The following is a 113711-nucleotide window of genomic DNA, read 5'->3' as shown; positions in this document are numbered from 1 at the left end:
CCAAGCCGACTGAAGGCCGGCGCCGCCCGACCGAGGCGGCCCATGGCAGGCGAACGGCCCCTCGGGGCCGTTTTTTCATTCCGGCCCGGATAAGTGCCCTATCAAGCGCCCATAAAAAAATCCCCTGGCCGGGCTGCGCTGCCGACAGGGGAGTGAAGCGGACTCCGGCGGAGCCGCGGATGGTTCGATGAGCTTAGTTGGCCGCGAAGCAGTAGAAGAAGCCCGCGCTGCCGCTCTGGGCCAGCTGGGGCAGGCTGCAGCCGCGCGTGCCGTGCGAGGAGTTCCACGAGGCATTGGCCACCGGGTCGGGGTTGGTGCCCAGGTGGTCGTGGTGGCCGACGATGGCCGAGCCGCCTTCGCCGAGGGTCCAGTTGCGGCAGGTGCGATCGGTGCCTGCCAGCGGCGCGAAGGCGGTGCCGTCCGGGCGCGAGCCGGTCAGGATGTCGTGGCGGTTGGGGTTGTCGCCGAAGCCGTTGACCTCTTCGCCCTTTTCGGTCAGCGAGGTGGTCTTGCCGAGCTTGGCGTTGGCGCTGTGCAGGTCGTCCACGCTGGTGGCCACGGTCACGCCCTTGGCATTGACCCAGGGGCCGTGGCCGATGCGGTCGCGGGCATTGACGGCCGCTGCGGTGTCGGTGGCCGTGGTGCTGAGGTAGGCCTTCCAGGTCTTGAAGCCCGCGCCGACATTGGCGGCCAGTTGCTGGCAGTGGGAGTCGGCGCCCGCGAGGCCGCCCAGGTCGCCGCCCTTGCCCGGGTTGCTGCTGGTGACGAAGAAGCTCAACGAGCTGGAGTCACCACCGCCGCCGCAGGCGCTCAGCAGGGCGGCCGATACCGCCACCAGGCCCATTTTCCATTTGCATTGCATATGCTTCTCCGTGTCTCGGGGTTGTAGGTCGCCGGATTATTGGAGGGGGTGTGCATGCGGGCTAGTGGCCAGCTGTTATGGGCTCTATTTGGGATGCGCGGTATTGGCCACGCCGCTGCTCACATGGCCGGCCGGCACATGGCGGGCGGCCGAGCTGGCATGGCCGGTCTGGTCGTCGAAGAAGAAGTCGGGCTCGAACTCGCGCAGGAACTCGCCCTTCGAGAGACCGCCGAGGAACATCGCCTCGTCGATGCCGATGTTCCAGTCCATCAGCGTGCGGATGGCACGCTCGTTGGCCGGCGCGCTGCGCGCCGTGACCAGCGCGGTGCGGATGCGCATGGAACTATGGTTCTCGCTCTGCAGCCGGTGCAGCGCCGCCAGCAGCGGCTTGAACGGGCCGTCCGGCAGCGGGCGCGCGGCATGCTCGGTCTCGTGGCGCTGGAACTCGTCCAGCCCCTTGGCCTGGTAGATGCGCTCGGCTTCGTCCGAGAACAGCACCGCGTCGCCGTCGAAGGCGATGCGCACCTCGTCGGGGTGGCTGGCCTGCGCGGGCATCGACTCGGTGAGCACGCGCGCGGCCGGGTAGCCCAGCGCGAGCGCCTGGCGCACGTCGTCGGCGTTGGCCGACAGGAACAGGTGCGCGCCCAGCGGCCGCAGGTAGCGGAACGGGTCGCGCCCCTGCGTGAACACGCCGCGCTGCACGCTGGCCAGGCCGTGCGCATGGCACGAGCGGAACACCCGCATGCCGCTGACCGGGTCGTTGCGCGACAGCAGCACCACCTCGACCTTCTGCGCGCCGCCCTGGTTGAAGGCCAGCAGCTTGCGCACCAGCGAGAAGGCCACGCCGGGCGGCGCGGGCACGTCCAGGCGCTGCAGCTGGAGCTGGACATAGGCGTGCTCGTCGCCCTGCTCGAAGAGGCGGTTCTCCTCCTCGAAGTCGAACAGCGCGCGGGACGAGATCGCAACGACCAGTTTGTTGTCGAGCGTGGGAGCCATATGCTTTTATTTTGATAGCTGCTAGCGATTATGTGGTAAGCGCTAGCGCACGAATTGGTTCAATTGGATGATGGGCATGAGCACCGCCATCACGATCACGCCCACGACCAGGCCCATGCCCACGATGAGCAGTGGCTCCAGCAGCGTGGCCAGCCGCATCGCGCGGCGCCGGACCTCGCCGGACAGCTGCGTCGCCACGCGCTGCAGCATCTGCGGCAGCTCGCCGGTCTGTTCGCCCAGCCGGGCGAACATGGGCAGCAGCGCCGGAAAGCGCTTCTTCTGCGCCAGCGCCGAGGCCAGCGGCGCGCCCTCGCGCACCATGTCCAGCGCGTCCAGCGCGTCGTGGCGCATGGCCTGGTTGTTCACCGTGTCGGCCGCGGCCTGCAGGGCCTTGAGGATGGGCACGCCGGCATTGCTCAGCATGGCCAGCGTGGACGCGAAGCGCGCCGCGTTGTAGTTGCGCGCCAGCCGGCCCAGCACCGGCAGGCGCAGCCAGGCGGCGTCGTAGCGGCGGCGCACGTCGCTCTGACGCAGTGCCACGCGCAGCGCCACCAGCGCCAGCACCGCCACCAGCGCCGCCAGCCAGCCCCAGTGGCGGATCAGCTCGCTCAGCGCCAGCATCACGCGGGTCAGGATGGGCAAGGCATGCTTGGTGCCGGCGAACACCTCGGCCACCTGCGGCACCACGTAGCTCATCAGCACCATCACCACCACGAAGGCGAAGCAGGTGACGATGGCCGGGTACAGCGCCGCGCCGATCAGGCTGTTGCGCAACTGCTCGCGCTCCTCCAGGTCGTCGGCCAGCCGGCTCAGCACCTCGCCCAGGTGGCCGCTGTGCTCGCCCGCGTCGATCACCGCACGGTAGATGGCCGAGAAATCCGCCGGGTACAGCGCCAGCGCCTTGGCGAAGGTCGAGCCGCCGTTGACCTCGGCGCGCAGGCTGGCCACCAACTGGCGCTGGCCCTCGTGGTCGATCTCCTCCATCAGCGCGGTGAGCGCCCGCTCCAGCGGCAGGCCCGAGCCCAGCAGGCCGGCGAGCTGGCGCGTCCACACCGCCAGGCCCGTGGCGTTGAACACCGCGCGCTGCCAGCGCCGCCCGCCGCTGCCGTCGGCTGCGCCGCCCGCCGCCACCGGCTCCACCGACAGCGGCACCATGGCCTGGGCGCGCAGCTGGCTGCGCGCGGCCTTGGCGGTGTCGGCTTCGATCATGCCCTTGCGGGTCTGGCCCTGGGCGTCGAGAACTTCGTAGGAGAAAGCAGGCATGCAAACAAGAGGGAGGAGGGGCTGTCGCGGGCTATTGTGCATGAATGACAACAATCCCCGGGGATATGGCCAGCCCGCCGGCGGCCCTGTCATCGGGGTGTTATAAATACATACATGTATGTTTGCTGATGCTTGCCAGACACACCACAGCGTTCTACGTATCTATACATTTGCCCCAAGGGCGATACCGTATGATGCTGCCAGCCGGTGTTCTGCCCGGCATTTTTATGTCGAATTCCACCTTGTCCCCTCTGGTCGAACTGCGCAATGTCACCTTCGGGTATGGTGACCGCACGATCCTGCGCGAGCTGTCGCTTCAGATTCCGCGCGGCAAGGTCACGGCCCTGATGGGTGCGTCGGGCGGCGGCAAGACTACGCTGCTGCGCCTGATCGGCGGGCAGGAACGGGCCCAGTCCGGCCAGGTGCTGTTCGACGGCCAGGACGTGACGACCATGGACCAGGCGCAGCTCTACGCGGCGCGGCGCCGCATGGGCATGCTGTTCCAGTTCGGCGCGCTGTTCACCGACATGAGCGTGTTCGAGAACGTGGCCTTCCCGCTGCGCGAGCACACCGACCTGCCCGAGCCGCTGGTGCGCGACATCGTGCTGATGAAGCTGCACGCCGTCGGCCTGCGCGGCGCGCGCGACCTGCGGCCCTCACAGATTTCGGGCGGCATGGCGCGGCGCGTGGCGCTGGCGCGGGCGATCGCGCTCGACCCCGAACTCATCATGTACGACGAGCCCTTCGCCGGGCTGGACCCGATCTCGCTGGGCACCTCGGCGCAACTGATCCGCCAGCTCAACGACACCCTGGGGCTGACCACCATCATCGTTTCGCACGATGTGGAGGAAACCTTCCGCCTCGCCGACCAGGTGGTCATCCTGGGCGCGGGCGTGGTCGCCGCGCAGGGCACGCCCGACGAGGTGCGCGCCAGCAGCGATCCGCTGGTGCACCAGTTCGTCAACGCGCTGCCCGAGGGGCCGGTGCCGTTCCACTACCCTGCGCCCACGCTCGAGCAGGAATTCGGCGCGGCCGGCAGCGGCGCGGCCGGCGTCGGCGCGGCTCAGGCCAACCAGGGAGGCCGCTGATGCCGTGGTACCACCCCGCCGCCATCGGCTTCGGCATACGCCGCCAGCTGGCCGACATGGGCCAGGCCACGCGGCTGTTCCTGCGCCTGCTGGCGTCCATCGGCTACGTGCTGCGCCGCAGCGCGCTGCTGCGCGAGCAGATCCACTTCCTCGGCAACTACTCGCTGGCCATCATCGGCGTCTCGGGCCTGTTCGTGGGCTTCGTGCTCGGGCTGCAGGGCTACTACATCCTGCAGCGCTACGGCTCGGCCGAGGCCGTGGGCCTGATGGTGGCGCTGAGCCTGCTGCGCGAGCTGGGGCCGGTGGTGACGGCGCTGCTCTTCGCCGGGCGCGCGGGCACCTCGCTCACCGCCGAGGTGGGCCTGATGCGCGCGGGCGAGCAGCTCAGCGCGATGGAGATGATGGCGGTCGATCCGGTGCACCGCGTGCTGGCGCCGCGCTTCTGGGCCGGCGTGATCGTGATGCCGCTCCTGGCCGCGGTGTTCAGCGCTGTGGGCGTGATCGGCGGCTGGGTGGTCGGTGTGGTGCTGATCGGCGTGGACGGCGGCGCCTTCTGGGGCCAGATGCAATTCGGCGTGGACGTGTTCCGCGACCTGGGCAACGGCGTGGTCAAGAGCTTTGTCTTCGGCGTCACCGTGACCTTCGTGGCGCTGCTGCAGGGCTATGCGGCCAAGCCCACGCCTGAGGGCGTGTCGCGCGCGACCACCAAGACCGTGGTGATGGCGTCGCTGGCGGTGCTGGGGCTGGACTTCCTGCTCACCGCGATGATGTTCACTATATGAATGGACCCCCCCTATGTCGCTTCGCTCCTTCCCCCCAAGGGGACGACGGCCTTTGCTGCGGGGCGGCCCTGGCTGGCCGTCCCGCGGATGGGCCGTGGCAGTTTCAGGCGATGTGGGTGATGTTTGGCGCTAAGGATAAATAAGGAAAGATCTATGCAGCAATCCAAGAGCGATGTCTGGGTTGGCCTCTTCGTCCTGCTGGGGCTGGCGGCGCTGGGGTTCCTGGCGCTCAAGTCCGCGAACCTGCTGACGCTGGACTTCAGCACCGGCTACACGGTCACGGCGCGTTTCGACAACATCGGCGGGCTCAAGCCCCAGGCTGCGGTGCGCAGCGCCGGCGTGCGAGTGGGGCGCGTCAAGGCCATCGGCTTCAACGACAAGACCTTCCAGGCCGACGTGCAACTGGAGCTGAACAAGCAGTTCGCCTTCCCCAAGGACAGCTCCTTCCAGATCCTCACCAGCGGCCTGCTGGGCGACCAGTACATCGGCGTGATCGCCGGCGCCGACGAGAAAAACCTCGCGCAGGGCGATGTGATCACCTCGACGCAATCGGCCGTGGTGCTGGAAAATCTGATTGGCCAGTTCCTCTACGGCAAGGCCGAGGGCGGGGCGTCTCCCAAGCCCGAGGCCGGCCAGTGAACGGCGCAACGATGAGAACAACCATGACAACAACATCTACCACTCTGCCCCGATGGGCCGCCGCCCCGGCGCTGGTGCTGGGCACGGCACTGCTGGCCGGCTGCGCCACCGGCCCCAATGCCAACCCGGCCGACCCGCTGGAGCCCTACAACCGGGCCATGTTCGGCTTCAACGACGCGGTCGACCGAGCGGTGCTCGAGCCCGTGGCCACCGGCTACAAGAACGTGATGCCGTCGCCGGTGCGCACCGGGGTGACCAACTTCTTCTCGAACCTGGGCGACCTGTGGTCGTTCGTGAACAACGCGCTGCAGTTCAAGGGCGAGGCCGCCTACAACAGCATGGTGCGCTTCACCACCAACACGGTGTTCGGCCTGGGCGGCCTGATCGACATCGCCTCCGAGGCGAACATCGACCGCCACAAGACCGACTTCGGCCTGACCATGGCGCGCTGGGGCATGCCCTCCGGCGCGTACATCGTCTGGCCGCTGCTCGGCCCCTCGACCGTGCGCGATTCGGTGGGCATGGTGGCCGACTGGCACGGCGACCTGGTGGGCTATGTGGACCCGATCTCGGCCCGCAACTCGCTGTATGCGCTGCGCATCGTCAACACCCGCGCCAACCTGCTGGGCGCCACCTCGCTGATCGAGACCGCAGCGCTCGACAAGTACAGCTTCACCCGCGACGCCTACCTGCAGGTGCGCCAGCAGGCGGCGCAGCCCGAGTACGGCGACGAGCGCGACTGGGCCAACGAGTCGGCGCCCGAGCCGGGCACCGCCCCGATCGCCGAGCCCCCGGCCCTGCGCCTCAGGCACTGAAACCCATGCATGGCCGCGCCGAGCGCGCGAGCCCGAGAAAGGACAAGAACATGATGAACCGACGCTTCTGGATCCGTATCCTGGCCAGCACCGCCGCCGGTGCGGCCCTGATGGGCGCCACGCTCGCGCAGGCCGCCGACCTGGCGCCCGACGAGATGATCCGCCAGCTCTCCGACAAGGTGCTGAACACGCTCAAGACCGACCAGGCCATCCGCGGCGGCGACGTGAGCAAGATCACCTCCTATGTCGACTCCGAGGTCATGCCCAACGTCAACTTCCGCCGCATGATGGCGGCCGCCGTGGGCCCCAAGTGGCGCACCGCCACGCCGTCGCAGCAGCAGCAGTTGCAGGACGAGTTCAAGAAGCTGCTGGTGCGCACCTATGCGGGCGCGCTGCACCAGGTGGGCGACCAGACCATCAGTGTCAAGCCGGTGCGCATGCAGCCGGCCGACACCGAGGTGCTGGTGCGCTCCGAGATCCTGGGCCGGGGCGACCCGATCCAGCTCGACTACCGCCTGGAGAAGACCCCGGGCCAGGGCTTTGGCTGGAAGATCTACAACATCAACGTGTTGGGCGTGTGGATGGTGGAGACCTACCGCAACCAGTTCCAGCAAGAGATCAACACCAAGGGCGTGCAGGGCCTGATCGACTCGATCGTCGCCCGCAACAAGGCCAACGCGACCGCGCCGGCGCCGGTGCCGGCCCGCTGAGCCAGCTTGCCTAGCGTGACCGCGATGGATTCCGCGCTGGCCCTGCCGGCCACCCTGACCCAGGCCCAGGCCGGCGCCGCGCTGCGCCAGCTGCAGCAGGCCATGGCCGCCTTGCCCGCGCAGGCGGCGGTCGAGGTCGATGCGTCGGCGCTCGCCAGCTTCGATTCGTCGGCCATCGCCGTGCTGCTGGAGTGCCGGCGCGACGCGCTGGCCGCCGGCCGCCCGTTCGCGGTGAGGCAGGCGCCGCACACCGTGGCCACGCTGGCGCGGCTGTATGGCGTGGACGGATTGCTGCAGATCTAAAAACAGGAGCGGCTAGCGCTTGATGGACGCCGGATTGCAGCTCTTATTGCTTTGAAAACCAGACGGGATAAGCGCCAGCAGCTCCTGATTTGATGGCGCCCCGGCGCCAGCACGCCCGCGGCGTTCGCCCTACAATCCCCGACTCATGTCCGCCGTCTCCTTCCAATCCGTCTCCAAGATCTATCCCACCGCCAGGGGCCCGTTCCAGGCCCTGAACCAGGTGAGCCTGGACATCGCCGAAGGCGAGTTCTTCGGCCTGCTGGGGCCGAACGGCGCGGGCAAGACCACGATGATCAGCATCCTCGCCGGCCTGGCGCGGGCCACGAGCGGCTCGGTCAAGGTCCTGGGCAGCGATGTGCGCGGCGACTATGCCGCGGCGCGCCGCAAGCTCGGCATCGTGCCGCAGGAGCTGGTGTTCGATCCCTTCTTCAACGTGCGCGAGTCGCTGCGCATCCAGTCCGGCTATTTCGGCGTCAAGAACAACGACGACTGGATCGACGAGCTGCTCGAAAGCCTGGGCCTGGCCGACAAGGCCAACGCCAACCTGCGCCAGCTGTCGGGCGGCATGAAGCGCCGCGTGCTGGTCGCGCAGGCGCTGGTGCACAAGCCGCCGATCATCGTGCTCGACGAGCCCACCGCCGGCGTGGACGTGGAGCTGCGCCAGACGCTGTGGCAGTTCGTCTCGCGCCTCAACAAGCAAGGCCATACGGTGCTGCTGACCACCCATTACCTCGAAGAGGCCGAGGCGCTGTGCAACCGCATCGCCATGCTGCGCTCGGGCAACATCGTGGCGCTGTCCACCATGGCCGAGCTGCTGCAGGGCAGCTCCGCCAACGTGCTGCAGTTCAAGACCGACGCGGCGCTGCCGCCCGAGCTGGCGGCCATCAGCCGCGTCACCGGCCGCATCGTGCAGGTGCCGGCGGCCGATTCGCAGGCCGTCGAGGACATGCTGGCGCGCCTGCGCACCCGCGGCGTCGCGGTGGAGGACCTGGAGATCCGCCGCGCCGACCTGGAGGACGTGTTCCTGCAGGTGATGGCGCGCGACGCGGGCGTGAGCCACGCGGCCGCGCAGCTGGGCCCGGAAGGAGTCGGGCGATGAGCACCATGATGAGTGGCTGGCAGACCCTGTTCTACAAGGAGGTGCTGCGCTTCTGGAAGGTCAGCTTCCAGACCATCGCCGCGCCCGTGCTCACCGCCGTGCTCTACCTGCTGATCTTCGGCCATGTGCTGGAAGGGCGCATCACGCTGTTCGGCTCGGTGGGCTACACCGCCTTCCTGGTGCCGGGGCTGGTGATGATGAGCGTGCTGCAGAACTCCTTCGCCAACAGCTCGTCCAGCCTGGTGCAGAGCAAGATCATGGGCAGCCTGGTGTTCATCCTGCTCACGCCGCTGTCGCACTGGGCCTGGTTCTTCGCCTTCGTGGGCGCGGCCGTGGTGCGCGGGCTGGCCGTGGGGCTGGGCGTGTACCTGGTCACGCTGTTCTTCGCGCCGCCGCAGTTCGCCTCGCCGCTGTGGGCGCTGGGCTTCATGCTGCTGGGCGCGGCGCTGCTGGGCACGCTGGGGCTGATCGCCGGGCTGTGGGCCGACAAGTTCGACCAGATGGCCGCGTTCCAGAACTTCCTGATCATGCCGATGACTTTCCTGTCCGGCGTGTTCTACTCCATCCATTCGCTGCCGCCGTTCTGGCAGAAGGTGAGCCACCTGAACCCGTTCTTCTACATGATCGACGGCTTCCGCTACGGCTTCTTCGGGCAGAGCGACGTCTCGCCGTGGCTGAGTCTGGCCATCGTGGGCGGCGCGTGGCTGGTGGTCAGCGGCCTGGCCGTGCACCTGCTGCGCACCGGGTACAAGATCCGTAATTGAAAATGATAGCTGCTGGCGCTTGATGGACGGGCGCCAGAGCCCGATTTGGCATAAATATATGACCGCAGACGAACTCCAAAGCATCATCAGCGCCGGCCTGGCCTGCGAGCACATCGCGCTCGAAGGCGATGGCCGCCACTGGTTCGCCACCATCGTGTCGCCCGCGTTCGAGGGCAAACGGCTGATCCAGCGCCACCAGCTGGTCTACGCCACGCTGGGCCAGAAGATGCACACCGACGAGGTGCATGCGCTCTCCATGAAGACGCTCACGCCCGCAGAATGGGCCGCACAGCAATGACCACTTCCAGCATGATCACCCTGGCCCTGTCCAAGGGCCGCATCTTCGACGAAACCCTGCCGCTGCTGGCCGCCGCCGGCATCGAGGTGCTCGAAGACCCCGAGAAATCGCGCAAGCTCATCCTGCCCACCAACCAGGCCGACGTGCGCGTGGTGCTGGTGCGCGCCACCGATGTGCCCACCTACGTGGCCTATGGCGGTGCCGACGTGGGCGTGACCGGCAAGGACACGCTGCTCGAGCACGGCGGCGGCGGGCTGTTCCAGCCGCTGGACCTGCAGATCGCCAAGTGCCGGGTGAGCGTGGCCGTGCACAACGATTTCGACTACGCCCAGGCCGTGCAGCGCGGCGCGCGCCTGCGCGTGGCCACCAAGTACACCACCATCGCCCGCGAGTTCTTCGCGCGCAAGGGTGTGCACGTGGACCTGATCAAGCTCTACGGCAGCATGGAGCTGGCGCCGCTGACCGGCATGGCCGACGCCATCGTCGACCTGGTCTCGACCGGCAACACGCTCAAGGCCAACAACCTCAAGGAAGTCGAGCACATCATCGACATCAGCTCGCACCTCGTGGTCAACCAGGCTTCGCTCAAGCTCAAGCAGGAGCGGCTGCGCCGCATCATCCACGCCTTCGCGCAAGGGGTGGATGCACGCAACGCGGCCTGAGGGGAGAACAGCATGACATTCCAAGCCCAACCCCTGCGCCTGTCCACCGCCGACGCCGGCTTCGAGGCCGCCTTTGCCGAGCGCCTGCACTGGAGCGCCGACACCGACGCCGCCATCGAGCAGCGCGTGGCCGAGATCCTGGCCGATGTGCAGCAGCGCGGCGACGCCGCCGTGCTCGACTACACCGCCCGCTTCGACGGCCTGCAGGCCGCCGGCATGGCCGCGCTCGAATTGAAGCAGGACGAGCTCAAGGCCGCCTTCGACGGCCTGCCCACCGCGCAGCGCGACGCGCTCGAGGCTGCCGCCCGCCGCGTGCGCAGCTACCACGAGGCGCAAAAGAAGGCCAGCGGCGAGAGCTGGAGCTACCGCGACGAGGACGGCACGCTGCTGGGCCAGAAGGTCACGCCGCTGGACCGCGTGGGCATCTACGTGCCCGGCGGCAAGGCCGCGTACCCGAGCAGCGTGCTGATGAACGCCATCCCCGCGCATGTCGCGGGCGTGCAGGACATCATCATGGTCGTGCCCACGCCGCAGGGGGCCAAGAACCCGCTGGTGCTGGCCGCCGCCTACGTGGCGGGCGTGCACCGTGCCTTCACCATCGGCGGCGCCCAGGCCGTGGCCGCGCTGGCCTACGGCACGGCCACCGTGCCCAAGGTCGACAAGATCACCGGCCCCGGCAACGCCTACGTGGCCAGCGCCAAGAAGCGCGTGTTCGGCCTGGTCGGCATCGACATGATCGCCGGCCCCAGCGAAATCCTGGTGCTGGCCGACGGCAGCACGCCGCCCGACTGGGTGGCGATGGACCTGTTCAGCCAGGCCGAGCACGACGAGCTGGCGCAGTCCATCCTGCTGTGCCCGGATGCCGCCTACATCGAAGCCGTGCAGCGCGAGATCGACCGCCTGCTGCCCGAGATGCCGCGCGCCGAGATCATCGCCAAGAGCCTGAACGGCCGCGGCGCGCTGATCCTCACCAAGGACATGGAAGAGGCCTGCGCCATCAGCAACCGCATCGCGCCCGAGCACCTGGAGGTCTCCAGCCGCGACCCGCACCAGTGGGAGCCGCTGCTGCGCCACGCTGGCGCGATCTTCCTCGGCGCCTACACCAGCGAGAGCCTGGGCGACTACTGCGCCGGCCCCAACCACGTGCTGCCCACCAGCGGCACGGCGCGCTTTTCGTCGCCGCTGGGCGTGTACGACTTTCAGAAGCGCAGCAGCCTGATCGAGGTGAGCGAGCAGGGCGCGCAGACGCTGGGCCGCATCGCCAGCGTGCTGGCCCATGGCGAAGGCCTGCAGGGGCATGCGCGCGCGGCCGAGATGCGGCTGAAATAGCTTGATTGCTATTGAATAAATAGCTGCTAGCGCAATCCCAGATTGCGCTAGCGACTGATTTCTTTCAAATCCATATTCACCAGCTGCGCCAGCGCCTCGCCGCAGGGCGCCTGCAGCTTCACGTCCAGTTCCGCGTCGGCCCGGGTCACGCCCAGGTTGATGGCCGCCACCGGCAGCTGCTGCGCCTTGGCGGCATGCACGAAGCGCAGGCCCGAATACACCATCAGCGAACTGCCCACGACCAGCAGCGCATCGCTGCGCGCCAGCGTCTCCAGCGCGCCATGCACGCGCGGGCGCGGCACGTTCTCGCCATAGAACACCACATCGGGCTTGAGGATGCCGCCGCACTGCGGGCAGGGCGGCACTGCGAAACTTGAGAAATCGATGCCGCTCAGGTCGGCGTCGCCGTCGGGCGCCGTGGCAGCCTCATGGTGCCGCCAGTGCGGGTTGGCATCGTGCAGCAGGGCCTGGAAATCGGCGCGCGCCAGGCGCTGGCCGCAGCCCATGCAGACCACCTGGTCGAGCCGGCCGTGCAGGTCGACCACGCTGCGGCTGCCGGCCTGCTGGTGCAGGCCGTCCACGTTCTGGGTGATGACCTGGCTGACCCGGCCCTGTTCCTCCAGCTTCGCCAGCGCCTGGTGCGCGGCATTGGGCCGGGCGCCGCTGAACACCGGCCAGCCGATCAGGCTGCGCGCCCAGTAGCGCTGGCGCGTGGCGGCGCTGCCCATGAAGTCCTGGAAGGTGACGGGTGCCGGCCGCTTCCAGGCGCCCTGCGCGTCGCGGTAGTCGGGGATGCCGCTGCCGGTGGACAGGCCCGCGCCGGTCAGCACCGTCCAGCGCGGGCGCTGCGCGAGCAGCTGCAGCAGGCTTTCCCAGGTGGTGGCGGCGGGGGCGGAGGGGCGTTCGGTCATGGTGGGCACCATGGTACAGGCATGCCTGGTTTCAATTATTGAAACTGCCATTGGTCAATGGGGCCAGGCCTTCTACATTCGCGTTTCGCTGATTTGACAAGGAGACATTGCCATGAACCCAGGCGCCGACACGACGAGGCGACGCATTCTGCTGGCCGCTACCGCACTGGCGGCGGCCACGCCCTGGTCGCTGGCCCGCGCGGCGGGCGCCGGGCGGCCGATCCGGCTGGTCGTGCCCTTCCCCGCGGGCGGCGGCACCGATGTGCTGGCCCGCCTGCTGGCCCAGGGGCTGGGCCGCGAGCTCGGCACCACGGTGATCGTCGACAACGTGCCCGGGGCCACCGGCACCATCGGCAGCGCCCAGGTGGCGCGCAGCGCGCCGGACGGGAATACGCTGCTGCTGGGCGTCAGCGGCTCCCACGCGATCGCGCCGGCCCTGTTCAAGAACCTGCCCTACCAGCCCACGCGCGACTTCACGGCCATTGCTCGCGTTGCCCATGGCGGCAACATCCTGGTGGCGAATCCCGCCTACCCCGCCAATTCGGTGGGCGAGATGGTGGCGCAGGTGAAGAAATCCGGCGCGCCGCTGATGTATGGTTCGTGGGGCAATGGCTCGGGCGGCCACCTGGCGGGCGAGAGCATCCGCCAGGCCACCGGCATTCCCATGGAGCATGTGCCCTACAAGGGCGTGGCGCCGCTGCTGCAGGACCTGATGGGCGGCCAGATCCAGGTGGCGCTGGCCGACGTGGCCGGGGCGATGCCGCTGCTGCAGGCCGGCAGGATCAAGGCGCTGGCCGTGACCGGGCGCAAGCGCTCGTCGGCGCTGCCCAAGGTGCCCACGCTGGCGGAAGGCGGCGTGGCGTTCGACACCGAGATCTGGTTCGCGCTGTTCGCGCCTGCGCGGCTGCCGGCGGCCGACGTGGAGCGGCTGGCCCAGGCCAGCGAGCGCGTGCTGCGCCAGCCCGAGCTGAAGGAGAAGATCAACCACCTGGGCATGGAGGCCGACCCGATCTCGCGCCAGGGCTTCGACCAGCAGTGGCGCGAGGACATCGCTACCTGGGCGCGGGTGGTGAAAGCGGGCGGCATCACCCTGGAATGAGTGGATGCCGTAGCTACACGAAATTCGTGCAACACGAATTTCGTGTAAACTGCGGCCCATGAAGAATCTCACCATCACCGTCGAGGACAGCGTGCTGGAATGGGCGCGCATCGAGGCCGCCCGGCGCGGCACCAGCGTGTCGCGCATGGTGGGCGACTTCCTCGCCGAGATGCAGCGCCGCGAGGACGCCTACGAGCGCGCCTACCTGGCCTGGCGCACCGACGAGCGCAATTGGAATTCCGGCGCCAAGGCCGGGCCTGCGGGTGTCCGCGGCGTGGCGCTGTCGCGCGCCAACCCGGCGGCCCAGCCATGAGCGAGCCCACCGTCTTCGTCGACACCTCGGTGCTGATCGCCGCCGAGGACGGCGCCGCGCCCGCGGCCCAGGCGGCCGCGCTCGCCTGGCTCGACGGGCTGTGGCGCAGCCGCAGCGGCCGCACCAGCACGCAGGCGCTGGCCGAGTTCTACGACAGCGTCACCCGGCGCGAAAACCACGGCGGACGGGGCGCCATGCCGCAGGGCGACGCGCGCGCGGCCATCCGCCGCTACCACAGCTGGACACCGTGGCAGGTCGATGCCGCCACGCTGGAGACGGCCTGGGCCATCGAGGCGCGGCACCAGCTGGCCTTTGGCGACTGCCTGGCCGTGGCCTGCGCCCAGCACAGCGGCTGCGCCGTGCTGCTCTCCACCGCGCTGCCGCATGCGGCGCATTTCGGCGGCGTGCAGGTGATCGACCCCGCGCAGCAGCCGCCCACCCTTCAGGAAACCCCATGACCGACGCCTCGACCACCAGCGTTCTCGACAGCGCCCTGAACCGCATCCGCCCCGACGTGCGCGCCATGCACGCCTACCATGTGCAGCCCGCGACGGGCCTGCTCAAGCTCGACGCCATGGAGAACCCCTACAGCCTGCCGCCCGCGCTGCAGCGTGCCCTGGGCGAGCGCCTGGGCGCGCTGGCGCTGAACCGCTACCCCGGCGGCCGCAGCGACGATCTGCGCGCCGCGCTGGTGCGCCATGCCGATGCGCCCGCGGGCACGTCCCTGGTGCTGGGCAATGGCTCGGACGAGCTGATTTCGCTCATTTCGCTCGCTTGCGCCCGCCAGTCGGGCGGTGAGCGTGCAAAAGTAATAGCGCCGCTGCCCGGCTTCGTGATGTATGCGATGAGCGCGCAGCTGCAGGGCCTGGATTTCGTCGGCGTCGACCTGACGCCCGACTTCGAGCTGGACGAGGCCGCGATGCTGGCGGCCATCGCCGAGCACCGCCCGGCCATCACCTACCTGGCCTATCCCAACAACCCCACGGCCACGCTGTGGAGCGAATCGGCCATGCAAAGCGTGATCGACGCCGCGGGCCGCGTGGGCGGCATCGTGGTCGTGGACGAGGCCTACCAGCCCTTCGCCAGCCGCAGCTGGATCGAGCGCATGCGCGCCGAGCCCGCGCGCAACGGCCATGTGCTGCTGATGCGCACGCTCTCCAAGTTCGGCCTGGCGGGCGTGCGCTTGGGCTACCTGATCGGCCCGGCCGCGCTGGTGGCCGAGGTCGACAAGGTGCGCCCGCCGTACAACGTCAGCGTGCTCAACTGCGAGGCCGCGCTGTTCGCGCTCGAAAACCAAGAGGTTTTTGCGGCACAAGCCCAGGAACTGCGAGCGCAGCGCGCTATTATTTTGCAAGCGCTGCGCGCCATGCTCGGCGTGCAGAAGGTCTGGGACAGCGAGGCCAACATGGTGCTGCTGCGCGTCGCCGATGCCGGCAAGGCCTTCGCCGGCATGCGCGAGCGCGGCGTGCTCATCAAGAACGTCTCGGCCATGCACCCGCTGCTGGCAGGGTGCCTGCGCCTGACGGTGGGCACCGCCGAAGAAAACGCTACCATGCTGGCTGCGCTGCAAGCCTCTTTGTAAATCGCACACGGAAAGACCACGGTGACTTCTTCTGATCGACGCGCCAGCGTGACGCGCAACACGGCCGAAACCCGCATCCAGGTGGCCATCAACCTCGATGGCACGGGCAAGGCCGTGCTGGCCACCGGCATCGGCTTCTTCGACCACATGCTCGACCAGATCGCCCGCCATGGCTTGATCGACCTGGACATCCGCTGCGACGGCGACCTGCACATCGACGGCCACCACACGGTGGAGGACGTGGGCATTACGCTGGGCCAGGCCTTTGCCCAGGCCGTGGGCGACAAGAAGGGCATCCGCCGCTACGGCCACGCCTACGTGCCGCTGGACGAGGCGCTGTCGCGCGTGGTGATCGACTTCTCGGGCCGCCCCGGGCTGCACATGGACGTGCGCTTCAGCTCCGGCATGATCGGCCACCTCGACACGCAGCTGGTGTTCGAGTTCTTCCAGGGCTTCGTCAACCATGCGGGCGTGACGCTGCACATCGACAACCTGAAGGGTGTGAACGCGCACCACCAGTGCGAAACCATCTTCAAGGCCTTTGCCCGCGCGCTGCGCTTCGCGCTGGAGCGCGACCCGCGCATGGAAGGCGTGATCCCCTCCACGAAAGGCTCGCTGTGACGAATACCGTAGCCGTCGTCGATTACGGCATGGGCAACCTCCGCTCGGTGTCGCAGGCCGTGCTGGCCGCGGCGGCCGACACGGGCGTCCAGGTGGTCGTCACCGCGCGCCCCGAGGACGTGCGTGCCGCCAGCCGCATCGTGCTGCCGGGGCAGGGCGCCATGCGCGACTGCATGGCCGAGCTGCGCGCCTCGGGGCTGCAGGAGTCGGTGCTCGAGGCCGCGGCCTCCAAGCCGATGTTCGGCGTCTGCGTGGGCATGCAGATGCTGCTGGACCACAGCGCCGAGGGCGACACGCCGGGCCTGGGGCTGATCCCCGGCCAGGTGCTCAAGTTCGAGCTGGAGGGCCGCACCCAGGCCGATGGCAGCCGCTACAAGGTGCCGCAGATGGGCTGGAACCGCGTGCGCCAGACGCCGCATGCCGAGTTCGGCGGCCAGCCGCATCCGGTGTGGGCCGGCGTGCCCGACGATTCGTACTTCTACTTCGTGCACAGCTTCTACGCGCGCCCCGCGCAGGCCGTGCATTGCCAGGGCGAGGCCGACTATGGCGAGACTTTCGCCTGCGCTATTGGCCGCGACAATATTTTTGCGACACAATTCCACCCGGAAAAGAGCGCCGACCAGGGCCTGGCCCTGTACCGCAATTTCCTGCACTGGAATCCCTGAGTCCTTTTGTTCTACCCCCGTTTTTTGCCCGTCAGCGAACCACCATGCTGCTCATCCCTGCCATTGACCTGAAAGACGGTCATTGCGTGCGCCTGAAACAAGGTGACATGGACCAATCCACCACGTTCGGCGAAGACCCGGTCGAGGTCGCCCGCCGCTGGTTCGAAGCCGGCGCGCGCCGCCTGCACCTGGTCGACCTGAACGGCGCCTTTGCCGGCCAGCCCAAGAACCTGTCGGTCATCAAGGCCATCCTCCAGGAGTTCGGCGACGAGCTGCCGGTGCAGCTGGGCGGCGGTATCCGCGACCTGGACACGATCGAGAAGTACATCGACCTGGGCATGCGCTACGTCATCATCGGCACGGCGGCGGTGAAGAACCCCGGCTTCCTGCAGGATGCCTGCAGCGCCTTCGGCGGCCACATCATCGTCGGCCTTGACGCCAAGGATGGCAAGGTCGCCACCGACGGCTGGAGCAAGATCACCGGCCATTCGGTGATCGACACCGCCAAGCGCTTCGAGGACTGGGGCGTCGAGTCCATCATCTACACCGACATCGGCCGCGACGGCATGCTCACCGGCATCAACGTCGAGGCCACCGTGGCGCTGGCGCAGTCGCTGAAGATCCCGGTGATTGCCTCGGGCGGGCTGGCCGGCATGGCCGACATCGAGCAGCTCTGCGCCGTCGAATCCGAGGGCGTCGAGGGCGTGATCTGCGGCCGCGCCATCTACACCGGCGACCTGGACTTCGAGGCCGCCCAGGCCCGGGCAGATGCACTCAACGGCGCCGATTGAGCGGTAATTGTCAACAAACCGCCGGTTTGTAACCTCGTGGCACATGTGATTACCCCCGGTTTGCGCTTGACGCGGTGGCTTGCCACACAATACGGCACGCGGCATCAAAATCTATAGCACTTCGCCGCGGAATCGAAAGAAAGCGCACCTGTGATACTCGTGACTGGCGGCGCCGGCTATGTCGGCTCCCATCTTTGCGTGGCCCTGGCCGAAGCCGGCCTGCCCTTTGTCATTCTCGACAACTTCAGCAATGCGCGCCGCTCGGTGCTGCAGCGGCTGGAGCGCATCGTGGGCTTCATGCCGCCCTGCATCGAGGGCGATGTGCGCGATGCCGGCCTGCTCGAGCACCTTTTCGACGAGCAGCATTTCGAGGCCGTGGTCCACCTGGCGACGCTGAAGGTGGCCGCCGATTCCGCGCGCGAGCCGCTGCGCTACTACGACAACAACGTCACCGGCACCGTGGCGCTGCTGCGCGCCATGCAGACCGCGGGCATCCGCACCTTCGTCGGTTCGTCGTCCGCCGTGGTCTATGGCGATCCGGCGGCCTGCCCGGTGCGCGAGGACGCGCCGCTGGCCGTCTCCACGCCCTACGGCCACACGGTGATGATGACCGAGCAGATCCTCACCAACCTCGACGAGGCCTCGCCCAAGCGCTGGAAGATGGCGCTGCTGCGCAGCTTCAACGCCGTGGGCTGCCACGACAGCGGCCTCATCGCCGAAGACCCGCCGCGCATGTCCACGCATGTGGCGCCCTACATGGCCCAGGTGGCCTCGGGCAAGCGCGACTGCCTGCGCATCTTCGGCAACGACTACCCGACGCCCGACGGCACCGCCGTGCGCGACTACCTGCACGTCACCGACCTGGCCGCGGCTTACGTGGCCACCCTGCGCCATCTGCGCGGGCACACTGGCCTGATCAAGCTGAACATCGGCTCGGGCCAGCCCACCTCGGTGCTGGAGCTGGTGCGGGCCTTCGAGCGCGCCAACGGCCGCGCCGTGCCCTTCCGCATGTCGCCGCGCCGTGCCGGCGACGCCGCGCACTGCTGGGCCGACATCCGCCTGGCGCAGCAGGTGCTGGGCTGGCAGCCGCGGCACGGCATCGAGCGCATGCTCGAGGACGTGTGGCGCTGGCAGATCGGCATGGGCCGCAGCGTCCACTGAATTTCACCGCAGCCATGGTATGGTTGCGGCCCATCCCTCCACTCGCCAGACGCCTCCCATGCTTGCCAAACGAATCATCCCCTGCCTCGATGTGACCGGTGGACGCGTGGTCAAAGGCGTGAACTTCGTGGAGCTGCGCGATGCGGGCGACCCGGTGGAGATTGCCGCGCGCTACAACGCGCAGGGCGCTGACGAGCTGACCTTCCTGGACATCACCGCCACCAGCGACGGGCGCGACCTGATCCTGCCCATCATCGAGGCCGTGGCCTCGCAGGTCTTCATCCCGCTGACCGTGGGCGGCGGCGTGCGCACCGTCGAGGACGTGCGGCGCCTGCTCAATGCCGGCGCGGACAAGACCAGCTTCAATTCGGCCGCCATCGCCAACCCTGCCGTCATCGACGCCGCCAGCGACAAGTACGGCGCGCAGTGCATCGTCGTGGCCATCGACGCCAAGCGCCGTTCGGCGGAAGACGAGCAGCGCATCGGCGAAGGCGGCACGCCGGTGGGCCCCGGCTGGGATGTCTACAGCCATGGCGGCCGCAAGAACACCGGGCTCGACGCGGTGCGCTGGGCGGCCGAGATGGCGCGGCGCGGCGCCGGCGAGATCCTGCTCACCAGCATGGACCGCGACGGCACCAAGTCCGGCTTCGACCTGGCGCTCACCCGCGCGGTGAGCGATGCCGTGTCCGTGCCCGTCATCGCCTCGGGCGGCGTGGGCAACCTCGACCACCTGGCCGATGGTGTCCAGCAGGGCGGCGCCGATGCGGTGCTCGCGGCCAGCATCTTCCACTACGGCGAGTACACCGTGGGCCAGGCCAAGCAGCTCATGGCGCAGCGCGGCATTCCGGTACGGCTCTGAAGCCGCTCAGCCCCGCTTCGGGGCATCCATTTTCCTAAGAATCGGCCTTGTAACAAGGCGTAGCAAGCGCATGCAGCTATCTATTTGATAGTTTGCAGTGGCGCGCGCCTACGCATGCGTGGCCTGTGCCGAAGTGTTTGTTATAGATATTTTATAGTTTTTAACAATTGATTATTGATATTCATTAGCATGTTTATAAAATTCGATTATTCCGTCATATTTGATAGAAATGATCGATTATGTTGCATGCTCAAAAAAATAACGGTTCGCGCGCTGCCGGGATGGACCTGGGCTTGCGCAAGATCTTCCGTGCGGGCCTGCCGCATGCGCTGGCGGCGACGCTAGGCCTGCTGGCGCTGCCCGGCTGGGCCCAGGTGCAGCGCAGCTTCGTGAACCCGAGCTTCGAGACGCCGGCGCTGACGGCCTCCAGTCCGTCGAATGGTTGCTATGTGCAACTGGACCGCAGCGCCGTGCCCAGCTGGAACACCACCCACCGGAGCATGAACGGCTCCGGGAACTGCGCCAGCCCGCAGCCTGCCCGGCCGGGCAATCTGGTCGAGTTGTGGCGCGACCGGTTCAACGGCGTCAGGGCCCGGGATGGCCTCAACTTTGCGGAGCTGAACGCCGAGGAGGCATCCCGCATCTACCAGAACATCTGCATGTTCCAGGGTGAACGCGTGGGCTGGCGCTTCAGCCACCGCGGCCGCAATGGCGCCAATACCTACGACCGGGCGCAGATGAAGGTGGGCTCCACCGGTTCGATCGTGCAGGTCGGCACCACCACCGACGGGAGCTATGAGCCGGTTCAGATCTTTCCGGGCTACGACGCGACGGCGGCGGTGTCCACGAATCCCACCAACGGCTGGCGCGACTACTCGGGGCAGTTCACCTACCCGGAGAGCAGCGGCACCAGCAACATCGGTTTCGAGGCGGTGTCGGGCACCACGGTGGGCAACTTCCTCGACAACATCCAGATCCAGCTGGCGCCGTTCGTGGACTTTCCCAATGCCAGCAGCGCGGACGCCGAGGGCGACAGCGGCAGCAACCTGCTGGCCAACCGGCCGACGCTGCGCATCAACGGCACCGTGGAGGCCGACTTCACCGTCACCATCAAGGTCACCGGCGGCACGGCCCAGCGGGGCGTGGATTACTTCACCAACACCAGTAGCGGCACCGACGACACGATCACCATCACCGTGCCGGCCGGCGTGTACGACGGCGCGGGCAGCGCCAGCTTCATCCCGCTGCCGGTGTACGTGGTGGGCAATACCGGGCGCAACGAGAACAAGACGATCACCTTCGCCATCCAGCCGCCGGCGGGCTCCGCCCCGGCCTTCCTGCTGGCCTCGAACGCCAGCTGCGGCGCGCCGGTGCAGACCACCTGGGACTACACCATCATCGACGACGATGGCCCGCTGCTCGTCACCAAGCGGGCCTCGGCGCCGGTGTCCGTGGCTGGCTCGCTCACGCAGTACGACATCAGCTACACCATCAGCGTCACCAACCCCAATTCCTCCGGCGCGGCCAAGACCTATACCCTGGTGGACACCCCGTCCTTCGAGGCCGATGCCCGGATCGACAGCTTGGTCGCGCTGAGCTGCGTGCCCGGCAGCGGCGCGAACTGCGGCAGCGGACTGCTGGCGGCGCCGCAAAACGGCTCCGGCCCCTGGACGCTGAACAGCGGCCGCGCGCTGGGCAATGAGCTGACCGACACCTATACCTTGCGCGTGCGTTTCACCATCCTGCCCGGCCAGGCGGGCCCCGATGCCTGCAGCAGCACGGGCGGCGGGCTGTTCAACAGCGTGTCGGCGAGCGTGACCAACCCGGCCTCGGGCGACAGCGCCTCGGCCACCGCCTGCCAGCCCACGCCCACGCCGGTCTGGGTCACGCTGCGCAAGAGTCTGCCAGCGGGGCGCATCAATGCCGGCGATCAGTTCCAGGTGCGCATGAGCTCGGGCGGCATCCCGGTAGCGGGCGGCAGCGCCATCACGGCGGCTGGCGGCACCGATGCCGCCACCAGCCAGCTCGTGCTGCCCGCCGGCGCCACGCTACAGTTCTTTGAAGCGCTGAAGGCCGGCGGCACCGGCCCTGACCAGGCGCCCAGCGGCTACCGCACGGCGCTGGCCTGCACCGGGGCCTCGAACGCGCCCAGCGATGGCGGCACCGCGCTCGCCACCCAGCAGCAGTGGGCCGCCTTCACGCCGGCCGCAGGAGAAAACCTGGACTGCACCATCACCAACACGCCGCTGAGCTATAACGTGACCGCCACGGCGGGGCCGGGCGGCGCGGTCAATGGTGGGGCGCTGCAGTGCAACCCGTCCCCGGTCTTCCCAGGCGGGAGCAGCCAGTGCACGGCCCAGGCCAATCCGGGCTACAGCTTTGCCGGCTGGGAGGGCGCCTGCAGCGGGCAAGCCGCGGCATGCGCGCTGACCAATATCAACGCCGACCTGCAGTCGCATGCGCTCTTCACGCCGAATCCCGGCATGCTGACGATCACCAAGCAGGTCGTGGGCGGGCCCGCGCCGATGGGCGAGATGGGCTTTGCGGTGATCGCCACCTGCACTTCGGCGCGCCACGAGCGCACCGTGGTCGTGCCGGCCAATGCGAGCACGGGCAGCGTGGAAATCACTGGCATCCCCGCGGGCGACAACTGCACGGTGCAGGAAGGCAGCCTGCCACCGCCGCCGAGTGCCAGCTATCAGTGGGCGACGCCGGAGCTGACCCAGCCGCAGGGCGCCATGGCGCCGGGCGGCAGCCTGTCCGCCACCGTGGTCAACCGGCTCACGCGCAACCAGGTGCCGGTCACCATCACCAAGCAGGTGCTGGGCGCACCGCCGGCCGGTGCACCGGGCAGCTATGGCTTCTCGCTGAACTGCGGCGTGGACGGCACCTACAGCGGCGCGGTCACCCTGTCGGGTGCGGCGCTCTCGGGCTCGGCGACGGTCAGCGTGCCGCAGGGCGCGGTCTGTAGTGTCCTGACTGAAACCGGCAAGGCGACGGCGCCTGACGGCTACGCCTGGGGCCAGGAAAGCACCACGGCGCCGGGCGTCGTGGCACCTGGTGCGAGCGGCACCATCACCAACCCGCTGCGTCCGCTGCCCAAGGTCACCGCCACTAAGGCGGCCGTGCCTTCGACGCTGGTGGTGGGGGCCACCGGCCAACGCTACGAAATTGCCGTGACGATCAGCAACGGACCCACCACCGCGCCGATCACCGTGGCGGATGCGCTGCCCGTCGGCGTGACGCTCTCGGGCCCGCCCACGGTGGGCTCGGGGGCCGTGCTGGGCCAGTGCGGCAACGCCAGCGATGCGGCGCTGGCCGCGGGCTGCCAGCTTGAGGCGGGTTTGGCGAATGGCACCTACACCATCACCTTGCCGATAGAGGTGGCAGCGGCCGCCGCGGGCGGGCAGGGCGGTAACAATCGCGCGAACCTGTCAGGTGGCGGCGATCCCCAGTGCACGGACGCGAGTGGCGAGGCTTGCGATCCCGCGACGCCGGACGTTCCGGTCACCACGGGTGCCCGCCTGGAAATCACCAAGACCAATGGCGTGGACCAGTTCCAGCGGGGCACCACCACGAGCTACACGGTCACCCTCCGCAACCTGGGCGGCACGGCGGTCAACGGTGTGCGCTGGACCGATACGGCGGTCAGCGGCCTGGCGGAGATCCAGGTGGCACCGGGCGCGGTCACCGGCGGTGCGGTCGCGGGCAGCTGCGAGGGGCTGGGCTGCAGTGGCATCGCGCTGCCGGCCGGGGCCAGCGCGAGCTATACGGTGACTGCAAAGGTGATTGGTGCCCCGGGCAGCCGGGCGGTGAACACGGCGCGCATCGACCAGGGCGCGGATTGCCCGGCCAGTGCGGCCTGCACCGCGACGGACGACGATCCCATCGAGCCAGCCGCGCCGGTGCCCACCCCGACGCCAGTGCCGGTGGGCTCGAACACCATGCTGGCGCTGCTGGGCCTGTGGATCGCCTTGGTGGCGGGGCGGCGCATACAGCGATCGGCGCGGCGCTAGATTGGCGCTGGCCTCTGAGACAGGGCTGATACATATCAGCCCTGTTTTCATTGAGTAAGGCTATATCGTGGATCTTGAGGAAGGATCGTGCATTCCGCTTGATTGGATGCTATTCCCGCTTTGTTGGTTGATTTAAAGATTGATAACGCAAGATTGCTGGATGTAACAGTTATAAATCTATAAGATATACATTCGCTTATCGTTATGAAGTGGTGGATTGCCATTTCTTATCAGCAAGTACGCACTTGTTGACCCTGGGGCTGCACGCGAGGTGCGCTCTGCCCTGGCGTCCTGCACGCCTGGAGCCGGGGGACGATCGCTTGGATGACTGGATTTGCAGAGGAAGGCGTTTGAATGAAAATGCAACGCATCAACTTGGCCGCGGGGCTCGTGGGCATCGTGTTGGGGCTTGGGGCCTCCACGGCTGGCGCCCTCGTGCGCTTCGATAATTTCCGCGGCTCGCAGAATGTACCGACCCCGGTGGTACAGCCGAGCTATGTCAACTACGACGGCCAGAAGCACGATGTGCAGATGCAGAATCTGATCGATTTTGCGGCAGGGCCTTCGTCCAACATCGCTTCCAGCGGCACCGACACCAACATCAACTGGATTCGGAGCAGCAACACGCTGTGCAGCAATGGCAGCGGCAGCCAGGCCTGCGCGGACCGGTTGCAGGGGCGCGTGACCTATGCGCTGGTCAAGTTTCCGACGGCGGGCACCTATTACTTCGGTGCGGCGCACGACGACGAGGTGAAGATCGAGTTCTCGACCACGTTCGCGTCGATGGACTCGGCCAACTACCGCAACTACGACTACAACGTGCCGGTGGGCGGCGTAGGGCCGTGGACCAGCGGCGACAACGGCTACGACACCATCCCGGGCAACTTCGTGGTGTCCCAGCCAGGCGCGTGCTATGCCATGCGCATCTACTGGAACAACCAGGGCGGCGTCAACCTGCTGCGCCTGGGCTGGCGCATGAGCACGCCGCCGGCCTCGCCCACTGCCGCGGACTATCCCTTCATCCCGGATGCGAACCTGCGCGATCCCGCGGACCCGAACTCGTACGCCGACTGCGCCGTGGTGGACACCGACCTGGTGATCAACAAGGCCGGACCTGCCACGTTCCAGGCGGGCACCCGCTTCGACCCGGGCTACACCATCACCCTGTGGAACAAGGGCCCCAACCCGATCAGCAATGCCACGTTTGCCGACACGCTGCCGGCCAGCCTGACGGTGGGCTCCGGCGGCTTCGTCTGCAAGGCCTATGACGGCAATGGCGGGCAGATGGGTGCGGGGACCGCCAACATCCAGGTCACCAACAATGGCAAGGCCTACGCGGTGACCATGGGCGGCCTGCTGGCCGTCAATGCCAGCGACCAGCCGCCCACGTCTGGCGCCCGGCTGGTCTGTACCGTGGATGTCACGGCCAGCGCGAATCCAGGCAATAGCATCACCAACACGGCCACGATCACGGTCAATGACCGCGATCCCACGAACAACACCAGCAGCGTCACCAGCGTGCGCTCGGACATTGTGTCCATCACCAAGACCGGCCCCGCCACCGCCCTGGTGGGCGAGAGTTTCACGTACAAGCTGACGCTGAACAACAACAGCAATGCGGCCAAGGCCGGCGTGATCGTGCAGGACCAGCTGCCGCCCGGTGTGACCGCCACCCAGGCTGAGGCGCCCGGAGGCGCGGTGAGCTGCACCAACCTGAACAGCGCCGGCGCCCTGTTGAGCTGCACCATCGCCAACAGCATTCCCAGCAAGGGCAGCCAGGACATTCTGTTGACGGTGGTGGCGTCGAACAAGCAGGCCATCACCAACTACACGGCGACGAATCCCGGCGGCAGCGGCAATCCGCCTTCGGCACCAGGCCCCTTGTGCAGTGCCGCGACCACCAGTTGCGACAAGGCCTCGACAACGGTGCTTGGAGACCCGCTGCTGACGCTGGCCAAGACCGCTGACGTGGCCCGCGCGCCGCAGGGCGGGGCGGTCAACTTCACGCTGAAGATCAGCAACACCGGCCAGCTCCCCAGCAGCCAGCCGACGACTGTCGTGGACACCATCCCTGCGGGCCTGACGGTCACCGGCGTGGCCAATGGCCCGGACTTCACCTGCACTCCCAGTGGTTCCCTGCCGCTGGCGGGCGACGGCGTGGGCACGAAGGTGGTCTGCACTTCCACGGCCGGCATTGCTGTGGGCACGGCCGACGCCATCGTGGCCACGCTCGCCACCACCAAGACCGTCGGCCAGGATGTGACCAACCCGGCTTCGATCACCGCGGGCGACGGCGACTGCCCATCGGCCGGGCGCTGCAACGCATCGGCGACCGTGGGCGGCACGCCTCGGCTGCAGATCAGCAAGGCCACGATGCCGACGAATGCCTTCACCGTGGGGCAGCCGGGAAGCTACACCATCACCGTGACCAACGTGGGCAATGCTGCGACGACGGCCGATGCCACGGTGACCGACACCATTGATGCAAGCCTGGAGATCCTTGAGGCCCCGGGCTGCCAAGTGAACGCGCAGCAGGTGAGCTGCCCCATCCCTGCGGGGCTGGCTACGAACACGCCCATCACCTTTACCGTCAAGGTTCTGCCAAAACCGGTGCCGCAAGGTACGTCGGTGAGCAACAGCGCCAGTGTGCAGGGCGGTGGCGACCCGAGCTGTATGCAGCCGGGCGACTGCTCCAGCACGGTGGAGATCCCTGTCGATGCGCCCAAGCTGGTGATCGGCAAGTCGGCCCAGCCGTCGGGTGCCTTTGTCGTAGGGGTGCCTGCGCGCTACGTGCTCAAGGTCACCAATGTGGGGAATGCCGTCACGACGGCCGACGCCACGGTGACGGACACGGTGGACAGCTGGCTGCTGATCGGTCAGCTTCCTCCGGAATGCTCCGCGTCGGGCCAGGTGGTGTCTTGTACGGTTCCCGCAGGCCTGGGGATCAACATGCCAAAGTCGTTCGTGATCCCGATCACGCCTAAAGCCGACGCGGGCGGCCAGTCCGTCACGAACCGGGCCAGCGTGCAGGGCGGCGGCGACCCCACCTGCGACCAGCCCAATGACTGCAACAGCAATGAGGTGAAAGTCTCGGTCAATGCGCCGCACCTGGTGACGGAGAAGGAGGCCTCGGCGCCCTCGTTCACCGTGGGCGTGCCGGGCTACTACACCATCCGGGTCACGAACACGGGCACGGCCGCCACCACGGCCGTGGCCACGATCCGGGACACGGTGGCTTCGTCGCTGCAGATCGACCTGGCCAAGCTGACGGAGCAGGGTTGCTCGGCCCAGGGCCAGGTGGTGTCCTGCTCGATTGCCGCGGGGCTGCAAACCAATATGCCGCAGGAGTTCCAGATCTGGGTGACGCCCTTGCCCGTGGCCGCCAATACGGCCGTGACCAACACCGCCTACGTGGTGGGCGGCGGCGACCCGTCCTGCCTGCCGAACCAGCCGTGCAAGAGCGATCCGGTGGAGGTGCCCATCACGGCGCCGAGCCTGACCATCGAGAAAACGGCCTCGGGCGAGGCCTTCGAGCTGAACGTGCCGGCCAGCTACACCATCACCGTGACGAACGAGGGCACGGCCGCTACGACGGCACCTGCGACGGTGACGGACGTGATTGCCTCGGCGCTGACGATCGGTACGCCGCTGCCGGCCGGGTGCGTGCTCGGACAGGGAGCACAGTCGAACATGGTGACCTGCACCGTCGCTGCCGGCCTGGCGGTGGGCGCATCGCAGGTGTTCGTCATTCCCGTGACGCCTACGGATCCGCAGGCTGTCGGCCAATCGGTCGTCAACAAGGCCAACGTGGTGGGCGGCGGCGATCCCTCGTGCACGACGGCGACTTCCTGCGAAAGCGAAGAGGTGGAGACGCCTATCAACGCGCCCAGCCTGGTGGTCGAGAAGCAGGCCCTGACGCCGTTCGTGGTGGGCCAGCCCGCGCAGTACCGGATCACGGTGACCAACAAGGGTACGGCGCCCACGACGGAAGCCGCTGCGGTCAGCGACAAGGTGGCTTCGTCGCTGGAAATCGACATGGCCTCGCTGCCGGCGGGGTGTACGGTGGTCACGGAGTCGAACACGGTCAACTGCAACGTGGCTGCCCTGCTCGCGGTGAATGCCTCCCAGGTCTTCACGATCACCGTCACGCCCAAGCCCAGCGCGCTGGGCCAGTCGGTAGTGAACAAGGCCGAGGTGACGGGCGGTGGCGATCCCTCCTGCGTGAGCGCCTGCGAAAGCAACGAGGTGATCGTGACGGTCAACAGCCCGAAGCTGGTGATCACCAAGAGTTCCTCGACCGACCCCTTCATCGTCGGCCAGCAGGCGAGCTACACCATCACCGTCAAGAACACGGGCGATACGGCCACCACTGCCGTGGCGACCGTGAGCGACACGGTGCCCGACGGCTTGACCGTGCAAGACGCGCTGGATGCGCAGAACTGCACGGTGGCAGGGCAACTGGTGGCCTGCACGGTGGCCGCTGGCCTGCAGCCTGATGCCTCGGTGATATTTACCATCCAGGTCCTGCCGACGGCGGCGGCCCAGACACCGGTGATGAACGTCGCCTCCGTTACCGGCGGCGGTGATCCAAAGTGCGAGGAAAGCTGCCAGAGCAACCAGGTCATCGTCCCGGTGGCCCGGCCGCATGTCACGGTGGCCAAGGAGGCCACGGGCGTGCAGCGTGTCAGCGGCCAGAAGTACGTGGCGACCTACCAGGTGCGGGTCCGCAACCAGGGCACGGCCGCGGGTGTCTATACCCTGACCGACACCCCCAGCTACCCCGATGGCGTGGTGCTCGACAGCTGGACGGTGCAGACCGGCGATGGCACGGTCAACCCCGGCTTGGAGCCCAAGCCGGGCAACAACCAGGGGAGCCAGATCAGCGGCGCCGACGTTGCCATTGCTGCCGGGGCCACGCACACCTACACGGTGGCGATGACCTTCACCAGCAACAAGTCGGTGTCCGACCTGGAATGCTCGGCGGACACGCAGGGCCATGGCGCCTTCAACCAGGCCGGCATCTCGGGCAGCACCACCGATAGCTCCAACAGCTGCAGCAAGCTGCCGCCGGTATACGACAGCACCGTGCGGGTGCCGGTGGGCTCGAACACCATGCTGGTGCTTCTGGGCCTGCTGCTGACCATGGCGGCGGCCTGGCAGGTGCGCGGCAAGGTGCGCAAGGGATAAGCGCAGGGACGACCCAGCGCTGTGAAAGGAGGCCGGCAGATGCCGGCCTCTTTTTTTTATGCTTGCACGACAGGGCGCAAGCCCTTTCCAGGGGCATCCCAGATCGCCGACAATGGCTGCATGACTTGGCTGGACGACGTAAAGTGGGATGCGCAGGGCCTGGTGCCCGTGATTGCGCAGGAGCAGGGCAGCGGCGATGTGCTGATGTTTGCCTGGATGAACCGCGAGGCGCTGCAAAAGACGGCAGAGCTGCAGCGGGCGGTGTACTTCAGCCGCTCGCGCGGCAAATTGTGGTTCAAGGGCGAGGAGTCGGGCCATGTGCAGCAGGTGCACGAGATCCGCATCGACTGCGACAACGACGTGGTGCTGCTCAGGGTGACCCAGCTCGGCCACGAGCCGGGCATTGCCTGCCACACCGGCCGGCACAGCTGTTTTTACAGTGTTTTGCAAGATGGCCAGTGGCGGCCGGTGGATCCGGTCTTGAAAGACCCGGAATCCATCTACAAATAACACGCAACCCCCGAACCGATAAGCAAGACCGTATGACCTCTACCGCACCCCTGGATTCTGCCGATGCCCTGGCCCGCCTGGCCGAGGTGCTGGAGTCGCGCAAGCCTGTCAACGGCGGCAACCCCGAGGCCAGCTACGTGGCGCGGCTGCTGCACAAGGGGCCGGATGCGTTCCTGAAGAAGATCGGCGAGGAGGCCACCGAAGTCGTCATGGCCGCCAAGGACGTGGACCATGGCGCGCCGGCGTCCAAGCTGGTGTACGAGGTGGCGGACCTGTGGTTCCACTCCATGGTGGCGCTGGCGCACTATGGGCTGACGCCGCAGGATGTGGTGAACGAGCTGGTGCGGCGCGAGGGCCTGAGCGGCCTGGAGGAAAAGGCGCTGCGCAAGGTCAAGAGTCGTGACAGCGAAGAAGGGAGTCCCTCATGAGCGATGTGATCGAAGTGAAGGCCGTGGATCCGCAGGAGATGGAAAGCCTCAAGACCTGGGGCTGGGTCAGCTACCTGCTGCATCTGGTCGTGGCGGTGGCCGCCGTGGTGCCGGGAGCGCAGCCCAGCCTGGTGCTGCTGCTGATTGCGCTGCTGATCGACCTGGTCAAGCGCGACGACGCGCGCGGCACCTGGCAGGCCAGCCATTTCTCGTGGCGCATCCGCTCGGTGATCTGGGCCGGTGTGCTCTATCTGGTGACGCTGCCGCTGTGGCTGTTCTTCCTGGTGCCCGGCATGATCGCCTGGGCGGTGATCTCCATCTGGTTCCTCTACCGCATCGTGCGCGGCATGGTGGCGATGAACAAGGATCGGGCGATCGATGGCTGACGTCGCAGCAGGAATCGGCGGCGTCGCGCCGCTCGTGCCGCCAGGCAAGCGCAAGCAGTCCTTTCCGCCGCTGAGCAAGGGGCCGGATGAGAACACGGCGCCGCTGAGCCTGGCCCTGCAAGGCGGCGGCTCGCACGGCGCCTACACCTGGGGCGTGCTCGATGCGCTGCTCGAGAACCGCTCGCTGTGGGTCGAGGCAATCAGCGGCACCAGTGCCGGCGCGATGAATGCCGTGGTGTTCGCCTACGGCTACGGCAAGGGCGCCAGCGAGCACACCGACCGCGCCAAGGGCCATGAGGCCGGCTGTGCGCTGGCGCGCGAGTTGCTGAAGAAGTTCTGGGAAGGCGTGGGCGCGCTGGGCAGCCTGTTCTTCGGTGCGCCGCTGCAGAACAACCCCATGCTCAGCATGATGGCGCAGTGGCTGTCGCCCTACCAGACCAATCCGCTGGACATCAATCCGCTGCGTGGCCTGCTCGAGAAGGTGGTGGATTTCGAGTTCCTGCAAAAAGAGCAGGGCAAGCACGCGCCCAAGGTGTTCGTCTGCGCGACCAATGTGCGCACCGGCAGTGCTGACGTGTTCAGCGGCGCGCGGCTGACGGCTGACGCGGTGATGGCCTCGGCCTGCCTGCCCATGCTGTTCAAGGCCGTCAACATCGATGGCGAGAACTACTGGGACGGTGGCTATTCCGGCAATCCGTTGATCTACCCATTGATCTACCACACCGGCAACCACGATGTGCTGCTGGTGCAGCTCAATCCGGCCGAATACCACGGCCTGCCCGACAGTGCCCAGGACATCCTGGACCGGATGAGCGAGATCACCTTCAACGCCAGCCTGCTGGCCGAGCTGCGCGCCATCGCCTTCGTGCGGCGCCTGCTGGAGCAGGGGCGGCTCGATCCGGCGCTGTACAAGAACATGCTGATCCACCACATCGACGGCGGCCGCGAGCTGCAGTCCTATGGCGCGTCGAGCAAGTCCAAGGCCAACATGAGCTTTGTGCTGGAGCTGTTCGACAAGGGCCAGTCCAGCGGCCAGCGCTGGCTGGAGCGCCACCGCAAGGACGTGGGCGTGCGCTCGGAACTGCATGACGCCTGACCGCCAGCGCCCCCCGCGCGTCCGCGCTGCGGGTAGTACGTAAGGGTGGGCGACGGCAAATATGTCATCAGGCTGCGTTATGCTGTGGCGCTTTGGTTTTACGCTTTAGGGATTCGGTCATGCATGACCCCAACTGCATTTTCTGCAAGATCATCGCGGGCGATATCCCCTCGCAGAAGGTCTACGAGGACGAGGAGCTGTTCGCGTTCCGCGACATCCGGCCGGCGGCGCCGGTGCATTTCCTGGTGGTGCCCAAGGTGCACGTGCCCTCGATGGCCCAGGTGAGCGCCGAGCATGCGCCGGTGCTGGGGCGGCTGATGACCAAGATTCCCGCTCTGGCCCTGGAGCAGGGCTGCAACCCGTATCCCGATGGCGGCTACCGCGTGGTGGTCAACACGGGCGTCGATGGCGGCCAGGAAGTGCACCACCTCCACGTGCATGTCATGGGCGGGCCACGTCCTTGGCGCGTGGGGTGATTGCTCGGTTTTAAAATGTGTCCTGTTCACTAGGAGATTTCTCATGGGATCGCTTTCTATTTGGCATTGGCTGATCGTTCTGTTGATCGTGGTGATGGTGTTCGGCACCAAGAAACTGAAGAACCTGGGTTCTGATCTGGGCGGCGCGGTCAAGGGTTTCAAGGACGGCATGAAGGAAGGCGGCGAAGCGGCCGGCACCCCCGGCAGCCCGCAGCAGCAGGTCGGCCAGTCCTCCACCACCGACAAGACCACCATCGACGTGGAAGCCAAGAACAAGGGCTGACCCAACGCCGGGCGGCCGTGCCTGCGAGCGCGGCCCTGGCTGACGGACACACCTTGCTGGCGACTATGCACGCATGTTTGATTTAGGCATTTCCAAGATGGCCTTGATCGGCGCTGTCGCGCTGATCGTGATCGGGCCCGAAAAGCTGCCGCGCGTGGCGCGCACCGTAGGGGCCTTGCTGGGCAAGGCGCAGCGCTATGTGGCCGACGTGAAGGCCGAGGTCAACCGCTCGATGGAGCTGGACGAGCTGCGCAAGATGAAGGACTCGGTGGAGACGGCCGCACGCGATGTGGAAAGCTCCGTGCGCACCAACGCCGCCGATTTCGAGAAGGGCTGGAACAACGAGGTCGGCGCGGTGGAGCGCAGCCTCTCCGGCAGCGACAGCACGTCCTCGTCCACCGAATCGTACGCCGAGGACTACGGCAGCTACACGGCATCGGCGGTGACGCCGGCCTACCGCCACCCCGGCAAGAAGTGGCGGCTCAAGCGCGGCGCGACGCCGCAGTGGTACAAGCAGAGCGCGGGGGTGCGCACCCACGTGCAGTCGGGTGCGGCGCGGGTCGCGCGCTTCAGGCCCCGGAAGTCATCGTCGTGACCTGCACTTTTTCTGTGGCCCACGCGGTCGCTGGCTGATCCATGTCTGATAACCGTTCCCAAGAAGATGAGCTGGCTGGCACCGAGCAGCCTTTCGTGCAGCACCTGATGGAGCTGCGCAACCGGCTGCTGTTCTGCGTCTACGGGGTGCTGGCGGCGCTGGCCGTGCTGGCGTTTTTCCCGGGGCCGGACGGCTTGATCGATTTCATCGCCCGTCCCATCAAGATGCACATGCCGCCCGATGCCAAGCTGATCGCGGTGGGCGTGTTCTCGCCGTTCCTGGTGCCGCTCAAGGTGCTGGGCATGGCGGCGGTGCTGGCGGCGCTGCCGTGGATCATGTACCAGCTCTGGGCCTTCGTGGCGCCGGGCCTGTATTCGCACGAGAAGCGCTTCGCGATGCCGCTGATCATCATCGGCAGCCTGCTGGCCTATATCGGCATCGCCTTCGTGCAGCTGTTCGTGCTGGACCGCATGTTCGGCTTCATCCAGCACTTCACGCCGGCGAGCGTGGCGGCCACGCCGGACATCGCCTCGTACGTCGAGGCCATCCTGTCGCTGTATATCGCCTTCGGCCTGGCGTTCCAGGTGCCGATCGTGGTGATCCTGCTGGTGCGCGTGGGCCTGGTGGACATCGCCAAGCTCAAGTCCTTCCGCGGCTACTTCATCGTCGTCGCCTTCGTGATCGCCGCGGTGGTGACGCCGCCCGACGTGTTCTCGCAGCTGGCGCTAGCGATCCCGATGTGCGTGCTCTACGAGATCGGCATCCTCGGCGCCTCGTGGCTGACGCGCAATGCCAAGAAGCCGGACGATGCCGGGGAGGGCGCTTCGGCGGCCGACCAGCAGCAGTCCTGAGCTATCAAAAACAAGAGCGGCTGGCGCTTGCTGTGCAAGCAATCCAGCCGCTTTTCTATTGAAAATTGTTTATTGGTGAGTGCGAGCAGCTATTCTTTTTGATGGCCCCTCGGCTTGGCACCACCTTAGCGCCGCCGCAATTGCCCGCTGGGGCGCCGGGTTTCGGGCCGGGTGCCGGGGGTGACATTGATCTGCAGCGTGGCCTCGCCGCGGCGCACGGTCAGCGGGGCTTCCTTGCCGGGGGTGAGCGTGGCCACGGTGGACAGCAGCTGCGAGACATGGCGCACCGGCTGCTCGGCCACCTGGGTGATCACGTCGCCGGGGCGGATGCCGGCCAGCGCGGCCGGGCCGTTCTGCAGCACGCCGGTGATGATGACGCCTTCGCTGGCCTTCACGCCGAAGGTCTCGGCCAGTTCGGGCGTCAGGTCGTTGGGTTCGACGCCAATCCAGCCGCGCGTGACCTTGCCGTCGCGCACGATGCTGTCGAGCACGTTCTTGGCGATCGAGACGGGAATCGCGAAGCCTATGCCCATGCTGCCACCCGAGCGAGAGTAGATGGCGGTGTTCACACCCACGAGGTTGCCGTTCACGTCCACCAGCGCGCCGCCGGAGTTGCCGGGGTTGATGGCGGCGTCGGTCTGGATGAAGTTCTCGAAGGTGTTGATGCCCAGCTCGCTCCGGCCCAGCGCGCTGATGATGCCGCTGGTCACCGTCTGGCCCACACCGAAGGGGTTGCCGATGGCCAGCACCTGGTCGCCGACCTCGATGCTGTCGGAGTTGCCCAGCACGATGACGGGCAGGCGGTCGAGTTCGATCTTCAGGATGGCGAGGTCGGTTTCCGGGTCGGTGCCGATGACCTTGGCCCTGGCCTGGCGGCCGTCGGTCAGCGTGACCTGGATGTCGTCCGCACCCTCGACCACGTGGTTGTTGGTCAGCACATAGCCGTCGGGGCTGACGATCACGCCGCTGCCCAGGCCCGCCTGCGACTGCGTGCCCTGGTCGCCGAAGAAGAACTGGAACCACGGGTCGTTGGCGCGCGGATGCCGCACCTCGGTGCTGGTGTTGATGCTCACCACCGCCGGCGCCGCCTTCTTGGAGGCCGGGCTGAAGCTGCTGGTGGCCACCGAGGCGCGGCTGCTCGCGTTGTCGGGTGCCTCGATCAGCGCGATGCCGGCGCTGCTGCGGGTGGCGCCGCCACGCTGCAGCCAGCCGGGCTGCAAGGTGGCCACGACGAAATAAATGCCAAGCAGTACGGTGACCACCTGGGCAAACAGAAGCCAGAGGCGTTTCATAGGGCGGATGAGGAGGGGAAGAGGGGCATGGGGTCTGGGCGCGCCGGCGGCGGCCCTGCATGCCGATGATTATGTCATCCGTGCCTGTGCGCGGTGGGTTCACGGTGGCGGCGCAGCACTTCATCGCGCCTGGCGACTGCAGGAATCGCCGATGGCGATGCCCGTATGGGCGAGCAATCCTAGGGTTACTACCTAAAATCGTCGTTTCGACTGCGCCTTTCCTGCACATTGCGGTTCCTCGCGAACTGGCCATCCTCCAGGCTTGCCTGCCCCGATCCCGTACCCCGGCGATCCCCGAACCCGGTGATTGCGCTCAAAACTGCGCCGCATCGCACCGCGCTGTCTTCTGAAAGCTAGAGGACACATGACTTCGCACACCTTCCCCCAAGGCGCCGCAGCGGCGCCTGCCCGCGCGCTGACGCGCGGCGACTACAAGACCCTGGGCCTGTCCGCCCTGGGCGGCACCCTGGAGTTCTACGACTTCGTGGTGTTCGTCTTTTTTGCCAACGTGATCGGTTCGCTGTTCTTTCCGGCCGAGATGCCCGACTGGCTGCGCCAGCTGCAGACCCTGGGCATCTTCGCCGCTGGCTACCTGGCGCGGCCGCTGGGTGGTGTGCTGATCGCGCACTTTGGCGACGTGCTGGGCCGCAAGAAGATGTTCACGCTGTCGATCTTCCTGATGGCCGTGCCCACGCTGGTGATCGGCCTGCTGCCTACGTATGCGTCCATCGGCATCGCGGCGCCGCTGCTGCTGCTCTTGATGCGCGTGCTGCAGGGCGCGGCCATCGGCGGCGAGATGCCGGGCGCCTGGGTGTTCGTGGCCGAGCACGCGCCGGCGCGGCACTATGGCTTTGCCATCGGCGCGCTCACCTCGGGCATCACTGGCGGCATCTTCCTGGGCTCGATCATCGGCGTGTGGCTCAACAGCAGCTACAGCGCCGCCGAGATCCACGACTGGGCCTGGCGCCTGCCCTTCCTGCTGGGCGGGGCGTTCGGCCTGGTGTCGGTGTACCTGCGCCGCTTCCTGCACGAGACGCCGGTGTTCCAAGAGCTGCAGGCGCGCAAGCAGGCAGGGCGCGAGCTGCCGCTTAAGACCATCCTGCGCGACCACCGCGCGGCCTGCGTGCTGGTGGCGTTGATGACCTGGGTGCTGTCCACCGCCATCGTCGTGGTGGTGCTGTTCACGCCCGCCTACCTGCAGAAGGTGTTCCACATCGCCCCGGCCTTGGCCATGCAGGCGAATGCGCTGGCCACCGTCACGCTGACGCTGGGCTGCGTGTTCTGGGGCTGGCTGTCGGACCGCCTGGGCACCCGCACGGCCATGGTGCTGGGCTGGCTGGGCATGAGCGCCACGGCCTACCTGTTCTACCTGGGCCTGCCGGGCACCGAGGCCTCGCTGCTATGGTCGTATGCGCTGGTGGGCTTCTTCGTGGGCAGCATCTCGCTGCTGCCGGTGGTCGGCGTGCGCGCCTTCCCGGCGCCGGTGCGCTTCACCGGCCTGTCCTTCGCCTACAACACGGCCTATGCGGTGTTCGGCGGGCTCACGCCGATGCTGGTCTCGGTCTGGCAGCAGACGGATGTGATGGCCCCGGCCCACTATGTGGCGGCCATGGGCATCCTGGGCGCGGTGCTGGGCTTCTGGCCGCTGGCCTGCAGGGGCTGGCAGCCTACCAGCGGCCGCTGAGCATCAGCAGGCCGGGCACCCAGCAGGTGCCCACGCCGCAGGCGATGGTGTAGTGCGGCAGCAGGCGCAGGCGGCGGCCCAGGCCCATGGACAGAAAGAACAGCAGCCACAGGCTGGACCACAGCAGCCACAGCACGGCCATGCGCCAGTCCGTCTCGGCCGCGGCATAGGCCAGCGCGCTGACGGCCACGAAGCCGCTGTACCAGCCCAGGCCCTCGCCCTTGAGGCCGAACCAGTTTGTCGCGGCCGCATACAGGTAGGTGAAGGCGAACAACAGGCCGCCGGCGCTGGCGAAGTAGTCTGGCGTGCCGCTGCCGCGCACCAGGCCGAGCAGGTTGGTGAACAGCGCCAGCAATCCCACCAGCAGGTTGAGCACCACCGTGTCGCGCGGCTCGACGCGGCCTGCCAGGGACAGGCCGTTGACGATCAGGACCGCGCCGATGAAAAGGAGTGCAACGCCGAGCATGGGGAATCCGCAGAGCTAGAGGGTGGAATGGAAGGCGCGCTAGCTTAGAGGCTTTGCCCACGCCTTTTTCGCACCCTGCGGGCATAAGAGAAATGCCCCATCTGAGACAATTGCGCGATGACGATACAACGGCAGGATGTGCTACGCGCCTTCGACGAGCTGCTGCAGCCCGAGCGCTTCAAGGACTACGGCCCCAACGGCTTGCAGGTGGAGGGCAGGGCGGAGATCCGCAAGATCGTGAGCGGCGTCACCGCGTCGCGCGCGCTGATCGACGCGGCCATCGCCGCCGGCGCGGATGCCATCTTCGTGCACCACGGCCTGTTCTGGCGCGGCTACGACGGCCGCATCACTGGCTGGATGAAGCAGCGCATCGAGCGCCTCATCAAGCACGACATCAACCTCTTCGCCTACCACCTGCCGCTGGATGCGCATCCGGTACTGGGCAACAACGCCCAGCTTGGCCGGCAGCTCGGCTGGGAGGCCGACGCACGCTTCGGCGAGCAGGACCTGGGCTTCATCGGCAGCGTGGCCGAGCAGCCGCCGGCCGCCGTTGCGGCGCATTTGCAACAGGTGCTGGGGCGCTTCGTCACGTCGGCGACAAGCGAGAATGTCCATCCGATCCGCCGCATCGCCTGGTGCACCGGCGGCGCGCAGGGCTTCTTCGAGGCCGCCATCGCGGCGGGGGCCGACGCCTTCGTGACCGGCGAGATCTCCGAGCCGCAGGCTCACCTGGCGCGCGAGACCGGCGTGAGCTTCTTCGCCGCCGGCCACCATGCCACCGAGCGCTACGGCGCGCCGGCCGCGGCCGGGCATGTGGCGGCACAGCTCGGGCTGGCGCATGAGTTCATCGAGATCGACAATCCGGCCTAGATTGCTATTAAATATATAGCTTTTAGCGCTTGATGCATAAGCGCTAGAGCCGATTTTTATTCAAATACCATGTCCCTACCGCTATTGGCCATCACCCAGGGCGACCCCGCCGGCATCGGCCCCGAGATCATCGCCAAGGCCTTCCGCGATGCCGGGCCGGTGATGCAGGGCTGCTTCGTGGTCGGCGAGGTGCAGACCCTGCGCCGCGCTGCGGCCTGCATCGCGCGGCCGGGCGACGTGCTGCTGCCGGTGGCCGAACTGAGCGCTGCCGCCGAGGCCGCGACCGTGCCGCCGCGCTGCATCCCGGTGCTGCCGCTGCCTGGCCTGCCGGGGCCGCTGCCCTGGGGGCAGGTGCAGGCCGAGGCCGGCCGGGCCGCGGCCGAATGCGTGCAGTGGGCCGCGCGCGCCGCGCTGCGCGGCGAGATCGCCGGCCTGGTCACCGCGCCGCTGCACAAGGAGGCGCTGGCACTGGCCGGCGTGCACTACCCCGGCCACACCGAGCTGCTGCAGGCCGAGGCCGCGCAGCACGCCGGCGTGCCGCTGGCGCAGATGCCGGTGCGCATGATGCTGGCCAACGATGCGCTGCGCACCGTGCTGGTCAGCATCCATGTCTCGCTGCGCGACGCCATTGATGCGGTGAGCCAGGACAACGTGCTGCAGACCATCCGCATCACCCACGCCTCGCTGCTGCGCTCGCTGGGCCGTGCGCCGCGCATCGCGGTGGCGGGGCTCAACCCGCATGCGGGCGAGGGCGGGCTGTTCGGGCGCGAGGAGATCGAGCACATCGCGCCCGCCATCGCGGCGGCGCATGCCGAGGGCATCGCCGCCGTCGGCCCCGAGGCGCCGGACACTGTCTTCATGCGCGCGCGCCACGCGGCCGACAAGCCGGCCGAGTTCGACGTGGTGGTGGCGATGTACCACGACCAGGGCCTGATCCCCGTGAAGTACCTGGGCCTGGACCAGGGCGTGAACGTGACGCTGGGCCTGCCGCTCACCCGCACCAGCCCCGACCACGGCACCGCCTTCGACATCGCCGGCCAGGGCGTGGCCGATGCCTCCAGCCTGATCGAGGCCGTGCGCATGGCCAGGGCGCTGGCGGCCTCCTGAGGCATGAAAAAAGCAGCCCGGAGGCTGCTTTCAAGGATTGCAAACAATGGCTGGCAAGCCCGGGGGACGGCCAGTTTGTTGCATTTACTCCACAGTTATTTCTTCAGGCTGTCGCGTATTTCACGCAGCAGCACGATGTCTTCCGGTGTTGCGGGTGCGGCTTCGGGGGCTGCAGGTTCCTCGCGCTTCAGGCGGTTGATCTGCTTGATCATCAGGAAAATGATAAAGGCCAGGATGATGAAGTTCACCGCCACGGTGATGAAGTTGCCGTAGGCCAGCACCGGCACGCCGGCCTTGCGCACGGCTTCCACCGTATGGGCCGTGCCCTCGGGCACCGAGCCCAGCGCCAGGAAGTAGTTGGAAAAATCCAGCTTGCCGAAGATGAGACCGACCAGCGGCATGATCAGGTCGGCCACGACCGAATCCACGATCTTGCCGAACGCACCGCCAATGATCACACCGACCGCGAGGTCGATCACATTGCCCTTGACGGCAAATTCGCGGAACTCTTTCATGAAGCTCATTTTTTGCCACTCCTCTGATGCTGAACAAAGACTGCAGTATCGCAGACGGCCAAGGGTTTGGGCGCATTGAACTCTTGATTTACCCTCCGCTACAATCCGCCCGAAACACGAGCGCATGGTTAAGAACATGCTCTCAAAAGCTAAGCGAAGTACATCGAGGATCCCCCCCATGAGTGACTCTCCCATCGACTCCAGCAAACGGACGTGGCTGATCGCGTCCGGCTGCGCTGGCGCCGTTGGCGGCGTGGCAACCGCCGTCCCTTTCGTGTCATCGTTCCAGCCGTCTGAAAAGGCCAAGGCCGCAGGTGCTGCCGTGGAGGTGGACATCTCCGAACTCAAGCCCGGCGAAAAGATGACCGCGGAGTGGCGCGGCAAGCCGGTGTGGATCCTGCGCCGCACCAAGGAGCAGCTCGATGGCCTGCCCGCCCTGGACAGCCAGATGGCCGATCCCAAGTCGGAGCGCACCTCCTATCCCACGCCCGAGTACGCCAAGAACGAGTGGCGCTCGATCAAGCCCGAGGTGCTGGTGCTCGTCGGCATCTGCACCCACCTGGGCTGCTCGCCCACCGACAAGCTGGTGCCCGGTCCGCAGCCCTCGCTGCCCGACGACTGGAAGGGCGGCTTCCTGTGCCCCTGCCACGGCTCCACGTTCGACATGGCGGGCCGCGTGTTTAAGAACAAGCCCGCACCGGACAACCTCGAGGTGCCGCCCCACATGTACCTGTCGGACACCAAGCTCCTGATCGGTGAAGACAAGAAGGCTTGAGGGATACGACATGGCACACGAATTCAAGGACATCTCGCCCAACGCCCCGGCCAGCGCCAAGCTCGGCAACTGGCTGGAGAACCGCTTCCCGACAGCCTTCGACGCCTACCGCGTCCACATGTCGGAGTACTACGCGCCGAAGAACTTCAACTTCTGGTACATCTTCGGCTCGCTGGCGCTGCTGGTGCTGGTGATCCAGATCGTCACCGGCATCTTCCTCGTGATGCACTACAAGCCCGACGCCGCCAAGGCCTTCGAGTCGGTCGAGTACATCATGCGCGACGTGCCCTGGGGCTGGCTGATCCGCTACATGCACTCCACCGGCGCCTCGGCCTTCTTCGTCGTGGTCTACCTGCACATGTTCCGCGGCCTGCTGTACGGCAGCTACCGCAAGCCGCGCGAGCTGGTCTGGGTCTTCGGCTGCGCGATCTTCCTGTGCCTGATGGCCGAAGCCTTCATGGGCTACCTGCTGCCCTGGGGCCAGATGTCGTACTGGGGCGCCCAGGTGATCGTGAACCTGTTCTCGGCCATCCCCTTCATCGGTCCTGACCTGGCGCTGCTGATCCGCGGCGACTACGTGGTGGGCGACGCCACGCTGAACCGCTTCTTCAGCTTCCACGTGATCGCCGTGCCGCTGGTGCTCCTCGGCCTGGTCGTGGCCCACCTGCTGGCGCTGCACGACGTGGGTTCGAACAACCCCGACGGCATCGAGATCAAGGGCGCGAACGCGCCCAAGGATGCCAACGGCCACCCGCTCGACGGCGTGCCCTTCCATCCCTACTACACGGTGCACGACATCTTCGGCGTGACCGTGTTCCTGATGGTCTTCACCGCGGTGGTGTTCTTCGCCCCTGAGTTCGGCGGCTACTTCCTCGAGTACAACAACTTCATCCCGGCCGATCCGCTGAAGACGCCTTCGCACATCGCCCCGGTCTGGTACTTCACGCCGTTCTACTCGATGCTGCGCGCCATCACCACCGAGATGATGTACGCGATCTCCGCCATCCTCGTGATCGCGGTGGCCTATGTCTGCGTCAAGACCCGCCTTGCTGGCGCCCTCAAGGGCCTGCTGGTGATCGTAGGCCTGGTGGTGCTGGCCCTGTTCGGCGCGTTCGCCTTCACCGGTATCAAGGCGCTGGCCGGCATCGACGCCAAGTTCTGGGGCGTGGTGGTGATGGGCGGCGCGGTCATCATCCTGTTCTTCCTGCCCTGGCTGGACCGCAGCCCGGTCAAGTCCATCCGCTACCGTCCGAGCTGGCACAAGTACGTGTATGCCGTGTTCGTGATCGATTTCGTCATCCTGGCCTACCTGGGCGTGCAGCCGCCGTCGCCCATCGGCGAGAAGGTCTCGCAGGTCGGCACGCTGTTCTATTTCGGATTCTTCCTGCTGATGCCGTGGTGGAGCCGCCTGGGCGAGCCCAAGCCCGTGCCCGAGCGCGTCACTTTCGCAGCGCACTGACCAGGAGGAACCACACCATGATGAAAAAAATCGTTCTCTCCGCGCTGACCGCACTGGGCCTGACCCTGGGGGCCGCGGCGCACGCTTCCGAAGGCGGCATCGCCTGGGACAAGGCACCGGTCAACACCACCGACACTGCCTCGCTGCAGAACGGCGCCCGGCTGTTCGTGAACTACTGCCTGAGCTGCCACTCCGCTGCCTTCATGCGCTACAACCGCCTGAAGGACATCGGCCTGACCGACCAGGACATCAAGGACAACCTGCTGTTCACCACCGACAAGGTCGGCGAGACCATGAAGGCCGCGATCGATCCGCGCCAGGCCAAGGAGTGGTTCGGTGCGAATCCGCCCGACCTGACCCTGGTGGCGCGCTCGCGTGCCGGCCACAATGGCACCGGTGCGGACTACCTGTACACCTTCCTGCGCACCTTCTACAAGGACGAGACCAAGCCGACCGGCTGGAACAACCTGGCCTTCCCGTCGGTGGGCATGCCCCATGTGCTGTGGGAACTGCAGGGCGCGCGCGTTCCGGTCTATGAAGAGAGCGAAAGCCACGGCCACAAGGTCGAGCTTTTCAAGGAGTGGAAGCAAGTGACGCCGGGCAAGATGTCGAGCCAGGAATACGATAAGAATGTGGGTGATTTGGTGAACTATCTACAATGGATGGCTGAGCCGGCGCAAAACACCCGAGTTCGCGTAGGTGTCTGGGTATTGCTCTTCCTGCTGGGCTTCACCGTGATTGCCTGGCGCCTGAACGCTGCGTTCTGGAAGGACGTGAAGTAATTCTGCTGCGATGATCAAGCCCGGCGGACTGCGGGGCTTGAATTCCGGTTGTCGATTTGTGTAGAGTGGGCAGTTTGATGGCTGCCCACTCTTTTGATTTTTAGGAGTCTTACACCATGATGGTGCTTTATTCGGGAACGACCTGCCCTTTTTCCCACCGCTGCCGCTTTGTGCTGTTTGAAAAAGGCATGGATTTCGAGATCCGCGATGTGGACCTCTTCAACAAGCCCGAAGACATCAATGTGATGAACCCCTACGGCCAGGTGCCCATCCTGGTCGAGCGCGATCTGATCCTGTACGAGTCGAACATCATCAACGAGTACATCGACGAGCGCTTCCCGCATCCGCAGCTGATGCCCGGCGACCCGATGGAACGCGCGCGCGTGCGCCTGTTCCTGCTGAACTTCGAGAAGGAACTGTTCACCCACGTGCACACGCTCGAGGAACGCGGCACCAAGGGCAACGAAAAGGCTCTCGAGAAAGCCCGCTCGCAGATCCGTGACCGCCTGACCCAGATGGCCCCGGTGTTCCTGAAGAACAAGTACATCATGGGCGAAGGCTTCTCGATGCTGGACGTGGCGATCGCACCGCTGCTGTGGCGCCTGGACTACTACGGCATCGAGCTGTCGAAGAACGCCGCGCCGCTGCTGAAGTACGCGGAGCGCATCTTCTCGCGCCCCGCCTACATCGAGGCGCTGACGCCGTCCGAAAAGGTGATGCGCAAGTAACCCCGCCGCGGCCCCTGCAAGGGCCGCAGCAAAGAGATGGTGATGAGCGAAATCCAGACCACTTCCACCCAGCCCTATCTGATCCGAGCCTGGTTCGAATGGTGCAACGACAACGGCCTGACGCCGTACCTGAGCGTGCGCGCAGACCGTACCGTGCAGGTGCCGCGCGAGTTCGTCAAGGACGGCGAGATCGTGCTCAACATCAGCTACGACGCGACCAACGCGCTGAAGCTGGGCAATGACTACATCGAGTTCACCGCCCGCTTCGGCGGCGTGCCGCGCGAGATCGTGATCCCGGTGAGCCGGGTGGTGGCTATCTTTGCACGTGAGACGGGACAGGGCATGGGCTTTCCGCCGCCGCCGGAGTTGCTGGAAGGCGACGCTGAGGCCTCCATGCAGGCGCTGCAAGCCGCTGCCGACGCTGCCGAGCCGGACGCGGAGGGCGGCCCAGCCGTGGTGCAACTCGTACCCAGCCAGGGCAGTGTGGTAATCGATGAATCCGACGACCCGCCGGAGGCTCCCAAGCCTCCGCCCACGGGTGGACGTCCATCCCTCAAGCGGGTGAAATAACGGAAATGGCGGCGAAGGCCGCCGCCCGCAATATTCCCGTATAGAATCGAAATCTTCGCCGCTTTAGCTCAGTTGGCAGAGCAACCGCCTTGTAAGCGGTAGGTCGTCAGTTCGATTCCGACAAGCGGCACCATTTGACTGTCTTGGATAGTCTCAAGACCTCTAGAAACCCGCATGCCTCTTGGTATTGCGGGTTTTTCTTCGTCTGGCATAGTCTCAGGTCTTCTCTGGACATACCAGCATCTTGTTGGTATTTTTGTTGGCACGTTGCATGCCAGCAGCACGAGGTACCAACAAATGCCGCTCTCGGACACATTCGTCAAGCAAACCAAGCACTCAGGCAGGCCAACAGGCGACAAGCACAGCGATGGCGGCGGGCTTTACCTGCATGTCATGGCCGCTGGCAAGTACTGGCGCATGGCCTATCGCTTTGGGGGCAGGCAGAAAACTCTGGCGCTGGGTGTTTACCCGGCTGTATCCCTTGCACAGGCCCGCAAGCGCCGTGAAGAAGCGCGAGCATGGCTTGCCGAGGGCGTAGACCCGAGTGAGGCAAAAAAAGCCCGTGAAGCCGAAGTGATGGCCTCGACGGCAAACACTGTGCAGGCTGTGGGTGATGCCTGGTTGAAAACCAAGAAGGGCGGATGGAGCGACTCCCACTATAAGCGCGAGAGCCGCAACCTTTCCAAAGACCTGTACCCCTTTATCGGTAGCAGGCCCATCGGTTCCATCGAGCCGCCCGAATTGTTGAAGGTGATCCGCAAAGTGGAGGAGCGTGGGGCTCTGGATGTGGCGCATCGAGTACTGCTGACGGCTCGTGGTGTTTGGCAATACGCCGTTGCCGAAGGCCACGCTCAGCGGGACATCACCCAGGACATCAAGAAGGCGCTGCAAACCCACACCAAGCAGAATTACCCGGCTATTACCAACCCTGCTAAGTTGGGTGAGTTGCTGCGGGCCTGCGATGGCTACAAAGGCGGCCCGGTGGTGCGTGCCGCACTCGCCATCGTTCCGGTATTGTTCCAACGGCCCGGCAACATCCGAGCGATGCGATGGGCCGACATAGATTTAGAGAACGGCATGTGGGCTATCCCCAGTGCCGATATGAAGCGTACCAAGGCTCAGAAGCTGAATGGGGCTGAGCATCTGGTTCCACTGCCTCGACAGGTGGTGGCGGTGTTGCGAGAACTCCAGCCGCTAACGGGCCATCGTGAATACGTGTTCCCAGGCCTTCGCGATCCCAAAACACCTATGTCAGAGGCGGCGGTAAGCGCTGCGCTTAATGCCATGGGTTACAGAGGTATCCAAACTTGGCATGGGTACCGGGCAACGGGCCGCACCATGATTCGCGAACAGCTGCGCTACCCAAAGGACGTGATCGAGTACCAACTTGCCCATCGGGGACAAATCACCCACGGCGGGGCCTATGACAGGGCCGAATACCTGGAGGAGCGCAGGGCAATGCTGCAAGCATGGGCCGACTACCTGGACAAGCTCAAGGCCGGAGCTGAAGTGGTACGGCTGCAGGCATAAACCCCTTTTCAGATCCTTTAGCCAGATGAACCGCACCTCAACCAGTTCCGCTTCGAAACCGGGCAGAAAAACCCGAGCTTCCCGTCAACCTGAAGAAGCCCCTGATTCGGGAGGCGGTGGCATCCGATCGGATGCTTTGAGCGAGGTGAAAAAGCTACCTATTGCCAAGCTTGACCATTGGGCCGAGCGCTTTGGGGTTCCGCGCCTGAACGTTGTTCAGGCCGCTGCGCAAGGGCGCTTCGGGCTGTATTTCATGTTCGATGGCTTTGTCTCCGACCTGCCCAACCCCAATCCAGGGCACCCCCTGCAATTACGTCCCTATCGCGGTTATCTGCTGGCCGACCAGGCAACACTTGAAGCCGTCCTGAATGGCGAGGCGCGCTACGTGCGGGAAGCATACGAGCCCGGTGGCGGGCGGGTGTATGTAGAGTTGGCTCCAAACGGAACACGCGCAACGCCGCTCCATATCCGCACGGATGAGCTTTTCGCTGCGGGAGATGATGTAGCTGCGCAAGCGCCAAAAAGTGTGGGAGTGGATGGGGCGGCAGGTGATCCCGTGTCGCAACAAATGCCGGCAATCACACCTCAGGAGGTGACTGCCCCTGCAGCGTGGAACGCTGTACCGCGCCAGAATGCAGTTGATACGACCAAGCTGGCAACGCGCCAACGACTGATTGATGTTTTTGGGCCATTCACGGGCATGGACTTGTCTTGGTTCAAGAATCTGAGAGATACACCACGATTGCGGGCCGCGCGAAAGGTCACGGGGTTGGGTGGTCGCGGCCAGATAGCCGAACCACTGTTTTGTCCATTCGAGGTTATGCAATGGCTGATGGATGACAAGCGCCGCAACCGTGGTGGCCGCCGTCCACTAGGTCAAGACAAGGGTTGGGCACTGCTGCAGAGGTACTTTCCGGAGGCGTATGCACCCCGCTCAGTTCTTGACCCCCGTGAGGATGATTGACCGGGGCAAAACGGGCTCTTGACCGGGGTTGATTCTGGCGATTCGACGGGGTTCTCGAATGAACTTCACCGGGGTTGGGCGGGCCAGAAATACCCCGGCATCGGAATTCACCTCAATCGCTGGCATGGTGCCACGCGGGATCGAACGAGGTGACTATGAGTCTCGCCCCCCAAACCGTCCGCCCCAAGGATGCCGCCGAACTGCTGGGCATCGGTATCTCAACCCTCTGGCGCTGGGCCAAAGACCGCCCTGACTTCCCCAAGCCGCGCCACCTGAGCACGCGCTGCACCATTTTCGATGTGGCGGAGCTGCTCAACTGGCGCGATGCGCAGGTAAAGGAGGGCGTGTAATGGCCTTCGATCGCACCCGTCTGCCAGATGCGGTGGCCTACTACGAGGGCCAGGGCGTGCAATTCCGTGAGCGCAAAGGCAAGTGGCGCACTACCGCATGCAACTTCCACGGTGGCAGCGACAGCATGCGCATCAATACCGCCTCTGGCGCCTTCGTCTGCATGGCTGGTTGCGGAGCCCGTGGTGGTGATGTGCTGGCCTACCACATGGCTGCCTACGGCCAGGACTTCGCTGCAGCCGCGAAGGAACTGGGCGCATGGGTCGAGGGCAGCAAGCCCACAACACAGCGCCCGACCCCGATTAGCCCTCGTGCCGCCTTGGAAATCTTGCACGCCGAAGCCATGCTGGCCGCCGTTGCGGCCGGCAACGTCGCGCATGGTGTGGTGTTGACCGACGCAGACCGCGTTCGCCTGATGACGGCAGCAGGCCGCATTGCCCGCATCATGGAGGTGTTCCCTTGATGCCTACAGCATTTGCACATTCGGTGGCGGCCTTGGATGCTGACATTGAGGCACGTCCTATTGCGTTGATGCACGATCAGCCAAAGCAAACCGAGCCGCTGATTCCGGGCGAGAACGAGCGCCCCTGCTTCCGGGTATTTGAGGGTTGGTTCAAGCATGACGGCACCACGCAGCGTCCCGGCGTTTGGTACTTCAGCATCACGCCTTCCAGGAAGAAAGATGAACCCCCGGCGTTGACGCAACAATGGATATGCAGCCCCTTGTACATCGATGCAGTCACTACCGACGAGCACGGCAGCAACTTCGGGCGCCAGTTGCGTTTCAAGACCACGCTGGGCCAGTGGCGTACCTGGGCCATGCCCATGGAACTGCTGCGCGCCGATGGTGCTGACCTGCGCGGCGAACTGCTGTACATGGGTTTGGAAATCGACCCCGGCCAGCATCAAATGCTGGGGCGCTATTTGCAGGCGCGCACCCCTGAAAAGCGCATTCGCTGTGTTACGCAAACCGGCTGGGCGACCGAGCAGGCCTTTGTGTTGCCCGCCGAGGTGATTGGCCCCGATGCTGGCGGCGTGGTCTTCCAGTCCGGCGAGAGGCTCAGCGATGAATACGTGACCAAGGGCTTGCTTGAAGACTGGCAGCAGAACGTGGCCGCACTGGCGATCGGCAATCCCCTGCTGATGCTGGCTATCTGCGCTGCATTCGCTGGCCCGGTGCTGAGCCGCGTCAACGCCGATAGCGGTGGCGTGCATTTGGTGGGCGACTCCTCCACTGGCAAGACTACGGCCATCGATGCCGCCTGCTCGGTGTGGGGCGGCCCGGGCTTCCGGCGTTCCTGGAGGGCCACCAGCAACGGCATGGAGGGCGTGGCAGCGCTGTTCAATGATTCGCTGCTGGCCCTGGACGAGATCAGCGAATGCGATGCAAAGGACGTAGGAGCCATTGTCTACAGCCTGGGCAACGGACGGGGCAAGCAACGCGCATCTCGTGCTGGCGCGGCTCGCGCGGTGAGTCGCTGGCGCTGCAGCGTCCTGTCCACCGGTGAGCGCACCATCGGCACCAGCATGGCCGAGGGTGGTTATCGCCAGAAAGCGGGCCAGACGGTGCGCTTGCTGGATGTGCCTGCCCAGCGCACCTATGGAGCCTGGGACAATCTGCACGGCTATTCCTCCGGCGCAGTATTCAGCGATGCACTCAAGAATGCTTGCAAAGCACACCATGGCCACGCCGGGCCGCAGTTTCTGCGTGCGCTGACGGGTGATGCGGACACAGATTTGTCTGAAGCACTGCAAGCCATCAAGGCAGTACCGCAGTTTGTGGCTGCACCCGGCGATGGGCAGGCCGCACGTGCGGCCGAACGCTTTGCCGTGCTGGCGCTGGCTGGAGAACTGGCAACGGGCTACGGTGTGACACCCTGGCAACCCGGCCAGCCCACCCAGGCCGCTGCGGAATGCTTCCATGCCTGGTTGGCCCAGCGCGGCACGACGGACGGCAACCTGGAGCGCACGCAGGTGCTGGAGAAAGTACAGGGCTTCATCGAGCGCCACGGCGACAGCCGTTTTAGCGCGGTTGATGCCGACCCTGAACGTGCCATGCTGATCCGCGATCGCGCGGGCTGGCATGAGCATGCCGGCCCCGATCGCGTCTACCTTTTCACCGCAAGCGGCATGAAGGAGGCATTAACCGGCTTTGACCTGAAACGCGGGCTGGACGTGCTGGAGGAAGTGGGGGCGTTGCCAAAACCTGGGGCGGACGGCAAGCGCTCGGTTTTGCGCCGCATCAGTGGTGACCGTGTGCGCGTATACGCCGTCAATGCGGCCTTGTTGGGCGCATAGCAGTTGCAAGGCATGCAATCAGCTTGGCTTTGAGGTGTTCCATGTGTGCCAGGTGTCCAATCCAACACGCATGCAGCTTTGCGCTGGAACACCTGGCCTGATTGCCGGTGTTCCAGGTGTTCCGGGAGGCGGCGCGCTTGACGTGGAACCTCTGGAACCTATGGGTAATGCCAGGTGTTCCAGCGAATCCTGAGCATTCATGAGCGTTGGACACCTGGAACCCCTGGAGCCCCAAACACACGAATGCCGGTAGCGAAGCGCGCTGGACATGGAGGACGGAAGTTATGGCGCATGGAGTGCTGCGCGGGATGTTTAAGGCGCTGGAAAGGATGAATGGTGTGGACGCTGCGGCTCGCTCTCCATGCCCCTCTGTGGCCAGGGCCCACGGGGTCGAGGTAGCACCCACGGTTCAAGGGTTCACTTGTACGGCAGAAGAGTTGCTTCAGGCTGCCATGTGTGCCTGTGGCTACTGGCGCGATAGTTCCCAAGCTAGAGCGCAGATGAGAGAGGAAATCTTCGAAGCGAAGCCCGAGCACCGCGCGGAGTTGATGCAGATGTTTCGAGAGGACTACCGCTGAGGAATGGCTCGCTTGGTTCCTGTGCTGGTTCCTTTTATGGTTCCACCGCTGGTCGAATATTCCGCCATGAATATGAGCGGTCAACGTTGGTTTGCGTTTGGTACCGCACGCATGCGCGCGTGCGCGGGGAGCGCTCTGCCAATTCAGGCCACCGGGGGCATGATGGTTTCGGAACTGGTTCCAGTGGGGAATATGGCGGCTTGAATAGTGAGTAGACGGTTAGGGCATCGCGGGATTGGCGCAGTGCCACGCGCGCCTATCAGTCGTCGTTGCGGCGCAGCCGCAGCGGAGCTGGGAGCGATGTTGATCCTGCGCGCGCATGCGTCCGCGCTCACGGGGGGCGGTAATTCTTCGCGTGGTCTGCTGTATGTTGACCTTTATCGGCCCTCTAACCGCTCACTGACCTTGCGCCTCATTGTGCAAGGTGTCGAGTCTAGAAGGCGACGGATTTCCGCAGTTTGCGCGTGCAGCAATAGGTGGCGTTTGAGATTGTTCGATTCCCGCAGAGATGCCTCAGCAGAGCATCGTACGCTGATCAACATGCACCTTTTCTGCACGCATGCGCCGGTACTGCGTTGGCGCCAGGCCATACCGTGCACGAAAGGCTCGCGCGAAATGGGCCTGGTCCGCAAACCCCCAGCGGTGCGCTATGTCGCCCACGGACAGTCCGCGCAGGCTGGCAGCAACCAGTTCCTCGTGCGCACGCTCCAGGCGGCACTCCCAGATCAGCTCGCTGACGCTGCGCTCACTGTGCGCGAAAACGCGGTGGAGTTGGCGCGCAGACATGTTCATGGCGCTGGCCACCATCGCAACATCGAGTGCCGGGTCATGCAGATGGGCGGCAATGAAGGTTTCGGCTTGCAGCAGGCGCCAGGCCGCGCTGTCCTGCATTTCCTGGGCCGCGTAGGGATTGACCACTGATTGCAGCAACATGCGGGCCTGCTCGGCCGTGCCAGGAGCCCTGGCAATTTCTGGGCACTCGATGAAGTCCAGCGCCATGCGTCGCAGCGAGGACGCGATCAAGCGGCCCGAGCGCAGGCGTTGATCGACGGGAATCGGTTCTTTCAGGGATGTATCCCCGCGCCCGTATCGCACACGGGAAGCGTCGATCTCCACGATGAGCTGCCGCATGTTGTCCGAAAACCCATACATATACGGCTGCGCGGTGGACAGGACCATGACATCGCCCTGGCGCACCTGGGTGCAGCGTCCGCCCTGGAATACAAAGGCTTCCCCCTGCACCATGATGCAGGCGAACACCGAGTCCTTGGGGTGCGTGCTCAGCAGCGACCGGGTGCGCTCGATCACATGCTGGTTGCCCCGCACATCGGCGATGCCGACGCCGTCCAGGCCAAAGCTCTGCATATCGCACTGCAATCCCTTCGGATCATGCGTAGAGACCGTCATGCCGAGGATTTGCGAGGCGCAGTGAGCCATCCAGAAGTCCAGGCGTTCGTCCGCTGACACCGAGTCAGTGGATGTATGCGAGTGGGGTACCAGCAGGGGGCTCATAGGACCTCGGCTACTTGAGGGCCCGGTGCTCCATGGCCACTGGGCGGTATGGGGCACCTTCGGGCTGCCAACCGGGGTACTCCTTCTGCAAGCTGTCACTTCCAGACAAATCGGATGTCGCTTTCCGGCAAGCGCCACGCAGGGCGTCTCTTTAAACTTGAATCCATTCTATAGCGTTTAAATTTCAAATGAAGCAGAAAATCAAGTTGAAGTTTTGTTAATTCAACTTTGTTTATTGAAGTGTGCTTGATTTATTGGGTTTTTTGATTAAGGGCATTTCGATGATGTTGCACCGCTTTCTCGTGCTTCGCACGTGGATGAAAATCAGGATGTTCATGTTCTTCTATCCACTCCGAAGAAAAATTCTGCTCATGAGCCGGAGGGGCTACTACGATTCCAACGCCGTGGCCTTGGGGCTATTTTTGAATAGAAACACCAGGAATCCGAGGGAGGCGATGCGCTTCGCCAAGGAGCTGCATATCGTCAGGCGCAGACGAGATATTTCTGGCTGCGAAACGTCTGCGGAAGTTTTCAAGCGCGCGGGTTCAGGCCGTAAAGAGTCAGAGTCTGGGGAGGCCAATTCCTGCCCTGAGTCCAGATATGGGGATGCGCCTGGATCTGGTGATTTTTATGACAGGCGAGTCTCATCTTGAGAATTAAAAAATCCATCCGAGATAATGCAATGGGCTACTCTATAAAAAATATGGAAATGGCGGGAGACACCGCAAGCGAGGAAGTGGCCGTCGAACTGACGCAGCGCGATCCCACCTTGAGGCAGCTCACCTGTTTCAAAGAGGTTGCCGAGCACCTGAGCTTCAAGAGTGCGGCGGATGCGCTGTCGATGAGCCAGCCTGCGCTGTCCATAGCGATCCGGGATCTGGAAATCTCCGTGGGCACGGTGCTCTTCCATCGCAGCGCCCACCATGTTCGCCTCAGTGCGGCGGGAGAGGCCATTCGTCCCAAGGTCGAATGGCTGGTGAACAGCCATCGCGTGGGCATGGCGGATTTGCGGCGGTTGCTGAAATACAAGGTCGAGGCATTGCGGGTGGGTTGCATGCCTGCCGTTGCACATCTTGTGGCGCCGTGGGCTGCGCAATGGCACAAGGACCACCCCCTGGTGCTGCTGGAGTGGAGTGATATGCACGCCAATGGCATTGGTGCCGCGCTCGCCTCCGGCGAAATCGATATCGGCATCGGCCTGAATCCTGCGCCAGACGAGTCACTGGAAAGCCATCTGGTGATCGAGGACGACATCGTGGCTGTTTTGCCGGCAGGCCACCGGTTTGCCCCACTGAAGTCTTTGCCCTGGAGCGAGCTGAAGGGTGAATCCCTGGTGATTCTTGCGACCCAGGGTTCGCAGCAGATGGCGACCCATGTGCTGGAGCAGCAAGGGGTGGCGGTTGCCCGCATCCAATTCGTGGAGCACGTCGCATCCCTCGCAGCCATGCTGGACAGCGGGCTGGGGATTGGCCTGATGCCTCGCCTCCATGCGGGTGGCCTGCATCGTGCAGACCTGAGCGTCCATGCCTTGCGGTCGCCCACGCTGTCGCAGCACATCTACCTCATGCGGCGCAGGGCGTCGTCCCAGCACCAGGCGTTGATTCGCAGTTGCTGGGATTTTCTGCGCGAGAAGTCATTGCCCGCCTTCGCCACCGATTTTGCCTCGTCTCGCGCTGGCCTGTAGCGCAAATCAATATGGCTTTGGTTGCGATATTTTGAGTTTCAAAAATAAAAATTTAAATACCTGTTGGATTTGCATTATTTATTTTGAAATTTACCGTTTGCTTTGTTTTATTTAGGATTGTCAAAAATTATTCAATCAGGATTTGAAGTTGATTTTAATTTCTACCGTTGATAGCATTCAATAACGAAATATTATTGGTTTTGATTTTTAAATCTGCATAGCCTTGATTTTAAAAATAAAGAAATATACGGAGACTGTCCTGGATGGTTCTGCTCCATTGGTGGGCCGGACTCGTGTCTGATGGCTTCTCTTATTTTTCATCAATCAATAGCGAATGGCTATTGATTGTGGGGTGCGATTGCGTCATTGGGATGCGTTCGTGCCTGCGCAGATGCTCCAGCTGAATATGCCTTGTGGCGCTGATGCAAGGCCTTGATAACAAGAGGTGAGTAGTGATGATCGAATCAACAAGAAATACCCCAGCTACGATTCCATGGGCTATTGATCCCGGGCTGTGCGACGGCGGTGGCCTGGCAGGCCATGCGCCAGACAAGGCCATGGCTGCGGTTGCCGCGTCCAGCGGATGGCTCAACCGTCTGCAGCCTTGGCATCACTGCTACAGCGTTCGCGAGCCTGCAATGCCTGGCGTAGATGGCAGCGCAGTGCGCTTGCCCGCCATGTTCAACGCGGCCGCGCAGCCCCGGTTACATCAGCACCCTCAAAAGCAAGCCGGGCAGGCGAGCCCGGTCACGTCGGGATTCTCACGGGGCACGAAAGTGCTTGCTTCAAAAAATATAGCTGGTAGCGCAAGCAGCAAGAGAGGATTGGATAGAAATGTATCTAAATCCATTGATGATAAAGCGCTAACAGCTCCTAAAAAAGAAGCAATTCAAGGTCGAGCCAATCGCCGGAGGCGATATGTCTGCAGTCCTCAACGGTTTGCCATGTCGCCGTCATGGGGCGCGCAGGGGAATGTGGCTTCGATGGGTTCCAGAGGAGAGTGCGATGAATAAATTGACAATAAAGACGGATGCTGCCTCTGGGGCGATGCGCCACTCTCTGGTATCGGCGCTTGGTGCGCCTGCAGGCGCGGCCGGTTGCGCTTCTGCGGGGCGGTTGCTCCGATTTTTCATCGGCAGCCTCATCTCTGGCCTGCTGCTGGCCGCCTCGCCTGCCGCCGTGGCGCAGGTGCAGCAGACGAACGAGCTGGTGTACGGCCCCTTTGCGCCGCTCGTCAACGACCGCCAAATCGTGAACGGCAACCCGGTATGGACCTTTAGAACCAATACCAACAACCCCAACGGCAACAACTTCGTTGCGCGTACGCCAGCGCTGACCGTGACGTTCAGTCAATCGAACGTCCAAATCCCCGCATTGGCTTTTGGTTCGGGGCAAAACGGCACCGGTTTCCAGTACAACAGTTCGAATAACATGTTCACCTCTGCCGGTAATTCGGCGCCGGGTACTGGTATTTTCGCCAGTGTTTTCTCGCCCCCCTCTAACGGCGGCATGAACATCAACATAAGCCCGAGCGCAATAGACAGGGCCGGAGTTCCGGCCAATCAGCGCCCAGCCATCACGGACTTGACCCTGACTTTCAGCGAGCCCGTCACCAATCCGATCATTAGTCTCATCGATTTGGGTGGCAACAGCACCAGTTCGGTCTATACCTCGGAATATGAGATGCTCAGCCCGGCCGGGGCGACGCTCACCAAGCTTTCGGGCGTTCCCGCGCTGAATGTCACCAGTACGGCGATCCTCAATGGGGCCAGTAACGCCAACCTGTCGAGTGGGGGGTGCGCCTCCTTCCCAAATGGGACGGGTTGCGGTTCCGTGCGCGTCAACGCCACCAATATCACCAGCGTAACGTTCCGCGTCTTCATGCGGGCTGTGCCCTCCAATCCCAACTTTGCCGTATGGGATGTTGGCGGCAACGCGACTGAGTACGTCGTGCTGGGGGTTTCGCTCAACCCCTCCGCCGACCTTGCGATCACCAAGACCAACACGCCGGCGGCCGGCCCGAACGACCAGCCCAACGACACGCTGACGCCCGGCCAGACAACGACCTACCAGCTCGTCGTCACCAACAACGGCCCTGATCCCGTTACTGGTGCCGTAGTGACCGATACCCCGGGGGCAAACCTGAACTGTCCCGCGAACAATCCAGTCACCATCACCGGCAATGGCGTGCCAACTGCGCCGGCCGGCGGCTTCAGAGTCTCCCACCTCACTGCGGGCATCGCGCTTGGCAACCTGAACAATACCCAGACTACGACACTGTCGTTCTCGTGCACGGTGGCGGCCGCGCCGACGGGGGTCAACGTGGTCAACAACGCCACCGTGACGGCGCCCGCTGGCGTCACCGAGGCCAATCTGACGAACAACACCGCTAACGACACCGATCGGTTGCCATCGGCCACCTTGACGCTGGTCAAGACCGTGGACAACACGGGCGGCGGCACGGCGGCCGCAAACGCCTGGACGCTGGCGGCCGCGGGCCCCACCAGTATCAGCGGCACCACGGGCGCCGCCGCCGTCACCAATGTGGTGGTCCAGCCAGGCAACTACACCTTGTCGGAAACCGGCGGGCCGGCGGACTACCTCGCTCCAGATGGGTGGGACTGCGGTGCCATCCCGGTCACCAATGGCCAGATCACGCTGGCGGCGGGGAATGCAGCGACCTGCACCATCAACAACACCTTTGTGCAGCGAGCTGAGATTAATCTGCGAAAAATCGCCACGCCAGACGTGGTGAATGCGGCGGGTGATGTTGTCACCTACACCTTCCAAGCCATAAACAACGGCAACGTCCCCTTGACCAACCTGACGGTGACCGATCCGTTCCTGCCCAACCTGGGCGCCTGCACGCCGACCACCGTTGCGGCGGGTGCCACCGTCACGCTGACCTGCGCGGGCAACACGCACACCGTCACGCAGGCGGAAATCAATGCACGCGGCAATGCCACGCCGCCGGACGGCTTCCTCCATAACCAGGCCATAGTCGCCGGCACGGCCCCGGATGGCAGCATTCCCACGGATGCCGATAGCGCTACGGTTCAGTTGCCGGTGCTGGACCCCCAATTGTCCATCGCCAAGCAGGCAACGCCAACCGCCTTTGCCGTGGGCAACACCGGTACCTACACCCTGCAGGTGAGCAATGCCGCAGGTGGTGGATCGACCACGGGCGCGATCACGGTGAGCGACCCGCTGCCGGCAGGTATCACCAGCACCGGCACGCCTACGGGCACGGGCTGGAGCTGCTCGGTCGCGGCCAATGTGGTGACCTGTACGACGAACGCGGTACTCACGCCGGGCGCTAGCGCTCCGGTGATCAGCGTGCCGGTGACGGTGGGCGCGGCAGCGGCCAACCCCAGCGTGAACACGGCCACCGTCACGGGTGGCGGTGATCCCGTCTGTACGGCCGGTGCCAACCCGATGCCTGCGCAATGCCAGGGCACGACGACGACCACGGTGAACGCACCGCGGCTGGACCTGGTCAAGACCTCGGCAGGCAACTTCACCGTGGGCAACCCGGCGAGCTACACCATCGTGGTGACGAACAATGGCCAGGCGGCTACCTCGGCGGCCGCTACCGTCGTGGACAACGTCCCGGCCAACCTGACGATCGGCACGCCCTTGCCCAATGGCTGCACGGCCAATGGCCAGGCGGTGAGCTGCAATATTCCGGCGGGTCTTGCCATCGGCGGCCAGGCCAGCTTCACGGTGACCGTCACCCCGACAACTGCTGCCAACGGCCAGCAGGTGACCAACACGGCCAGTGTGACGGGCGGGGGCGACCCCACCTGCACGGTGCCGCCCGCGGCAACGCTGGCCGCGCACTGCCAGGGCACGACCACCAACACGGTGAGCGCGCCTGAGCTGCATTTGGCGAAGACGGCCACGCCCACCTCCTTCACGGTGGGCGAGCAAGGCAGCTACACGCTGACGGTGACCAACCAGGGCACGGCGCCCACGGCGGGCAACACCACCGTGACCGACACAGTTCCCACGGGCCTGACCATTGGCACGCCGCTGCCGGCGAACTGCACGGCCAATGGCCAGCTGCTGAGCTGCACGGTGGGAGCGCTGGGCGCGACCAACGGAACGGCCACGATCACCATTCCAGTGACGGCGCAGCAGGCCGTGGACGGTCAGACGGTGCAGAACGCGGCGCGAGTGACGGGTGGGGGCGACCCTGGCTGTACGGCCACGACCAACCCGCTGCCGGCACGCTGCCAGGCACAGGTGCCGGTGCCGGTGGTATCGCCTGCACTGCATGTGGCCAAGACCGCCAGCACGGCCAGCTTCTCGATCGGCGTAGCGGCGAGCTACACCATCAAGGTGACCAACGTGGGCACGGTGGAGACGCAAGGCGGCTGGACGGTGACGGACGTCGTGCCTGGCGGCCTGACCATTGGTACCTCCTTGCCCAATGGCTGTACCGCCAGTGGCCAACAAGTGACCTGTACCTCCAGCGCCATATTGACGGCGGGCGATACCACGGGCGTGAGCTTTGTGATTCCGGTAACGCCGACGGCGGCCGCAGTGCCGAGCGTGACGAACACGGCGACGGTGCAGGGCGGCGGCGACCCGCACTGCCCGATGCCCAACAACGCCAACTGCACGAGCACCATCACCACGCCGGTGAACTCGCCCAGCCTCGCGGTGACCAAGGCCGCGACCCCCGCGACCTTCGCCGTGGGCCAGCAAGGCTCCTACACGCTGACCGTGCGCAACCAGGGACAGGCGGCGACCGTAGGTGCGGTCACCGTGCTGGACACCCTGCCGGCAGGCATCACGCTGGCGGCCGACCCGACCACCAGCAACGGCTGGAGCTGCACGGCCAATGGCGGCGCGACCGTCACCTGCACGAGCGCGGCGAACCTGAACCTGGCGGTGGATGCCACCAGCACCATCACGCTGAACGTGAACGTGGGAGCTGCAGCGGTGCCCGGCGTGACCAACCGCGCCTCGGTGGGAGGCGGGGGAGATCCCTTCAACGGCGGCACGCCGCCCACTCCGGACACCTGCACCGACACGGCGCCGGCGCCCAACCATTGCGCGCAGCTGGACACGCCCGTCACCCCGGTGGCGGACATGCAGGCCACGTCGCCAGTGACCCTGGCAACCACGGTAGGCGTGCAGGCGACGATCCAGAGCTCTTGCACCAACAACGGCCCCAATGCGGCGGCAGCGCCGACCTGTGAAGTCACGGGCATTCCGCAAGGGGCGAACCCGGTGACGACCTGCACGCCCAACCCGGCGCCGGATCCGCTGGCAGTGGGTGGCACGATCAGTTGCACGACCACGTTCACCCCGGTGGATACGACACCGATCACGGTGACGACCACGGCGGGCAGCAGCACGCAAGACCCGGATCCGAATAACAACGTGGCAACCACGCCGACGACGACGGGTGTGGTCGTGAATCTGGCGATCACCAAGACCGCCACGCCGAACGGCACCTACCAGCCCAACGGTGCGATCAGCTACTCCATCGTGGTGACCAACAACGGCCCGAGCGCGGCGGTGGGAGCCACCGTCAACGACGTGGTGCCCAACGCAGTGGCAGTCACGGGCTGGACCTGCGCGGCATCGGCTGGCGGGGCTTGCACCGCCAGCGGTACCGGCAACACCATCAACGACACCGTCAACATACCTGTTGGCGGCACGGTGACCTACACCATCAACGGCACCGTGGCGAACGCAGCCACCGGCGACATCGTGAACACCGCGACGGCAACGCCGCCAGCGGGCGCGACCTGCACGACGCCGCCTTGCGCCGTGACCAGCACCGCGACCAACACGAATGCGGGCAACCCGCAGCTGGCGATTGCCAAGCAGGCGACGCCTACGGCATTTGCCGTGAATGCAACGGGTACCTACACGCTGCAGGTGACCAATGGCAATGCACAGGGATCAAGCAGCACCAATGGTGCCATCACGGTGAGCGACCCGCTGCCGGCGGGCATCACCACCACTGGCACGCCCACGGGCGCGGGCTGGAACTGCGCGGCCAGCACGGCCACGCAGGTGACGTGCACGACCAACGCGGTGCTCACGCCGGGTGCGAGTGCACCAGTGATCAGCGTGCCTGTTGCGATTGGGCAGAACGCGGCCAACCCCAGCGTGAACACGGCCACCGTCACGGGTGGCGGTGATCCCGTCTGTACGGCCGGTGCCAACCCGATGCCTGCGCAATGCCAGGGCACGACGACGACCACGGTCAATGCACCTCGCCTTGACCTGGTCAAGACCTCGGCAGGTGGCTTCACCGTCGGCAGTCCGGCCAGCTATACCATCGTGGTGACCAACAACGGCCAGGCGGCTACGTCGGCGGCAGCCACTGTCACCGACAACATTCCGGCAGGGCTGACGATCGGCACCCCGCTGCCCAATGGCTGCACGGCCAACGGTCAGGCGGTGAGCTGTGACATCCCGGCAGGGCTGGCGATTGGTGGCCAGGCCAGCTTCACGGTGACCGTCACCCCGACGCAAGCCGTCAACGGCCAGCAAGTGACCAATACCGCCAATGTGACGGGTGGGGGCGATCCCACCTGCACGGTGCCGCCCGCGGCAACGCTGGCCGCGCATTGCCAAAGTACGACCACCAATACGGTGAGCGCACCCGAACTGCACCTGAGCAAGACCTCCACGCCTGCGGCGTTCGTGGTCGGCCAGGCCGGCAGCTACAACCTCAAGGTGGTCAACAGCGGCACTGCGGCCACCAGCGGCAACATCGTGGTGAGCGACACCATCCCGACGGGCCTGACCATTGGCACGCCGCTGCCGGCAGGCTGCACGGCCAACGGCCAACAGATCAGCTGCACCATCACGCAAGTGCTGGGCGCGAGCAACGGCACGACCACGTTCACGATCCCGGTGACGGCCACGGCGGCTGTGGACGGACAGACCGTGCAGAACGCCGCTACCGTCATTGGTGGTGGAGACCCGGTCTGTACGGCCACCACCAACCCGCTGCCGGCACGTTGCCTGGCTCAGGTGCCGGTGCCGGTGCAGTCGCCCGCGTTGCATGTGGAAAAAACCGCCAGCACGGCCAGCTTCTCGATCGGTGTGGCGGCCAGCTACACCATCAAGGTGACCAACGTGGGTACGGTAGAGAGCACGGGTAACTGGACGGTGACCGACGTCATCCCCGGCGGGCTGACCATCGGTACCCCCTTGCCCAGTGGCTGTACCGCAAGTGGCCAGCAAGTGACCTGTACGTCCAATGTCGACCTGCAGCCTGGCGACACGACGGGCGCGAGCTTCGTGATCCCGGTGACGCCGACGGCGGCAGCGGTGCCGAGCGTGACGAACACGGCGACGGTGCAGGGCGGTGGCGATCCGCACTGCCCGATGCCCAACAACGCGAACTGCACCAGCACGATCACCACGCAGGTGAACGCGGAGGCCGACATGCAGGCGACCGCGCCGCAGACCATCGCGACCACGGTGGGTGTGCAAGCGACGATCCAGAGCAGCTGCACCAACAATGGCCCCAATCCGGCGGCTGCCCCGACCTGCGAGGTCACGGGCATTCCGGCTGGAGCCAATCCGGTGACGACCTGCACGCCCAATCCGCTGCCGGCCAACCTGGCAGTGGGCGCCACGATCGACTGCACGACCACGTTCACGCCGGCGGACACGACGCCGATCACGGCGGTGACCACGGCTGGCAGCACCACACAGGATCCGAACCCGAACAACAACGTGGCCAATACGACTACGACGCCGGTGGTGCCGCAAACCGATATGCAGGCCACTGCACCGCTGACCCTGGTGACCACGGTGGGCGTGCAGGCGACGATCCAAAGCAGCTGTACCAACAATGGCCCCAATCCGGCGGCTGCCCCGACCTGCGAGGTCACGGGCATTCCGGCGGGAGCCAATCCGGTGACGACCTGCACACCCAACCCGCTGCCAGCGACCCTCGCGGTAGGTGAGGTGATCGACTGCACGACTACGTTCACGCCGGTGGACACGACGCCGATCACGGCAGTGACCACGGCAGGCAGCACCACGCCAGATTCGAACCCGAACAACAACGTGGCCAATACGATCACGACGCCGGCAGCGGCCCCGCAAACCGACATGCAGGCAACCGCACCGCAGACCATCGCAACCACGGTGGGTGTGCAAGCGACGATCCAAAGCAGCTGCACCAACAATGGCCCCAATCCGGCGGCAGCCCCGACCTGCACGGTCACGGGCATTCCGGCGGGAGCCAACCCGGTGACGACCTGCACGCCCAACCCGCTGCCGGCGACCCTGGCGGTAGGGGATGCGATCGACTGCACGACCACGTTCACGCCGGTGGACACGACGCCGATCACGGCAGTGACGACGGCTGGCAGCACCACGCCTGATTCGAATCCGAACAACAACGTGGCCAACACGACCACGACGGCCGGAGTGGCCAGCCTGTCGATCACCAAGCAGGCCACGCCCACGGCATTTGCGGTAGGCAACCCCGGTACCTACACCCTGCAGGTGAGCAATGCTGCAGGTGGCGGATCGACCACGGGCACGATCACGGTCAGCGACCCGCTGCCGGCAGGCATCACCAGCACTGGCACGCCCACGGGCGCGGGCTGGAACTGCTCGGCCAGCACCGCCACACAGGTGACTTGTACGACCAGTGCAGTGCTCACGCCGGGCGCGAGCGCCCCGGTGATCAGCGTGCCGGTGGCGGTGGGCGCGGCAGCGGCCAACCCCAGCGTGAACACGGCCACGGTGACTGGTGGCGGTGATCCGGTCTGTACGGCTGGTGCCAACCCGATGCCTGCGCAGTGCCAGGGCACGACGACGACCACGGTCAATGCACCTCGCCTTGATCTGGTCAAGACGCTGAACGGCCCGCTCACCGTGGGCAATGCGGCGAGCTACACCATCGTGGTGACGAACAACGGCCAGGCGGCTACCTCGGCGGCAGCCACTGTCACCGACAACATCCCGGCAGGCCTGGCGATCGGCACCCCGCTGCCCAATGGCTGCACGGCCAACGGCCAGGCGGTGAGCTGCACTATCCAGGCGGGCTTGGCCATCGGCGGACAGGCCAGCTTCACGGTGACCGTGACGCCGGACGACACGGTCAATGGCCAGCAAGTGAGCAACACGGCCAGTGTGACGGGCGGGGGCGATCCGACTTGCCCCGCAGCTGCGCATTGCAATGGCACGACCACCGGCACGGTGAGCGCGCCCGAGCTGCACCTGGCGAAGACGGCCAATCCCGTCTCCTTCACGGTGGGCGAGCAGGGCACGTACACGCTGACGGTGGCCAACCAGGGCACGGCAGCGACCACCGGCAACACCACGGTGACCGACACCGTTCCTGCTGGCCTGACCATCGGTACGCTGCCGGCAAACTGCACGGCCAATGGCCAGCAGCTGAGCTGCGCGGTGGGCGTGCTGGGCGCGACCAACGGAACCGCCACCATCACCATCCCGGTGACAGCGCAGCAAGCCGTGGACGGCCAGACCGTGCAGAACGCGGCGCGAGTGACCGGCGGGGGCGACCCTGGCTGTACGGCCACCACCAGCCCGCTGCCGGCACGCTGCCAGGCACAGGTGCCGGTGCCGGTGGTATCGCCAGCACTGCATGTAGTCAAGACCGCCAGCACGGCCAGCTTCTCGATCGGCGTGGCGGCGAGCTACACCATCAAGGTGGCCAACGTGGGCACGGTGGAGACGGACGGCGACTGGACGGTGACCGATGTCATCCCTGGTGGCTTGACCATTGGCACGCCGTTGCCCGATGGCTGCACGGCTTCGGGCCAGCAAGTGACCTGCACCTCGGATCTGGTGCTGGCGGCAGGGGGATCTGGCGTGAGCTTTGTGATCCCGGTGACGCCGACGGCGGCCGCAGTGCCGAGCGTGACGAACACGGCGACGGTGCAGGGCGGTGGCGACCCGCATTGCCCGATGCCCAACAACGCCAACTGCACCAGCACGATCACCACGCCGGTGAATGCGCAGGCAGACATGGCCGCCACCGGCCCCACCACGGTGCCCGCGACGGTGGGCCAGCCGGTGAGCGTGACGACCAGCTGCACCAACAATGGCCCCGACGCGGCTGCCAACGCCACCTGCACGGTGACTGGCGCCCCCGCCGGTGCCACTACGGTGTGCACGCCCACGCCGCCGGTGGGTAGCCTGGCCAACGGCCAAGCCATCAGCTGCGTGACCACGTTCACGCCGGCAGATACCGCATTGGTGACCTTGACGACTACGGCCGGCAGCACCACGACGGACCCGAATCCGGACAACAACGTAGCCAGCACCCCAGTGCAGCCGGCCTTGGCGCCGACGGCCGACATGACTGCCACCGCACCGACTACCGTGCCCGCAACCGTCGGTCAGCCGGTGAGCGTGACGACCAGCTGCACCAACAATGGTCCTAACGCGGCTGCCAATGCCACCTGCGCGGTGACCGGTGCCCCTGCTGGTGCGACCACGGTGTGTACGCCTACCACCCCGGTGGCAGGCCTGGCCAGCGGCCAAGCCATCAGCTGTGTGACCACGTTCACGCCCGCTGACACCACGCCGGTGACGCTGACGACTACCGCTGGCAGCGCGACGACGGACCCGAATCCGGACAACAACGTGGCCAATACCACGGTGCAGCCAGGAGTGACGCCGACGGCCGATATGGCCGCCACCGCACCGACTACCGTGCCTGCCACGGTGGGTCAGCCGGTGAGCGTGACGACCAACTGCACCAACAATGGCCCGGGCGCTGCCGCCAACGCGACCTGCGCGGTGACGGGCGCCCCTGCCGGTGCCACCACGGTGTGTACGCCTACGCCGCCGGTTGCCAGCTTGGCCAATGGCCAGGCCATCAGCTGCGTGACCACCTTCACGCCTGCCGATGCCACGCCGGTGACGCTGACGACTACGGCTGGCAGCACCACGGCGGACCCGAACCCGGGCAACAACGTGGCCAACACCACGGTGCAACCGGTCGCGCCGGGGTCCGTCACTGTCAGAAAGACGCTGAATGCCGGTACGGTGACCCCTGTCATCGGCGGCCAGGCGATCGCCTATGACCTGACGGCCACGAATGCCGGAAGTACGGCGGTGTCGGACCATGCCTTCTTCGAAGTCGTGCCGACCAATACCACCTACTCGGGCGTGATCACTGGTGCCACGACCAACTGCGCAGCCGGTGCGGCGGCAGGCAGCGTGTGCACGGTGACTCTGGCCAACGTGCCGGCCAATGGCACGGCCACTGCGTCGATCACGTTCACGGCGGTCAATCCGATGCCTGAGGGAGTGGTGAGCATCGCCAACATGATCACCGACAACACCAGGACCGCACCGGCAGGCTGCCCGATCCCGATGGACGAGAACGGCATGGCCAAATCCGGGTTGCTTGCCAAGGCCGGTGAGACAACGCCGATGTGCCCGAGGCCGCTGGCTTCGACCTGCGATGCGGCCAGCGCTGCGGCAGGCCATTGCGTGCAGACGCCGGTCAAGTCCCGCAACGGCTCTAGGCCCGTCGAGATACCGGTGGATGGCTGGTGGATGCTGGCCTTGTTGTCCCTGCTGCTGTGCAGGAGCGCTGCAGTCGCCCGGGGTGGCCGGCGCGCTCGATGAAGGAAGCGGTCCCTACTGCCCGATTTGCAGCGGGTCTGCCGATTGGGTGGTAGGGGAATCCGTAAATATTGAGCCAGATCAACCTCTTTACTACCCTAAATAGGCAAGGCCTCGGTGCTGGAACCAAGAAGGCTGGTTCTGATATAGGCTCCCGATCATGAATGCACGGCATTTGAAGCATTTTTTACTGCTGGCGGATCTTCTTCATTTTGGGAAAACTGCCAAGAAGCTGAAAATATCGCAGCCAACACTCACTTTTGTGATAAAGAGCTTGGAGCTGGAATTTGGTGGGCCGCTTTTTATACGTAATACTCGCAAAACTGAACTGACAGAGCGTGGCCGGCTGTTGTTGAGTCCGGTGCGCCGGGTGGTGGAGGCATTGGAGGACGCGTTAGATACCTCTGAAACACTCACTTCTGGTGAGGCTGGTTCTCTAACGATTGGCTTTCCTAGTGGGGCCGCGCACCATTTATTGCCGCGCATACTGCCCCTGTTTGCACAGCGCTATCCGCGTGTGAACCTGCAACTGCAGGAAGCAACATCTTCTGAGGCTGTGGATTTGCTGGATGCCGAAAGCATTGACGTTGGCATCATTCACTACCCCATAGCTTCCAACTGCCCCTATTTCCCTATCCCGGGAGAAGAGGACGAACTGGTGGCGGTTTTTCCCAAGGATTACCCACTGGCCGCCAAAGGGAAGATCAAGCTGGCGGATCTGGCGGGACATCCATTCATTGCCTTCGAGAAATCCAGGGCGTCCTCGCTGGAGGCGGTGATTTCCATGGCCTGCCAACGTGCCGGGTTTACGCCGTGCGTGGTCCAGCATGCCCGACGGGTCGATACGGTCATCAGCCTGGTGCGCAGCGGAGTGGGGATTGCACTGGTGCCCAAAGTATGTGCTGCGACCTATGAGCACGTGATTGACGTGCGTTCGCTGGCTGAGCAATCGGATGCATTGAAAATTGGGTTGGCAGTTATCTTTGGGAAAAATAATAAAAAACCGTGTGTGGATAATTTTTTGGAAATCATAGGGGTAAAAGAAGCTTGAGTTTTTCTGATTCACTGCAGATCGAAGTGTAGTGTCAGCGGCAAGTCAGCAAAGGAGGTGATATTTATCCTTGCTGCTAAAGAAAGGCATGGTAATTGTGGCTATCGCATGCAGCGCCAAAGACCGGTGCTGGTGAGATATGAGGTGGCATTTGGGCGAATCTCATGCTTCACGTGCAGCGGCAATAAATCCCCAAGGAGACGCAATGCTTTTCAGGCAAAAAACCGTTTTGAGCCGCCGCTCGATTTTCAAAAACTCTGCCGCTCTCTTGCTGGTGGCGGCAATTGCGGGGTGTGGTGGTGGAAGCGAGGATTCAAGTCGGCCGGTTGGAACCTGGGGTGGCGCGCTCAGTGACCTGAAGGAGGACCTCAGCTTTGCTCCTGGCATTCCCGCTGCGACGGAAAGCACGCTCACCAACCAGACCGTCCGCCAGACTGTGCATCTGTCGGTTGGCGGTGATCGTGTTCGCATCAAGTTCGGAAACCTCTACGGCAGGACGCCGGTGTCCTTCGAGCGCGTGCGCATTGCGTTGAGCACTGGTGCCGGCACCATCGACAGGAGCACCGACACCGGGTTGACCTTTGGTGGTGCTGCCTCGGTGATCATTCCGCCTGGCGTGGAGGTCTGGAGCGATGCGGTGCCATTCAAGGCGCCCGACGCTGCAAGCCTGGCTGTCAGCATCTACGTCAAGAACACCTCCGACAACACCACCGCTTACCGGTTTCCGCAGGCCACCCATTACGTCAGCGTTGGCGACACCACCAGCGCTGCTGCCATGCCAACGGCCGTTGAGAACCAGGTCTACTCGTCCTACTGGATGAGTGCCGTCGATGTCTATCGCAGTGAGCCGAGCAACGTGTTGGTGGTCTTTGGCGATTCCATCACTGCGGGGGCGGGAAGTACCTGGGGGGCCGACCGCCGGTATTCCGACCTGCTGTCAGACCGATTTCTGAAGGCGGGCGGCAGCCCGGCCGTGTCTGTCGTCAACAAAGGGCTCAGCGGAAACCGCTGGCTGCATGACCGCTTTGGTCTGCGCGGCGTCGAACGCTTCAAGCGCGATGTCCTTTCCGTGTCCGGGGTGACGCACACCATCATCCTGCTTGGCATCAATGACATCGGCTACCAGGCCTTCTGGCTTCCCACAGAAACGGCAACGGCCGACGAACTGATCGCGGCTGTTTCAGGCGCGGTATCCACGGCAAAAGCTGCGGGCATCAAGGTCTACCTGGGCACGCTGACACCGTTCAGCGGCGCTGCTTACTTCACCACGCAAGGTGAACAGATACGCCAGGCATTGAATGCCTGGATTCGCGCGAACAAAGACGTCGACGGGGTCATCGACTTCGACGCCGCGGTGCGCGATCCCGCGGATGCGACCCGATTCCTCGCTGCTAACCACAGCGGCGATAACCTGCACCCGAGCGATGCGGGGTATCTCCGCATGGCGGACAGCGTGCCCTTGGAAAAATTCCGATAGGAGCGGGGAAGGCTCGCGCTTGCGCTATAGGCATTCTCGCTGCCGGATGCTGCCGTAGAGAGGGATATGATACATACGCCTGAATGCGGCCCCATCGGGCTGCTGGTACTCAGGGTGCAACTAGGCCTTTGTACTTTCAAATTAGATTGGCAACCAATTTCTGCGTCTCTATTGATGGCAGCCCATAGCTCACCAGCCGCACATCCAGGTCGAAGTCCACTGCCTTGTGCAATGCGCGCTTGATAGCCGCATAAATCCACTCTGGCGCATTGCCGAATGCACCGCCTCCAAGAAGGGTAAGTAGCACGATGTTTGATGCGCCACGTCGCGCATTCAGAACGGCTTGCAGGAGAGTAGCTTCGTAGGCTGCATCCAGTATCAACTGAGCGAACGCTTTCCAGTGCTTCTGCGGCACCTGCCCATAGGCCACGGGCAATGCGCTACAGAACGCCTGGCTCACCAATGGTCCTGGCCGCGATGCGGTATCTGTCGCCTCTACGTCGCGATGAATGCCGATGCGCAGTTCCCCGGCCAGAGCATCCCGCTCAGCGGCGCTGATCGCGCGCAGGTGATCCGTGATGCGGTCCAGACCCTGGGGCGTGCATAACACATAGCCATTGCGCCAGCTCCATAGATCGGCAATTGGGCGCTTTAGGGCTGCACTCAGAGTCGCACCCAAATCAGCAATGCCATCGAGCTGGTGCTCCGAGGTCTGGCCGAACTGGTTGCCGACAGGCACGAAGTAGTTACGGAAGATAGTTGCTGCACCAGCAGCCATGGCGCAGGCGGGGCCTTGCGTGTGGTCATCTTGGTACCGCGTCACCCCGTTCTCGGGTGTTACGCCTGGGCCGACCATCTCCAGTGCATTGAACTGGCTCGCCACTTGGAACAGCGCACCCGTGTATTCCGACGCTTGGTGCATCTTACGCACATCACCTTGAACGATGCTGATGCGGGGCTTGCCACCCGCACCAGAGCCTGCAGCAACCCGCTCGCGCAGGTCAGCCAGCGATGCCATCTCGAATGTGCCAATGGCGTAGGCCCTGCCGTTCACCTTGGAGCGGAGCATGCCTGCGCTGACCTCAAGCTGCGCACGTGCCTCGGGGTAGCCCGTTTCCTTGAACCCGGTCAGCCGCTCAAACCAATTCATTCTCTTGCATCGCCATTGTTGATCTAGACCGTGGTGCCGAGGGGGAGGAAGGGGGATCGCGTAGCGGAGACTCCACAGGCTATCGATATCAGGCCCCCCTCCAAAGACCGGCTAGTCACAACCACCGGGAGTGAATCCGATTAAATTCATGGTTCCATTCACGTTGCGCGGATGCATGACGACCGTGGCGCAAATGGCAGTTCCGCGCTTGCCGCGCAGGTCATATAGCTGACTCCGCTGGGCGCTGCTGTCGATGTCGATGTTGAGGTACACGCGCTCAACGCCATCGGCGCAGTAGCCGTCGTATCGTAAACGTTCGCAAAGTCCATCGGTGCCGAGATCCAGTGCATTGATCATCGCTGACACCCGGTATGGCTTGAAGGCCTCTATGCCGATTACTGTCATCTTTTTCAGCTGGGCGATGCTAACGGTTTCCACCCCGGCCGGCTTGGGCTTTGCGCTTGGTTGTGGCTGAGCCAACTGAACTAGGCGCGGGTCCACTGGTTTGTCATCCATACATCGCATCCAATGTTGGTTTGCTGTGGGGAGATAGCTAGGGCCGGCGCACCACCCTCGGTCCAGTAGTTCCTCAACATGAGCTGCCATCTTCACGCAGACAGGGATAGGCTGGCCATTGCCGCGCTTTCCCTCGCTAAGGCATTGCTTTTCTAGCTGATCCAGTTCTTTCATCAAAGCCTCTGTCGAAATAGCTGTCGCAGCCTGTGCGATTGACTTCTCTGGAGGCGATTTTTCGGAGCAGCCTATGACCAAGATGGCAAGAACAGCAAGCGCGTAGCGTTGCGCTATTGGCGTGAGGAGGGGCATGGTAGCTACAGGTTGATACGTGTAGTGCACAAGTATATGTGGAAGATCGTCCGTGGTGTGATTGGCTGCAGAAAAAGACGATGCCGCTATGCCTGCCGCATCTCCTCAGTACGCTGATCACCCTGCATTACGTGCCCTTGGGGCTGCTATCAGGCAGGTGCGCCTAGAGAAAAAAATTTCGCAAGAGGAGCTGGCGCATCGAAGTGAGATTGATCGCTCGTACATGAGCAGCATTGAACGGGGGCAGCAGAATCCGGGGATTGCATCGGTGCTGCGCATTGCCGAGGCGTTAGAGATGTCGGCGGCCGAATTGCTGGGGCGTGCGCAACTGTGATGAGCGAGGGGCCGCAAATATTGGGTCTGGAGGCTTGTGGGGGGACGGGGGCAATGCCCGTCGGGGTATATGCTCGATCAGGTGCAATTCTACGAATGACAGACCGGAGGGGCTGACCCAGGGTATGGCGGCTGCATGAAGGTCACTTTTTGATTTGTTGGTATTTTTGTTGGCATGTCATGAGTTTTTGCTTGATTAAATTCATATAAATCAATTGCTTATGGTGGTGTTTTTGATCCGACAAGCGCACCATTTTTTGATTCAAGGCCGTTCGCGAGACTATCGCGAACGGCCTTTTTCATGCGCGCTGCAGCGCAGAGCCGCGCAGCAGCGGAGGGCGTTGGGCAGCGATGCAGACTCACTGCGCGAGCTGGATGGTCTTTTCCGCCAGGCTGTACTTTTTCTCTTCCTGGGTCAGGAAGTCCCTGAATTCGTCGCAGCCCTTGAAGGCAGTGGTGTAGCCCAGCTCCTGCAGAAATTTGCTGAATTGCGGGTCGCCCAGCACTTCCGATAGCTCCTGGGACAAGGCCGAGACCATTTTTCCGGGCGTGTTCCGGGGCAGGAATATCCCTTGCCAGTATTCCAGATGGAAATCGCCGAGACCGGTTTCCCGCAGTGTCGGTACCTCGGGGATCAGCGGCGATCTTTTTTCAGAGGTGACGGCAATGACGCGTAACCTGTTTCCCTTGAGAAAAGGGGCTATCGGCGAAAGGCCGGCAAAAAGCAGGTCCACCTGATTGCCCAGTAAGCTTGCGGCAGCGCTGGATCCTCCGTTGTAGGGGATATGGGCCATGTCGATACCCATCTGCTTCTTGAATATTTCGCCCACCAGATGCTGCGAGCTGCCGGTGCCGGAGGATGCGAAGTTGAGGCCCAGAGGCCTTTTCTTGACCTCGGTGAAAATATCATCGACCTGTTTGATATTGGATTGGCTGTTGGTCGCTAGGACGATGGGGGTCGTCGATATCTTGGAGACGGGAACCAGGTTTTTCAGCCCATCGACATTCAAATGCTTGTAGAAGATGCGGTTGACGAATATCTCCCCCGGGGATGCCAGCAGGATGGTATTGCCATCAGGGCTGGATTGCGCCACATAGGCGGCCGCGATACTGCCCCCGGCTCCCACCCGATTCTCCACGTAAACTGGTCGCTCCAGTTTGTGGGTCAGCCTGGATGCCAGCGTGCGGGCCAGCGTGTCAATGGCACCGCCGGCAGCAAAACCGACCACCAGTTTTACCGGCTTGGCGCTGGGTGCAGAAGGCAGTGGAAATGAAGCATGGGAGAATATAAAAATTCCGAAGCCAAGGCAGGCTTTAGTTATATTCTTCACGGATCTGGGCTTTTCAGGTGTTGCGGGCACAGGCGTAGAAATGAGGGTTGCTCATATCGCCTTTCCCGTAATGCAGCACTTCGCCTTCCAGCGTGTGGATTTGTCCGCCTGCTGCAACCAGAACGGCATGCCCGGCGGCAATGTCCCACTCCATCGTGCGGCCCAGGCGGGGATATAAATCTGCTTCACCGGCGGCTACCAGGCATATCTTCAGGGAAGAACCTGCGCTTTTCAGCGACCGGACCTGGCGGCCATTGAGAAACTGATCCAGTGCCTGGGCATCGCCGTGCGAGCGGCTGGCCACCACGTCCAGGCCATCCGCCGGAATGGGCCGGCAGCTGATGGTTTGGCGGATACCGCCGTCCTCGACCCAGGCGCCCAGGCCTGCAGCCCCGGCGAACAATCGATCCAGCGCCGGAGCCAGGACCACGCCCAGCACCGGGCAGCCGTGTTCGACCAGGGCAATGTTGACCGTGAATTCGCCATTGCGGTTGATGAATTCCTTGGTGCCGTCCAGGGGGTCCACCAACCAGAAGCGCTGGTCGATGCGGGGTACGAAGCCCGCCGCGGCGGCCTCTTCGGACACTACGGGGATATCGGGCGACAGCGCCAGCAGCCGGTCAAGGATGAGCTTTTCGGCTTTTTCGTCGGCCTCGGTCACCGGGGACGCATCTTCCTTGCCCCGCACCTCGAAGTCGGAGCGATAGATCTCCATGATCAATTCGCCGGCCTCGCGGGCAATGGCAATAACGTTTTCCAGCAGGGCGCTCTGGGTCACAAAAATCTCCTGTAGTTTCTAGGTTGTAGTCCATATGGCCTATCTGTCCATAGTCGATATGGTCTATGCGTTCATTGGGGGACAAACAGACACTAAACGCATTCCAGCATTCTCGAATCAGCGAGTTGATATTTAACAGGAGTGCACGTGTCGGTTGGTAAAAGCCTGGCGGTCCATCAAATCAATGCCCTGCGGGTGCAGGCCGTGCAGCTGCGCCTGGCGGGAAAGACCCTCAAGGAGATCCAGGGGCAGACGGGATTGTCGGCGCCGACCATCATCGCCGCGCACAAGGCCTGGCAAGGGGGCGGCTGGAGCGCGGTGCCCATACGGGAGCGTGGGCGCAAGCCGGGAGAAGGGCGCACCTTGTCGACCCAGCAGGAGCAGGACATCTATGTGCAGCTGGTGAGCACGCTGCCCGAAGAGCATTCCTTGCCCTCCCTGCTCTGGCAACTGGAAGCCATGCAGGCGCTGGTGCAGCAGCGCCACCAGCTCGAACTGCCCGAGCGCACTGCGGCGCACTACCTGCAGCGCTGGAACCTGAACGCCGATCGGCCGGCCAAACGCATGGACCACGCGCCGAGCGCAGCCCAGCGCTGGTATCACCGCACCTACCAGGACATCAGCGAGCAGGCGCGCAAGGAGGACGCCGGCATTGTCTGGGTAGACGATTTCGGCGCGCACCAGAACTGCCCGGGGCGCTTGCGGCACGGCATCCTGCGGGCGGTCAGCAACCGCGGCAAGGTGATGTGGCTGCCCTATGAGGGAAGCCTGCGCGCCCCGCACCTGGAGGGTTTCTTCGACCGGCTGCAGCGTTCCAGCGAACGAAAAATCTTCGCGCTGCTGCCCGGCATGCCCTGGCGCCGCGCTGCCACTTTTTCGTCCTGGGCCAGCGACCGCGCCGAAAGCCTGCGGCTGTTCCATCTGCCGACCGCCAGCGAGATGCTCCGCCATGCCGACGAAATGGCCACCAGCATCCAGAACGCCGTGCAAGGCGATGCCGTATCGAAGGTGCAGACCTCGGGACAAACCCTTAAGCCCGAGGTGCTCAGCCCTATGTCGAGCATGACGCGGGACTTATTAAAACATCAATTCGCGCAAAACAGCGATTCACTTCATCCCTACATTTCGGGGCACCAAAAACGAAAACCCAAGGAGAAATCTGTGGTGCTCACTCATTTGCAACGATTGGAAGCCGAAAGTATTCAGGCAATGCGGGAGGTCGTCGCCGAGGCGGAAAACCCCGTGATGCTGTATTCGATCGGCAAGGACAGTGCAGTCATGCTGCATTTGGCCATGAAGGCCTTTTATCCGGCCAAACCGCCTTTTCCGCTACTGCATGTGGATACGACCTGGAAATTCCAGGATATGTACCGCTTCCGCGACCAGATGGTGGCGAAACTGGGCATGGATCTGCTGGTGCATATCAACCCCGATGGGGTGGAAATGGGCATCAGCCCCTTCAAGCACGGCTCCCAGATTCACACCGACATCATGAAAACCGAGGGTCTGAAACAAGCCCTGGATAAATATGGTTTCGATGCGGCATTTGGCGGTGCCCGTCGCGACGAGGAGAAATCGCGCGCCAAGGAGCGTATTTTCTCGTTCCGCTCCGACCAGCACCGTTGGGACCCCAAGAACCAGCGCCCCGAACTCTGGCACCTGTACAACGCCCGCAAGAACAAGGGCGAGTCGATCCGCGTCTTCCCGCTGTCGAACTGGACCGAACTCGACATCTGGCAGTACATCTACCTCGAGAACATTCCCATCGTTCCGCTGTACTTCTCCGCGCCGCGCCCCGTCGTGGAGCGCGACGGCACGCTGATCATGGTCGACGACGACCGCATGCCGCTGCAAAGCGGCGAAGTGCCCATGCTGCGCAATGTGCGCTTCCGCACCCTGGGCTGCTACCCGCTGACCGGCGCCGTTGAATCCGACGCGAACACCCTGCCCAAGATCATCCAGGAGATGTTGCTGACCCGCACTTCGGAAAGGCAGGGCCGGATGATCGACCACGACTCGGCCGCATCCATGGAAAAGAAGAAGCAAGAGGGGTACTTCTAATGGCACACGTATCTGATCTCATTGCCGAAGATATCGAGCAATACCTCAAGCAGCACGAGCACAAGAGCCTGCTGCGCTTCATCACCTGCGGCAGCGTGGACGACGGCAAGAGCACGCTGATCGGACGCCTGCTCTACGAATCGAAGATGCTGTTCGAGGACCAGATGGAAGCGCTGGTCGTCGACTCCAAGAAAGTCGGCACCCAGGGCGGCGAACTGGACTTCGCGCTGCTGGTCGATGGCCTCGCCGCCGAGCGCGAGCAGGGCATCACCATCGACGTCGCCTACCGCTTCTTCTCCACTGACCGGCGCAAGTTCATCGTCGCAGACACCCCGGGCCACGAGCAGTACACGCGCAACATGGTCACCGGCGCCTCCACGGCCGACGTGGCCGTGGTCATGATCGATGCGCGCCGCGGCGTGCTCACCCAGTCCAAGCGGCACAGCTACCTGGCCTCGCTGATCGGCATCCGCAAGATCGTGCTGGCGGTCAACAAGATGGACCTGATGGACTATTCGGAGAAGGTCTACAACGACATCGTGGCCGACTACCGCGAGTTCGCCAAGAAGATCAACCTCGAAGACATCACGGCCATCCCCATGTCGGCCCTGCGCGGCGACAACATCACCGAGCAGAGCGAGCACATGCCCTGGTACCGCGGCACGACGCTGATGGGTTACCTGGAGACGGTGGAGATCGACGCGGCCCACCAGCAGCGCTTGCCGTTCCGCATGCCGGTGCAATGGGTCAACCGTCCCAACCTCGACTTCCGCGGCTTTGCCGGTTGCATCGCCAGCGGCCAGGTCCGCCCCGGCGACCGCGTGCGCATCCTGCCCAGCGGGCGCGAGACGCAGATCGCCCGCATCGTCACCCAGGACGGCGACCTGCAGCTGGCGGTGGCCGGCCAATCGGTCACGCTCACGCTGACCGAGGAGGTGGACTGCAGCCGCGGCGACGTGATCGCCACGGCCGACGCTCCCGCCGGCGTGGCCGACCAGTTCCAGGCCACGCTGATCTGGATGCACGAGCAGCCCATGCTGGGCGGCCGTCCCTACCTGATGAAGATCGGCGGCAAGACCGTTCCGGTGAGCTTCTCGGCGCCCAAGTACAAGGTCAACGTCAACACGCTGGAGCACCTGGCCGCCAAGGAGCTGGCGCTCAACGAGATCGGCGTCTGCAACCTGTCGTGCAGCCAGCCCATCGCCTTCGATGCGTACAAGGACAACCGCGAGACCGGCAGCTTCATCCTGATCGACCGGCTGAGCAACGCCACGGTCGGCGCCGGCCTGCTCGAGTTCTCGCTGCGCCGTTCGGACAACATCCACATGCAGCATGTGGACGTCGACAAGAAGGCCCGTTCCGAGCGCATGCAGCAAAAGCCAGCCCTGCTGTGGTTCACCGGCCTGTCGGGCGCGGGCAAGTCGACCATCGCCAACCTGCTGGAAACCCGGCTGCACGCCCGCGGTCGCCACACCTACCTGCTCGACGGCGACAACGTGCGCCACGGCCTGAACCGCGACCTGGGCTTCACCGATGCCGACCGCGTGGAGAACATCCGCCGCGTGGCCGAGGTGGGCAAGCTGTTCGTCGATGCGGGCCTGATCACCATCACGGCCTTCATCTCGCCCTTCCGCTCGGAGCGCGAGATGGCCCGCAAGCTGGTGCAGGACAGCGAGTTCCTGGAAGTGTTCATCGACACGCCGCTGGCCGTGGCCGAAGAGCGCGATCCCAAGGGCCTGTACAAGAAGGTGCGCCGCGGCGAGCTGCGCAACTTCACGGGCATCGACTCGCCGTTCGAGACGCCGGAGAGCCCCGACATCCACATCTCCACCACCAAGCTCAGTGCTTCGGAGGCCGTGGACCGGATCATCGACGAGCTGATCGCGCGCGACATCATCGCGCAGGAGGGCTGAGCCAGCCCGACGGCGCCGGGCGCTGCTCCCTGAGCAACGCCCGGCCTCATTTTCTTGACGTCCAGGCCATCGGCCATGACGGCGCCGCAGAAAGCGCCGCGTGCCACCGGCCTTTGAAAGGAGACACCCCATGGACAAGCAATCGACGGATGAAAAGCTGCTGACCGGCGAGGTCTGGGCCGAGTTCTGCGACCACCTCAAGCGCTGCGGCCAGCAGATCCTGCGGCCCGAGACGCCGGCCGATCCGGCCACGCGCGCCGAGGGCTTCCGCTACCTGTCGCGCCTGACGCGCATTGCGCTGGAAATGCATGTGGAGTCGGCCGATGCCGCCTTCCCCAGCTTCATCCGCACCTCGCACGAGACCGCCAAGATCGGCGCCGACAACCCCGACAACATCTACGAATACGCGCGCCTGAACGGGGCGCTGCAGTACCGCATCTTCGGCAACCGCGGCAGCGTCTCGTACCTGAGCATCGCCACGCAGAAAGGCGGCTACGAGACCGACGGCCGCATGGTGGTGACCGGCTTCATCGACGCCACCCAGCTCAAGACCGACGACAAGGGCGACTTCGAGCTCATCGTCAGCACCGAGCGCCCCGCGGACCCGCAGGCCAATTGGCTGCCCATGGAGGACAAGTCGGTCTCGGTGCTGGTGCGCCAGACCTTCATGGACCGCAAGAGCGAGGTGCCGGCCAAGCTGAGCATCGAGCGCGTGGGCACGCAGGAGCGACCCGGCCCGCTGGACCCGGCGGTGTTCGCGCAGTCGCTGCAGCGTGCCTCGGGCTTCGTGGAGAACACGGCCAGGCTGTTTGCCGACTGGGCGCAGAGCTACCTGCCGCACAGCAACGAGCTGCCGCCTGCCAACCAGGCGCTGTGCCAGTCCGTCGGCGGCGATCCGAACATCTTCTACTACCACTCGCATTGGAAGCTGGACGAGGATGAGGCCCTGGTCATCCACGTGGACCAGGTGCCCGATTGCTCGTTCTGGAACCTGCAGATCAACAACTACTGGATGGAGTCGCTGGACTACCGCTACCACCAGATCTGCATCAACAAGCACCAGGCGCACTACGACGACAAGGGTGGCGTGACCCTGGTGCTGAGCGAGCGCGACCCCGGCATGCCCAACTGGCTGCAGACCGCCGGCGTGCGCCAGGGAACCCTGTGCCTGCGCTGGGTGGGCGCGAAGGAGCAATGCCACCCGAGCACCCGCGTGGTGGCCATCGAACAAGTAACGGAGACGGTATGAGCCTGAATGTGGATGAACTGCTGAACGCAGCGCGCGAACGCGCGCCCGGCCTGAGCAACTTCGGCAGCGACAACTACCGCCAGGCGCTGGACGTGCTGGTGCACACGCTGAACACCGAAGCCAAGCTCTCGCCCACCGGCGTGCTGCTGATGCGCGAGCGCATGATCGGCCAGTTGGTCAACCGGCTGGTGATGGAGGACTGTTTCCAGCGCCACCCCGAGATCGCGCAGATAGCGATCGACGACCCGGTGGTGATCCTGGGCCTGCCGCGCACCGGCACCACCATGCTGCAGCGCACGCTGGCGGTGGACCCGCGCTTTTACTCCGCCGCGTGGTGGGAGACGCGCTACCCCGCGCCCCTGCCCGGCGAGCCTGTGACGGCGACTGCCGCGCGCATCGAGCGCGCCCAGGCCGAGGTCGCGCAGACCGTGCAGGCCATTCCGCAGATCCTGTCCATCCACCCGCTGGATGCCATGCTCTGCGACGAGGAGTTCATGCTCATGGAGCACTCCTTCCTCAGCGCCATGGACGCCTTTGCCGACGTGCCCAGCTACACCGCCTGGCTGGACCAGCAGGACCAGCGCCCGGTCTACACCCAGCTCAAGCGCATGCTGCAGTTCCTGCAGTGGCAAAAACAGCAGCGCGGCGAGCCCCGGGCCGAGCGCTGGCTGCTCAAGACGCCACAGCACCTGCACACGCTGGAGATCCTGCTCAGCGTGTTCCCGAAGGCCAAGGTCATCCTCACGCACCGCGAGCCCGCGCAGACCATTCCCTCCATGGCCAGCATGGCGCACACGCTCTGGCAGATCTACAGCGAGTCGGCCGATGCCCGCTCCGCCGGCCAGCAGTGGAGCAGCCGCATGGCGCGCGGCGTGCACCACACCATGGACGTGCGCGACGAGCACGAAGGTGCGCGCTTCCTGGACATCCAGTTCGCCGACACCGTGGCCAAGCCGATGGAAGTGCTGGAGCGCGTCTACGCCTTTGCCGGCATGCCGTTCACCGACGAGGCGCGCGCCGGGGCGCAGCGCTGGATGGACAGCAACGGCCGCGAAAAGCGCGCCAAGCACGACTACAGCCTGGAGCAGTTCGGTTTGACCGATGCCGGCATGCAGGCCGACTTTGCGCGCTACCGTGCGCGCCACATCGCCGCGGTCTGACGGCCATCACACAACAAGCAAGGAGACTGCCATGACCAAGCCCGCCAACCTCGTCACCTCGATCCAGGTCGAGATCAACGCCCCCGCCAGCGTCGTCTGGGAGGTGCTGACCGACTTCGACAAGTACCCCGAGTGGAACAGCTTCTGCTTCAGCATCCGCAGCAGCCGCCAGATCGACACGCTGGTGGAGATGATGGTGCGCAACCCGCACAACGGCGTGGAATTCCCCGTCAACGAGTACCTCGTGGCCTACGAGCCCGAGCGGCTGCTGTCGTGGGAGCAGCGCGCCGTGCCCGAGAACAAGGACGCGGCGCGCCGCGACCAGTACATCGAGGCCATCGATGCGAACCGCTGTACCTACTTCAACACCGACCAGTTCCTGGGCGTGAACGCCGAAACCATCATGCGCGAGCACGGTGCGTGGGTGAAGACCGCCTTCGACAACGTGGCGCGCGACGTCAAGAAGCGCGCCGAGGCACTGCACGCTGCGCGTTGAAGCGGCGCCATCGACAGAACACCAACAGGGAGACAACAAGCACCATGCTTCTGAAAGACAAAGTCATCATCGTCTCGGGCATAGGCCCGGGCCTGGGCGCGCGGCTGGCGCTGCGTGCGGCCGAGTACCAGGCCAAGGCCGTGGTGCTGGCTGCGCGCACCCCCTCCAAGCTGGACGAGACGGAGCAGCTGATCCGCGCCGCCGGCCATGGCTGCGAGATCTTCAAGCTGCCCACCGACATCACCCAGCCGGCACAGTGCCAGCGGCTGGCCGAGCAGACCACCGAGCGCTTCGGCCGCATCGACGCGCTGATCAACTCGGCCTACCTGCATGGCTCGTGGAGCACGTCCGGCAACGCGGCCATGGACGACTGGCGCCAGACCATGGAGGTCAACCTCTTCGGCTCCATGAACATGACGCAGGCCGTCGTGCCGCAGATGAAGCAGCAGAAAAGCGGCAGCATCGTCATGATCAACACCATGGCCACGCGCCGCACCAACCAGTTGGAAGCCGGCTACGCCGTCTCCAAGGGCGCGCTGCAGACGGCGGTGCAGTACCTGGCCGAAGACCTGGGGCCGCACGGCATCCGTGTCAACAGCACCTACATGGGCTGGATGTGGGGCGAGCCGGTCAAGGCCTATCTCCAGGGCGAATCGCAGCGGCAGGGCGTGTCCGTCGAGTCGCTGGCCAAGGAGGTCGGCAAGGACATTCCGCTGCGCAATGAGATTCCCGACGAGGGCGACTGCGCCGCCGCGGCGCTGTACCTGGCCAGCGACTATGCGCGGGTTATCACCGGTGCGCATCTGGACGTCAACGGCGGACACTACCTGCCTCATTGATATTTTCATAGCTGCTTGCGCTTGTTGTACAAGGGTTTCAGATAGTTTTCTATCTAAAACCCTGTAATAGCAAGCGCGAGCAGCTATCTATTTGGAAAGACCATGAACCAGACCTCTCTTTCGCCCGCACTGGGCACCCCGTCCACCGGCGTCATCATCACCGGCGGTGCCTCCGGCATCGGCCTGGCTTCGGCGCGCGCGCTGGCGGCCGTGGGCCGCCCCGTGGCGCTGTGGGACATCAACGCCGCCAAGGCGCAGGAAGGCGCCGCGGCCATCGCCGCCGAATTCGGTGTGAAGGCGGTGGGCATAGGCATCGACCTGACCGACCTCGCCGGCTACCCCGCGGCCATCGAGGCCAGCCGCCAGGCCCTGGGGCCGCTGGGCGGCCTCGTGCATTCGGCCGGCACCGTGGACACGGGCTCGCTCGAAGGCATCACCGAGGCGAGCTGGGCCGCCGGCATCAACATCCACCTGCGGCCGCTGGCCATGCTGGTGCAGCAGCTCTATGCCGACTTCGCGGCCAACCCGGGCTCGGCCGTGGTGGCCATCACCTCGATCAACGCCACGCTGGGCAATGCGGTCAACCCGATCTACAGCGCGGGCAAGGGCGGGCTGCTGTCGCTGGTGCGCTCGCTGGCCGACCGCCTGGCGCGCGACGGTATCCGCATCAACTCGGTCTCGCCCGGCCAGATCCTGACGCCCATGCTCAAGCCCTCGGTGGACCACCTGCCCGAGCGCTTCTTCGAAAAGCGCATCCTGCTCGACCGCATGGGCGCGCCCGAGGAAGTCGGCCGCACCGTGCGCTTCCTGCTGTCGGCCGAGGCCAGCTACATCACGGCCGCCGAGATCGTGGTGGACGGCGGCAACATCTCGTCGCAGCGCGGCTGAGCGCCCTGGTTCGCCTAGTCCTCCCGGACGATGGACGGCGGCGGCAAGCTTCTTACGCTTGCCGCTTCCCACCACTTTCCCCAGGGACGGATCCATGGCGATGCCAGAACCAGGCGACCCCGGCAGCGGGCCCACGACGAACGAGGCCGCGAAGAACCCTTGGCCGCAGACGCTGCCAGAGCGCATCGACCGGCTGGAATCGCTGGACGCCATCCGCCAGCTGGCCGGCAAGTACTCGCTGTCGCTGGACATGCGCGACCTGGATGCGCATGTGAACCTGTTCGCGCCCGACATCCGCGTGGGCAAGGACCGGGTGGGGCGCGCGCACTTCAAGGCCTGGCAGGACAGCACGCTGCGCGACCAGTTCACGGGCACCTCGCACCACCTGGGCCAGCACATCATCGAGTTCGCGGATGCGGATCACGCCACCGGCGTGGTCTATTCCAAGAACGAGCACGAGTGCGGCGCCGAGTGGGTCATCATGCAGATGCTGTACTGGGACGACTACGAGCGCATCGATGGCCGCTGGTACTTTCGCCGGCGCCTGCCCTGCTACTGGTACGCCACCGACCTGAACAAGCCGCCCATCGGCGACATGAAGATGCGCTGGCCGGGCCGCGCGCCCTACCACGGCGCCTTCCACGAGCTGTTCCCGAGCTGGAAGGAGTTCTGGGCCGAGCGCCCGGACAAGGACGAGTTGCCGCAGGTGGCGGCGCCCGCGCCGCTGGAGCAGTTCCTGCAGACCATGCGCCGCAATGCGCCGGCACCGCGCATGCGCGTGCGCTGAAGCGGGAGGCCGGCATGAACGACATGCTTTTCACCCCCACGCGGCTGGGCCGCATCGCGCTGCGCAACCGCGTGGTCATGGCGCCCATGACGCGCAACCGCGCCGCGGCCGACGGCGTGCCTACCGCGATCATGGCCGAGCACTACGGCCAGCGCGCCGACGCGGGCCTCATCGTGGCCGAAGGTGCCTGGCCCGAGGCCGAGGGCCAGGCCTATTGCCGCCAGCCCGGCATCGCCACGGCCGCGCAGGTGCGCGGCTGGCAGCGCGTGACCGATGCCGTGCATGCCAGGGGCGGCTCCATCGTGCTGCAGATCATGCACGCCGGCCGCGCCGGCAGCCGCCACATCAAGCCCGCGGGCGTGCGCACGGTGTCGGCTTCGGCGATCCAGGCACGCGGCCAGATCTGGACCGATGCCGCCGGCATGCAGGATTTCGACGTGCCCGAGGCGCTGAGCACACAGCAGGTGCACGAGGCCGTGGCCGGGCACGCGGCCGCGGCCCGGCGCGCCATCGATGCCGGCTTCGACGGCGTGGAGCTGCACGGCACCAGCGGCTATCTGTGCATGCAGTTCATGGGCACCGGCACCAACCGGCGCAGCGACGAATACGGCGGCAGCGCCGCCAACCGCGTGCGCTTTGCCGCCGAATGCCTGGGCGCCATGGGCGAGGCCGTGGGCATCGATCGCGTGGGCCTGCGGCTGAGCCCCGGCAACACCTACAACGACAGCGCCGACGAAGATCCGGCCGCCACGCATGCCGCGCTGATGCGCGAGGCGGCCCGGCTGGGCATTGCCTACCTGCATGTGATGCGCGCCCCCGATCCGGCGCTGGACGCCTTCCAGCTCGCGCGCGATCACTTTGGCGACAGGCTGATCCTCAACGATGGTTTCGATGCGCACAGCGCGCAGGCTGCGCTGCAGCGGGGGCAGGGCATGGCCATCTCGTTCGCGCGCCACTTCATCGCCAACCCCGATCTCGTGCAGCGCCTGCGCCAGGGCCTGCCGCCGGCGCCGTTCGAGCGCCGCACGCTCTATACGGCAGGCCCCGAGGGCTATCTGTATTGATAGCGTTTAGCGCTTGCTGCATGAGGGTCTTCAAGGGTTTTGTATTGGAAGTGCCCATGCAGCAAGCGCGAGCAGCTCCTTTTGTTGATGAAGGCCTGCGCCGGCATGCTGGTTGTCCCCTAGATCGAGCAGCGCGATGAGTCGCCGAAAAGACTGGGGTATACACCAGTAGCGGCCACCCTCAAGGGATGCGTGCTATTGAATTTGAAAAAAACAGCAAATTCGTTAGTCTCAACGGACGATGTTTGAGCCGCACCCCATCCCCAGAATCCAGAGCATCACCACAAAGGATTTGGGCTGGAGGCCCCGACATCATGATGGAAATACGTGGACTGGCCTACGTGGTCGCCGAGAGCTCTGACCTCGATCGCTGGACGGGCTATGCCCGCGACGTGCTGGGCATGATGCCCAGCACCACCGCCGCCGGCGATCTGCTGATCAAGATGGACGAGCGGCAGTTCCGCTTCCAGGTGCAGCCTGGCAGCCAGGACAAGTACGCCGCGTCCGGCTGGGAGGTGGCCAACCAGCAAGCCTTCGAGCAGGCGCTGAAGGTGCTGGATGCGGCCGGCGTGGCCTACGAGCTGGGCAGCGCCGCGCTGTGCGCCCGCCGCCATGTGCAACAGCTGGCGGCCGTGACCGATCCCTCGGGCAACCGCCACGAGATCGTCTGGGGCTTCAAGTCCGACTTCATCCACTTCGCCTCGCCCCAGGGCGTTGCGCGCTTCATCACCGGCGACTACGGCCTGGGCCACACCGTGCTGCCCGCGCCCGACTTCGACAAGACCGAGGCCTTCGTGCGCGACGTGCTGGGCTTCGAACTGTCGGACATCCACCTCTTCAAGCCCGCGGGCGATGCCGGCCCCACCATCCGCATCCACTTCTACCACTGCGCCAATGGCCGCCACCACAGCCTGGCGCTGGCGGAGTTCCCGGTGTCCAGCGGCTGTGTGCACGTGATGGTCGAGGTGGACGACATGCCCGAGGTGGGCCGCGCGCTGGACCGCATGCAAAAGAGTGGCGTGCAGCTCTCGGCCACGCTGGGCCAGCACACCAACGACAAGATGATTTCGTTCTACATGAAAACTCCCGGCGGGTTCGACCTGGAGTTCGGCTACGGCGGCGCCATCGTCGACTGGGAGCACCACATCACGCACGAGTTCACCACGGTCAGCCTCTGGGGGCATGACTTCAGCGTGGGACGTCCCGCGGACAACGGCAAGGAGGGCTGACCCATGGCCAACAAACTGATGACGGCAAAGGACGTCGTTGCATCCATCCAGGATGGAATGACGATTGGCATTGGCGGCTGGGGCCCGCGCCGCAAGCCCATGGCGCTGGTGCGCGAGCTGCTGCGCAGCCCCGTCAAGGACCTGACCGTGGTCGCCTATGGCGGCGCCGACGTGGGCATGCTGTGCGCGGCGGGCAAGGTCAAGAAGCTGGTCTTCGCCTTTGTCTCGCTGGACTTCATTCCGCTCGAACCCTACTTCCGCAAGGCCCGCCAGAGCGGCGCCATCGAGGTCATGGAGATCGACGAAGGCCACATGGTGCTGGGCCTGAAGGCGGCGGGCATGCGCATTCCCTACATCCCCACCCGCGTGGGCCTGGGCACCGACGTGCTCAAGCACAACAACGGCATCCGCCTGATCGAGTCGCCCTACGACGGCAAGGAGTGGCTGGCCATGCCGGCGCTGAACCTCGACGTCTCGCTGCTGCACGTGGACCGCGCCGATGCGCGCGGCGTGTGCCAGATCGCCGGCCCCGACATCTACATGGACGACCTGTTCGCCCGCGCCGCGAAGAACACCTATGTGAGCTGCGACGAGCTGGTCGAGTCGAGCACCTTCGAGTCCGCCGAGGCCGCGCGCCTGGTGTTCTGGGAGCGCTCCGAGACCACCGGCGTGGTGCACCTGCCCGGCGGTGCCCATCCCACCTCGTGCGCGCCGCTGTACGGCTTTGACGTCAAGCACTTCAAGGAGTACGTGGCCAGCAGCAAGGAAGAGGGCGGCTGGAGCGACTACCAGCACAAGTACGTGCAGTGCACGGAGCAGGAATATCTGGAAAAAGTGGGCGGCATGGAGGCGATCAAGCGCCTGCCCCTGCCCGTGTTCTGAGGAGGCAAGGATGAGTGAAATTGCATTGGTGGATCGCGTCATCTGCGCCGCGGCACGCGCCTGGGAAAACGACGGAGAAGTGCTGGCGACCGGCATCGGCCTGGTGCCGCGCCTGGCGGCATCGCTGTGCATGAAGTCCATCAACACGGACTTGATGATGACCGACTCGGAGGCCTGGATCGTCAGCGAGCCCGTGCCCGTGGGCCCGCGCGGCGGCTACCAGATCAAGCGCGAGACCTGGATGGGCTTCTCGCGCATCTTCGACAACGTCTGGGGTGGCAAGCGCCACGCCATGGTGGGCCCCGTGCAGGTGGACCGCTTCGGCCAGGCCAACATCTCCATGGTGGGCAGCGACTACGCGCGGCCCAAGTCCATGATGCTGGGCGTGCGCGGCTTTCCGGGCAACTCCATCAACCACGCCAACTCCTTCTTCGTGCCCAACCACAGCCCCAAGGTCTTCGTGGCGGGCGAGGTCGATGCCGTGGGCTCGGTGGGCTACAACCCGGCGCGCCTGGCCAAGGGCTGGACGCTGGAGGAGACCACCGACATCCGCTTCATCTTCACCAACCTGTGCGTGATGGACTTCGGCGGCCCCGACCACCAGGTGCGCCTGGTGTCGCTGCACCCCGGCGTGACGGTGGAACAGGTGGTCGAGGCCACGGGCTTCCCCATCCATGTGCCCGAGCACGTGGGCGTGACCGCCGATCCCACGCCCGAGCAGCTCGCGCTGCTGGCCGAGATCGATCCCCACAACCTGCGCGCCACGGCGATGGGAGCCTGACATGGACAGCATTGCTGCAAGCGAATTCGTGGCGCGCGAGGACCAGTCCGTCTACGAGACCGACGAGCCCGTGCTCTACCGCGTGGAGGACGGTGTCGCCACCGTCACCATGAACCGGCCCACGTTCAACAACGTGCAGAACTCGCAGATGACCTATGCGCTGGATGCTGCGTTCCGCCAGGCCACGGACGACGATGCCGTCAAGGTCATCGTGCTGTGCGGCAGCGGCAAGCATTTCAGTGCGGGCCACGACATCGGAACTCCGGGCCGCGACATCAACAAGCCCTTCGACCGTGCCCACCTGTGGTGGGACCACACGAACAAGCCCGGCGGCGAGCAGCTGTTCGCCCGCGAGCAGGAGGTGTATCTCGGCATGTGCCGCCGCTGGCGCGACATCCCCAAGCCCATGATCGCCATGGTGCAGGGCGCCTGTGTGGCCGGCGGCCTGATGCTGGCCTGGGTCTGCGACCTGATCGTGGCCAGCGACGACGCCTTCTTCCAGGACCCCGTGGTGCGCATGGGCATCCCCGGCGTGGAGTACTTCGCCCACGCCCACGAGCTGCACCCGCGCATCGCCAAGGAGTTCCTGCTGCTGGGCGACCGCATGGGCGCCGAGCGCGCCTACCAGATGGGCATGGTCAACCGCGTGGTGCCGCGCGCCGAGCTGCAGGAGCAGGTGAGCGCCATCGCCCGCAAGCTGGTGGCCCAGCCGCGCCTGGGTATGGCGCTGACCAAGCTCGTGGTCAACAAGGCCGAGGACCTGCAGGGCCTGCGCTCCACGATGGAGATGGCCTTCGGCTACCACCACTTCGCCCACGCGCACAGCCAGGCCATGGGCATGGGGCAGCTCGGCGGGCAGGACGCCAAGACCATGGTGCAGGCCAACAAGAAGGAAGCCGCGCAATGAGCGACCCCCAAGTGCTGCACACGTCGTTGCGCACGCCGCTGTGCGAGCTGCTCGGCTGCCGCTATCCCATCATCCAGACGGCGATGGGCTGGGTGGCCGGCGCCGACCTGGTGGCGGCCACCACCAATGCGGGCGGCTTCGGCTTCCTGGCCGGCGCCACGATTGCCGCCGACAGGATCGAGGCCGAGATCCTCAAGGTCAAGCGCCTGACGGACGACCAGCCCTTCGGCCTGAACTTCCACATGTTCCAGCCCAATGCCCAGCAGCTGCTGGACCTGGCCGTGAAGCACCGGCTGCGTGCCGTGAGCTACGGCCGCGGGCCCGACAAGAAGGTCATCGGCCGGCTGCGCGACGCGGACATCGTCTGCATGCCCACCGTGGGCGCGCTCAAGCACGCGCAGAAAGCCATCGAGATGGGCGCCAACGCCATCACCGTGCAGGGCGGCGAAGGCGGCGGCCACACGGGCAGCGTGCCGACCACGGTGCTGCTGCCCCAGGTGGTCGATGCGGTGCAGGTGCCCGTGGTGGCGGCCGGCGGCTTCTACGACGGCCGCGGCCTGCTGGCCGCGCTGGCCTACGGCGCCTCGGGCATTGCCATGGGCACGCGCTTTCTGATGACCAGCGACTCCAAGGTGCCGGACTTGACCCTGCAGCGCTACGTGGCCACGCGGGACGCCGAGAAGATCGCCATCTCGCACTTGGTCGATGGCATGCCCCAGCGCATGATCCCCAACGAATACCTGGCCATGCTGGAGAAGGCCAGTCCCTTCAAGCGGCTGCGCATCGCGCTGAACCTGGCACTGCAGTGGAAGGCCGAGACCGGCATGACCACGGGCCAGGCCGCCAGCATCTTCATGAAGGCGCTGCGCGAGGACTCGTCCTCGGTGGCCCAGACCGTGATGGCCGCCAACGCGCCCATGCTGCTGCAGCGCTCCATGGTCGAGGGCAAGCCCGCGGAGGGCGTGATGTCCGCCGGCCAGGTGGCGGCGCTGATCGGCCAGCTCGACAGCTGCGAAACCGTGATCGGCGGCATCGTGCGCCAAGCCCTGGAGCGCCGCAGCGCGCTGAACCAACTGAACCTAGCCTGAAGCCCTATGTCCTCCCAACAATTCCATTCGACGATCCATGACAACGGCGTGGCGGAGCTGGTGCTCGACCGCGCGCCCGTGAACGCGCTGAACGCCGCAGGCTGGAACGGCCTGGCGCGCGAGATCCAGGCCCTGGGCGAGCGCCCCGAAGTGCGCGTGATCGTGATCCGCGCCGAGAACCGCGGTTTCTGCGCCGGCGTGGACATCAAGGAGCTGGCGGCCAACGACCGGCTCATCCTCGACGTGAACGCCGGCAACTACGCCACCTTCAAGGCCGTGCACCTGAACAAGGTGCCGGTGATCACGGCCGTGCACGGCTTCGTGCTGGGCGGCGGCATCGGCATCTGCGGTGCGTCCGACATCGTGATCGCCGCCGAGGACGCGACCTTCGGCCTGCCCGAGGTGGACCGCGGCGCCATGGGGGGCGCGGCCCACCTGCAGCGCATGTTCGGTGTGCAGAAGACGCGCTACCTGTTCTTCACGGGCGAGATGATCGGCGCGCAGGAAGCCCTGCGCCTGGGCGCCGTGGAGCGCGTGGTGCCGCGCGACCAATTGCGCGCCACGGCGCTGGAGATCGCCGGCCGCATCGCCGCCAAGAGCCCGGCCATGATCCGCATCGCCAAGGAGGCGCTGACCGGCGTCGAGGACGGCAACCTCGAGGACAAGTACCGCTGGGAGCAGGGCTTCACCCTGCAGGCCTACATGAGCCCCGATTCGGCCGAGACGCGCAGCGCCTTCGTCGAAAAGCGCGACGCCAAATTCTGATTCCCACGGTGCAAAGAGGAGACAAGCAGATGGACTTGACATACACCCCTGCGCAGAAGGCCTTCCGCGCGCAAGTGCGGGCCTGGCTGCGGGACAACGTGCCCAAGGAGCGGCTCAAGAGCTTCGACACGCGCGAAGGCTTCGAGCAGCACCGCCAGTGGGAGGCCACGCTGGCTTCCGCCGGCTACAGCGCCGTGACCTGGCCCAAGGAGCTGGGCGGCTGCGGCTGCGACCTGACCGAGTGGCTGATCTTCGAGGAGGAGTACTGGGCCGCCGACGCGCCCCAGCGCGTGAACCAGAACGGCATCCTGCTGTTCGGCTCCACGCTGATGGAATTCGGCACGGCCGAGCAGAAGGCGCGCTTTTTGCCGCGCATGGCGCGCTGCGACGACATGTGGGCCCAGGGCTGGTCCGAGCCCAATGCAGGCTCGGACATGGCGGCCATCAGCAGCAAGGCCATCCGCCAGGGCGACAAGTTCATCCTCAACGGCCAGAAGATCTGGTCCACCCGCGCGATCTTCGCCGACTGGCTGTTCGGGCTGTTCCGCAGCGACCCGACTTCGAGCCGCCACCACGGCCTGAGCTACATCCTCGTGCCCTTGAACACGCCGGGCATCACCGTGCGCCCCATCAAGGGCATCAACGGCCAGGAGGTCTTTGCCGAAATCTTCTTCGACGACGTGGAAGTGCCGGCCGAGAACCTGCTGGGCGCCGAAGGCAAGGGCTGGCACGTGGCCATGGCCACGGCGGGCTTCGAGCGCGGCCTGCTGCTGCGCTCGCCCGCACGCTACCAGCGCAGCGCGCAAAAGCTGATCGAGCTGTACCTGCGCAACCAGGCCGATGCCGACCGCGACCACTCCATCCGCGACGCCGTGCTGCGCGCCTGGCAGGGGGCCGAGGCCTATACGCTGGCCTCGTACCACACGGTGGCACGCCTGAACAAGGGCGCGCAGATCGGCGCCGAGGCCAGCACCAACAAGATCGTCTGGTCCGAGCTGGACATCCTGATCCACGAGACCGCCATGCGCATCCTGGGCCCGCGCGCCGAGCTGACCGACGACGCCGAGGCCAACGAATGGCTGGAGGGATTCCTGTTCGCCCAGGCCGGCCCGATCTACGCCGGCAGCAACGAGATCCAGCGCAACATCATTGCCCAGCGCATGCTGGGCCTGCCCAAATCCTGATTGGGAAGGAGACCACCATGGACTTCACATTCTCCGAAGAACAGACCGCGTTCCGCGATTCGATCAGCCGCTTCCTGATGACCGAGGCGGCGCCCGAGATGCTGCGCGACATCTGGGAAACCGAATCGGGCCGCTCGCCCGAGCTGTGGACCAAGATCGCCGAGCAGGGGCTGATGGGCCTGTCCGTGCCCGAGGCCGAGGGCGGCCTGGGCCTGGGCGACATCGACTGGGCCCTGCTGCTGCAGGAAGTGGGCTACTACGCGCTGCCCGACTCGCTGGTGGACACGGCCTATGTGGCCGTGGGCATGCTCTCGGCCCTGCCGGCCGGCCATGCGGCCCGCGCCTGGCTGCCGCAGATCGCCCAGGGCACCTGCCGCGTCGCGGTGGGCCACCCCGTCAATCCGCATGTGGCCGATGCGGCGCTGGCCGAGGTGCTGCTGCTGCCGCACGCCACCAGCGCCGGCACGGAGCTGCATGTGGTGCCGCGCGCGCAGTGCGATATCACCGAGCTCAAGAGCATCGACTCGTCGCGCCGCCTGGCCTCCGTGCAGTGGCAGCCGACGCCGGCCAGCCGCGTCCTCGACGCCGTGCAGGGCCAGAAGGTCTGGGATGCGGCGGGCGAGCGCGGTGCGCTGGCGGCCGCTGCCCAGATGCTGGGCCTGGCCCAGCGCATGCTGGACCTGTCGGTGGACTACGTGGCGCAGCGCAAGCAGTTCGACAAGGTGATCGGGGGCTTCCAGGCCGTGCAGCACCACCTGGCCAACATCGTCACCAAGATCGAGTTCGCCAAGCCGGTGTTCTACCGCGCCTTCTATGCGCTGCAGCACGGCGAGGCCGACCTGGCCGTGCGCACCTCGCACGCCAAGCTGCAGTGCAGCGAGGCGAGCTGGTTCGCGGCCCGCAACAGCCTGCAGGTGCATGGCGCCATGGGCTACACCTGGGAGGTGGACCTGCAGATGTTCATGAAGCGCGCCTGGGTGCTGGACGCGGCCTGGGGCGACAAGGCCTGGCACGAGGCCCGCCTGACCAGCGGCCTGCTGGGCAGCCCCGAGGCCCCCGTGGGGCCGGGCGCCACCTTCGACCGTGAACTCCCCGCCGATCGCTGCGCCACGCGTGCAGCGGCCCAACCGCTTTCCGAGGAGGTGCCAGCATGAGCGTCCAAGCCTATATCGTCGACGCGCTGCGCACGCCCACCGGCAAGCGCAAGGGGTCCCTGGCCGCCATGCACGGCGCGGACCTGGGCGCCCATGTGATCAAGGCGCTGGTCGAGCGCAACGAGATTCCCGCCTCCGAGTACGACGACGTCATCTTCGGCTGCGTGGACACCATCGGTGCGCTGGCCGGCAACATCGCCCGCACCTCGTGGCTGGCCGCGGGCATGCCGCTGAACGTGCCCGGCACCACGGTGGACCGCCAGTGCGGCTCGTCCCAGCAGGCCATCCACTTCGCGGCCCAGGCCGTGATGAGCGGCACGCAGGACGTGGTGCTGGCCGGCGGCGTGCAGACCATGACGGCCATCCCGATCTCGTCGGCCATGCTGGCCGGCCAGCCGCTGGGCTTCACCACGCCGTTCGCCGAGAGCCAGGGCTGGCAAGCGCGATTTGGTGATGCGCCCGTCAACCAGTTCTATGCGGCGCAGCGCATTGCCGACCACTGGGACATCAGCCGCGCGGACATGGAAGTCTTTGCCAAGCAAAGCCACGACCGCGCCCTGCAGGCCATGGCCGAGGGCCGCTTCGACCGCGAGATCGCCCCCGTGGGCGACTTCCGCATGGACGAGACCGCGCGCCCCTCCACGCTGGAGAAGATGGCCACGCTGGAGCCCGTGGACCCGACCTATCCCAAGATCACGGCGGCCGTGTCCAGCTCCACCTGCGACGCGGCGGCGGCGGTGCTCGTGGTGTCGGAGGCGGCACTCAAGCGCTACCAGCTCACGCCGCGTGCGCGCATCCACCACCTGAGCGTGCGCGCTGACGACCCGATCTGGCACCTGACGGCGCCGATCCCGGCCACGGAATACGCGCTCAAGAAGACCGGCATGCGCCTGTCCGACATCGACCTGGTCGAGATCAACGAGGCCTTTGCCTCGGTGGTCATGGCCTGGCTCAAGGAAACCGGCTACGACCCCGCGAAGACCAACGTCAACGGCGGCGGCATCGCGCTGGGCCACCCGCTGGGCGCCTCGGGCGCCAAGCTCATGACCACGCTGCTGCACGAGCTGGAGCGCACGGGCGGGCGCTTCGGCCTGCAGACCATGTGCGAGGGCGGCGGCCAGGCCAACGTGACCATCATCGAGCGCCTCTGATCATTCGGAAGCGCCTTCAGGACAAAGAGGGAATGGAAATGGGTATTTGCAAGAACCGGACCGTGGTCATCACCGGCGCGGGCGGCGGCCTGGGCCGCGCCTATGCGCTGGCCTTTGCGCAGGAAGGCGCGAACGTGGTGGTCAACGACATCCGTGCCGAGGCCGCACAGGCCGTGGCCGACGAGGTGAAGGCCGCGGGCGGCCAGGCGCTGGCCAATGCGGGCGACATCACCACCGTGGCGGGCGCGCAGTCCATCCTGGACGCTGCCGTGGCGGCCTTCGGCGACGTGCAGGTGCTGGTGAACAACGCCGGCGTGCTGCGCGACCGCATGTTCCTGTCGCTGTCCGAAGAGGACTGGGACATGGTGATGCGCGTGCACCTGCGCGGCCACTTCTGCATGGCCAAGGTGTTCGGCGGCTACTGGCGCGACCAGAAGAAGGCCGGCAAGGAAGTCGATGCACGCATCATCAACACCAGCTCCGGCGCGGGTCTGCAGGGCTCGATCGGCCAGAGCAACTACGCGGCCGCCAAGGCCGGCATCGCCGGCCTGACCCTGGTGCAGGCGGCCGAGCTGGCGCGCTACGGCATCACGGCCAACAGCCTGGCGCCGGCCGCGCGCACCTCGATGACCGAGGGCGCCATGCCCGACCTGGTGAAGAAGCCCGATTCCGGCTTCGACGTGTGGGACCCGATGAACGTGGCCTCCATCGTCGTGTGGCTGGGCAGCAGCGAGTCGCGCCATGTGACGGGCCGCTGCTTCGAGGCCAAGGGCGGCGAGCTGTCGGTGGCCGACGGCTGGTTCACCGGCCAGGTCCGCGACAAGCAGGAGCGCTGGCAGCCGGCCGAGCTCACCGGCGTGGTCGACCAGCTCATCGCCGACGGCCGCGTGCCCCAGAAGGTTTACGGCACCTGATTGCGCAAGGACACCCGATCATGGATTTGAGCCTGAACGACGAGCAGAAGATGATCGCCGAGAGCGCGGCCGTCTTCCTGCAGGAAAACAGCAGCACGGCGCAGGTGCGCCGAGTGGCGGAGGGCGGCGGCGGCATGGACCGCGAACTGTGGCAGCAGGCCGTGGACATGGGCTGGTGCGGCGTGGCCCTGCCTGAGGCCGCGGGCGGCATGGGCCTGGGCTGGCGCGAGCTGGTGCTGCTGCAGGAGCAGATGGGCTACCACCTGGCCTGCATGCCTTTCTTCGATGCCGTGGTGGCGGTCACGCCGCTGTGGCGCCACCTGAGCGAGAGCGAGCAGGGCCTGGCCGTGGTCGAGCGTCTGGCCCAGTCGGGCCAGGTCTGTGTGCTGGGCATGACGGTGGGCGGTGAGCTGCCCGCCGCGGCCACGGTGCGCGAGGAGGGCGGCGCCCTGGTGCTGAACGGCCAGTGGCGCCAGGTGGGCTCGGGCGCGCATGCCGATGTGTTCCTGCTGCCGGCCACCTTGCCGGGCGGCGAGCTGGCGCTGCTGGAAGTGCCGGCCACGGCCGGCGGACTGGCGGTAACGCCGCTAGCCACCGTGGACGCCACGCGCAGCAGCGCCGATGTGGCGGCCGTCGAGGTACGGCTGGCCGCCGACGCCATGCTGGTGCGGGGCGAGGCGCTGGCCGCGCTGTGGGCGCAGACGCGCAGCCTGGCCGCCATAGGCCTGGCGGCCGAGCAGGTGGGCGTGGCCGACCGGGCGCTGGCCCTGGCCGTGGACTACACCAAGGAGCGCCAGCAGTTCGGCAAGCCGGTGGGCAGTTTCCAGGGCGTCAAGCACCGCGCGGCGCAGATGCTGGTGGCCGTGGAGACGGCGCGCTCGGCTGTATACGCTGCAGCTTTTGTAGCTGATGGCGCTGATCCAGCAAGCGATCTGATGTATTTTGCAGCGCAATCCCGCACCGAAGCTGCGGAAGCTGCTCTCTTTTGTACGCGCGAAAGCCTGCAGCTGCATGGCGGCGTGGGCTTTACCTGGGAGTTCGATCCGCACCTGTTCTTCCGCCGCGCGCAGGCCGCCAGCCAGCGCCTGGGCACGGTGGAGCAGTGGCGCGAGCAGGTCGCGGCAAGTTTGCTGGACTCGGTGGAGGTGGCATGAAGATGCAGGAATCGGAAATCAACGAAGCCTTCCGCGCCGAGGTGCGCGAGTGGATGGGCCGCCATCTGCAGGGGCGGTTCGCGCCGCTCAAGCACGCGGCCGGCCTGGGCTCCGAGGGCTATGACGCGGCCCTGGCCAAGGAATGGGAGCAGGAGCTGGCGCGCGGCGGCTGGACCGGCCTGGGCTGGGAAGTGCAGTACGGCGGCCGCCATCTGCCGCTGGCTCAGCAGGTGATCTTCCACGAGGAATACGTGCGCTGCGGCGGGCCCGGGCGCATAGGCCACATCGGCGAGACTTTGCTCGCGCCCACGCTGATGGCCTACGGCACGCCCGAGCAGAAGGCGCGCTTTCTGCCCGGCATCCTGGCCGGCACCGACTACTGGGCCCAGGGCTATTCCGAGCCCGGCGCGGGTTCGGACCTCGCGGCCATCCGCACCAAGGCGCACCGCGACGAAGCCACCGGCGAATGGGTGATCCACGGCCAGAAGGTCTGGACCTCGTGGGCGCACGAGTCCGAATGGATCTTCGTGCTGGCGCGCGCCGACGAGGGTGGCGCGCCCGGCGCCTCCAAGCATGCCGGCATGGTGCTGCTCTTGGTGCCGCTGAAGCAGGCGGGCGTGGAGATCCGTCCCATCCGCCAGATCACGGGCACGTCCGAATTCAACGAGGTCTTCTTCGACGGCGCGCGTACCGAGGGCAGCCTGCACCTGGGCCCGGTGGGCGATGGCTGGAAGGTGGCGATGTACCTGCTGGGCTGCGAGCGCGGCGCGTCCACGCTGGGACAGCAGGCGCATTTCCGCCACGAGCTGGACCAGATCATTGCCCTGGCCAGGCGCAACGGCGCGGCCCGCGACCCGCTGATCCGCCAGCGCCTGGCCAAGGCCGACCTGGGCCTGCAGACGCTGCGCAGCCATGCCTTGCGGTCCAGCGCCGACGACACGCCGGCGCGCGTGGCCTCGGTGTCCAAGTACGCCTGGTCCAACTGGCACCGCAGTCTGGGCGAGCTGGCCATGGACGTGCTGGGCGAGCAGGGCGAGCTGGCGCTGAGCGATCCGGACCTGCGCCCGCTGCAGCAGCTGTGGCTGGTCAGCCGTGCCGACACCATCTACGCGGGCACCAACGAGATCCAGATGAACCTCATGGCCGAGCGTGCGCTGGGCATGCCGCGCGGCTAGGGGAGTCTGCAACGGGCCCGCCGGGCGAACCCGCCGGACGGGCCTGCCGATGGAATGAACTGGAGCGAAGCATGATCCGTATCTCCGTGCCCGATGCCGACGCCGCCGATCCGTATGGCTACGCCGCACGCACGCATGCCACTGCCATCATGGCGGCCGCGGCCGCCTTCGCCAGGGCGACCTACGAACACTCGCGCCTGCCCTTGCGCGAATTCGAAGGCGCGCGCATGCGCATCGCGCAGATCAACGGCTGCACGATCTGCCAGCAGTTCCGCGCCGCGCGGGATATCTCGGCCATGTTCGCGGGCACCGGCCAGCGGCCTCAGCGCCTGGTGTCGGACAACGGCCCCGCACCCGACGAGAATTTCTATGCGGATGTCGGCAACTGGCGCCATTCGGCGCAGTTCTCCGCGCGGGAGAGGCGGGCCCTCGAATACGCCGAGCGTTTTGCCGAGGAGCCCAAGGTGCTGGCGCAGGATGAGGCGTTCTGGTCGCGGGCCCGGTTGCTGTACAGCGATGCCGAGCTGGTGGACCTGGCGCATTGCGTGGCCGCCTGGATGGGGCTGGGCCGGGTGGCCCATGTGCTGGGCTTCGACAGCGTCTGCATGCCGGGGCTGCCGGGCGATCGATAACCGGCCAAACGCCGTGCCGCAGGTCGATAGCGGTTGGCAATGGAAATGCCATGCATCCCTGGTTTGGTGCATGAACTAGGGTATGACCTATCGTCCAACTTGACGATGTTGCGGCGCAACGCGGGCGGGATGATGGTGGCAGACCGTTTTTATCATTGCCATGACTTCCATTCCCTCCTACGTTCCCCCCCACGGCCTGCTCCAGGGCAAGACCGTGCTGGTCACCGCCGCCGCCGGCGCCGGCATCGGCTTTGCGGCAGCCAAGCGCGCTGCCGAAGAAGGCTGCAAGGCCTTGTTCATCTCCGACGTCCACGAGCGCCGCCTGGCCGAAGCCGTGGAGCAGATCAAGAAAGATACGGGTTTGTCCCAGGTCTATGGCCGGCTCTGCGACGTAAGCCAGGAAGACCAGGTGCAGGCCCTGGTCGGCGAGGCCGACGCGGCCATGGGCGGCATCGACGTGCTGATCAACAACGCCGGCCTGGGCACCAGCTGCAAGGTGGTGGATATGGCCGACGACGAGTGGAACAAGGTCATCGACATCACGCTGACCGGCACCTTCCGCATGACGCGCGCCGCGCTCAAGGTGATGCAGCCGCGCGGCAAGGGCGTGATCGTGAACAACGCCTCGGTGCTGGGCTGGCGTGCCCAGGTCGAGCAGGCCCACTACGCGGCGGCCAAGGCCGGCGTGATGGCCCTGACCCGCTGCGCGGCGCTGGAAGCGGCCGAGCACGGCATCCGCATCAACGCCGTCGCGCCGTCCATCGCCATCCACGCCTTCCTGAAGAAGTCGGCCTCCGAGGAGCTGCTGGCCAAGCTGTCCGAGAAGGAAGCCTTCGGCCGCGGCGCCGAGCCCTGGGAAGTGGCCAATGTCATGGTCTTCCTGGCCAGCGACTATTCCTCGTACATGACGGGCGAGGTGGTGTCGGTCAGCTCGCAGCGGGCGTGAGCATGAGCGTCGTTGCAGACACCGTGCTGTTCGATTCCGCCGCCTCCGTGCTGGCCAGCGTGGGCCGCCCGCTGGGCGAAACCCCGTGGATGCAGATCACGCAGGAGCGCATCCAGCAGTTCGCCGACGCCACGGGCGACCACCAGTGGATCCATGTGGACCCGCAAAAGGCCGCCACCGGCCCGTTCGGCGCCTGTGTGGCCCACGGCTACCTGACGCTGTCGCTGGCCAACCTGTTCCTGCCCCAGCTGGTCTCGTACGAGCAGCTGAAGATGGGCGTGAACTATGGCTGCGAGAAGGTGCGCTTTCCGGCGCCGGTGCGCGTGGACTCGTGGGTCCGCGGCAGCGGCGAGGTCGTGGCCGCCACGCCCATCGGTGACGACGGCGTGCAGGTCACGGTCCGTATCATGGTGCAGGTGCGGGATCAGGACAAACCCGGCTGTGTGGTGGAAACCATCAGCCGGTTGTTTTTTGCGATGGAAAATTGAATTTCAAAATAAAGAATTCAATTAGGGTTTAAATTTTTTATGTAACAGTGGTTGAACCGCGGATCGCGGCCACCATTTCGGCAAGGAGGCGGCCCGGCTGCCCCTGCCGACAAGCGAAGCAAGCTAGGAGACAGAGATCATGAGAGACGCAGTCATCGTATCGACGGCACGCACCCCCATCGGCAAGGCGTACCGCGGTGCGTTCAATGACACGGAGGCTCCGGTGCTGGGCGGCCATGTGATCCGCGCAGCCCTCGACAAAGTGGGCGTGGCTGGCGGGGACGTGGGCGATGTGATCCTGGGTATTGCCGCGCAGCAGGGCTCGCAGGGCTACAACCTGGGCCGGCTGTGCGCCTACACGGCGGGCCTGCCCGAGTCCGTGGGCGGCATGGTGATCGACCGCATGTGCGCGTCGGGGCTGATGAGCATTGCCACGGCCGCCAAGAGCGTGATGCTGGGCGAGCTGGACATCGCGGTGGCCGGCGGCCTGGAATCCATCTCGCTGGTGCAGAACAAGCACAAGAACGCCTACCGGGCGCAGTCCAAGGCGGTGCTGGCGGCAGAGCCCACGGCCTATATCCAGATGATCGAGACGGCCGAGATCGTGAGCCAGCGCTACGGCGTCAGCCGCGAGGCCCAGGACGAATATGCGCTGCGCAGCCAGCAGCGCGTGGCGGCGGCCCAGGCCAAGGGCCTGTTCGACGACGAGATCGTGCCGCTCACCACCGTCAAGCAGCTCTTCGACAAGGAAGGCAATGCCACCGGCACCGAGGAAGTGACCCTGGCGCGGGACGAGGGCGCGCGCGCCGACACCACGCTGGAGAGCCTGGCCAGGCTCAAGCCCGTGTGGAAGAACGGCCAGTGGGTGCCCGAAGGCCAGTTCATCACGGCCGGCAATGCTTCCCAGTTGTCCGATGGCGCCAGCGCCTGCGTGGTGATGGGCGCCGACGAGGCGCGCGCCCGCGGCCTGGCGCCGCTGGGCACTTACCGCGGCGTGGCCGTGGCCGGCTGCCGCGCTGACGAGATGGGTATCGGCCCTGTTCATGCCATTCCCAAGCTGCTCAAGCAAAATGGCCTGAGCGTGAGCGACATCGGCCTGTGGGAGATCAACGAGGCCTTTGCCTGCCAGGTGATCTACAGCCGCGACCAGCTGGGCATTCCCGACGATCGCCTGAACGTGAACGGCGGCGCCATCGCCGTCGGACACCCGTTCGGCATGTCGGGTTCGCGCCTGGTGGGGCATGCGCTGCTGGAGGGGCGCCGCCGGGGCGTGCGCTACGTGGTGGTGAGCATGTGCATCGGTGGCGGCATGGGCGCCGCCGGCCTGTTCGAGCTCAACTGAAGCATCGGTCCGCGTGCAGCGAGAGGAGGCGAACATGATGGCCAGTGCCTACGCCAGGATGGGGTTTTCCGCATACACGCCGCCATCGATGGCGTGCGTGATCAAGGATGGCGCGATTCTCGATGGGGTGAGCCCGGCCGCTGCGGCGGCCACGGCCGCCGCCGCTCCCGACGAGCTGATCAGCACCGAGCGCTTCAGCGAGTTCATCAACCATCTCTACGACGCCGTTTCCCAGACGGAGGAATGGGCGCCGTGCCTGGAGGTGATCCGCAAGCAGCTGGGCTGCAATTTCGCGTCGCTGATCATCCGCGACACCAAGGGCGAGCATGAAGGCCTGATCGTGACCGCCGCCGGCGGGCGCACCGACCTGCTGACCCACGACAAATACAGCGAGCTCAGCCCCTTCCGCGACATGCCCAAGGAGCGCTTCATGACCATCACGGACATGATGAGCGAGGCCGAATGGCGCGAATGCTTCTACTACACGGACTGGTGCCGGCTGCACGACGTCTACCATGTGATGGCGGCCAAGATCGTGACCGACGACGGCAGCGTCTACGGCCTGCACGTCACCCGGCCCGAGTCGGCGCCGGCCTTCAGCAAGCGCGACATGGCCCTGGGCCAGCTGCTGATGCCGCACATCCGGCGGGCGCTGAACCTGCATCTGGCGTTGCACCGCGACCGCCAGGTGATCTCGCTATACAGCCGCGCCACCGCGCAGCTGATGGTGGGCGTGGTGGTGCTGGACCAGAACGGCAAGGTGCTGGAAAGCAACCCGGCGGCCACCGGCATCCTGAACATGCAGGACGGGCTGAAGGTCTCGGGCAGCACGCTCGAGGCCACCTACGCCAATGACAACCGCAAGCTCCAGCGTCTGATCAAGGACGCGCTGATGCATTCCCAGCTCGCGGGACTGGGTCTGACCGAAGGCATGTCGGTGAGCCGCCCCTCGGGCCAGCTCAACTGGGGTGTGGTGGTGCAGAGCATCTCGTCCGACGAGTGGACCGAGGGCAAGCAGCGACCCAGCGTGGCGGTGTTCATGCGAGACACCGACGGCAAGGCCGACCCCTCCATCCGCCTGGCCCAGCAGCTGTTCCAGCTCACCCCGGCCGAGACCTCGTTGGCCATCCAGCTGGCCAACGGCTTGTCGCTGGAAGAAGCGGCCGAGGCGCTGAATATCCGCCGCAACACGGCGCGGGCGCATCTGCGCTCCATCTTCTCGAAGACCGGCGTGCGCCGCCAGACCGAGTTGGTGCGGATCTTCCTCAACAGCGTGGCCTGGCTGGGCAGCAAGTAACCGCCCCGGGTTTCTGGATCGCTGCCTGATCGGCTGAAAACCAAAAAAGGCCCATGCAATGCATGGGCCTTTTGCTTGGGCGGCTGGCGCGTCAGGCGGTCTCGGCCTGCGGCGCTTCGGGGGCGTAGCCCACCATGCCCTTGGGCACGTATTTCTTGCCTTCGCACTGCTCCAGGTACTCCTCGGCCTTGGCGCGCGGGTTGTAGAACTGCTTGTACCAGACGCGGACCTTGGCGAAGGCTCCGTCGCTGGGGATGAACATCGGGTTCAGGCAGGCGGCCTTGTGGCGCCAGATCTCGAAGTCCTGCGCCAGGGCGTCGCGGCTGATCACGTGGTAGATCTTGGCCGCGGCGGCATCGGCTTCGGTGGGCTTGCCGCCGTGCTGGGTCTGCACCAGCAGGTTGTGCCAGAGCTTGATCTTGCCGTCCTCGATGGGGGTGTGCATGATCATCATGAAGGCGGCGAACATGCCGGTGTTCTTGGACACCAGAATGCCCGGGCCGTGGTACCGGGTGTCGGTGTGCAGGTCGGCGCTGGCGCCACCTTCGCCCACCAGGGTGCGGTGGCCGCCGCGCTGGCGCTGGATGCAGTGGATGCCCGTGAACTCGTTCTCGAAACCCTTCACGGTGGAGCCGTGGATGGGACCAAGGTGGGCATAGTCGCCCATGTTGTCCACCACTTCCATCGGGTGCTGGTCCAACTCGCCCAGGCGGTCCCATTCGCCGTTGACGTAGGACTCGTCGAACCAGTCGGCGAAGCGGGGCAGTTCGTAGTCGGGCGCGCCGCCTTCGGGGTCGTACCAGACCCAGATGGCGCCGTACTGCTCCACCACCGTCCAGCTCTTGACATTGGCCGCCGGCGGGATGGCGCCGTCGTGGTAGGGGATGTGGTTGCACTTGCCGTCGGCACCGAAGCGCCAGCCGTGGTAGGGGCAGCGGATGCCGTCGCCCTCGACGTTGGTGCCGCCGCCGTCGATCACGATGTAGCTGGTGGTGTTGGGGGCCGCCAGGTGGGTGCGCATGTGCGGGCAGTAGGCGTCCAGCAGTACGACCTTGCCGCTCTCGCGGCCGCGGAACAGCGCGAAGTCCTGGCCGAAGAAGCGCAGCGGCAGGGGCTTGTTGTTGTTCTCGTCGAGCGCCTTGGCGTCGGAAATCATGAACCAGCCGCGCGGGTAGGTGAATTCACCGAGGCGATATTCCTTCGTGGTTGCCATTGCAGGTCTCCAGTATCTGGTTGTGGATCATTGATTCTGCTGAGCGTCATGTGGGGCCGCATACCCTGTTTGGACGAGTCGCGCGGTGGCAGGGGCGCGGCATCGTCCGTTTGCATGTGGTGGGCGCGCGGGTATTGGGCTTTGATGTGCGCCATTGCCACCACGGAAAAGAGAGAGACATGTCCACCATCGTGATCAGCGGCAGCGCCAGCGGGATTGGCGCGGCCACCCGGCAGGCCCTGGAGGCGCAGGGCCACCAGGTCATCGGCATCGACCGGCGCGGCGCCGAAGTCGAGGCGGATCTTTCCAACGCCGCCGGCCGCCACCACGCCGTGGCCGCGGTGCTGGAGCACTGCCCCCAGGGCTTCGACGGCCTGGTGCTGTGCGCGGGCCTGGGCGTGGGCGGGCCGGCGTCCGGCGCGGGCAACGTGGTGTCGGTCAACTACTTCGGCGCGGTCGAGCTGCTCGACGGCCTGCTGCCGGCGCTGCGCAAGGGCCAGTCGCCTGCGGCCGTGGTCATCTCGTCCACCGCCTCGGTGCATGTGAGCTGGGACAGCTGCCCGCTGTCCGCGCCGCTCGAGGCCGGCGACGAGGCCACGGCCCGCGCCATCGTGGAGCAGGCGCCGGACGACGGCCTGTACCTCGCCTATGCCGGCAGCAAGAACGCGCTGACCGTGGCCGTGCGCCGGCGCGCCCAGGCCTGGAGCGACGCCGGCGTGCGCCTGAACACCGTGGCGCCCGGCGCCACCGAGACGCCGCTGCTCAAGAGCGGGCTGGAAAGCGAGCGCTACGGCCAGTCCGTGGCCGACTACCTGCCGCCCATGGGCCGGCGCGCGCGGCCCGAGGAGATGGCGTCGGTGGTGCAGTTCCTGCTGAGCCCGGCCGCCAGCTACGTGCATGCCACGCAGATCTACGTGGATGGCGGCAGCGATGCCACCACCCGTCCCACCCAGTTCTGAGAACGTGTTCACGATCTTTTCGGGGTCGCGCCAGCGCCTTTGCGGGATGGGATGCAAGGCGCGACACCGCAGCCATAGCTGTGCTATGGCGAGGATTCGCAACGCCGCAGACCGCCCGCAAAGGCACTGGCCCGAAGGGTTGGGCCGCCATCGGGCGATTGCTTCGCGCTGCGTCTGGCATGCACAGGAGTGCATTGCCAGTCACAGCACTCGCACTCATCCCGATGGCGGCCCAACGCGATCCCCGAAAAGATCGTGAACACGTTCTAAGAACACGTTCTCACCCCACCCAGAAAGGAAACCCATGAACACCCCCGAACACATGACCGCCGTGGTACAGCGCTACGTGGATGCGCTCAATGCCGACGACCTCGACGCCGTGGTGGCGCTGTATGCCGACAACGCCACGCTGGAAGACCCGGTGGGCTCCACGCCGCTGCAGGGCATCGAGGCCATCCGCGCCTTCTATGCCCAGGTGGTGCCGATGAAGATCCGCCTGGCGCTGCAGGGCGAGGTGCGCGCCGTGGCCAACGAGGCGGCCTTCGCCTTCAGCGTGACCTTGAGCCAGCAGGGCCACACCTCGGTGATCTCGCCGATCGACCACTTCCGCTTCGATGCGGCGGGCAAGGTCGTGAGCATGCGCGCCTTCTTCGGCCCGCAGAACGTCAAGGCCGGCTGACGCCGACGCCGGACCGAGCCAGCATGCTGTCGCTGCAAGAAATCTCCGACCGCCTCGAAATCCAGCAGCTGGCGGTGGACTACTCCACTGCCATCGACCGGCGCGACTTCGAGGCGCTGGACCGCGTCTTCAGCCCCGACGCCTACATCGACTACCGCGCCATGGGCGGCATCGATGGGGCGTTTGCCGAGGTCAAGGCCTGGCTGGTGGGGGCGCTGGGGTTCTTTCCCGCCTACCAGCACATGATCGCCAACCACGCCATCACGCTGCAGGGCGACGAGGCCACGGGCAGGATCATCTGCTTCAACCCCATGGTCATGCCGCAGCCGGACGGCACGCAGCAGACCTTTTTCCTGGGCCTGTGGTACCTGGACGAGTACCGCCGCACGCCCGAAGGCTGGCGCATCGCGCGCCGCAGCGAGGAAAAGTCCTGGACCTCCAACGTGCCGGCATCGCTGGCCGTCTGAGTGGTGCGGCCGGCGCCGGCGCGGTGCGAGAATGGCCGCTGCCCATCACCCGCCAGGGAAAGCCGCTTGATCTCCACCCGTCCCATCGCCGCCCACGAATGGCCCGCCTACCGGCAACTGCGCCTGCAGGCGCTGCAGGATTCGCCCCAGGCCTTTTCCAGCACCTGGGAGGATGAGTCGGCCCGGGCCGATGCGCATTGGTCCACGCGCCTGGCCGAGGCTGCTCGCGGCGGCATGGATTTGCCGCTGTTCGCCATCAACAGTGACCAGATTCACGGCGAGCAGCCCTGCGGCCTGCTGTGGTGCAAGCGCTCGGCCACGGAGCCGGGCGTGGCCGATCTCTACCAGATGTGGGTGGCGCCCGCCGCGCGCGGCCTGGGCGCGGGCCATGCCTTGCTCACGCACGCGCTGGACTGGGCCCGGGGCCACGGCGTGCGCCGGGTCCGGCTGGGCGTGACCATCGCCGACTCGCCCGCCATGCGCCTGTACGCCGCGCACGGCTTTCGCGCCAGCGCAGAGCCCGAGCCGCTGCGCCCGGGCTCGGCACTGAAAGTGCAAGCCATGGAGCTGGTCTGGGACTGAGCGCGCGAAAAATATTTTGATAGCTGCTGCCACTTGTCTGTAAATGATTTCAATATGAAAAGCATCTGAAATCATTGCATGACGATCGCTAAAAGCTATCTTATTTGATCCACCGCTGCTCATCCACCACGAACATGCGCGAGGCGCCGCGCTCGAACAGGTGCTCCTCGTCGCGCGCGATCTGCTCGGCGATGGCGGGCTCGGCGGCCGTGGCGACGAAGCGCTCGTAGGCGGCGCGGTCCTCGAACCACATCTCGGTGATGACGTCGAAGTCGATGGGCGCGGCATCGGGAAAGACAAAGGCGCCCGCCAGGTCGAGGAAGTTGCTGCGGTAGTCGACGAGGCCCGGCAGCAGCCGGCGGATCAGCACCGCATGGTGGCGACGGTAGTAGTCCTCGAACTGCTCGCGGCTGATATCGGCACGCTTGCGCAGCAGGGCCATGCATTTGTACATTGCGGTGTCTCCTGGGTAGGGGGCGAGAGGGCTTCAGCGCCCCTCGAAGCGCGGCGTGCGCTTGTCGAGGAAGGCGTTCATGCCCTCCTTCTGGTCCTGCGTGGCGAACAGCAGCTGGTTGGCCTTGCGCTCCAGCATCAGCGCCGTCTCCAGCGGCGCGTCCATGCCGGCGATCACCACCTCCTTGATCTGGGCCACGGCCAGCGGCGGCATGCGGGCGATCAAGGCGGCCATCTGCAGGGCCTCGGCCAGCACCTGGCCGTCGTCGCAGACCAGGCTGACCAGGCCCATGGCGCAGGCTTCGTCGGCCGTCACGGGCTGGCCGGTGAGCAGGATGCGCATGGCCTGGAACTTGCCCACGGCGCGCACCAGGCGCTGCGTGCCGCCTATGCCGGGCATGATGCCGATGCGCACCTCGGGCTGGGCAAAGCGGGCGCCGCGGCCCGCGATGATGATGTCGCAGTGCATGGCCAACTCGGCCCCGCCGCCCAGCGCCAGGCCGCAGACTGCCGCGATCAGCGGCTTGGGGCAGCGCTCGATGGGCGCCCACAGCCGCTCGGTGTGGCGCTGCAGGATCTCTATGGGCCCGCAGGCGTCGAGGCTGCGGATGTCCGCGCCGGCGGCGAACACGGTGTCCCCGCCGGTCAGCACGATGCAGCGCACGTCCGCGTCGTCGGCCAGCTCGCGCAGGGCCTGCGACAGCGCCGTCTGCAGCGACAGGCTGAGCGCGTTGCGCACCTGCGGCCGGTTCATGCGCACCAGGGCCACGCCGTCCGGCCTGCGCTCCACGACCAGCTCGGGCTCGGTGGGTGGCGCATGCTCCGTGGTCTGGCTGCCTGCAGGGCTCATCCGGCTCTCCTTGGGTTGAATGGCCTCCATGCTCGGCCGCGGCCGGGCCGCGGGCATCGTCCCTTTGGACGTATCTGCCGCGCAGGCCCAAACCTAAATTGCCTGCATGAATACGAACCACGAATTTCAGGACCAGGTAGTGCTGGTCACGGGCGGCACCAAGGGTATTGGCAAGGGCATCGCGCAGGCCTTCCTGGCGGCCGGCGCCACGGTGGTGGTCTGCGGCCGCCAGCAGCCCGAGGATATGCCCGCGCACGCCGGGCGCAGCGCCGATTTCATCGCCTGCGATGTGCGCGAGGCCCAGGCCGTGCAGGACCTGGTGAACGAGGTGCGCAGCCGCCATGGCCGGCTCGACGTGCTGGTCAACAACGCTGGCGGCGCGCCTGCCGCGGACGCGGCCACGGTCTCGCCGCGCTTTCACGAAAGCGTGCTGCGGCTGAACCTGTTCTCCACGCTGCACGCCTCGCAGGCGGCCAATGCCGTGATGCAGCAGCAGGCGCAGGGCGGCGTCATCGTCTGCATAGGCAGCATCAGCGCGCTGCGCCCCTCGCCGGGCACGGCCGCCTATGGCGCGGCCAAGGCGGCGGTGCTGAGCCTGGTGGGTTCGCTGGCCGTGGAATGGGCGCCCAAGGTGCGCGTGGTGGCCGTGAGCCCCGGGCCGGTGCGCACCGAGCAATCCCACCTGCACTTCGGCGACGAGGACGGCCTGGCCGCCGTGGCGCAGACCATTCCGGCCGGCCGCCTGGCCGAGCCCGAGGACATTGCCCAGGCCTGTTTGTTCGTGGCCTCGGGCCGCGCCTCGTACATGAGCGGCACCAACCTGCTGCTGCACGGCGGCGGCGAGCGCCCGGCGTTTCTGGGCGCATCCAACGCCGAGCACCGGTAAGAGCAATGGCCGGCTGAAAGGAGACAGTGGCGATGGCACCAGAGGAGCACCGGTCGGCAGACGGGGCCGGAGACCGACAGCAGTTGTTGAACGCGCTCTACGACAGCCTGGCCGAATTGCCGATGTGGGAGGGGTTTCTCCGTGCCGCGTGCGCGTCCTTCGCATGCAGCCACGCGTCATTGAGCTTTGGTTCACGGCCCGGCCAGCAGGACGAGCCCGTGCAGTTCGCAGACCAGGAGGCGGCGCAGGAGGCGGTGGATGCCTGGTACCGCCTGGGCCTGTTCGACGATTTGCCGCTGGAGGTTCCCGCCGAGATCCACGCCCCGGAGATTCCCGCGATGGGCGACGGAATGCACCGCGGCCTGGTGATGCCCGTGGCCATTGAAGGCGGCAGAACCCTGTATTTTGCACTTTGGCAGGGCGCTTCGGGCCATGCATTCGATGAGGCCGCGCACCGGTTGCTGGCAGGGCTGGTCGCACCGCTGAAGCGAGGCGCCCGGCTGTTCTTCCGCATAGCGGACCTGGAGCGTCGGCAAAACGTATTTGACGCTGCGATCGAGACGACCGACACCGGCGTGATCCTTGTCTCCCCCGGTGGAAGTGTTCTGTTCACCAACAAGGTCGCGGATGCGATGCTGCGGGCGGGAGTGGGATTGCTCCTGGTGAATGGCAGGCTGCGTGCGCGGAACGCGGCCGAGACCGCGGTGCTCATGGAGCACATTCGGTACAAGGCCGCCGAGCAGCAGGCCGAGCCGGACTGGCAAGCCTATGCGCCCATTGCGCTGGAGCGGCCCGGCAATCCGCTGCCGCTCACGGTGATCGTGCGGCCCGGGCCGGCGTTCTATCCGCTGCGCAATCCCTTGCAGCGCACGGCCATGCTGGTGCTGCGTGATCCGGGGCGGCGGCTGATCCCGGCGCATACCCTGACCCGCTTGTTCGGGCTGACTCCTGCCGAGTCGCTGCTGGCGAGCGAGCTCGCGCGTGGCGTCAGCCTGGGGGAGGCCGCGATGCATCTGGGCGTGAGCCGCAACACCGTGCGCAGCCAGCTTCAGGCGATCTTCATGAAGACCGGCACGAACCGGCAAGGCGAGCTGGTTCGGATGCTGCTGAGTTCTGCGGCTGCGTTGTCGCGCTGAGCGATCAGGGCTGGCGCGAGCCTCGGACCAGGCGTCCGGGCAGGGCGCCGGTAGCCTCCCCGTGGACATAGACGAGCTGCCCGCTCACGATGGTCGCGGCATAGCCCTCAGAGCGCTGCACCAGCCGCCGGCCGCCGCCCGGCAGGTCGCTGGTGGTTTCGGGGGCATGCAGGTACAGGTTGTCAAGGTCGATCACGTTGATGTCTGCCTTGAGCCCTGGTGCCAGCAGGCCTCGGTCGAGCAGCCCGAGCAACTGCGCGGGGGCGCGGCTGAGGCGATGGACCAGGTCCTGGATGGGCAGCCTGCCTTCGGCCCTGTCGCGCCCCCAGTGCATCAGCATGAACGTCGAATAGCTGGCGTCGCAGATCGTGCCGCAATGCGCCCCGCCGTCGCCCAGGCCCGGAATGATGTCGCGATGCTTCAGCAGCGTGCCAACGGCGTCCAGCGTTCCGTCCGTCAGGTTGCCCAGCGCCATGTAGAGCATGGCGCCTTCCTGGAGCAGCAGGTCATAGGCGAGCGCTTCCGGCGCCACGCCGGCACGCGCCGCGCGGGCCGCGATGCTGCGCTCCGGGGGCTGCTCGTAGTTGGGCGGGTCGCCCAGTTCGAACATGGCGTCGAACTGGCGCACCATGCGGCCCAGCATCGACGGCGCATTCGCGTCCAAGGGCTCCGACAGGATCGCCTGGCGGACCTCGGGCCGGCGCAGGATGTCCAGCCGCTCGGGCCAGGGGGTGGAGGCGATGTCCACATACGATGGCGTCGAGTAGAACGGATTCAGCGTGAGATGGTGGCCGAGCATCATGCCGATCCCGCGGGGCAGTACCTGGCCCTTGATGGTGAGCCCGGCATCGTTCGCGGCCTCCAGCTCGGCCACCAGCCGTGGCCAGGCCTGGGGGCCCTGGTTGGCCGTGCCGATGGTGAAGGTCACCGGCCGATTCGAGCGTTCGGCGAGTCGGGTGACGAGGGCGAGGCTGGCTCCCGGCAGGTGGAGATCCTCGACCATCTGGAATACGCCATGCCCGCGCAGGCGCATCGTTTCGGCCAACCCCAGCAGCTCGGTCTCGGCGGCCTCGAAGGTGGGGATGGGATTGCCGTCGCTGGAGCGATGGAAGAGCGTGCGGGAGGTGCCGATGCCCACCGCGCCGGCATCCAGCGCCTCGCCGAACAAGGCGCACATCCGCTCGATATCGGCGGTGGTCGCTGGCTCGCGGTTCACCGCGCGCTCTCCCATCACATAGACGCGCAGCGCGGCGTGCGGGAGGTAGCACGCAACATCCATGTCATAGGGGCGCGAAGCGAGCAAATCAAGGTAGTCGGGAAAGGATTCCCAGGTCCACGGCAACCCCGTCTTCAGCACCGGGAAGGGGATGTCCTCCACGCCCTCCATCAGATGGATCAAGGCGTCTTGCTGTTCCGCGCGGCAGGGCGCGAACCCAACCCCGCAGTTGCCGACCACTGCCGTCGTGATGCCGTGGAACGACGAGGGGCGGAGCCGGTTTTCCCAGGTCACATGCCCGTCGTAGTGGGTATGCGCATCAATGAATCCCGGCGTGACCAGCATGCCCGTAGCGTCAATCTCCTGTGCGCCCTTGGGCAGGGCCGCGCCCACGGCTGCGATCTTCCCGCCGATGATGCCGATATCGGCGGCGAAAGGCGTCTCTCCCGATCCATCGACGATCAGGCCATTGCGGATCACCAGATCGAAACTGCTCATGCGGCGGCTCCATCGGGGTGGGCGGACAGCAGGCGGCCGACCGTGGTGCTGCCGCGCAAGGTGGCGCGGTGGACCGTGCGGATGACATCGACGGGATGCCCCATGGCGGCGTGCATCATGCGGTAGTTGTCCCAGAGGATGACATCGCCTTCCTGCCAGTCGTGCTCGTACATGAACCGTGGCTGGACCACCGCGCCGATGAGCGTCTGGATCAGCGCATCGCCCTCGGCCTCATCCATGCCGACGATGCTCTGGATATTGAGCGGGCAGAGATTCATGACTGGCGTGCCGGTGGCGGGGTGCCGCCACACGAGCGGGCGGGCGAGCGGCGGGTAGTCGGGAAACTTCGCGCTGGATTCGCCGACGCGTATGCCGCCGGGGTTGCTGAACTTCATCCCGGCGAGATTGGCACAGAAGTCGAACCGCGCTTCGACCCCCTCCAGGCGCAGCTTCAAGGCGTCGTCGAGTGCCTGGTAGGCGAGGGCGGTGTCGAGCCACGCGGTGCTGCCGCCCACCGAGGCCTTGTGCACCATGTTGAGCAGCGCGCCGGCATTCGGCACCTGCTGGAAGGCGAGATCGGTATGCCACGGAATCCGGCCATAGGTCGGGATGCCATCGAAGGCGTAGACCGGGCCGCGCGCGCCCCCCTGGTTGGTGAGCGCGATCAACTCGGGGTGGCCGGGCATGCGGATGCTCTCGATCGGGTGCGGCTCCAGTTCGCCGAAGCAGCGGCTCAGCTCCAGCAAACGTTCAGGCGCCGTGCCCACGCCGCGAAACAGCACCATGCCGGCGTCCCGCCAGATGGCGATGAGCTGGCGGCGCGTCGCTTCGTCGATTCCTCGGTCGAGATCCAATCCAAACACTTCTTGCCCGATTGGGGGCAGTGCTTTGGTGCTGAGCATGTCGTGTCTCCTGAATGGGTTGGGGGCATTGTGATGGGCCCATGCGATGGAGGCGTCATGCAAATGGATGAAGCGGCGCGAGGCAGGCGCGATGCGGCTTTGCGTCATGCATCTGCATGATGCGGTCGCGGCTCTGCGCGCCCATGATGCCAGCCATCGGGAGCCATGCAGGGCGTCGCCATAGATGCTTTCCTGCGTGAATCTCCAAGGCTCGATCCGTCAGGAGGCAACAGGAATGGACAGTTTGATAAGCGGCGCAGAGATGGTGACCCGTGCGCTCGAAACACTGGGAGTGCGCTGCATTTTTGGCGTTCCGAGCCAGCACAATCTGGCGCTCTACGATGCGTTGTCGAGGTCCGGGAAAATCCGCGTCGTCGGTGCGCGCCACGAAGCCGGTGCGGTGCACGCCGCCGACGGCTACGCTCGTGCCACAGGCGAACTCGGTGTCGCTGTGGTTTCCACCGGGCCGGGCACCGCCAATGCGATGAACGGGCTCTATGAAGCGGCGTTCGCCTCTTCGCCGGTGATGCTGATCACGACGCAGATCAATCGTGCGCACCTGGGCAGGAACAAGGCGTTCATCCACGATGCCGGCAACCAGTTCGCCATGCTCCAGTCGGTGACGCGCCGCACGGAGCGCGTGCTGCACGCACAGCAGATATTCGAGGCGGTGCTGGGGCTGGGGCGCGATATCGTGACGGGCCGTGCGCAGCCCGGCGCGATCGAGATTCCGACCGACCTGCTCAATGAGCAAGCGCTGGCAAGCCCCCGGACGGTCCCGGCTGTCCCGCGCATTGCGCCCAGGGCCGACGAGATTGCCGCTGCAGCGGCGCTCATCGCCGGAGCCCGCCGCCCGCTCGTCTGGATGGGAGGAGGCTGCGTGCGCAGCGGGGCGCAGGAGGCCGTCAGGGCCTTTGTCGAACATCTCGGCGCGCCCGTCGCCACCACCCTCAATGGCCGCAGCGCCTTGCCCACCGACCATCCGCTCGCGGTCGGCAGCGCCACCTTCCATCCGCCGTTCCGGCAACTCCTGGAGGAGAGCGATCTGGTGCTGGCGGTGGGGACGCGCTTCCAGGCGGTGGCGACGGCCTTCTGGTCGCTGCCGCTGGGTAAAAGGCTGGTGCAGATCGACGTCGACGCCTCGATGATCGGCTGCAACTACCCGGCCGCCGCCGGGGTTGTCGGCGACGCCGGGTTGGCGCTCGACGCGCTGCGGGCCGCGATCCCGGGCGGCAGCGTCGATCCTTCGTTCGTGGCGCTGGGCGACGCGACGCGCAAAGCCTTGCTCGCTGAATCGACGCGCCGCATCGGGCCGGACCACGCCCGGCTGTGCGAGATTCTGGATGAGCGCCTGCCCAGGGATCGCAACATCGTGTGCGACGCGACGCTGGTCGGCAACAGCTGGGCGGGATTCCGCTTGCCGGTGCGTGATTTTCGCGGTTTCACCTACAGCACGAGCCTGTCGATCGGGGTCGCGCTGCCGCTCGCCATCGGTGCCGCGATCGGCTCGGGGCGGCGCACCGTGGCGATCCATGGCGACGGCGGGGTGATGCTCAATATCGGTGAACTCGCAACAGCGGTGGAGGCGAAGGCCCGGCTGACGCTGATTGTTTTCAACGACAGGGGTTATGGCGTTCTCAAGATGCTCCAGAAGGCGGCAGGCGTGCAGCCGTTTGGCGTAGACCTGCATACCCCGGATTTCGTCGCGCTGGGCCAGGCGATGGGGATGCCCTCCGAGCGCATCGAGAGCCCCGATGGCTTTGCCGCGGCGCTCGATCGCTCCCTCCTGATCGACGGCCCGTCGCTCATCGAAGTCGATCTCACCAAGATGGAGGCACTGGGCTTATGAGCACCCCGATTGTGCAGCGCGATGATCGCTACAAGTGGGTGATTCTGATCGCGGCGTTCATCGCGCAGATGCTCGCGGTCGGCAGCACCAGTTTCGGCTTCGGGCTGTTCGTCAAGCCGCTGGGGCAGGAGTTCGGCTTGTCGCGCGCCGACGTCAACCTGGGCTTGATGCTGCTGATCGTCGGCATGGCCTTGGTTTCGCCGCTGGTGGGGCGCCTGCTCGACCGATTTTCTGCGCGCTGGACCATGCTCGGTGGCGCGCTGCTGTTTGGCGTGGGGGCGGTGCTCGTCGCCGTGGCCCGCGACCTGTGGCTGCTGGCCCTGGCCACTTTTCTGCCGCTGGCGTTCGGGACGGCGGCGCTGGGGCCCATCACCGCCTCGACCCTGATCGCGCGCTGGTTTGACGAGCGCCGGGGGCGGGCGCTCGGCATCGTCGCGATCTCGGCCTCTGCAGGTGGTGCGCTCGTCGTGCCGGTCATGTCGATGCTCATCGAGCGTTGGGGCTGGCGCCATGCGGCCGGCGGCGTGGGCCTGGCGGTGGGTGCGATCTGCACGTTGCTGGCGTTGCTGGTCATCCGGGATCGGGCGCCATCGCCCGGCGCGGGCCGAGCCCATTCGTCGCCGGATCAACGCTGGACTGTTCGGCAACTGCTGGCAACGCGGGACTTCTGGCTGCTGGTCATCTCGGTGGGCCTGATGCTGGCGATGAGCCAGGCGCTGCTGAGTTCGCTGGTCGCGTATGGCACCGACCGGGGATTCTCGCTGGCGCAGGCGACGGCGCTCATTACCGCGGTTTCGGCGTCGTCGATCGCCGGGAAGGTGCTGATCGGGCTGCTCGCGGATGTGGTGGACAAGCGCTTGCTGCTGGTCGGCGTGGTGCTGCTGCTGGAGCTGTTCCTGGTGGCCCTGTTGCAGCATCCCGGCTTCCCGGCGCTCTTCGCCTGCTGCCTGGTCGCCGGCGCGGCGATTGGCGGGGTGTCGCCGATCTGGGCGGCGCTGATTTCGGCGCGCTTTGGCATCGCCTCATTCGGCATGGTGATGGGGCTCACGGTGCAGGCCCAGATGCCGCTGCTGCTCGTTGCGCTGCGTTTCATCGGCCAGAGCCACGACCGCTCGGGCAGCTACGACCAGGCGTTCTTCGTCTTCGCCCTGCTGGCTCCCATCGCGCTGCTCGCCGCGCTGGCGCTGGGGCGGCCCAAATTCCCACAGCTATAGGCGGTGGTGGCGGCCTGCCTGGCGATCGCATTGTTTTCAGTACTACAACTTGATCCTAGGAGATTCCAATGAAGTGTTTGATGACCCTGGCCGCGGCCGCGAGCCTGGTGGCGGCGGTGCCGGCCCATGCCAAGGCCACCGCGAGCGAGGTGGAGCAACTGGGCAAGAGCCTGACCTGTGTGGGCGCCATCAAGGCCGGTAACAAGGAGGGCACGATCCCCGAGTTCACCGGCAAGTGGCTGGGCGCGCCGTCCGGCGTGGCCCACCAGCGTGCCAGCGGTCAGCACCCGGTGGACATCTATGCGGACGAGAAGCCGCTGTTCACCATCACGGCGGCCAACTATGAGCAGTACGCCGACAAGCTCAGCCCGGGCCAGAAGGCTATGTTCCAGCGGTACCCCAAGACCATGCAGATGCCCGTCTACCCGGGGCACCGCGACTTTCGCTATGCCGACGAAGTGTGCGCGATCATCAAGGCCAATGCGCAGGATGCCACGCTGGAGGAGGGCGGCCTGGGCAGCAAGGGGCGCATGGGGGCCATCAATTTCCCGTTTCCCAAGACGGGCCTGGAGGCCTTGTGGAACAGCTTGCTGCCCACCCGCGCCTATACCGAGGAAAGCACGGCCGATGTGATCAATGTGCTGTCCAACGGCAACTTCGTGAATGGGCGCAGGGAGGCGCGCTATCTCTCGCCATTCAATGATCCGGCCAACTACGGCAAGCCCATGGGGGATGTGACGGCCTATGCCTTCACCAAGGTGCAGTTGCCCGAGCGTGAAAAAGGGAACGTGACGGTCATTGTGGAGCCGGCCAACTACGGTGCGAACAAGCGCCTGGCCTGGCAGTATGACCCCGGCACCCGGCGTGTGCGGCAGCTGCCCGAATTCGGCTTCGACATGCCGACACCGGGCACCGGCGGCAAGCTCACCACCGATTCCGATCGGCTGTTCAACGGTTCACCGGATCGCTACGACTGGAAGCTGCAGGGCAAGAAGGAGATGTACATACCGGCGAACGCCTACCGGGTGATGCAGCCGACGATCAAGTACAAGGATCTGCTCACGCCAGGCCATGCCAATCCCGAGTACATGCGCTACGAATTGCGCCGCGTGTGGGTGATCGAGGGGACGCTGAAGCCGAGCTACCGCCACGTCTACGGCAAGCGCGTGCTGTATGCCGATGAAGACACGGGCCAGGCCGTGGTGGCCGACATGTACGACGTTCGCGGCGAGCTGTGGCAGTACGCCTTCATCAACATGTACTACTCGTTCGACCTGAGGGCCTGGCATGCGGGCGCGTCGTTCTACCACGACCTCCAGGCCGGCGTGTACCTGGGTTTCGCCTTGAGCAATGAGCGGCCTCTGGGGCCGATCCTGGATCGCGGTGGCTTGACGCCGGCCATGTACACGCCCGAAGCGGCGCGCAACGCGGGCAACTGACCACCGGCCGCTGCGGCAGCAGGACATCGTCACGCCGGTGGCCGGCCGGCAGCGATGTCCGGCACATCGCCGGGCCGGGCGCGGTAGCGGCTGGGCGCCTGGCCGGTCCAGCTCTGGAAGGCGCGCCGGAAGGCGGCCTCGCTGGCAAAGCCCAGGTGGCTGGCGACGCGGCCTATGCTCCAGTCGGTGCCCAGCAGGCAGTGCTGGGCGGCCTCGCGCAGGCACAGTCTGCGCAGCCCCTGGTAGCTCGCGCCCTCGGCGGCCAGGCGCCGGCGCAGCGTGGGCTCGGTGGTGTGCAGCGAGGCCGCGATGCTGCCCAGCGCGGGCAGCTCCAGCCCATGGCTGAGCGCGGCCTCCAGAAAGCCGCGTACCTGCTGCGCGAGCGTCACCGTGTTCTGCTGCGCACCTATGAGCCGGAACGGGAAATCCATGAGAAAGGCCGCCAGCTCGCCGGGCCTGCGCACCACCTGGCGTTCGAGCAGCGCGGCGTCGAAGCTGAAGCCATAGGTCTTGCGGCCCACGGACACCGGCGCATCGAACAGGCCCAGAAAGGGTGCGGCGTCCTGGCGCTCGGGGTGGGCCAGGAACACCTCATGCGGGCGCAGCGGCTGCCCGATCAGCCAGCCGAACAGCTGCAGGTAGCAGAACACGCCCGTCAGGTCGACCAGGCAGGCGGCCGT

103 protein-coding genes and 1 tRNA gene (2 of these 104 running past the window's edge) are annotated in these 113711 nt (G+C 65.8%); 86 read left to right on the top strand and 18 right to left on the bottom strand.

The annotated features are described in order from the left end of the window. Window positions 1-13, top strand: the end of a protein-coding gene (locus ACYVKR_RS09765) for a Bug family tripartite tricarboxylate transporter substrate binding protein (RefSeq protein WP_460480636.1). It extends 1001 nt beyond the left edge of the window; the window shows 13 of its 1014 coding nt (coding positions 1002-1014); its start codon lies off the left edge, out of view; its stop codon occupies window positions 11-13. A gap of 180 nt (window positions 14-193) precedes the next feature. Here ACYVKR_RS09765 and ACYVKR_RS09760 read toward each other — a convergent pair whose 3' ends face one another. The 3 genes from ACYVKR_RS09760 to gspF all read right to left on the bottom strand — a co-directional run bounded on the left by ACYVKR_RS09760 (window position 194) and on the right by gspF (window position 3121). Further along, window positions 194-862: a hypothetical protein gene (locus ACYVKR_RS09760; RefSeq protein ID WP_460480635.1), complete on the bottom strand. Its 669-nt coding sequence runs from the start codon at window positions 860-862 to the stop codon at window positions 194-196. 84 nt (window positions 863-946) lie between these two features. Further along, window positions 947-1858 carry a 5'-nucleotidase gene (locus ACYVKR_RS09755; RefSeq protein ID WP_460480634.1) on the bottom strand — a complete coding sequence of 304 codons (912 nt, stop codon included), beginning with the start codon at window positions 1856-1858 and terminating at the stop codon, window positions 947-949. Between the two features lie 42 nt (window positions 1859-1900). Further along, window positions 1901-3121: a type II secretion system F family protein gene (gspF, locus tag ACYVKR_RS09750; protein WP_460480633.1), complete on the bottom strand. Its 1221-nt coding sequence runs from the start codon at window positions 3119-3121 to the stop codon at window positions 1901-1903. Between the two features lie 227 nt (window positions 3122-3348). Between gspF and ACYVKR_RS09745 the strand changes: the two genes are divergently transcribed. From ACYVKR_RS09745 to hisD, 11 genes are all read left to right on the top strand, one after another. Further along, window positions 3349-4209 carry an ABC transporter ATP-binding protein gene (locus ACYVKR_RS09745; RefSeq protein ID WP_460480632.1) on the top strand — a complete coding sequence of 287 codons (861 nt, stop codon included), beginning with the start codon at window positions 3349-3351 and terminating at the stop codon, window positions 4207-4209. Continuing rightward, on the top strand, window positions 4209-4991 hold the full coding sequence (gene mlaE, locus ACYVKR_RS09740) for a lipid asymmetry maintenance ABC transporter permease subunit MlaE (protein WP_460480631.1): 783 nt from the start codon (window positions 4209-4211) through the stop codon (window positions 4989-4991). Before ACYVKR_RS09745 ends, mlaE begins: the two co-directional genes overlap by 1 nt. 153 nt (window positions 4992-5144) lie before the next feature. Next, a complete protein-coding gene (gene mlaD / locus ACYVKR_RS09735) occupies window positions 5145-5630 on the top strand; it encodes an outer membrane lipid asymmetry maintenance protein MlaD (protein WP_460480630.1) in 486 nt (161 codons plus the stop codon). 23 nt (window positions 5631-5653) lie between these two features. Then, the gene (locus ACYVKR_RS09730) at window positions 5654-6445 is read left to right on the top strand and encodes an MlaA family lipoprotein (protein ID WP_460480629.1); all 792 of its coding nucleotides are present in this window, start codon (window positions 5654-5656) and stop codon (window positions 6443-6445) included. Between the two features lie 50 nt (window positions 6446-6495). Then, the gene (locus ACYVKR_RS09725; protein WP_460480628.1) at window positions 6496-7155 is read left to right on the top strand and encodes an MlaC/ttg2D family ABC transporter substrate-binding protein; all 660 of its coding nucleotides are present in this window, start codon (window positions 6496-6498) and stop codon (window positions 7153-7155) included. Window positions 7156-7179: 24 nt separating this feature from the next. Beyond that, the gene (locus ACYVKR_RS09720) at window positions 7180-7458 is read left to right on the top strand and encodes an STAS domain-containing protein (RefSeq protein WP_460480691.1); all 279 of its coding nucleotides are present in this window, start codon (window positions 7180-7182) and stop codon (window positions 7456-7458) included. A 145-nt stretch (window positions 7459-7603) separates the two neighbouring features. Continuing rightward, window positions 7604-8557 carry an ABC transporter ATP-binding protein gene (locus ACYVKR_RS09715; protein WP_460480627.1) on the top strand — a complete coding sequence of 318 codons (954 nt, stop codon included), beginning with the start codon at window positions 7604-7606 and terminating at the stop codon, window positions 8555-8557. An 8-nt stretch (window positions 8558-8565) separates the two neighbouring features. Further along, window positions 8566-9321 carry an ABC transporter permease gene (locus tag ACYVKR_RS09710; protein WP_460480690.1) on the top strand — a complete coding sequence of 252 codons (756 nt, stop codon included), beginning with the start codon at window positions 8566-8568 and terminating at the stop codon, window positions 9319-9321. Between the two features lie 58 nt (window positions 9322-9379). Beyond that, window positions 9380-9619 (top strand): BolA family protein, encoded by a 240-nt coding sequence (locus tag ACYVKR_RS09705; protein WP_460480626.1) that lies wholly within the window; start codon window positions 9380-9382, stop codon window positions 9617-9619. 11 nt (window positions 9620-9630) lie between these two features. Beyond that, window positions 9631-10281, top strand: a complete 651-nt coding sequence (gene hisG / locus ACYVKR_RS09700; protein WP_460480689.1) for an ATP phosphoribosyltransferase — start codon at window positions 9631-9633, stop codon at window positions 10279-10281. A 12-nt stretch (window positions 10282-10293) separates the two neighbouring features. After that, window positions 10294-11610 carry a histidinol dehydrogenase gene (gene hisD, locus ACYVKR_RS09695; RefSeq protein WP_460480625.1) on the top strand — a complete coding sequence of 439 codons (1317 nt, stop codon included), beginning with the start codon at window positions 10294-10296 and terminating at the stop codon, window positions 11608-11610. Between the two features lie 47 nt (window positions 11611-11657). Here the strand turns inward: hisD and ACYVKR_RS09690 are convergent, their stop codons facing one another. Next, window positions 11658-12521 carry an NAD-dependent protein deacetylase gene (locus ACYVKR_RS09690; protein ID WP_460480624.1) on the bottom strand — a complete coding sequence of 288 codons (864 nt, stop codon included), beginning with the start codon at window positions 12519-12521 and terminating at the stop codon, window positions 11658-11660. A gap of 112 nt (window positions 12522-12633) precedes the next feature. On the opposite strand from ACYVKR_RS09690, the gene ACYVKR_RS09685 reads away from it, so the two are divergent. From ACYVKR_RS09685 to tatC, 19 genes are all read left to right on the top strand, one after another. Continuing rightward, window positions 12634-13620 carry a Bug family tripartite tricarboxylate transporter substrate binding protein gene (locus ACYVKR_RS09685; protein ID WP_460480623.1) on the top strand — a complete coding sequence of 329 codons (987 nt, stop codon included), beginning with the start codon at window positions 12634-12636 and terminating at the stop codon, window positions 13618-13620. Between the two features lie 58 nt (window positions 13621-13678). Continuing rightward, on the top strand, window positions 13679-13933 hold the full coding sequence (locus ACYVKR_RS09680) for a DUF6364 family protein (RefSeq protein ID WP_460480622.1): 255 nt from the start codon (window positions 13679-13681) through the stop codon (window positions 13931-13933). Beyond that, entirely contained in the window at window positions 13930-14391 is a 462-nt protein-coding gene (locus ACYVKR_RS09675; RefSeq protein WP_460480621.1) for a PIN domain-containing protein, read from the top strand. The genes ACYVKR_RS09680 and ACYVKR_RS09675 overlap by 4 nt, the downstream gene beginning before the upstream one ends. Further along, entirely contained in the window at window positions 14388-15515 is a 1128-nt protein-coding gene (locus tag ACYVKR_RS09670) for a pyridoxal phosphate-dependent aminotransferase (protein WP_460480620.1), read from the top strand. The genes ACYVKR_RS09675 and ACYVKR_RS09670 overlap by 4 nt, the downstream gene beginning before the upstream one ends. Continuing rightward, a complete protein-coding gene (gene hisB, locus ACYVKR_RS09665) occupies window positions 15516-16136 on the top strand; it encodes an imidazoleglycerol-phosphate dehydratase HisB (protein ID WP_460480688.1) in 621 nt (206 codons plus the stop codon). Continuing rightward, window positions 16133-16801 carry an imidazole glycerol phosphate synthase subunit HisH gene (gene hisH, locus ACYVKR_RS09660; protein ID WP_460480619.1) on the top strand — a complete coding sequence of 223 codons (669 nt, stop codon included), beginning with the start codon at window positions 16133-16135 and terminating at the stop codon, window positions 16799-16801. Before hisB ends, hisH begins: the two co-directional genes overlap by 4 nt. 44 nt (window positions 16802-16845) lie before the next feature. Continuing rightward, on the top strand, window positions 16846-17592 hold the full coding sequence (gene hisA, locus ACYVKR_RS09655) for a 1-(5-phosphoribosyl)-5-[(5-phosphoribosylamino)methylideneamino]imidazole-4-carboxamide isomerase (protein WP_460480618.1): 747 nt from the start codon (window positions 16846-16848) through the stop codon (window positions 17590-17592). 150 nt (window positions 17593-17742) lie between these two features. Then, the gene (gene galE, locus ACYVKR_RS09650; protein WP_460480617.1) at window positions 17743-18753 is read left to right on the top strand and encodes an NAD-dependent epimerase/dehydratase family protein; all 1011 of its coding nucleotides are present in this window, start codon (window positions 17743-17745) and stop codon (window positions 18751-18753) included. Window positions 18754-18811: 58 nt separating this feature from the next. Next, window positions 18812-19612 (top strand): imidazole glycerol phosphate synthase subunit HisF, encoded by an 801-nt coding sequence (gene hisF / locus ACYVKR_RS09645; protein ID WP_460480616.1) that lies wholly within the window; start codon window positions 18812-18814, stop codon window positions 19610-19612. Between the two features lie 293 nt (window positions 19613-19905). Further along, a complete protein-coding gene (locus ACYVKR_RS09640) occupies window positions 19906-23628 on the top strand; it encodes a DUF5979 domain-containing protein (RefSeq protein WP_460480615.1) in 3723 nt (1240 codons plus the stop codon). 354 nt (window positions 23629-23982) lie between these two features. Then, on the top strand, window positions 23983-28815 hold the full coding sequence (locus ACYVKR_RS09635) for a hypothetical protein (protein WP_460480614.1): 4833 nt from the start codon (window positions 23983-23985) through the stop codon (window positions 28813-28815). A gap of 120 nt (window positions 28816-28935) precedes the next feature. After that, window positions 28936-29325, top strand: a complete 390-nt coding sequence (hisI, locus tag ACYVKR_RS09630; RefSeq protein ID WP_460480687.1) for a phosphoribosyl-AMP cyclohydrolase — start codon at window positions 28936-28938, stop codon at window positions 29323-29325. 32 nt (window positions 29326-29357) lie between these two features. Continuing rightward, on the top strand, window positions 29358-29753 hold the full coding sequence (locus tag ACYVKR_RS09625; RefSeq protein WP_460480612.1) for a phosphoribosyl-ATP diphosphatase: 396 nt from the start codon (window positions 29358-29360) through the stop codon (window positions 29751-29753). Further along, a complete protein-coding gene (locus ACYVKR_RS09620; protein ID WP_460480611.1) occupies window positions 29750-30139 on the top strand; it encodes a DUF4870 family protein in 390 nt (129 codons plus the stop codon). The genes ACYVKR_RS09625 and ACYVKR_RS09620 overlap by 4 nt, the downstream gene beginning before the upstream one ends. Beyond that, window positions 30132-31235, top strand: coding sequence for a patatin-like phospholipase family protein (locus ACYVKR_RS09615; protein WP_460480610.1), 1104 nt, complete (start codon window positions 30132-30134; stop codon window positions 31233-31235). Before ACYVKR_RS09620 ends, ACYVKR_RS09615 begins: the two co-directional genes overlap by 8 nt. A gap of 119 nt (window positions 31236-31354) precedes the next feature. Next, a complete protein-coding gene (locus ACYVKR_RS09610; RefSeq protein WP_460480609.1) occupies window positions 31355-31711 on the top strand; it encodes a histidine triad nucleotide-binding protein in 357 nt (118 codons plus the stop codon). Between the two features lie 43 nt (window positions 31712-31754). Continuing rightward, window positions 31755-31994 carry a Sec-independent protein translocase subunit TatA gene (tatA, locus tag ACYVKR_RS09605; protein WP_460480608.1) on the top strand — a complete coding sequence of 80 codons (240 nt, stop codon included), beginning with the start codon at window positions 31755-31757 and terminating at the stop codon, window positions 31992-31994. 73 nt (window positions 31995-32067) lie between these two features. Next, complete coding sequence (tatB, locus tag ACYVKR_RS09600) at window positions 32068-32589, top strand: Sec-independent protein translocase subunit TatA/TatB (protein WP_460480607.1); 522 nt, start codon at window positions 32068-32070, stop codon at window positions 32587-32589. A 41-nt stretch (window positions 32590-32630) separates the two neighbouring features. Further along, window positions 32631-33440, top strand: coding sequence for a twin-arginine translocase subunit TatC (tatC, locus tag ACYVKR_RS09595; RefSeq protein WP_460480605.1), 810 nt, complete (start codon window positions 32631-32633; stop codon window positions 33438-33440). 125 nt (window positions 33441-33565) lie between these two features. Here the strand turns inward: tatC and ACYVKR_RS09590 are convergent, their stop codons facing one another. Continuing rightward, the gene (locus ACYVKR_RS09590; RefSeq protein WP_460480603.1) at window positions 33566-34732 is read right to left on the bottom strand and encodes a Do family serine endopeptidase; all 1167 of its coding nucleotides are present in this window, start codon (window positions 34730-34732) and stop codon (window positions 33566-33568) included. 364 nt (window positions 34733-35096) lie between these two features. Between ACYVKR_RS09590 and ACYVKR_RS09585 the strand changes: the two genes are divergently transcribed. After that, window positions 35097-36416, top strand: a complete 1320-nt coding sequence (locus ACYVKR_RS09585; protein WP_460480602.1) for an MFS transporter — start codon at window positions 35097-35099, stop codon at window positions 36414-36416. Here ACYVKR_RS09585 and ACYVKR_RS09580 read toward each other — a convergent pair. Further along, window positions 36400-36882: an AmiS/UreI family transporter gene (locus tag ACYVKR_RS09580; protein ID WP_460480600.1), complete on the bottom strand. Its 483-nt coding sequence runs from the start codon at window positions 36880-36882 to the stop codon at window positions 36400-36402. The genes ACYVKR_RS09585 and ACYVKR_RS09580 overlap by 17 nt on opposite strands. Before the next feature lie 117 nt (window positions 36883-36999). Between ACYVKR_RS09580 and ACYVKR_RS09575 the strand changes: the two genes are divergently transcribed. Next, window positions 37000-37752 (top strand): Nif3-like dinuclear metal center hexameric protein, encoded by a 753-nt coding sequence (locus tag ACYVKR_RS09575; protein WP_460480599.1) that lies wholly within the window; start codon window positions 37000-37002, stop codon window positions 37750-37752. A gap of 69 nt (window positions 37753-37821) precedes the next feature. Then, on the top strand, window positions 37822-38859 hold the full coding sequence (gene pdxA / locus ACYVKR_RS09570; RefSeq protein WP_460480597.1) for a PdxA family dehydrogenase: 1038 nt from the start codon (window positions 37822-37824) through the stop codon (window positions 38857-38859). A 95-nt stretch (window positions 38860-38954) separates the two neighbouring features. Here pdxA and mscL read toward each other — a convergent pair whose 3' ends face one another. After that, window positions 38955-39383: a large-conductance mechanosensitive channel protein MscL gene (mscL, locus tag ACYVKR_RS09565; RefSeq protein ID WP_460480596.1), complete on the bottom strand. Its 429-nt coding sequence runs from the start codon at window positions 39381-39383 to the stop codon at window positions 38955-38957. A gap of 169 nt (window positions 39384-39552) precedes the next feature. Here mscL and petA point away from each other — a divergent pair, with 169 nt between their 5' ends. The 11 genes from petA (at window position 39553) to ACYVKR_RS09510 (ending at window position 48828) form a co-directional block, all read left to right on the top strand. Further along, entirely contained in the window at window positions 39553-40149 is a 597-nt protein-coding gene (petA, locus tag ACYVKR_RS09560) for a ubiquinol-cytochrome c reductase iron-sulfur subunit (protein ID WP_460480595.1), read from the top strand. 10 nt (window positions 40150-40159) lie between these two features. After that, window positions 40160-41608: a cytochrome b gene (locus ACYVKR_RS09555; protein WP_460480594.1), complete on the top strand. Its 1449-nt coding sequence runs from the start codon at window positions 40160-40162 to the stop codon at window positions 41606-41608. Window positions 41609-41628: 20 nt separating this feature from the next. Next, window positions 41629-42390, top strand: coding sequence for a cytochrome c1 (locus tag ACYVKR_RS09550; RefSeq protein ID WP_460480593.1), 762 nt, complete (start codon window positions 41629-41631; stop codon window positions 42388-42390). Between the two features lie 116 nt (window positions 42391-42506). Next, entirely contained in the window at window positions 42507-43118 is a 612-nt protein-coding gene (locus ACYVKR_RS09545; protein ID WP_460480592.1) for a glutathione S-transferase N-terminal domain-containing protein, read from the top strand. Window positions 43119-43160: 42 nt separating this feature from the next. Continuing rightward, window positions 43161-43688: a stringent starvation protein B gene (locus ACYVKR_RS09540; protein WP_460480591.1), complete on the top strand. Its 528-nt coding sequence runs from the start codon at window positions 43161-43163 to the stop codon at window positions 43686-43688. Between the two features lie 57 nt (window positions 43689-43745). Further along, a tRNA-Thr gene (locus ACYVKR_RS09535) sits at window positions 43746-43821 on the top strand. Window positions 43822-43862: 41 nt separating this feature from the next. After that, a complete protein-coding gene (locus tag ACYVKR_RS09530) occupies window positions 43863-45218 on the top strand; it encodes a tyrosine-type recombinase/integrase (RefSeq protein ID WP_460480590.1) in 1356 nt (451 codons plus the stop codon). 25 nt (window positions 45219-45243) lie between these two features. Next, window positions 45244-46182, top strand: coding sequence for a hypothetical protein (locus tag ACYVKR_RS09525; RefSeq protein ID WP_460480589.1), 939 nt, complete (start codon window positions 45244-45246; stop codon window positions 46180-46182). A 155-nt stretch (window positions 46183-46337) separates the two neighbouring features. Further along, a complete protein-coding gene (locus tag ACYVKR_RS09520; RefSeq protein ID WP_460480588.1) occupies window positions 46338-46532 on the top strand; it encodes a helix-turn-helix transcriptional regulator in 195 nt (64 codons plus the stop codon). Further along, entirely contained in the window at window positions 46532-46993 is a 462-nt protein-coding gene (locus tag ACYVKR_RS09515; protein WP_460480587.1) for a CHC2 zinc finger domain-containing protein, read from the top strand. Before ACYVKR_RS09520 ends, ACYVKR_RS09515 begins: the two co-directional genes overlap by 1 nt. Further along, a complete protein-coding gene (locus tag ACYVKR_RS09510) occupies window positions 46993-48828 on the top strand; it encodes a DUF927 domain-containing protein (RefSeq protein WP_460480586.1) in 1836 nt (611 codons plus the stop codon). The genes ACYVKR_RS09515 and ACYVKR_RS09510 overlap by 1 nt, the downstream gene beginning before the upstream one ends. A 1091-nt stretch (window positions 48829-49919) precedes the next feature. Here ACYVKR_RS09510 and ACYVKR_RS09505 read toward each other — a convergent pair. Next, on the bottom strand, window positions 49920-50918 hold the full coding sequence (locus ACYVKR_RS09505) for a helix-turn-helix domain-containing protein (protein ID WP_460480584.1): 999 nt from the start codon (window positions 50916-50918) through the stop codon (window positions 49920-49922). Between the two features lie 649 nt (window positions 50919-51567). Here ACYVKR_RS09505 and ACYVKR_RS09500 point away from each other — a divergent pair. From ACYVKR_RS09500 to ACYVKR_RS09480, 5 genes are all read left to right on the top strand, one after another. Further along, window positions 51568-52602, top strand: a complete 1035-nt coding sequence (locus ACYVKR_RS09500; protein WP_460480583.1) for a LysR family transcriptional regulator — start codon at window positions 51568-51570, stop codon at window positions 52600-52602. 455 nt (window positions 52603-53057) lie between these two features. Next, window positions 53058-53615, top strand: a complete 558-nt coding sequence (locus ACYVKR_RS09495; protein WP_460480581.1) for a hypothetical protein — start codon at window positions 53058-53060, stop codon at window positions 53613-53615. A gap of 877 nt (window positions 53616-54492) precedes the next feature. Beyond that, window positions 54493-64200, top strand: coding sequence for a DUF7507 domain-containing protein (locus ACYVKR_RS09490; protein WP_460480580.1), 9708 nt, complete (start codon window positions 54493-54495; stop codon window positions 64198-64200). Window positions 64201-64357: 157 nt separating this feature from the next. Continuing rightward, window positions 64358-65248: a LysR family transcriptional regulator gene (locus ACYVKR_RS09485; RefSeq protein ID WP_460480578.1), complete on the top strand. Its 891-nt coding sequence runs from the start codon at window positions 64358-64360 to the stop codon at window positions 65246-65248. A 205-nt stretch (window positions 65249-65453) separates the two neighbouring features. After that, the gene (locus ACYVKR_RS09480; RefSeq protein ID WP_460480577.1) at window positions 65454-66725 is read left to right on the top strand and encodes an SGNH/GDSL hydrolase family protein; all 1272 of its coding nucleotides are present in this window, start codon (window positions 65454-65456) and stop codon (window positions 66723-66725) included. Between the two features lie 136 nt (window positions 66726-66861). On the opposite strand, the gene ACYVKR_RS09475 is transcribed toward ACYVKR_RS09480, so the two are convergent. Both ACYVKR_RS09475 and ACYVKR_RS09470 read right to left on the bottom strand, forming a co-directional pair. Further along, complete coding sequence (locus ACYVKR_RS09475) at window positions 66862-67875, bottom strand: hypothetical protein (protein ID WP_460480576.1); 1014 nt, start codon at window positions 67873-67875, stop codon at window positions 66862-66864. Between the two features lie 111 nt (window positions 67876-67986). Continuing rightward, window positions 67987-68700 carry a hypothetical protein gene (locus ACYVKR_RS09470; RefSeq protein ID WP_460480575.1) on the bottom strand — a complete coding sequence of 238 codons (714 nt, stop codon included), beginning with the start codon at window positions 68698-68700 and terminating at the stop codon, window positions 67987-67989. A gap of 88 nt (window positions 68701-68788) precedes the next feature. On the opposite strand from ACYVKR_RS09470, the gene ACYVKR_RS09465 reads away from it, so the two are divergent. Then, window positions 68789-69034 (top strand): helix-turn-helix domain-containing protein, encoded by a 246-nt coding sequence (locus ACYVKR_RS09465; RefSeq protein WP_460480573.1) that lies wholly within the window; start codon window positions 68789-68791, stop codon window positions 69032-69034. 358 nt (window positions 69035-69392) lie between these two features. On the opposite strand, the gene ACYVKR_RS09460 is transcribed toward ACYVKR_RS09465, so the two are convergent. After that, window positions 69393-70364: a Bug family tripartite tricarboxylate transporter substrate binding protein gene (locus ACYVKR_RS09460; RefSeq protein WP_460480572.1), complete on the bottom strand. Its 972-nt coding sequence runs from the start codon at window positions 70362-70364 to the stop codon at window positions 69393-69395. A 13-nt stretch (window positions 70365-70377) separates the two neighbouring features. Next, window positions 70378-71142 (bottom strand): 3'(2'),5'-bisphosphate nucleotidase CysQ family protein, encoded by a 765-nt coding sequence (gene cysQ, locus ACYVKR_RS09455; protein WP_460480571.1) that lies wholly within the window; start codon window positions 71140-71142, stop codon window positions 70378-70380. A gap of 459 nt (window positions 71143-71601) precedes the next feature. Between cysQ and cysD the strand changes: the two genes are divergently transcribed. From cysD to ACYVKR_RS09325, 26 genes are all read left to right on the top strand, one after another. After that, the gene (gene cysD / locus ACYVKR_RS09450; RefSeq protein WP_460480686.1) at window positions 71602-73203 is read left to right on the top strand and encodes a sulfate adenylyltransferase subunit CysD; all 1602 of its coding nucleotides are present in this window, start codon (window positions 71602-71604) and stop codon (window positions 73201-73203) included. Then, window positions 73203-75116 carry a bifunctional sulfate adenylyltransferase subunit 1/adenylyl-sulfate kinase gene (gene cysN, locus ACYVKR_RS09445; RefSeq protein WP_460480569.1) on the top strand — a complete coding sequence of 638 codons (1914 nt, stop codon included), beginning with the start codon at window positions 73203-73205 and terminating at the stop codon, window positions 75114-75116. The genes cysD and cysN overlap by 1 nt, the downstream gene beginning before the upstream one ends. Window positions 75117-75246: 130 nt before the next feature. Then, window positions 75247-76365 carry a DUF1214 domain-containing protein gene (locus ACYVKR_RS09440; RefSeq protein ID WP_460480567.1) on the top strand — a complete coding sequence of 373 codons (1119 nt, stop codon included), beginning with the start codon at window positions 75247-75249 and terminating at the stop codon, window positions 76363-76365. Further along, a complete protein-coding gene (locus ACYVKR_RS09435; protein WP_460480565.1) occupies window positions 76362-77525 on the top strand; it encodes a sulfotransferase family protein in 1164 nt (387 codons plus the stop codon). The genes ACYVKR_RS09440 and ACYVKR_RS09435 overlap by 4 nt, the downstream gene beginning before the upstream one ends. A 31-nt stretch (window positions 77526-77556) precedes the next feature. Continuing rightward, on the top strand, window positions 77557-78021 hold the full coding sequence (locus tag ACYVKR_RS09430; RefSeq protein WP_460480564.1) for an SRPBCC domain-containing protein: 465 nt from the start codon (window positions 77557-77559) through the stop codon (window positions 78019-78021). A 44-nt stretch (window positions 78022-78065) separates the two neighbouring features. Continuing rightward, on the top strand, window positions 78066-78860 hold the full coding sequence (locus ACYVKR_RS09425) for an SDR family oxidoreductase (protein WP_460480562.1): 795 nt from the start codon (window positions 78066-78068) through the stop codon (window positions 78858-78860). A 102-nt stretch (window positions 78861-78962) separates the two neighbouring features. Next, the gene (locus ACYVKR_RS09420) at window positions 78963-79748 is read left to right on the top strand and encodes an SDR family NAD(P)-dependent oxidoreductase (RefSeq protein ID WP_460480561.1); all 786 of its coding nucleotides are present in this window, start codon (window positions 78963-78965) and stop codon (window positions 79746-79748) included. Window positions 79749-79842: 94 nt separating this feature from the next. Next, the gene (locus ACYVKR_RS09415; protein WP_460480560.1) at window positions 79843-80535 is read left to right on the top strand and encodes a nuclear transport factor 2 family protein; all 693 of its coding nucleotides are present in this window, start codon (window positions 79843-79845) and stop codon (window positions 80533-80535) included. A gap of 14 nt (window positions 80536-80549) precedes the next feature. Then, complete coding sequence (locus ACYVKR_RS09410) at window positions 80550-81599, top strand: alkene reductase (RefSeq protein WP_460480559.1); 1050 nt, start codon at window positions 80550-80552, stop codon at window positions 81597-81599. A 314-nt stretch (window positions 81600-81913) separates the two neighbouring features. Next, the gene (locus ACYVKR_RS09405) at window positions 81914-82828 is read left to right on the top strand and encodes a VOC family protein (RefSeq protein WP_460480558.1); all 915 of its coding nucleotides are present in this window, start codon (window positions 81914-81916) and stop codon (window positions 82826-82828) included. A gap of 3 nt (window positions 82829-82831) precedes the next feature. Further along, a complete protein-coding gene (locus ACYVKR_RS09400; RefSeq protein WP_460480556.1) occupies window positions 82832-83710 on the top strand; it encodes a CoA transferase subunit A in 879 nt (292 codons plus the stop codon). A gap of 10 nt (window positions 83711-83720) precedes the next feature. Continuing rightward, window positions 83721-84491 carry a CoA-transferase subunit beta gene (locus ACYVKR_RS09395; protein WP_460480555.1) on the top strand — a complete coding sequence of 257 codons (771 nt, stop codon included), beginning with the start codon at window positions 83721-83723 and terminating at the stop codon, window positions 84489-84491. 1 nt (window position 84492) lies between these two features. Continuing rightward, window positions 84493-85398: an enoyl-CoA hydratase gene (locus ACYVKR_RS09390; protein ID WP_460480554.1), complete on the top strand. Its 906-nt coding sequence runs from the start codon at window positions 84493-84495 to the stop codon at window positions 85396-85398. After that, window positions 85395-86486, top strand: coding sequence for an NAD(P)H-dependent flavin oxidoreductase (locus tag ACYVKR_RS09385; RefSeq protein ID WP_460480552.1), 1092 nt, complete (start codon window positions 85395-85397; stop codon window positions 86484-86486). The genes ACYVKR_RS09390 and ACYVKR_RS09385 overlap by 4 nt, the downstream gene beginning before the upstream one ends. Before the next feature lie 6 nt (window positions 86487-86492). Continuing rightward, complete coding sequence (locus tag ACYVKR_RS09380) at window positions 86493-87251, top strand: enoyl-CoA hydratase/isomerase family protein (RefSeq protein WP_460480551.1); 759 nt, start codon at window positions 86493-86495, stop codon at window positions 87249-87251. Window positions 87252-87280: 29 nt separating this feature from the next. Next, window positions 87281-88435, top strand: a complete 1155-nt coding sequence (locus ACYVKR_RS09375; RefSeq protein ID WP_460480550.1) for an acyl-CoA dehydrogenase family protein — start codon at window positions 87281-87283, stop codon at window positions 88433-88435. Between the two features lie 17 nt (window positions 88436-88452). After that, window positions 88453-89589: an acyl-CoA dehydrogenase family protein gene (locus ACYVKR_RS09370; RefSeq protein WP_460480549.1), complete on the top strand. Its 1137-nt coding sequence runs from the start codon at window positions 88453-88455 to the stop codon at window positions 89587-89589. After that, complete coding sequence (locus ACYVKR_RS09365) at window positions 89586-90740, top strand: acetyl-CoA C-acetyltransferase (RefSeq protein ID WP_460480548.1); 1155 nt, start codon at window positions 89586-89588, stop codon at window positions 90738-90740. Before ACYVKR_RS09370 ends, ACYVKR_RS09365 begins: the two co-directional genes overlap by 4 nt. A 38-nt stretch (window positions 90741-90778) precedes the next feature. Further along, entirely contained in the window at window positions 90779-91654 is an 876-nt protein-coding gene (locus tag ACYVKR_RS09360) for an SDR family oxidoreductase (RefSeq protein ID WP_460480685.1), read from the top strand. A gap of 20 nt (window positions 91655-91674) precedes the next feature. Continuing rightward, window positions 91675-92808 carry an acyl-CoA dehydrogenase family protein gene (locus ACYVKR_RS09355; protein WP_460480547.1) on the top strand — a complete coding sequence of 378 codons (1134 nt, stop codon included), beginning with the start codon at window positions 91675-91677 and terminating at the stop codon, window positions 92806-92808. Next, window positions 92805-93983, top strand: coding sequence for an acyl-CoA dehydrogenase family protein (locus ACYVKR_RS09350; protein ID WP_460480546.1), 1179 nt, complete (start codon window positions 92805-92807; stop codon window positions 93981-93983). Before ACYVKR_RS09355 ends, ACYVKR_RS09350 begins: the two co-directional genes overlap by 4 nt. Window positions 93984-94054: 71 nt before the next feature. After that, window positions 94055-94615 (top strand): carboxymuconolactone decarboxylase family protein, encoded by a 561-nt coding sequence (locus tag ACYVKR_RS09345; protein ID WP_460480545.1) that lies wholly within the window; start codon window positions 94055-94057, stop codon window positions 94613-94615. 160 nt (window positions 94616-94775) lie between these two features. Continuing rightward, window positions 94776-95561 carry an SDR family oxidoreductase gene (locus ACYVKR_RS09340; RefSeq protein WP_460480544.1) on the top strand — a complete coding sequence of 262 codons (786 nt, stop codon included), beginning with the start codon at window positions 94776-94778 and terminating at the stop codon, window positions 95559-95561. A gap of 2 nt (window positions 95562-95563) precedes the next feature. Beyond that, window positions 95564-96049 (top strand): MaoC family dehydratase, encoded by a 486-nt coding sequence (locus ACYVKR_RS09335; protein WP_460480543.1) that lies wholly within the window; start codon window positions 95564-95566, stop codon window positions 96047-96049. 139 nt (window positions 96050-96188) lie between these two features. Next, window positions 96189-97391: a thiolase family protein gene (locus ACYVKR_RS09330; protein WP_460480542.1), complete on the top strand. Its 1203-nt coding sequence runs from the start codon at window positions 96189-96191 to the stop codon at window positions 97389-97391. Window positions 97392-97425: 34 nt separating this feature from the next. Beyond that, entirely contained in the window at window positions 97426-98688 is a 1263-nt protein-coding gene (locus tag ACYVKR_RS09325; RefSeq protein ID WP_460480541.1) for a helix-turn-helix transcriptional regulator, read from the top strand. A gap of 91 nt (window positions 98689-98779) precedes the next feature. On the opposite strand, the gene ACYVKR_RS09320 is transcribed toward ACYVKR_RS09325, so the two are convergent. Beyond that, window positions 98780-99901 (bottom strand): Rieske 2Fe-2S domain-containing protein, encoded by a 1122-nt coding sequence (locus ACYVKR_RS09320; RefSeq protein ID WP_460480539.1) that lies wholly within the window; start codon window positions 99899-99901, stop codon window positions 98780-98782. Window positions 99902-100080: 179 nt separating this feature from the next. Here ACYVKR_RS09320 and ACYVKR_RS09315 point away from each other — a divergent pair, with 179 nt between their 5' ends. From ACYVKR_RS09315 to ACYVKR_RS09300, 4 genes are all read left to right on the top strand, one after another. Then, on the top strand, window positions 100081-100860 hold the full coding sequence (locus tag ACYVKR_RS09315) for a Rossmann-fold NAD(P)-binding domain-containing protein (protein WP_460480538.1): 780 nt from the start codon (window positions 100081-100083) through the stop codon (window positions 100858-100860). Window positions 100861-101164: 304 nt separating this feature from the next. Then, complete coding sequence (locus ACYVKR_RS09310) at window positions 101165-101539, top strand: nuclear transport factor 2 family protein (protein ID WP_460480536.1); 375 nt, start codon at window positions 101165-101167, stop codon at window positions 101537-101539. A gap of 23 nt (window positions 101540-101562) precedes the next feature. Continuing rightward, the gene (locus tag ACYVKR_RS09305; protein ID WP_460480535.1) at window positions 101563-102006 is read left to right on the top strand and encodes a nuclear transport factor 2 family protein; all 444 of its coding nucleotides are present in this window, start codon (window positions 101563-101565) and stop codon (window positions 102004-102006) included. A gap of 66 nt (window positions 102007-102072) precedes the next feature. After that, window positions 102073-102588, top strand: a complete 516-nt coding sequence (locus tag ACYVKR_RS09300; protein WP_460480534.1) for a GNAT family N-acetyltransferase — start codon at window positions 102073-102075, stop codon at window positions 102586-102588. 100 nt (window positions 102589-102688) lie between these two features. Here the strand turns inward: ACYVKR_RS09300 and ACYVKR_RS09295 are convergent, their stop codons facing one another. Together ACYVKR_RS09295 and ACYVKR_RS09290 are read right to left on the bottom strand one after the other, a co-directional pair. Then, window positions 102689-103042: an EthD domain-containing protein gene (locus ACYVKR_RS09295; protein WP_460480532.1), complete on the bottom strand. Its 354-nt coding sequence runs from the start codon at window positions 103040-103042 to the stop codon at window positions 102689-102691. A 33-nt stretch (window positions 103043-103075) separates the two neighbouring features. Beyond that, the gene (locus ACYVKR_RS09290; RefSeq protein ID WP_460480531.1) at window positions 103076-103891 is read right to left on the bottom strand and encodes an enoyl-CoA hydratase; all 816 of its coding nucleotides are present in this window, start codon (window positions 103889-103891) and stop codon (window positions 103076-103078) included. A 106-nt stretch (window positions 103892-103997) separates the two neighbouring features. Here ACYVKR_RS09290 and ACYVKR_RS09285 point away from each other — a divergent pair, with 106 nt between their 5' ends. Both ACYVKR_RS09285 and ACYVKR_RS09280 read left to right on the top strand, forming a co-directional pair. Beyond that, complete coding sequence (locus ACYVKR_RS09285) at window positions 103998-104777, top strand: SDR family oxidoreductase (RefSeq protein ID WP_460480530.1); 780 nt, start codon at window positions 103998-104000, stop codon at window positions 104775-104777. 86 nt (window positions 104778-104863) lie between these two features. Next, a complete protein-coding gene (locus ACYVKR_RS09280; RefSeq protein ID WP_460480529.1) occupies window positions 104864-105913 on the top strand; it encodes a helix-turn-helix transcriptional regulator in 1050 nt (349 codons plus the stop codon). A gap of 4 nt (window positions 105914-105917) precedes the next feature. Here the strand turns inward: ACYVKR_RS09280 and ACYVKR_RS09275 are convergent, their stop codons facing one another. Together ACYVKR_RS09275 and ACYVKR_RS09270 are read right to left on the bottom strand one after the other, a co-directional pair. Beyond that, complete coding sequence (locus ACYVKR_RS09275; RefSeq protein WP_460480527.1) at window positions 105918-107627, bottom strand: N-acyl-D-amino-acid deacylase family protein; 1710 nt, start codon at window positions 107625-107627, stop codon at window positions 105918-105920. After that, window positions 107624-108529 (bottom strand): TauD/TfdA dioxygenase family protein, encoded by a 906-nt coding sequence (locus ACYVKR_RS09270; protein WP_460480526.1) that lies wholly within the window; start codon window positions 108527-108529, stop codon window positions 107624-107626. Before ACYVKR_RS09270 ends, ACYVKR_RS09275 begins: the two co-directional genes overlap by 4 nt. Window positions 108530-108764: 235 nt before the next feature. Between ACYVKR_RS09270 and ACYVKR_RS09265 the strand changes: the two genes are divergently transcribed. The 3 genes from ACYVKR_RS09265 (at window position 108765) to ACYVKR_RS09255 (ending at window position 113031) form a co-directional block, all read left to right on the top strand. After that, window positions 108765-110378, top strand: coding sequence for a thiamine pyrophosphate-binding protein (locus ACYVKR_RS09265; protein WP_460480525.1), 1614 nt, complete (start codon window positions 108765-108767; stop codon window positions 110376-110378). Next, a complete protein-coding gene (locus tag ACYVKR_RS09260) occupies window positions 110375-111592 on the top strand; it encodes an MFS transporter (protein ID WP_460480524.1) in 1218 nt (405 codons plus the stop codon). Before ACYVKR_RS09265 ends, ACYVKR_RS09260 begins: the two co-directional genes overlap by 4 nt. Before the next feature lie 68 nt (window positions 111593-111660). Continuing rightward, complete coding sequence (locus ACYVKR_RS09255; RefSeq protein ID WP_460480523.1) at window positions 111661-113031, top strand: DUF1329 domain-containing protein; 1371 nt, start codon at window positions 111661-111663, stop codon at window positions 113029-113031. Between the two features lie 29 nt (window positions 113032-113060). Here ACYVKR_RS09255 and ACYVKR_RS09250 read toward each other — a convergent pair whose 3' ends face one another. Then, window positions 113061-113711, bottom strand: the 3' portion of a protein-coding gene (locus ACYVKR_RS09250) for a helix-turn-helix transcriptional regulator (protein WP_460480522.1). The gene runs 390 nt beyond the window's last position; the window shows 651 of its 1041 coding nt (coding positions 391-1041); its start codon lies beyond the right edge, outside the window — the gene reads right to left on this strand; it ends in the stop codon at window positions 113061-113063.

It is taken from the genome of Comamonas humi (assembly GCF_054782535.1).
This window is presented reverse-complemented; position numbering and strand designations above follow the sequence as displayed.

What these genes read in the sequence shown, in the direction of transcription:
- ACYVKR_RS09420 (WP_460480561.1), top strand. Translation starts at nt 78,963, where the DNA reads ATGAACCAGACCTCTCTTTCGCCCGCACTGGGCACCCCGTCCACCGGC.
- ACYVKR_RS09430 (WP_460480564.1), top strand. Translation starts at nt 77,557, where the DNA reads ATGACCAAGCCCGCCAACCTCGTCACCTCGATCCAGGTCGAGATCAAC.
- ACYVKR_RS09590 (WP_460480603.1), bottom strand. Translation starts at nt 34,732, where the DNA reads ATGAAACGCCTCTGGCTTCTGTTTGCCCAGGTGGTCACCGTACTGCTT.
- ACYVKR_RS09425 (WP_460480562.1), top strand. Translation starts at nt 78,066, where the DNA reads ATGCTTCTGAAAGACAAAGTCATCATCGTCTCGGGCATAGGCCCGGGC.
- ACYVKR_RS09755 (WP_460480634.1), bottom strand. Translation starts at nt 1,858, where the DNA reads ATGGCTCCCACGCTCGACAACAAACTGGTCGTTGCGATCTCGTCCCGC.
- ACYVKR_RS09440 (WP_460480567.1), top strand. Translation starts at nt 75,247, where the DNA reads ATGGACAAGCAATCGACGGATGAAAAGCTGCTGACCGGCGAGGTCTGG.
- ACYVKR_RS09405 (WP_460480558.1), top strand. Translation starts at nt 81,914, where the DNA reads ATGATGGAAATACGTGGACTGGCCTACGTGGTCGCCGAGAGCTCTGAC.
- ACYVKR_RS09325 (WP_460480541.1), top strand. Translation starts at nt 97,426, where the DNA reads ATGATGGCCAGTGCCTACGCCAGGATGGGGTTTTCCGCATACACGCCG.
- ACYVKR_RS09760 (WP_460480635.1), bottom strand. Translation starts at nt 862, where the DNA reads ATGCAATGCAAATGGAAAATGGGCCTGGTGGCGGTATCGGCCGCCCTG.
- ACYVKR_RS09370 (WP_460480549.1), top strand. Translation starts at nt 88,453, where the DNA reads ATGGACTTCACATTCTCCGAAGAACAGACCGCGTTCCGCGATTCGATC.
- ACYVKR_RS09305 (WP_460480535.1), top strand. Translation starts at nt 101,563, where the DNA reads ATGCTGTCGCTGCAAGAAATCTCCGACCGCCTCGAAATCCAGCAGCTG.
- ACYVKR_RS09485 (WP_460480578.1), top strand. Translation starts at nt 64,358, where the DNA reads ATGAATGCACGGCATTTGAAGCATTTTTTACTGCTGGCGGATCTTCTT.
- ACYVKR_RS09745 (WP_460480632.1), top strand. Translation starts at nt 3,349, where the DNA reads ATGTCGAATTCCACCTTGTCCCCTCTGGTCGAACTGCGCAATGTCACC.
- mlaE (WP_460480631.1), top strand. Translation starts at nt 4,209, where the DNA reads ATGCCGTGGTACCACCCCGCCGCCATCGGCTTCGGCATACGCCGCCAG.
- ACYVKR_RS09330 (WP_460480542.1), top strand. Translation starts at nt 96,189, where the DNA reads ATGAGAGACGCAGTCATCGTATCGACGGCACGCACCCCCATCGGCAAG.
- ACYVKR_RS09340 (WP_460480544.1), top strand. Translation starts at nt 94,776, where the DNA reads ATGACTTCCATTCCCTCCTACGTTCCCCCCCACGGCCTGCTCCAGGGC.
- ACYVKR_RS09510 (WP_460480586.1), top strand. Translation starts at nt 46,993, where the DNA reads ATGCCTACAGCATTTGCACATTCGGTGGCGGCCTTGGATGCTGACATT.
- ACYVKR_RS09705 (WP_460480626.1), top strand. Translation starts at nt 9,380, where the DNA reads ATGACCGCAGACGAACTCCAAAGCATCATCAGCGCCGGCCTGGCCTGC.
- ACYVKR_RS09375 (WP_460480550.1), top strand. Translation starts at nt 87,281, where the DNA reads ATGGACTTGACATACACCCCTGCGCAGAAGGCCTTCCGCGCGCAAGTG.
- ACYVKR_RS09470 (WP_460480575.1), bottom strand. Translation starts at nt 68,700, where the DNA reads ATGCCCCTCCTCACGCCAATAGCGCAACGCTACGCGCTTGCTGTTCTT.
- ACYVKR_RS09540 (WP_460480591.1), top strand. Translation starts at nt 43,161, where the DNA reads ATGAGCGAAATCCAGACCACTTCCACCCAGCCCTATCTGATCCGAGCC.
- ACYVKR_RS09610 (WP_460480609.1), top strand. Translation starts at nt 31,355, where the DNA reads ATGCATGACCCCAACTGCATTTTCTGCAAGATCATCGCGGGCGATATC.
- ACYVKR_RS09530 (WP_460480590.1), top strand. Translation starts at nt 43,863, where the DNA reads ATGCCTCTTGGTATTGCGGGTTTTTCTTCGTCTGGCATAGTCTCAGGT.
- tatC (WP_460480605.1), top strand. Translation starts at nt 32,631, where the DNA reads ATGTCTGATAACCGTTCCCAAGAAGATGAGCTGGCTGGCACCGAGCAG.
- ACYVKR_RS09520 (WP_460480588.1), top strand. Translation starts at nt 46,338, where the DNA reads ATGAGTCTCGCCCCCCAAACCGTCCGCCCCAAGGATGCCGCCGAACTG.
- pdxA (WP_460480597.1), top strand. Translation starts at nt 37,822, where the DNA reads ATGTCCCTACCGCTATTGGCCATCACCCAGGGCGACCCCGCCGGCATC.
- ACYVKR_RS09365 (WP_460480548.1), top strand. Translation starts at nt 89,586, where the DNA reads ATGAGCGTCCAAGCCTATATCGTCGACGCGCTGCGCACGCCCACCGGC.
- gspF (WP_460480633.1), bottom strand. Translation starts at nt 3,121, where the DNA reads ATGCCTGCTTTCTCCTACGAAGTTCTCGACGCCCAGGGCCAGACCCGC.
- ACYVKR_RS09675 (WP_460480621.1), top strand. Translation starts at nt 13,930, where the DNA reads ATGAGCGAGCCCACCGTCTTCGTCGACACCTCGGTGCTGATCGCCGCC.
- ACYVKR_RS09255 (WP_460480523.1), top strand. Translation starts at nt 111,661, where the DNA reads ATGAAGTGTTTGATGACCCTGGCCGCGGCCGCGAGCCTGGTGGCGGCG.
- petA (WP_460480595.1), top strand. Translation starts at nt 39,553, where the DNA reads ATGAGTGACTCTCCCATCGACTCCAGCAAACGGACGTGGCTGATCGCG.
- ACYVKR_RS09415 (WP_460480560.1), top strand. Translation starts at nt 79,843, where the DNA reads ATGGCGATGCCAGAACCAGGCGACCCCGGCAGCGGGCCCACGACGAAC.
- hisG (WP_460480689.1), top strand. Translation starts at nt 9,631, where the DNA reads ATGATCACCCTGGCCCTGTCCAAGGGCCGCATCTTCGACGAAACCCTG.
- ACYVKR_RS09625 (WP_460480612.1), top strand. Translation starts at nt 29,358, where the DNA reads ATGACCTCTACCGCACCCCTGGATTCTGCCGATGCCCTGGCCCGCCTG.
- ACYVKR_RS09380 (WP_460480551.1), top strand. Translation starts at nt 86,493, where the DNA reads ATGTCCTCCCAACAATTCCATTCGACGATCCATGACAACGGCGTGGCG.
- ACYVKR_RS09575 (WP_460480599.1), top strand. Translation starts at nt 37,000, where the DNA reads ATGACGATACAACGGCAGGATGTGCTACGCGCCTTCGACGAGCTGCTG.
- ACYVKR_RS09345 (WP_460480545.1), top strand. Translation starts at nt 94,055, where the DNA reads ATGATCCGTATCTCCGTGCCCGATGCCGACGCCGCCGATCCGTATGGC.
- ACYVKR_RS09260 (WP_460480524.1), top strand. Translation starts at nt 110,375, where the DNA reads ATGAGCACCCCGATTGTGCAGCGCGATGATCGCTACAAGTGGGTGATT.
- hisI (WP_460480687.1), top strand. Translation starts at nt 28,936, where the DNA reads ATGACTTGGCTGGACGACGTAAAGTGGGATGCGCAGGGCCTGGTGCCC.
- ACYVKR_RS09495 (WP_460480581.1), top strand. Translation starts at nt 53,058, where the DNA reads ATGATCGAATCAACAAGAAATACCCCAGCTACGATTCCATGGGCTATT.
- ACYVKR_RS09270 (WP_460480526.1), bottom strand. Translation starts at nt 108,529, where the DNA reads ATGCTCAGCACCAAAGCACTGCCCCCAATCGGGCAAGAAGTGTTTGGA.
- ACYVKR_RS09620 (WP_460480611.1), top strand. Translation starts at nt 29,750, where the DNA reads ATGAGCGATGTGATCGAAGTGAAGGCCGTGGATCCGCAGGAGATGGAA.
- ACYVKR_RS09580 (WP_460480600.1), bottom strand. Translation starts at nt 36,882, where the DNA reads ATGCTCGGCGTTGCACTCCTTTTCATCGGCGCGGTCCTGATCGTCAAC.
- ACYVKR_RS09690 (WP_460480624.1), bottom strand. Translation starts at nt 12,521, where the DNA reads ATGACCGAACGCCCCTCCGCCCCCGCCGCCACCACCTGGGAAAGCCTG.
- ACYVKR_RS09555 (WP_460480594.1), top strand. Translation starts at nt 40,160, where the DNA reads ATGGCACACGAATTCAAGGACATCTCGCCCAACGCCCCGGCCAGCGCC.
- ACYVKR_RS09265 (WP_460480525.1), top strand. Translation starts at nt 108,765, where the DNA reads ATGGACAGTTTGATAAGCGGCGCAGAGATGGTGACCCGTGCGCTCGAA.
- ACYVKR_RS09545 (WP_460480592.1), top strand. Translation starts at nt 42,507, where the DNA reads ATGATGGTGCTTTATTCGGGAACGACCTGCCCTTTTTCCCACCGCTGC.
- ACYVKR_RS09320 (WP_460480539.1), bottom strand. Translation starts at nt 99,901, where the DNA reads ATGGCAACCACGAAGGAATATCGCCTCGGTGAATTCACCTACCCGCGC.
- ACYVKR_RS09515 (WP_460480587.1), top strand. Translation starts at nt 46,532, where the DNA reads ATGGCCTTCGATCGCACCCGTCTGCCAGATGCGGTGGCCTACTACGAG.
- ACYVKR_RS09615 (WP_460480610.1), top strand. Translation starts at nt 30,132, where the DNA reads ATGGCTGACGTCGCAGCAGGAATCGGCGGCGTCGCGCCGCTCGTGCCG.
- ACYVKR_RS09685 (WP_460480623.1), top strand. Translation starts at nt 12,634, where the DNA reads ATGAACCCAGGCGCCGACACGACGAGGCGACGCATTCTGCTGGCCGCT.
- ACYVKR_RS09710 (WP_460480690.1), top strand. Translation starts at nt 8,566, where the DNA reads ATGAGTGGCTGGCAGACCCTGTTCTACAAGGAGGTGCTGCGCTTCTGG.
- ACYVKR_RS09585 (WP_460480602.1), top strand. Translation starts at nt 35,097, where the DNA reads ATGACTTCGCACACCTTCCCCCAAGGCGCCGCAGCGGCGCCTGCCCGC.
- ACYVKR_RS09360 (WP_460480685.1), top strand. Translation starts at nt 90,779, where the DNA reads ATGGGTATTTGCAAGAACCGGACCGTGGTCATCACCGGCGCGGGCGGC.
- ACYVKR_RS09550 (WP_460480593.1), top strand. Translation starts at nt 41,629, where the DNA reads ATGAAAAAAATCGTTCTCTCCGCGCTGACCGCACTGGGCCTGACCCTG.
- ACYVKR_RS09310 (WP_460480536.1), top strand. Translation starts at nt 101,165, where the DNA reads ATGAACACCCCCGAACACATGACCGCCGTGGTACAGCGCTACGTGGAT.
- ACYVKR_RS09395 (WP_460480555.1), top strand. Translation starts at nt 83,721, where the DNA reads ATGAGTGAAATTGCATTGGTGGATCGCGTCATCTGCGCCGCGGCACGC.
- ACYVKR_RS09725 (WP_460480628.1), top strand. Translation starts at nt 6,496, where the DNA reads ATGATGAACCGACGCTTCTGGATCCGTATCCTGGCCAGCACCGCCGCC.
- tatA (WP_460480608.1), top strand. Translation starts at nt 31,755, where the DNA reads ATGGGATCGCTTTCTATTTGGCATTGGCTGATCGTTCTGTTGATCGTG.
- ACYVKR_RS09335 (WP_460480543.1), top strand. Translation starts at nt 95,564, where the DNA reads ATGAGCGTCGTTGCAGACACCGTGCTGTTCGATTCCGCCGCCTCCGTG.
- ACYVKR_RS09315 (WP_460480538.1), top strand. Translation starts at nt 100,081, where the DNA reads ATGTCCACCATCGTGATCAGCGGCAGCGCCAGCGGGATTGGCGCGGCC.
- ACYVKR_RS09670 (WP_460480620.1), top strand. Translation starts at nt 14,388, where the DNA reads ATGACCGACGCCTCGACCACCAGCGTTCTCGACAGCGCCCTGAACCGC.
- hisA (WP_460480618.1), top strand. Translation starts at nt 16,846, where the DNA reads ATGCTGCTCATCCCTGCCATTGACCTGAAAGACGGTCATTGCGTGCGC.
- ACYVKR_RS09730 (WP_460480629.1), top strand. Translation starts at nt 5,654, where the DNA reads ATGACAACAACATCTACCACTCTGCCCCGATGGGCCGCCGCCCCGGCG.
- ACYVKR_RS09385 (WP_460480552.1), top strand. Translation starts at nt 85,395, where the DNA reads ATGAGCGACCCCCAAGTGCTGCACACGTCGTTGCGCACGCCGCTGTGC.
- cysN (WP_460480569.1), top strand. Translation starts at nt 73,203, where the DNA reads ATGGCACACGTATCTGATCTCATTGCCGAAGATATCGAGCAATACCTC.
- ACYVKR_RS09355 (WP_460480547.1), top strand. Translation starts at nt 91,675, where the DNA reads ATGGATTTGAGCCTGAACGACGAGCAGAAGATGATCGCCGAGAGCGCG.
- cysD (WP_460480686.1), top strand. Translation starts at nt 71,602, where the DNA reads ATGCAGGCGCTGGTGCAGCAGCGCCACCAGCTCGAACTGCCCGAGCGC.
- ACYVKR_RS09505 (WP_460480584.1), bottom strand. Translation starts at nt 50,918, where the DNA reads ATGAGCCCCCTGCTGGTACCCCACTCGCATACATCCACTGACTCGGTG.
- hisD (WP_460480625.1), top strand. Translation starts at nt 10,294, where the DNA reads ATGACATTCCAAGCCCAACCCCTGCGCCTGTCCACCGCCGACGCCGGC.
- ACYVKR_RS09285 (WP_460480530.1), top strand. Translation starts at nt 103,998, where the DNA reads ATGAATACGAACCACGAATTTCAGGACCAGGTAGTGCTGGTCACGGGC.
- ACYVKR_RS09475 (WP_460480576.1), bottom strand. Translation starts at nt 67,875, where the DNA reads ATGAATTGGTTTGAGCGGCTGACCGGGTTCAAGGAAACGGGCTACCCC.
- ACYVKR_RS09465 (WP_460480573.1), top strand. Translation starts at nt 68,789, where the DNA reads ATGCCTGCCGCATCTCCTCAGTACGCTGATCACCCTGCATTACGTGCC.
- mlaD (WP_460480630.1), top strand. Translation starts at nt 5,145, where the DNA reads ATGCAGCAATCCAAGAGCGATGTCTGGGTTGGCCTCTTCGTCCTGCTG.
- ACYVKR_RS09275 (WP_460480527.1), bottom strand. Translation starts at nt 107,627, where the DNA reads ATGAGCAGTTTCGATCTGGTGATCCGCAATGGCCTGATCGTCGATGGA.
- ACYVKR_RS09410 (WP_460480559.1), top strand. Translation starts at nt 80,550, where the DNA reads ATGAACGACATGCTTTTCACCCCCACGCGGCTGGGCCGCATCGCGCTG.
- mscL (WP_460480596.1), bottom strand. Translation starts at nt 39,383, where the DNA reads ATGAGCTTCATGAAAGAGTTCCGCGAATTTGCCGTCAAGGGCAATGTG.
- ACYVKR_RS09290 (WP_460480531.1), bottom strand. Translation starts at nt 103,891, where the DNA reads ATGAGCCCTGCAGGCAGCCAGACCACGGAGCATGCGCCACCCACCGAG.
- ACYVKR_RS09390 (WP_460480554.1), top strand. Translation starts at nt 84,493, where the DNA reads ATGGACAGCATTGCTGCAAGCGAATTCGTGGCGCGCGAGGACCAGTCC.
- ACYVKR_RS09295 (WP_460480532.1), bottom strand. Translation starts at nt 103,042, where the DNA reads ATGTACAAATGCATGGCCCTGCTGCGCAAGCGTGCCGATATCAGCCGC.
- ACYVKR_RS09350 (WP_460480546.1), top strand. Translation starts at nt 92,805, where the DNA reads ATGAAGATGCAGGAATCGGAAATCAACGAAGCCTTCCGCGCCGAGGTG.
- ACYVKR_RS09720 (WP_460480691.1), top strand. Translation starts at nt 7,180, where the DNA reads ATGGATTCCGCGCTGGCCCTGCCGGCCACCCTGACCCAGGCCCAGGCC.
- ACYVKR_RS09525 (WP_460480589.1), top strand. Translation starts at nt 45,244, where the DNA reads ATGAACCGCACCTCAACCAGTTCCGCTTCGAAACCGGGCAGAAAAACC.
- ACYVKR_RS09635 (WP_460480614.1), top strand. Translation starts at nt 23,983, where the DNA reads ATGAAAATGCAACGCATCAACTTGGCCGCGGGGCTCGTGGGCATCGTG.
- tatB (WP_460480607.1), top strand. Translation starts at nt 32,068, where the DNA reads ATGTTTGATTTAGGCATTTCCAAGATGGCCTTGATCGGCGCTGTCGCG.
- ACYVKR_RS09715 (WP_460480627.1), top strand. Translation starts at nt 7,604, where the DNA reads ATGTCCGCCGTCTCCTTCCAATCCGTCTCCAAGATCTATCCCACCGCC.
- ACYVKR_RS09480 (WP_460480577.1), top strand. Translation starts at nt 65,454, where the DNA reads ATGCTTTTCAGGCAAAAAACCGTTTTGAGCCGCCGCTCGATTTTCAAA.
- ACYVKR_RS09680 (WP_460480622.1), top strand. Translation starts at nt 13,679, where the DNA reads ATGAAGAATCTCACCATCACCGTCGAGGACAGCGTGCTGGAATGGGCG.
- ACYVKR_RS09435 (WP_460480565.1), top strand. Translation starts at nt 76,362, where the DNA reads ATGAGCCTGAATGTGGATGAACTGCTGAACGCAGCGCGCGAACGCGCG.
- hisF (WP_460480616.1), top strand. Translation starts at nt 18,812, where the DNA reads ATGCTTGCCAAACGAATCATCCCCTGCCTCGATGTGACCGGTGGACGC.
- ACYVKR_RS09400 (WP_460480556.1), top strand. Translation starts at nt 82,832, where the DNA reads ATGGCCAACAAACTGATGACGGCAAAGGACGTCGTTGCATCCATCCAG.